At 56.7% G+C, this 115,343-nt stretch carries 105 protein-coding genes and 1 pseudogene (2 of these 106 cut by a window edge); 82 read left to right on the top strand and 24 right to left on the bottom strand.

Annotated elements, in window-relative coordinates:
* From AC0YNU_RS11455 to AC0YNU_RS11510, 12 genes are all read left to right on the top strand, one after another.
* Window positions 1-138, top strand: partial view of a citrate/2-methylcitrate synthase gene (locus AC0YNU_RS11455; protein WP_475756384.1) — the final stretch only. The gene continues 1,383 nt to the left of window position 1, outside the view; only the last 138 of its 1,521 coding nucleotides appear in the window; the start codon falls outside the window, past its left edge; its stop codon occupies window positions 136-138.
* 29 nt (window positions 139-167) lie between these two features.
* A complete protein-coding gene (locus AC0YNU_RS11460; protein WP_475756386.1) occupies window positions 168-1,613 on the top strand; it encodes a bifunctional 2-methylcitrate dehydratase/aconitate hydratase in 1,446 nt (481 codons plus the stop codon).
* 133 nt (window positions 1,614-1,746) lie between these two features.
* Window positions 1,747-2,592 carry an AraC family transcriptional regulator gene (locus AC0YNU_RS11465; RefSeq protein ID WP_475756388.1) on the top strand — a complete coding sequence of 282 codons (846 nt, stop codon included), beginning with the start codon at window positions 1,747-1,749 and terminating at the stop codon, window positions 2,590-2,592.
* A 79-nt stretch (window positions 2,593-2,671) separates the two neighbouring features.
* Window positions 2,672-3,664, top strand: coding sequence for an L-glyceraldehyde 3-phosphate reductase (gene mgrA, locus AC0YNU_RS11470; protein ID WP_475756390.1), 993 nt, complete (start codon window positions 2,672-2,674; stop codon window positions 3,662-3,664).
* A gap of 248 nt (window positions 3,665-3,912) precedes the next feature.
* Window positions 3,913-4,815 (top strand): AraC family transcriptional regulator, encoded by a 903-nt coding sequence (locus AC0YNU_RS11475; RefSeq protein WP_475756392.1) that lies wholly within the window; start codon window positions 3,913-3,915, stop codon window positions 4,813-4,815.
* A 279-nt stretch (window positions 4,816-5,094) separates the two neighbouring features.
* A complete protein-coding gene (locus tag AC0YNU_RS11480) occupies window positions 5,095-6,510 on the top strand; it encodes an ABC transporter substrate-binding protein (RefSeq protein ID WP_475756394.1) in 1,416 nt (471 codons plus the stop codon).
* A 60-nt stretch (window positions 6,511-6,570) separates the two neighbouring features.
* Entirely contained in the window at window positions 6,571-7,473 is a 903-nt protein-coding gene (locus tag AC0YNU_RS11485; RefSeq protein WP_475756396.1) for a carbohydrate ABC transporter permease, read from the top strand.
* Window positions 7,466-8,302 carry a carbohydrate ABC transporter permease gene (locus AC0YNU_RS11490; RefSeq protein ID WP_475756398.1) on the top strand — a complete coding sequence of 279 codons (837 nt, stop codon included), beginning with the start codon at window positions 7,466-7,468 and terminating at the stop codon, window positions 8,300-8,302. Before AC0YNU_RS11485 ends, AC0YNU_RS11490 begins: the two co-directional genes overlap by 8 nt.
* A gap of 48 nt (window positions 8,303-8,350) precedes the next feature.
* Window positions 8,351-9,430 carry a hypothetical protein gene (locus tag AC0YNU_RS11495; RefSeq protein ID WP_475756400.1) on the top strand — a complete coding sequence of 360 codons (1,080 nt, stop codon included), beginning with the start codon at window positions 8,351-8,353 and terminating at the stop codon, window positions 9,428-9,430.
* Between the two features lie 22 nt (window positions 9,431-9,452).
* The gene (locus AC0YNU_RS11500) at window positions 9,453-11,027 is read left to right on the top strand and encodes an FAD-dependent oxidoreductase (protein ID WP_475756402.1); all 1,575 of its coding nucleotides are present in this window, start codon (window positions 9,453-9,455) and stop codon (window positions 11,025-11,027) included.
* 35 nt (window positions 11,028-11,062) lie between these two features.
* On the top strand, window positions 11,063-12,124 hold the full coding sequence (locus AC0YNU_RS11505; protein ID WP_475756404.1) for a Gfo/Idh/MocA family protein: 1,062 nt from the start codon (window positions 11,063-11,065) through the stop codon (window positions 12,122-12,124).
* Window positions 12,125-12,145: 21 nt separating this feature from the next.
* Window positions 12,146-13,018 (top strand): Gfo/Idh/MocA family oxidoreductase, encoded by an 873-nt coding sequence (locus tag AC0YNU_RS11510; RefSeq protein ID WP_475756407.1) that lies wholly within the window; start codon window positions 12,146-12,148, stop codon window positions 13,016-13,018.
* 277 nt (window positions 13,019-13,295) lie between these two features.
* Here AC0YNU_RS11510 and AC0YNU_RS11515 read toward each other — a convergent pair whose 3' ends face one another.
* Window positions 13,296-14,234: a type III secretion system chaperone family protein gene (locus AC0YNU_RS11515; protein WP_475756409.1), complete on the bottom strand. Its 939-nt coding sequence runs from the start codon at window positions 14,232-14,234 to the stop codon at window positions 13,296-13,298.
* Between the two features lie 590 nt (window positions 14,235-14,824).
* On the bottom strand, window positions 14,825-17,623 hold the full coding sequence (locus AC0YNU_RS11520; protein WP_475756411.1) for a hypothetical protein: 2,799 nt from the start codon (window positions 17,621-17,623) through the stop codon (window positions 14,825-14,827).
* Window positions 17,624-17,766: 143 nt separating this feature from the next.
* Here AC0YNU_RS11520 and AC0YNU_RS11525 point away from each other — a divergent pair, with 143 nt between their 5' ends.
* The 11 genes from AC0YNU_RS11525 to AC0YNU_RS11575 all read left to right on the top strand — a co-directional run bounded on the left by AC0YNU_RS11525 (window position 17,767) and on the right by AC0YNU_RS11575 (window position 29,426).
* Window positions 17,767-20,832 carry a cyclic nucleotide-binding domain-containing protein gene (locus AC0YNU_RS11525; RefSeq protein ID WP_475756413.1) on the top strand — a complete coding sequence of 1,022 codons (3,066 nt, stop codon included), beginning with the start codon at window positions 17,767-17,769 and terminating at the stop codon, window positions 20,830-20,832.
* 19 nt (window positions 20,833-20,851) lie between these two features.
* On the top strand, window positions 20,852-21,295 hold the full coding sequence (locus AC0YNU_RS11530; protein WP_475756415.1) for an ATP-binding protein: 444 nt from the start codon (window positions 20,852-20,854) through the stop codon (window positions 21,293-21,295).
* 62 nt (window positions 21,296-21,357) lie between these two features.
* Window positions 21,358-21,693, top strand: a complete 336-nt coding sequence (locus AC0YNU_RS11535) for an STAS domain-containing protein (protein ID WP_475756417.1) — start codon at window positions 21,358-21,360, stop codon at window positions 21,691-21,693.
* Window positions 21,694-21,716: 23 nt separating this feature from the next.
* On the top strand, window positions 21,717-23,072 hold the full coding sequence (locus AC0YNU_RS11540; RefSeq protein ID WP_475756419.1) for a PP2C family protein-serine/threonine phosphatase: 1,356 nt from the start codon (window positions 21,717-21,719) through the stop codon (window positions 23,070-23,072).
* A 117-nt stretch (window positions 23,073-23,189) separates the two neighbouring features.
* A complete protein-coding gene (locus AC0YNU_RS11545; protein ID WP_475756422.1) occupies window positions 23,190-25,400 on the top strand; it encodes an AAA family ATPase in 2,211 nt (736 codons plus the stop codon).
* A gap of 5 nt (window positions 25,401-25,405) precedes the next feature.
* Window positions 25,406-25,972 (top strand): Pvc16 family protein, encoded by a 567-nt coding sequence (locus tag AC0YNU_RS11550; RefSeq protein ID WP_475756424.1) that lies wholly within the window; start codon window positions 25,406-25,408, stop codon window positions 25,970-25,972.
* Between the two features lie 123 nt (window positions 25,973-26,095).
* Window positions 26,096-27,781, top strand: coding sequence for a phage tail sheath family protein (locus AC0YNU_RS11555; protein WP_475757956.1), 1,686 nt, complete (start codon window positions 26,096-26,098; stop codon window positions 27,779-27,781).
* 54 nt (window positions 27,782-27,835) lie between these two features.
* Window positions 27,836-28,273, top strand: coding sequence for a phage tail protein (locus AC0YNU_RS11560; RefSeq protein WP_161695450.1), 438 nt, complete (start codon window positions 27,836-27,838; stop codon window positions 28,271-28,273).
* 128 nt (window positions 28,274-28,401) lie between these two features.
* The gene (locus tag AC0YNU_RS11565; RefSeq protein ID WP_475756427.1) at window positions 28,402-28,779 is read left to right on the top strand and encodes a phage tail assembly protein; all 378 of its coding nucleotides are present in this window, start codon (window positions 28,402-28,404) and stop codon (window positions 28,777-28,779) included.
* 2 nt (window positions 28,780-28,781) lie between these two features.
* The gene (locus AC0YNU_RS11570; RefSeq protein ID WP_161696181.1) at window positions 28,782-28,976 is read left to right on the top strand and encodes a DUF6760 family protein; all 195 of its coding nucleotides are present in this window, start codon (window positions 28,782-28,784) and stop codon (window positions 28,974-28,976) included.
* Window positions 28,977-28,982: 6 nt separating this feature from the next.
* Window positions 28,983-29,426, top strand: coding sequence for a phage tail protein (locus tag AC0YNU_RS11575; protein WP_161695454.1), 444 nt, complete (start codon window positions 28,983-28,985; stop codon window positions 29,424-29,426).
* A gap of 566 nt (window positions 29,427-29,992) precedes the next feature.
* Here the strand turns inward: AC0YNU_RS11575 and AC0YNU_RS11580 are convergent.
* Window positions 29,993-30,499 carry a hypothetical protein gene (locus tag AC0YNU_RS11580; RefSeq protein ID WP_475756429.1) on the bottom strand — a complete coding sequence of 169 codons (507 nt, stop codon included), beginning with the start codon at window positions 30,497-30,499 and terminating at the stop codon, window positions 29,993-29,995.
* Window positions 30,500-31,612: 1,113 nt separating this feature from the next.
* Complete coding sequence (locus AC0YNU_RS11585) at window positions 31,613-32,518, bottom strand: hypothetical protein (RefSeq protein ID WP_475756431.1); 906 nt, start codon at window positions 32,516-32,518, stop codon at window positions 31,613-31,615.
* A gap of 207 nt (window positions 32,519-32,725) precedes the next feature.
* Here AC0YNU_RS11585 and AC0YNU_RS11590 point away from each other — a divergent pair, with 207 nt between their 5' ends.
* Genes AC0YNU_RS11590 through AC0YNU_RS11630 form a run of 9 tightly spaced genes read left to right on the top strand, consistent with a single transcriptional unit; the run spans window position 32,726 to window position 45,409 of the window.
* Window positions 32,726-33,403 (top strand): hypothetical protein, encoded by a 678-nt coding sequence (locus AC0YNU_RS11590; protein ID WP_475756433.1) that lies wholly within the window; start codon window positions 32,726-32,728, stop codon window positions 33,401-33,403.
* A gap of 19 nt (window positions 33,404-33,422) precedes the next feature.
* The gene (locus AC0YNU_RS11595; RefSeq protein ID WP_204798961.1) at window positions 33,423-34,052 is read left to right on the top strand and encodes a CIS tube protein; all 630 of its coding nucleotides are present in this window, start codon (window positions 33,423-33,425) and stop codon (window positions 34,050-34,052) included.
* 17 nt (window positions 34,053-34,069) lie between these two features.
* Complete coding sequence (locus tag AC0YNU_RS11600) at window positions 34,070-35,176, top strand: phage late control D family protein (RefSeq protein ID WP_475756435.1); 1,107 nt, start codon at window positions 34,070-34,072, stop codon at window positions 35,174-35,176.
* A 2-nt stretch (window positions 35,177-35,178) separates the two neighbouring features.
* Window positions 35,179-35,904: a phage baseplate assembly protein V gene (locus tag AC0YNU_RS11605; RefSeq protein WP_475756437.1), complete on the top strand. Its 726-nt coding sequence runs from the start codon at window positions 35,179-35,181 to the stop codon at window positions 35,902-35,904.
* A gap of 33 nt (window positions 35,905-35,937) precedes the next feature.
* Window positions 35,938-36,339, top strand: coding sequence for a GPW/gp25 family protein (locus tag AC0YNU_RS11610; protein ID WP_475756439.1), 402 nt, complete (start codon window positions 35,938-35,940; stop codon window positions 36,337-36,339).
* Window positions 36,340-36,359: 20 nt separating this feature from the next.
* A complete protein-coding gene (locus tag AC0YNU_RS11615) occupies window positions 36,360-39,488 on the top strand; it encodes a putative baseplate assembly protein (RefSeq protein ID WP_475756441.1) in 3,129 nt (1,042 codons plus the stop codon).
* 12 nt (window positions 39,489-39,500) lie between these two features.
* A complete protein-coding gene (locus AC0YNU_RS11620; protein ID WP_475756444.1) occupies window positions 39,501-41,639 on the top strand; it encodes a putative baseplate assembly protein in 2,139 nt (712 codons plus the stop codon).
* Between the two features lie 17 nt (window positions 41,640-41,656).
* Window positions 41,657-43,711 (top strand): phage tail protein, encoded by a 2,055-nt coding sequence (locus AC0YNU_RS11625; RefSeq protein WP_475756446.1) that lies wholly within the window; start codon window positions 41,657-41,659, stop codon window positions 43,709-43,711.
* A 21-nt stretch (window positions 43,712-43,732) separates the two neighbouring features.
* Window positions 43,733-45,409 (top strand): hypothetical protein, encoded by a 1,677-nt coding sequence (locus AC0YNU_RS11630; protein WP_475756448.1) that lies wholly within the window; start codon window positions 43,733-43,735, stop codon window positions 45,407-45,409.
* A 765-nt stretch (window positions 45,410-46,174) separates the two neighbouring features.
* Here AC0YNU_RS11630 and AC0YNU_RS11635 read toward each other — a convergent pair.
* A complete protein-coding gene (locus AC0YNU_RS11635) occupies window positions 46,175-47,884 on the bottom strand; it encodes an MORN repeat-containing protein (protein ID WP_475756450.1) in 1,710 nt (569 codons plus the stop codon).
* 14 nt (window positions 47,885-47,898) lie between these two features.
* On the bottom strand, window positions 47,899-48,285 hold the full coding sequence (locus tag AC0YNU_RS11640) for a DUF4280 domain-containing protein (protein WP_475756452.1): 387 nt from the start codon (window positions 48,283-48,285) through the stop codon (window positions 47,899-47,901).
* A gap of 157 nt (window positions 48,286-48,442) precedes the next feature.
* Here AC0YNU_RS11640 and AC0YNU_RS11645 point away from each other — a divergent pair, with 157 nt between their 5' ends.
* Genes AC0YNU_RS11645 through AC0YNU_RS11655 form a run of 3 tightly spaced genes read left to right on the top strand, consistent with a single transcriptional unit; the run spans window position 48,443 to window position 52,799 of the window.
* Window positions 48,443-49,498, top strand: a complete 1,056-nt coding sequence (locus AC0YNU_RS11645; protein WP_475756454.1) for a copper amine oxidase N-terminal domain-containing protein — start codon at window positions 48,443-48,445, stop codon at window positions 49,496-49,498.
* The gene (locus AC0YNU_RS11650; RefSeq protein WP_475756456.1) at window positions 49,495-52,248 is read left to right on the top strand and encodes a HAMP domain-containing protein; all 2,754 of its coding nucleotides are present in this window, start codon (window positions 49,495-49,497) and stop codon (window positions 52,246-52,248) included. Before AC0YNU_RS11645 ends, AC0YNU_RS11650 begins: the two co-directional genes overlap by 4 nt.
* A 17-nt stretch (window positions 52,249-52,265) precedes the next feature.
* Window positions 52,266-52,799: a GNAT family N-acetyltransferase gene (locus tag AC0YNU_RS11655; RefSeq protein ID WP_475756458.1), complete on the top strand. Its 534-nt coding sequence runs from the start codon at window positions 52,266-52,268 to the stop codon at window positions 52,797-52,799.
* 204 nt (window positions 52,800-53,003) lie between these two features.
* Here AC0YNU_RS11655 and AC0YNU_RS11660 read toward each other — a convergent pair whose 3' ends face one another.
* Window positions 53,004-53,396 carry a RidA family protein gene (locus AC0YNU_RS11660; RefSeq protein ID WP_475756460.1) on the bottom strand — a complete coding sequence of 131 codons (393 nt, stop codon included), beginning with the start codon at window positions 53,394-53,396 and terminating at the stop codon, window positions 53,004-53,006.
* A 156-nt stretch (window positions 53,397-53,552) separates the two neighbouring features.
* Here AC0YNU_RS11660 and AC0YNU_RS11665 point away from each other — a divergent pair, with 156 nt between their 5' ends.
* Together AC0YNU_RS11665 and def are read left to right on the top strand one after the other, a co-directional pair.
* The gene (locus AC0YNU_RS11665; protein ID WP_475756462.1) at window positions 53,553-53,792 is read left to right on the top strand and encodes a helix-turn-helix domain-containing protein; all 240 of its coding nucleotides are present in this window, start codon (window positions 53,553-53,555) and stop codon (window positions 53,790-53,792) included.
* A 25-nt stretch (window positions 53,793-53,817) separates the two neighbouring features.
* Window positions 53,818-54,333: a peptide deformylase gene (def, locus tag AC0YNU_RS11670; RefSeq protein ID WP_475756464.1), complete on the top strand. Its 516-nt coding sequence runs from the start codon at window positions 53,818-53,820 to the stop codon at window positions 54,331-54,333.
* Window positions 54,334-54,371: 38 nt separating this feature from the next.
* Here def and AC0YNU_RS11675 read toward each other — a convergent pair whose 3' ends face one another.
* Window positions 54,372-55,208 (bottom strand): RMD1 family protein, encoded by an 837-nt coding sequence (locus AC0YNU_RS11675; protein ID WP_475756466.1) that lies wholly within the window; start codon window positions 55,206-55,208, stop codon window positions 54,372-54,374.
* Window positions 55,209-55,371: 163 nt separating this feature from the next.
* On the opposite strand from AC0YNU_RS11675, the gene AC0YNU_RS11680 reads away from it, so the two are divergent.
* A complete protein-coding gene (locus AC0YNU_RS11680; protein WP_475756468.1) occupies window positions 55,372-56,382 on the top strand; it encodes a phosphotransferase in 1,011 nt (336 codons plus the stop codon).
* A gap of 83 nt (window positions 56,383-56,465) precedes the next feature.
* On the opposite strand, the gene AC0YNU_RS11685 is transcribed toward AC0YNU_RS11680, so the two are convergent.
* A complete protein-coding gene (locus AC0YNU_RS11685) occupies window positions 56,466-58,283 on the bottom strand; it encodes an APC family permease (protein ID WP_475756470.1) in 1,818 nt (605 codons plus the stop codon).
* Window positions 58,284-58,508: 225 nt separating this feature from the next.
* Here AC0YNU_RS11685 and hisJ point away from each other — a divergent pair, with 225 nt between their 5' ends.
* The 6 genes from hisJ to AC0YNU_RS11715 all read left to right on the top strand — a co-directional run bounded on the left by hisJ (window position 58,509) and on the right by AC0YNU_RS11715 (window position 62,388).
* Window positions 58,509-59,336, top strand: coding sequence for a histidinol-phosphatase HisJ (hisJ, locus tag AC0YNU_RS11690; protein WP_475756472.1), 828 nt, complete (start codon window positions 58,509-58,511; stop codon window positions 59,334-59,336).
* A gap of 198 nt (window positions 59,337-59,534) precedes the next feature.
* Entirely contained in the window at window positions 59,535-60,275 is a 741-nt protein-coding gene (locus AC0YNU_RS11695; RefSeq protein ID WP_475756474.1) for an MgtC/SapB family protein, read from the top strand.
* Window positions 60,276-60,341: 66 nt separating this feature from the next.
* A complete protein-coding gene (locus tag AC0YNU_RS11700) occupies window positions 60,342-60,695 on the top strand; it encodes a metallophosphoesterase (RefSeq protein WP_475756476.1) in 354 nt (117 codons plus the stop codon).
* A 21-nt stretch (window positions 60,696-60,716) separates the two neighbouring features.
* Window positions 60,717-61,283, top strand: a complete 567-nt coding sequence (locus tag AC0YNU_RS11705; RefSeq protein WP_475756478.1) for a metallophosphoesterase family protein — start codon at window positions 60,717-60,719, stop codon at window positions 61,281-61,283.
* Window positions 61,284-61,455: 172 nt separating this feature from the next.
* Window positions 61,456-62,013, top strand: coding sequence for an SLOG family protein (locus AC0YNU_RS11710; RefSeq protein ID WP_475756480.1), 558 nt, complete (start codon window positions 61,456-61,458; stop codon window positions 62,011-62,013).
* Window positions 62,014-62,031: 18 nt separating this feature from the next.
* Entirely contained in the window at window positions 62,032-62,388 is a 357-nt protein-coding gene (locus AC0YNU_RS11715; protein WP_475756482.1) for a DUF1904 family protein, read from the top strand.
* On the opposite strand, the gene AC0YNU_RS11720 is transcribed toward AC0YNU_RS11715, so the two are convergent.
* Complete coding sequence (locus AC0YNU_RS11720; protein WP_475756484.1) at window positions 62,385-63,134, bottom strand: AraC family transcriptional regulator; 750 nt, start codon at window positions 63,132-63,134, stop codon at window positions 62,385-62,387. The two genes, AC0YNU_RS11715 and AC0YNU_RS11720, sit on opposite strands and share 4 nt — an antisense overlap.
* Before the next feature lie 218 nt (window positions 63,135-63,352).
* On the opposite strand from AC0YNU_RS11720, the gene AC0YNU_RS11725 reads away from it, so the two are divergent.
* A complete protein-coding gene (locus AC0YNU_RS11725; RefSeq protein WP_475756486.1) occupies window positions 63,353-64,276 on the top strand; it encodes a nucleoside hydrolase in 924 nt (307 codons plus the stop codon).
* Between the two features lie 140 nt (window positions 64,277-64,416).
* Entirely contained in the window at window positions 64,417-65,376 is a 960-nt protein-coding gene (locus tag AC0YNU_RS11730) for a hypothetical protein (protein ID WP_475756488.1), read from the top strand.
* Between the two features lie 144 nt (window positions 65,377-65,520).
* On the opposite strand, the gene AC0YNU_RS11735 is transcribed toward AC0YNU_RS11730, so the two are convergent.
* Window positions 65,521-66,441, bottom strand: coding sequence for a M15 family metallopeptidase (locus AC0YNU_RS11735; RefSeq protein ID WP_475756490.1), 921 nt, complete (start codon window positions 66,439-66,441; stop codon window positions 65,521-65,523).
* A gap of 297 nt (window positions 66,442-66,738) precedes the next feature.
* Here AC0YNU_RS11735 and AC0YNU_RS11740 point away from each other — a divergent pair, with 297 nt between their 5' ends.
* From AC0YNU_RS11740 to AC0YNU_RS11760, 5 genes are all read left to right on the top strand, one after another.
* Entirely contained in the window at window positions 66,739-68,367 is a 1,629-nt protein-coding gene (locus tag AC0YNU_RS11740) for a glycoside hydrolase family 26 protein (protein ID WP_475756492.1), read from the top strand.
* Window positions 68,368-68,584: 217 nt separating this feature from the next.
* Window positions 68,585-68,761, top strand: a complete 177-nt coding sequence (locus tag AC0YNU_RS11745) for a hypothetical protein (RefSeq protein WP_475756494.1) — start codon at window positions 68,585-68,587, stop codon at window positions 68,759-68,761.
* Between the two features lie 168 nt (window positions 68,762-68,929).
* A complete protein-coding gene (locus AC0YNU_RS11750; RefSeq protein ID WP_475756496.1) occupies window positions 68,930-69,148 on the top strand; it encodes a hypothetical protein in 219 nt (72 codons plus the stop codon).
* Window positions 69,149-69,310: 162 nt separating this feature from the next.
* A complete protein-coding gene (locus AC0YNU_RS11755) occupies window positions 69,311-69,781 on the top strand; it encodes an MEKHLA domain-containing protein (protein WP_475756498.1) in 471 nt (156 codons plus the stop codon).
* A 19-nt stretch (window positions 69,782-69,800) separates the two neighbouring features.
* A complete protein-coding gene (locus tag AC0YNU_RS11760; protein ID WP_475756500.1) occupies window positions 69,801-70,151 on the top strand; it encodes an MmcQ/YjbR family DNA-binding protein in 351 nt (116 codons plus the stop codon).
* 108 nt (window positions 70,152-70,259) lie between these two features.
* Here the strand turns inward: AC0YNU_RS11760 and AC0YNU_RS11765 are convergent, their stop codons facing one another.
* Window positions 70,260-71,045 carry a lipase family protein gene (locus AC0YNU_RS11765; protein ID WP_475756502.1) on the bottom strand — a complete coding sequence of 262 codons (786 nt, stop codon included), beginning with the start codon at window positions 71,043-71,045 and terminating at the stop codon, window positions 70,260-70,262.
* A 190-nt stretch (window positions 71,046-71,235) separates the two neighbouring features.
* Between AC0YNU_RS11765 and AC0YNU_RS11770 the strand changes: the two genes are divergently transcribed.
* Window positions 71,236-72,453, top strand: a complete 1,218-nt coding sequence (locus tag AC0YNU_RS11770) for a PP2C family protein-serine/threonine phosphatase (RefSeq protein ID WP_475756505.1) — start codon at window positions 71,236-71,238, stop codon at window positions 72,451-72,453.
* Window positions 72,454-72,511: 58 nt separating this feature from the next.
* On the opposite strand, the gene AC0YNU_RS11775 is transcribed toward AC0YNU_RS11770, so the two are convergent.
* The 4 genes from AC0YNU_RS11775 to AC0YNU_RS11790 form a co-directional block, all read right to left on the bottom strand.
* A complete protein-coding gene (locus tag AC0YNU_RS11775) occupies window positions 72,512-73,747 on the bottom strand; it encodes a magnesium transporter CorA family protein (RefSeq protein WP_475756507.1) in 1,236 nt (411 codons plus the stop codon).
* 187 nt (window positions 73,748-73,934) lie between these two features.
* Entirely contained in the window at window positions 73,935-74,705 is a 771-nt protein-coding gene (locus AC0YNU_RS11780; RefSeq protein ID WP_475756509.1) for a sigma-70 family RNA polymerase sigma factor, read from the bottom strand.
* Window positions 74,705-75,181 carry an anti-sigma B factor RsbW gene (gene rsbW / locus AC0YNU_RS11785; protein WP_475757958.1) on the bottom strand — a complete coding sequence of 159 codons (477 nt, stop codon included), beginning with the start codon at window positions 75,179-75,181 and terminating at the stop codon, window positions 74,705-74,707. The genes AC0YNU_RS11780 and rsbW overlap by 1 nt, the downstream gene beginning before the upstream one ends.
* A gap of 42 nt (window positions 75,182-75,223) precedes the next feature.
* Window positions 75,224-75,547 carry an STAS domain-containing protein gene (locus tag AC0YNU_RS11790; protein WP_475756511.1) on the bottom strand — a complete coding sequence of 108 codons (324 nt, stop codon included), beginning with the start codon at window positions 75,545-75,547 and terminating at the stop codon, window positions 75,224-75,226.
* 416 nt (window positions 75,548-75,963) lie between these two features.
* Between AC0YNU_RS11790 and AC0YNU_RS11795 the strand changes: the two are divergent.
* From AC0YNU_RS11795 to melA, 16 genes and pseudogenes are all read left to right on the top strand, one after another.
* A pseudogene (locus AC0YNU_RS11795) lies at window positions 75,964-76,367 on the top strand (transcriptional regulator); the annotation flags it as partial.
* Between the two features lie 170 nt (window positions 76,368-76,537).
* Window positions 76,538-77,071, top strand: a complete 534-nt coding sequence (locus AC0YNU_RS11800; protein WP_475756513.1) for a general stress protein — start codon at window positions 76,538-76,540, stop codon at window positions 77,069-77,071.
* Between the two features lie 179 nt (window positions 77,072-77,250).
* The gene (locus tag AC0YNU_RS11805) at window positions 77,251-78,312 is read left to right on the top strand and encodes a LacI family DNA-binding transcriptional regulator (RefSeq protein WP_475756515.1); all 1,062 of its coding nucleotides are present in this window, start codon (window positions 77,251-77,253) and stop codon (window positions 78,310-78,312) included.
* A gap of 308 nt (window positions 78,313-78,620) precedes the next feature.
* Window positions 78,621-81,482 (top strand): beta-galactosidase, encoded by a 2,862-nt coding sequence (locus tag AC0YNU_RS11810; protein WP_475756517.1) that lies wholly within the window; start codon window positions 78,621-78,623, stop codon window positions 81,480-81,482.
* A 13-nt stretch (window positions 81,483-81,495) separates the two neighbouring features.
* A complete protein-coding gene (locus AC0YNU_RS11815; RefSeq protein ID WP_475757960.1) occupies window positions 81,496-82,458 on the top strand; it encodes an ABC transporter permease in 963 nt (320 codons plus the stop codon).
* A gap of 15 nt (window positions 82,459-82,473) precedes the next feature.
* Window positions 82,474-83,385 carry a carbohydrate ABC transporter permease gene (locus tag AC0YNU_RS11820; RefSeq protein ID WP_475756518.1) on the top strand — a complete coding sequence of 304 codons (912 nt, stop codon included), beginning with the start codon at window positions 82,474-82,476 and terminating at the stop codon, window positions 83,383-83,385.
* A gap of 130 nt (window positions 83,386-83,515) precedes the next feature.
* Window positions 83,516-85,138: an ABC transporter substrate-binding protein gene (locus AC0YNU_RS11825; protein ID WP_475756520.1), complete on the top strand. Its 1,623-nt coding sequence runs from the start codon at window positions 83,516-83,518 to the stop codon at window positions 85,136-85,138.
* 177 nt (window positions 85,139-85,315) lie between these two features.
* The gene (locus tag AC0YNU_RS11830; RefSeq protein ID WP_475756522.1) at window positions 85,316-85,840 is read left to right on the top strand and encodes a sigma-70 family RNA polymerase sigma factor; all 525 of its coding nucleotides are present in this window, start codon (window positions 85,316-85,318) and stop codon (window positions 85,838-85,840) included.
* Window positions 85,837-87,087 (top strand): hypothetical protein, encoded by a 1,251-nt coding sequence (locus tag AC0YNU_RS11835; RefSeq protein WP_475756524.1) that lies wholly within the window; start codon window positions 85,837-85,839, stop codon window positions 87,085-87,087. Before AC0YNU_RS11830 ends, AC0YNU_RS11835 begins: the two co-directional genes overlap by 4 nt.
* The gene (locus AC0YNU_RS11840; RefSeq protein ID WP_475756526.1) at window positions 87,087-88,076 is read left to right on the top strand and encodes an ABC transporter ATP-binding protein; all 990 of its coding nucleotides are present in this window, start codon (window positions 87,087-87,089) and stop codon (window positions 88,074-88,076) included. Before AC0YNU_RS11835 ends, AC0YNU_RS11840 begins: the two co-directional genes overlap by 1 nt.
* Complete coding sequence (locus AC0YNU_RS11845; RefSeq protein WP_475756528.1) at window positions 88,073-88,924, top strand: ABC transporter permease; 852 nt, start codon at window positions 88,073-88,075, stop codon at window positions 88,922-88,924. The genes AC0YNU_RS11840 and AC0YNU_RS11845 overlap by 4 nt, the downstream gene beginning before the upstream one ends.
* Before the next feature lie 30 nt (window positions 88,925-88,954).
* The gene (locus AC0YNU_RS11850) at window positions 88,955-89,881 is read left to right on the top strand and encodes an ABC transporter ATP-binding protein (RefSeq protein WP_475756530.1); all 927 of its coding nucleotides are present in this window, start codon (window positions 88,955-88,957) and stop codon (window positions 89,879-89,881) included.
* Window positions 89,874-90,614 carry an ABC transporter permease gene (locus tag AC0YNU_RS11855; protein WP_475756533.1) on the top strand — a complete coding sequence of 247 codons (741 nt, stop codon included), beginning with the start codon at window positions 89,874-89,876 and terminating at the stop codon, window positions 90,612-90,614. Before AC0YNU_RS11850 ends, AC0YNU_RS11855 begins: the two co-directional genes overlap by 8 nt.
* Window positions 90,615-90,658: 44 nt before the next feature.
* Window positions 90,659-91,927: a SulP family inorganic anion transporter gene (locus AC0YNU_RS11860; protein ID WP_475756535.1), complete on the top strand. Its 1,269-nt coding sequence runs from the start codon at window positions 90,659-90,661 to the stop codon at window positions 91,925-91,927.
* 8 nt (window positions 91,928-91,935) lie between these two features.
* Entirely contained in the window at window positions 91,936-92,859 is a 924-nt protein-coding gene (locus AC0YNU_RS11865; RefSeq protein WP_475757962.1) for an AraC family transcriptional regulator, read from the top strand.
* Window positions 92,860-92,956: 97 nt separating this feature from the next.
* Window positions 92,957-94,465, top strand: a complete 1,509-nt coding sequence (gene melA, locus AC0YNU_RS11870) for an alpha-galactosidase (protein WP_475756537.1) — start codon at window positions 92,957-92,959, stop codon at window positions 94,463-94,465.
* A 172-nt stretch (window positions 94,466-94,637) separates the two neighbouring features.
* Here the strand turns inward: melA and AC0YNU_RS11875 are convergent, their stop codons facing one another.
* The 7 genes from AC0YNU_RS11875 to AC0YNU_RS11905 form a co-directional block, all read right to left on the bottom strand.
* Complete coding sequence (locus AC0YNU_RS11875; protein WP_475756539.1) at window positions 94,638-95,414, bottom strand: pirin family protein; 777 nt, start codon at window positions 95,412-95,414, stop codon at window positions 94,638-94,640.
* A 26-nt stretch (window positions 95,415-95,440) separates the two neighbouring features.
* On the bottom strand, window positions 95,441-95,821 hold the full coding sequence (locus tag AC0YNU_RS11880; protein ID WP_475756541.1) for a DoxX family protein: 381 nt from the start codon (window positions 95,819-95,821) through the stop codon (window positions 95,441-95,443).
* A gap of 23 nt (window positions 95,822-95,844) precedes the next feature.
* A complete protein-coding gene (locus AC0YNU_RS11885) occupies window positions 95,845-96,291 on the bottom strand; it encodes a MarR family winged helix-turn-helix transcriptional regulator (RefSeq protein WP_475756543.1) in 447 nt (148 codons plus the stop codon).
* 179 nt (window positions 96,292-96,470) lie between these two features.
* Window positions 96,471-97,460: an ABC transporter ATP-binding protein gene (locus AC0YNU_RS11890; protein WP_475756545.1), complete on the bottom strand. Its 990-nt coding sequence runs from the start codon at window positions 97,458-97,460 to the stop codon at window positions 96,471-96,473.
* A gap of 75 nt (window positions 97,461-97,535) precedes the next feature.
* A complete protein-coding gene (locus tag AC0YNU_RS11895; RefSeq protein WP_475756547.1) occupies window positions 97,536-98,330 on the bottom strand; it encodes an ABC transporter permease in 795 nt (264 codons plus the stop codon).
* Window positions 98,327-99,103: an ABC transporter permease gene (locus AC0YNU_RS11900; protein ID WP_475756549.1), complete on the bottom strand. Its 777-nt coding sequence runs from the start codon at window positions 99,101-99,103 to the stop codon at window positions 98,327-98,329. Before AC0YNU_RS11900 ends, AC0YNU_RS11895 begins: the two co-directional genes overlap by 4 nt.
* Window positions 99,104-99,297: 194 nt before the next feature.
* Entirely contained in the window at window positions 99,298-100,029 is a 732-nt protein-coding gene (locus AC0YNU_RS11905; RefSeq protein ID WP_475756551.1) for a hypothetical protein, read from the bottom strand.
* A gap of 349 nt (window positions 100,030-100,378) precedes the next feature.
* Between AC0YNU_RS11905 and coxB the strand changes: the two genes are divergently transcribed.
* The 12 genes from coxB to AC0YNU_RS11965 all read left to right on the top strand — a co-directional run bounded on the left by coxB (window position 100,379) and on the right by AC0YNU_RS11965 (window position 111,892).
* Window positions 100,379-101,422 carry a cytochrome c oxidase subunit II gene (coxB, locus tag AC0YNU_RS11910; RefSeq protein WP_475756553.1) on the top strand — a complete coding sequence of 348 codons (1,044 nt, stop codon included), beginning with the start codon at window positions 100,379-100,381 and terminating at the stop codon, window positions 101,420-101,422.
* Window positions 101,423-101,433: 11 nt separating this feature from the next.
* Window positions 101,434-103,344: a cytochrome c oxidase subunit I gene (ctaD, locus tag AC0YNU_RS11915; protein WP_475756555.1), complete on the top strand. Its 1,911-nt coding sequence runs from the start codon at window positions 101,434-101,436 to the stop codon at window positions 103,342-103,344.
* Entirely contained in the window at window positions 103,341-103,961 is a 621-nt protein-coding gene (locus tag AC0YNU_RS11920) for a cytochrome c oxidase subunit 3 (protein WP_475756557.1), read from the top strand. Before ctaD ends, AC0YNU_RS11920 begins: the two co-directional genes overlap by 4 nt.
* A 3-nt stretch (window positions 103,962-103,964) precedes the next feature.
* Complete coding sequence (locus tag AC0YNU_RS11925) at window positions 103,965-104,282, top strand: cytochrome C oxidase subunit IV family protein (RefSeq protein WP_161695578.1); 318 nt, start codon at window positions 103,965-103,967, stop codon at window positions 104,280-104,282.
* Window positions 104,283-104,370: 88 nt separating this feature from the next.
* Window positions 104,371-105,276, top strand: coding sequence for a cytochrome c oxidase assembly factor CtaG (gene ctaG / locus AC0YNU_RS11930; protein WP_475756559.1), 906 nt, complete (start codon window positions 104,371-104,373; stop codon window positions 105,274-105,276).
* Window positions 105,277-105,334: 58 nt separating this feature from the next.
* Window positions 105,335-105,802, top strand: coding sequence for a DUF420 domain-containing protein (locus AC0YNU_RS11935; RefSeq protein WP_475756562.1), 468 nt, complete (start codon window positions 105,335-105,337; stop codon window positions 105,800-105,802).
* Between the two features lie 365 nt (window positions 105,803-106,167).
* Window positions 106,168-107,223, top strand: a complete 1,056-nt coding sequence (locus tag AC0YNU_RS11940) for an aldose 1-epimerase family protein (RefSeq protein WP_475756564.1) — start codon at window positions 106,168-106,170, stop codon at window positions 107,221-107,223.
* 4 nt (window positions 107,224-107,227) lie between these two features.
* Window positions 107,228-107,989, top strand: coding sequence for a DeoR/GlpR family DNA-binding transcription regulator (locus AC0YNU_RS11945; protein WP_475756566.1), 762 nt, complete (start codon window positions 107,228-107,230; stop codon window positions 107,987-107,989).
* Window positions 107,990-108,086: 97 nt separating this feature from the next.
* Complete coding sequence (locus AC0YNU_RS11950; protein ID WP_475756568.1) at window positions 108,087-108,932, top strand: class I fructose-bisphosphate aldolase; 846 nt, start codon at window positions 108,087-108,089, stop codon at window positions 108,930-108,932.
* 1 nt (window position 108,933) lies between these two features.
* Window positions 108,934-110,094 carry a Gfo/Idh/MocA family protein gene (locus AC0YNU_RS11955; protein ID WP_475756570.1) on the top strand — a complete coding sequence of 387 codons (1,161 nt, stop codon included), beginning with the start codon at window positions 108,934-108,936 and terminating at the stop codon, window positions 110,092-110,094.
* Window positions 110,095-110,096: 2 nt separating this feature from the next.
* On the top strand, window positions 110,097-111,326 hold the full coding sequence (locus AC0YNU_RS11960; protein WP_475756571.1) for a carbohydrate kinase family protein: 1,230 nt from the start codon (window positions 110,097-110,099) through the stop codon (window positions 111,324-111,326).
* A gap of 20 nt (window positions 111,327-111,346) precedes the next feature.
* Entirely contained in the window at window positions 111,347-111,892 is a 546-nt protein-coding gene (locus AC0YNU_RS11965) for a D-lyxose/D-mannose family sugar isomerase (protein ID WP_475756573.1), read from the top strand.
* A gap of 82 nt (window positions 111,893-111,974) precedes the next feature.
* On the opposite strand, the gene AC0YNU_RS11970 is transcribed toward AC0YNU_RS11965, so the two are convergent.
* Window positions 111,975-112,685: a FadR/GntR family transcriptional regulator gene (locus AC0YNU_RS11970; RefSeq protein ID WP_475756575.1), complete on the bottom strand. Its 711-nt coding sequence runs from the start codon at window positions 112,683-112,685 to the stop codon at window positions 111,975-111,977.
* A gap of 173 nt (window positions 112,686-112,858) precedes the next feature.
* Here AC0YNU_RS11970 and AC0YNU_RS11975 point away from each other — a divergent pair, with 173 nt between their 5' ends.
* Together AC0YNU_RS11975 and AC0YNU_RS11980 are read left to right on the top strand one after the other, a co-directional pair.
* Window positions 112,859-114,274, top strand: coding sequence for an FAD-linked oxidase C-terminal domain-containing protein (locus tag AC0YNU_RS11975; protein ID WP_475756577.1), 1,416 nt, complete (start codon window positions 112,859-112,861; stop codon window positions 114,272-114,274).
* Window positions 114,267-115,343: the 5' portion of a (Fe-S)-binding protein gene (locus tag AC0YNU_RS11980; protein WP_475756579.1), read on the top strand. 462 nt of this gene lie beyond the right edge of the window; the window shows 1,077 of its 1,539 coding nt (coding positions 1-1,077); it begins with the start codon at window positions 114,267-114,269; the stop codon falls past the right edge of the window. Before AC0YNU_RS11975 ends, AC0YNU_RS11980 begins: the two co-directional genes overlap by 8 nt.

Below are 115,343 nucleotides of genomic sequence, written 5' to 3' on the forward strand. Positions count from 1 at the left end.
ATCTTCGTCATCGCAAGGCTGGCCGGCTGGACCGCCCATATCATGGAGCAGCGGCGCAACAATCGCATTATCCGGCCGTCGGCCGCCTACGATGGACCGGATCGGCAGCCATGGCTGGAGCTGCATGCCAGGCGTTAGAACGACTCACGAGAGCGAGGTGATGGAGCGTGTCGCAAGCGCATGAACCGAACGTAAGACCCGAGCCGGATCAACTGCTCGTCGATATCGCCGATTACGCGGCGAATTACCGCATCCGGAGCGAGACGGCGTACGAGACGGCCCGCTATTGTTTGATGGATACGCTGGGCTGCGGCATTCTGGCTTTGAAATACCCGGCCTGCACGAAGCTGCTCGGGCCCGTCGTTCCCGGAGCGGAGCTGCCCGGAGGCGTCCGAATTCCCGGAACGTCTTACGAGCTCGACCCCGTGACGGCGGCGTTCAACATCGGGTGCATGATTCGCTGGCTGGATTTCAACGATACGTGGCTGGCGGCGGAGTGGGGACATCCGTCCGATAACCTCGGTGCGATCCTGTCCGCGGCCGACTATGTCAGCAGGCGGAATGACGCCGCCGGCAAACAGCCGCTCACGATGCGAGACGTGTTGACGGCCATGATCAAGGCGCATGAGATTCAGGGCGTGCTGGCGCTCGGCAACAGCTTCAACCGCGTCGGGCTGGATCATGTCATTCTCGTCAAGGTTGCGTCGACGGCCGTCGCTGCCGGTCTGCTCGGAGGCACGAAGGACGATATCGTCAGCGCGCTCTCGCATGCCTGGCTCGACGGACATCCGCTGCGCGTCTACCGGCACGCGCCTAACACGGGCTCTCGCAAATCCTGGGCGGCCGGCGACGCCGCCGGCCGCGCTATCCAGCTGTCATTCCTTACGCTGCGCGGCGAAATGGGCTATCCGTCGGCGGTCACGGCCAAAGGCTGGGGCTTCAGCGACGCGCTGTTCCGAGGCAATCCCGTCGCCGTCGAACGGCCTTTCGGCTCCTATGTCATGGAGAATGTCCTGTTCAAAGTCGCCTATCCGGCCGAATTTCACGCGCAAACCGCCGTCGAAAGCGCCGTCCGGCTCCACCCGCTGGTGTCGGGCAGGCTGGACGATATTGCCCGAATCGTCATCTCGACGCATGAGTCGGCGATCCGCATCATCGACAAGACCGGTCCGCTGCACAATCCGGCCGACCGCGATCACTGCCTCCAGTACATGACCGCGGTCGGGCTGCTTCACGGCAATCTAACGGCAGATCATTACGAGGAGAATGCCGCGGCGGACCCCCGCATCGACAGGCTGCGCGGACTGATGAAGGTGACGGAGAACGCCCAGTTCTCGCGCGATTACTTCGATCCGGATAAGCGGTCCATCGCGAATGGCGTGCAGGTCTTCTTCCGCGACGGCAGCATGACGGAGCAGGAAGTCACGGAATATCCTATCGGTCATCGGCGCAGGCGCGAGGAAGGCATTCCGCTGCTGCTTCAGAAATTCGAGGCGAACCTGGCGACGCATTACAAGAGCGAGCGGGTGCAGCGGCTGGTTCAGCTGTGCGGCAATCCGCAGGAGCTGGAAACGATGGCCGTTCATCGCTTCATGGACCTGCTCGCAAACTAGCAGCATGCTCTGCGCAAAGCCGGGGCGGCGGCTCTCCGCTGCCTTGGCTCGCAGACTTTTCCGGCTTAACTGTGCTATGATTGCTAGCAGATAGAGACGCTAGCAGCGAGCAGAGAGGAGGCCGGCAATCGGCATGGGAACTTCGATTTTCAATCCTGATCGGCCCTACAGCGGGAGTTCGGATTTGCAGCTGCTCTACTGGGGCAAGGAAAGCTGCGCTCCCGGCCATTCTGTCGGTCCAGGCATCCGAGAGGTCTACAAGGTGCATTTTATCCATGACGGGTTCGGACAGGTGACCGTCGGCGACTATACGTATCGGCTTTCGGCGGGCGAGGGATTCATCGTCTACCCGCAGGTCGTGACGCACTACGAGGCGGACGCGGACGAGCCTTGGACCTATTCATGGGTTGCGTTTCAAGGCGCGCAGCTGCGCGAGATTTTGGCCGGGACAAGCCTGTCTCCGGAGCATCCGGTATTCCCGATGGATCTGCGGACGATGCCGGGCCTCTACGACGCGCTTAACGAAGCGGTGTCCCATGGAGGGGCGGCGGGCCTGCGGCTCACCGCGCTGCTGTACGAGTTCATGTTCGCGTTGACGGAAGCGGCGCCTGCCTCGTCGGCCACGCCCGCTGCCCGCAAGCAAGACGGCTATGTGCACCGCAGCATCGCCTTTATCCAGACCCACTTCTGCGAAAATATATCCGTCGGCCAGCTCGCCGCCCACATCGGCTTGGATCGCAAATATTTCTCCGTCCTGTTCAAGGAAGCGCTGGGCATGCCGCCGCAGCAGTATTTGCTGCACTATCGGATGGACAAGGCATGCGAGCTGCTGGAGAGCGGTGCTTATACCGTGGGCGAAGTGGCGCGTTCGGTAGGGTATCAGGATGCGCTGCTGTTCTCGAAAATGTTCAAAAAAGTGAAGGGCGCCTCCCCGAAGCGCTTCATACCGGTCGGCATAAAGCCTGACTTTGTGACATAACAATCAGCCTTGCTGACATTGGCTCATCTTTTGCCTTCCAGTAAGATGGGAAGTGTGAAATGACGAGGAGGATGCAGCGATGACTTATATAGCAGAACAAGAACGATACGACAAAATGACATACAATCGTTCCGGAAAGAGCGGGCTTCGGCTTCCGGCGATCTCGCTCGGGCTGTGGCATAACTTCGGCGGCATCAACGTGCTGGAGAATCAGCGCGTAATGGCAAGAAGGGCGTTCGACCTGGGCATTACCCATTTCGACCTTGCGAACAACTACGGACCGCCGCCGGGCTCCGCGGAAGAGAACTTCGGCACGCTGCTGAAGCAGGATCTCGCGCCGTACCGGGACGAGCTCATTATTTCGACAAAGGCCGGATACTACATGTGGCCGGGTCCTTACGGCGAATGGGGCTCCAAGAAGAACCTCGTCGCGAGCCTGAACCAGAGCCTGAAACGGATGGGCCTCGACTACGTCGATATTTACTACCACCACCGTCCGGACCCGAACACGCCGCTGGAAGAAACGATGAGCGCGCTCGATCTGATCGTCCGTCAGGGCAAGGCGCTGTACGTCGGCCTGTCCAACTACTCGGCGGAGCAGACCCGCGAAGCGTCGCGGATTCTGAAGTCGCTCGGCACGCCGTGCCTCATCCACCAGCCGAGCTATTCGATGATGAACCGCTGGATCGAGGACGGTCTGCAGGACGTGCTGGACGAAGAGGGAATCGGATCCATCGCCTTCTCGCCGCTTTCCGGAGGCATGCTGACGGACCGCTACTTGAACGGCATCGCGCCGGATTCGCGCGCAGCAGGCCCTTCGGTCTTCATGAGACCGGAGCAGGTGACGGAAGAGCGTCTTGCCAAGGTCCGCAAGCTGGACGAGCTGGCGAAGTCCCGCGGCCAGAAAATGTCGCAGATGGCGCTCGCTTGGGTACTCCGCGGCGGCCGCGTCACGTCCGCCCTCATCGGCGCGAGCAAGGTCAGCCAGATCGAGGATGCCGTGGGCGCGCTGTCTGCGCTTGAATTTACTAGCGAAGAGCTGACGTTGATCGACGGTATTTTGCAAGGGTAACCGATTAGAACGCAGGGCATCTTCGGATGCGCTGCGTTCTTTGATTAGGCGGAGAATAGCACCGCGGCACGACCCCAACCCAGACACTTGGAAAAAAGTGTCCCGGTTGGGGTTTTTTGTGCTTTAATGAATTCATTCCGAGGGCCAAGCCCCGAATGAAGCATCTTTAGCAGAGAACGAGGTCCCGGACGGGTCCGATGCCGCACGCCGGGGAATCCTCGTTTATCCCATGCACAGGAGGTTTTATTTTGGCGCATGACCGTAAACGATTTCATTTTGATAACCTGTACTTCCTGAATCCGAAGCAGTACGAGCTGTTCACCCTCTATCAGATCGGCGATTTAAGCTGCGATTCCGGGTATATTCTGCAGGAGCATACGCAGGTCTGTTATGAGATCACCTACATCATGTCGGGGAAGGGATGGTTCTCGACCAACGGCAAGCGAAGCGAAGTGGAAGCGGGGGATCTGTACATCAATATCCCCGGCGAGGTGCATACGGGAGGCGCCGACGACAAGGAGCCGTTCCGGTATTTCTACGTGGGCTTCCTCTTCAACCTGCAGCCGGACGACGATTACCGCGAGAGCTACGAGAGTCCGTTCATCCACATTCAGAAAATGATGGACAAGCGCGACAACCCGCTGACGCGGGACCGTCTGGACATGCAGCACACGTTCTTGAGCGCGCTGAAGGAATTCCGCAACATGTCGCATTATTCCCAGATGATGACGCAGACGTATTTGAACCAATTGATCGTGCTCATGTACCGCAATTTCTTCTCCGACTGGGACAGCACGTACCACTACGACCAAGGCAATGGCGGAGCGAAGGAAATCGTCTACAACGCGATCAGCTACATCGACAACAACATGCTGACCATGCAGGATCTGGCGGAGGTCTCCAGGGTGCTCGGGTACAGCTATTCGTATCTCTCGCATTTGTTTACCGAGGAGACGGGCATCAGCCTGCGCAATTTCTATTCGCAGAAACGGTTGCAGAAAATGATCGAGCTGATGAAATCCCAGACGTGCAGCATCACGGAGATCGCCTCGACCATGCAGTATCAGTCCATTCACTCGTTCAGCCGCGCGTTCAAGAAGGCGGTCGGCTTGTCGCCTACCGAGTACATTCGTCTGTATGTCAAAGAGTGAGCTGTGTTCAATGTTTTGGGAGTGACCGGAGTGTCGATATGGAGTCGGAAAAGCGTGAGCGTTCGCCTTTGTAGTCAGATTTCTACCGCTACTCACTTAAAAATTCGAGGAAATCTGAACTACAACAGCGATTGGAGACCCATATCGACCGCAGGTCATGCCCTTCCCATCATCTAAACAATGGCACAACTTTAGAGCATGAATGGTTAAATACAGCCCATCTTCATTCAGGTAAGATCACCTTAAGCAACGAACTCTTGAAGAGGAAGAGGGGACGATATGGGAAATGCGAGACGGTTGGCTTCCATCGCATTGGCGGGGAGCATGGCATTCGCGATGTTGTCGGCATGCGGCAACGGGAACTCGGACGACGGAAACGCGTCTGCGTCGAATGCGAATAAACCAGATGGGAACTCGGCGGGCAAGAACGCGAACGGCAAGAACGCAGCGGGCACTAACGCGGAGGGAACGAACTCGGCGGGCACGGCGGACGATACGCCGAAGAAGGACATCACCTTGAATTTCTGGACCATTTCGCTCAGCCCGAACTTCGACGATTACATTAACGGCCGCATCGAGAAGTATCAGGACGAGCACCCGGGCATTACGGTGAAATGGACCGACTTGCCCTACGGCTCGATGGAGAACAAGCTGCTGACTTCCATTGCCGGCGGCAATTCTCCCGATGTCGTCAACCTCAATACCGGCATGGCGCTGACGCTCGCGGCGAAGAACGCCCTTGTCGATCTGAACAAGGAGGCGACGGACGAGCAGCGTTCCATCTATTTCCCCGACCTCTACAATTCCACCAAACTCGGCGAAAGCGCGTATGCCTTTCCTTGGTACTTCGGCTTATCCGTCTTCATGTACAACAAGAAAATTTACGAAGAAGCGGGCCTCGACCCGAACAAACCGCCCGTCACGCTGGATGAGCTGAAGCAGCAGGCCGTTCAGATCAAGGAGAAAACCGGCAAGTACGGCTTCACGCTCGTCTCCAATCCGCCTGCCGACCTGTATTTCTCCGGCGTGCCGATGATCAGCGAAGACAAGAAGACGATCATCCTCAACACGCCCGAAGCGCTGGCGTGGGCGAAATGGAACAAGGCCTTGTATGACGAGGGCGTCATACCGAAGGACAGCGTCGGCGCCGATGCCAATTACGCGACCGACAAATACCAAGGCGGACAGATCGCGACGCTGACGACGGGCGCGAATTTCTTGAACCGCGTCAAGACGAACGCCAAGGATGTATTCGACAACACGCTCGTAGCCAAAATGCCGGCGAAGAAGGAAGGCGGCAACTATCAAGCCAGCTTGATGGACGTCGTCGTGCCGACGATGAGCAAAAACCATAAAGAAGCGATCGATTTCGCCAATTACATCACGAACGACGAATCGCAGCTCGAGTTCTGCAAAGTGGTTAATATTTTGCCGTCCACGAAGAAAGCCGCAGCCGATCCGTTCTTCACCCAAGGCGGCGACGATCCGGAATCCAAAGCGAAGATCATCGCGGCCTCGATGGTCGGCCAGGCGAAGGACTTTACGCTCGGCATCAAGGACGAATCGAAGGTGCTGGATCCACTCTGGAAAGGCTGGACGAAGATGATGCTCGGCCAGCAGTCGCCGGAGGAGATGCTGAAGACGGCCGAAGCGGAGATGCAGAAGCAATTGGATGCCGTCAATGCGGAAGGCTAAGTCGACTTGCGGGGAGTGAGCGTCTTTCTCCCCGCTATCCAGGGGAAGGGGGATATCGTGTTGGCTGCAAAATGGTCCAAACAGCAGAGGAGCCGGGCCCGTTTCGCTTATCTGATGATCGCTCCCGGCGTCCTGCTGCTGCTCGTGTTCACCTTTTACCCGATCATATACGGCCTTCCTCTCGCGTTCACCAACTACTCCGCCCTCGATACGACGAAATGGATCGGGATGAAGAATTTTCAGCGCGCGTTCCATGATCCGGATTTCTACGTTGCCCTGAAGAACTCGCTGATCTATGTCATCGTCGTTCCGATTATCCAGATCCTTGCGATCTTGATGGCGGTGCTGGTCAATACGAAGCTGAGATTCGTCGGCTTGTTCCGGGTCGCCTTCTTCATCCCGGTCGTCACGTCCATGGTAGCGGCGGCGATTGCTTGGAAATGGATGTACGAGGAACAGGGGATCCTCAACTATATTCTGCGAAGCATCGGACTCACCCATCACGATATCGCGTTCATGGTGGAGCCGAAGTATGCCTTGGCAGGCGTCATGCTGGTGACGATTTGGAAAGGGCTCGGCTATTACATGATGATCTATTTGGCCGGTCTCCAGTCCATTCCGAGCGAGCTGCAGGAAGCGGCGAGAATCGACGGAGCTAACCGCATGCAGGTCATTCGCCTGATCACGATCCCGCTGCTGATGCCTTTCGTGCTGCTATGCTCGCTGCTTTCGGTCATGGGCGCGATTCGCGTCTTCGACGAGATCTTCGTCATGCACGGTCCCAAGGGCGATCCGATCAATTCGACGCTGGTGGCGAGCGTGTACACGTACAAAGTGGCGTTCCAGGATTTCGATTTCGGCTATGCGGCCGCCATCGGGCTTGTCGTCGCGCTGATCATTCTGGTGTTCTCCTTGTTCATGTTCCGGTACACCCGAAAGGGAGGGCTGACCTACTATGAGTAAGCCTGTCTCACTGCGGAGAATCGCATCCGCGACCATCCTGTACGCGCTGCTGGTCTTGACGGCCCTCCTGTGCCTGGGCCCATTCCTATGGCTGCTGTCCACCTCCCTGAAGGTGAACGCGAACGTCTATAAGTTCCCGCCGCAGCTCATTCCGTGGCCCCTCAATTTCAAGAACTTCAGCGACGTGTTCCACATCATGCCGCTCTGGACGTATATCAAGAACACGGTGCTGATGACCGGGATGGGCGTCCTGCTGAACGTGATCATCTGCACGATGACGGCGTATCCGCTCGCGCGCATCGCGTTCCCGGCACGGAATTTCGTCTTCTATGCCATCGTGAGCACGATGATCCTGCCGAACGCGGCCGGGATGATCGTCAACTTCATCATCATTCAGAAGCTGCATCTGTATAACACGATCCTCGGCATCGTCCTCCCGTCGGCGGTCAGCGTATTCAACATTTTCCTGCTCCGGCAGGCGTTCATTACCATTCCGAACGATATGGAATATTCCGGCCGGATCGACGGGGCGGGCGAGTTTCGGATATTCTGGAACATCATGGTGCCGATGGTCCGTCCCGCGATCGCGACGGTCGTCATCTTCGACTTCATGGCTTTCTGGAACAGCATGATCTGGCCGATTATCATCCTGGACGACAAGGAGAAGTATCCGCTCGCCGCGGCACTGCAATATTTACAGGGAAACTTATCCTATAACTTCCCGTACATTGCGGCCGGGACGATCATCTCCGTCATCCCGATCATCCTGATTTTCCTTGTGCTGCAGAAACAGTTCATCAACGGCATGGTCGGCGCGGTCAAAGGATGATTTGACGACGGCTCGTGATCCCCACAATCGAGAAAATGAGGAGTGGTTATGATGAAACGTAAAATCGCATTGGCAGTATCGCTTGGATTGGTTGGCGCAACTACGGCTTTCGCGGCAGCGGCGCCGACGCCGGCGACGGTTCCGGTCGCCTCCCTTCAACCCGCCGTTCACCTCGAGAAGCCGCAGCTGACGGGCGTAGGCGGCAAGCTGCTGCTCAGCGACTCTCCCGAAACGTTCGCCGCTGCAGGCGCATTCTACCGAGACACGGCCGAAGGCGAGTTTCGCGTGTTCTGGCATCATCAGAACGAGGCGCCGCAAACGTTGACGGTGGGCGTCGCGATCACGAACACCTCCGCGGACACGGTCGCGTTGTATCTCGAGGGCAACGGCGTCGGAACGAACGTATACGTCGACGTCGCCGGGCAATCCGCGCTCGCCGATTTCATCGCGTCCGAGAGTAAGCGCACGCTGGCCGCGAAGCTGGCCCCGGGCGAAAGCTACTACGTCGACGCGCCGACGGACAATAACATTACGAACAGCGGCATCGTTCAGTTCGAAGCGACGACCGTCAAAGGAAATCATCCGGCGCAAGTCACGGCGACCGTATTAAGCTATGATGCGAAGCCGGAGCATCCGGAGCAGGTCGCGGTGCTTCCGGAAGATTCGCATACGCGGGGGACGTTCCCTCATTTCGACCGGACCGGCACGATTCAATACGATACCTCCGTCGGCAACGCCTACTTGCGCATCGATTCCGCGGCATACGGCCAGTGGAGCGACGCGATGCCCGGCGAATACGAGGACGGTTGGGATGCGGTGGACGGCAACAAGCCCGTCATCAACAACGGCAACTACGGCGTGATGTATCGCTTGAATACCGAAATCGTCAACAGCTTCCATCACCCAAGACAGGTCGGCCTATTCTTGAATCCGTCGGGCGGATACGGACACTATGTGGTCAAATGGAACAAAAACATTTTCCAATCCGGATACCTGACGTACGAGAACGCATGGAACATTACCAACTTCAAGCTGAATCCGAACGGCGGCACGTACAAGTCCGAATTGAGCCTCACAGGCGGGGCGGCCGGCCCGCAAGTCATCTATTTCACGAACCAGGAGAAATAACGGAACCGAGGAGGCTTGCCCGATGAGCAAGGAGATGCATGCCGATCTGGTCATTATCGGCGGCGGGACCGGCGGATGCGCGGCGGCGCTGGCGGCTGCCAAGATGGGCCTGACCGTCATCATGACCGAAGAAACGCCCTGGATCGGCGGCCAGCTGACGAGTCAAGCGGTGCCTCCCGACGAACACCCGTGGATCGAGCAGTTCGGCTGCACGCGGAGCTATCGCCGATTTCGCGAAGGCGTGCGGCAGTACTACCGGGACTATTTTCCGTTGACGACCGAAGCCAGAGCGAACGTGTTGTTGAATCCGGGCAACGGCTGGGTAAGCCGCATCTGCCATGAACCTCGAACCGCGCTAGCCGTGCTTCACCATATGATGGCGCCTTATATCCACAGCGGCCGGCTGACGATTCTGACCCGGCATCAGGTTGAGTCGGCACGCACCGAAGGGGACAACGTCGTGTCGGTCACGGTGCGGGGACTGGATCAGCCGGATCGCGTGGAACTGACGGCCCCGTACTTCCTGGATGCGACGGAATGCGGCGACGTCCTGCCGCTCGCCGGCGTCGAGTATGTCACCGGCTCGGAGTCGCAGCGCCAAACCGGAGAGCCCCACGCGCTGGAAGGCGATCCGCAGCCGATGGACATGCAGGCGTTTACGTATTGCTTCGCCATGGATTATCTCGAAGGGGAGAACCATACGATCGACAAGCCCGCGCAGTATGCGTTCTGGCGCGATTACAAGGCGGACTTCTGGCCGGATCGACTGCTGAGCTGGACGGGAGTGAAACCGGCAACTTTGGAGCCGGTTCAATTCGAGTTGTTTCCGGGCAAAGACTGGATGTCGCTGATGGGTTATCGGAGGATCGTCGACAAGAGCAATTTTGCCCCCGGCACGTATCGGGGCGATATCTCGCTGGTGAATTGGCAGCAGAACGACTACTGGCTCGGATCCGTGATCGACGTGAGCGAGGAAGAGAAGGCGCGCCACCTCGCAGGGGCCAAGCAGCTGAGTCTGTCGCTGTTGTATTGGATGCAGACGGAGGCTCCCCGGCCTGACGGCAAGCAGGGCTATCCCGGCCTGCGCCTGCGGAAGGACGTCGTCGGCACGTCGGATGGGCTTGCCATGGCTCCTTACATTCGCGAATCTCGCCGGATCAAGGCCGAGTTCACGGTACTGGAGCAGCATCTGAGCACGGAATGCCGCGGAACGGAAGAGGCGGAGCCGTTCACGGATTCCGTCGGCATCGGGTGCTATAGGATCGATCTTCATCCGAGCACGGGGCTGCGCCATTACATCGATATTTCCAGCCTGCCGTTCCAAATTCCGCTAGGGAGCCTGATCCCTGTCCGCGTCAACAATCTCTTGCCTGCAGGCAAGAACATCGGGGTCACCCATATCACGAACGGCTGTTATCGGCTGCATCCCGTTGAATGGAACATCGGCGAAGCGGCCGGCTATCTGGCTGGCTACTGCTTGCTGCATGGCATCAAACCGCGGGAGATCCGCAATCGTCAGGAGCAGCTGCTTGCCTTCCAGAAGCTGCTGGTTCAAGAAGGTATCGATCTCGCATGGCCGGAGTCGCGTCCGGTCTGAGCTTCACGACTAACCATAAGCAGGGAGTGTCTACTATGACGAACACCATTCGCATTGGCGTTATCGGAGCGGGCTCGATCTCGGAAAGCCATCTGAGATCTTACCTGAAGAATCCGAACGCCGAGCTCTATGCCATCTGCGATTTGAACGAGAATCGAGCGCAGGCCAAGGCCGACAAGTATGCCATCGCGCATGTCTATACGGACTATCTCGAACTGCTCGCGAATCCCGATATCGATGCGATCAGCATCTGCACGTGGAACAACAGCCATGCGGAGATCAGCATCGCGGCTCTGAATGCGGGCAAGCACGTGCTGTGCGAGAAGCCGTTGTGCCGGACGGTCGAAGAGGCGCTCCAAGTGGAGCAGGCCGTGCGGCACAGCGGCAAAATCCTGCAGGTCGGCTTTGTTCGGCGGTACAGCGCCAATACGAGGATCGTCAAGGAAATGGCGGACCACGGCGAGTTCGGCGAGATCTATTATGCCAAGGCGTCCTGTATTCGTAAGCTCGGGAACCCTGGAGGCTGGTTCTCCGATCAAGAGCGCTCCGGCGGCGGGCCGCTGATCGACGTCGGCGTTCACGTCATCGACCTATGCTGGTATTTGATGGGCAGGCCCAAGGTGAAGTCGATCAGCGGCAATACGTACAAGAAGCTGGGCAACCGGGCGAACGTGCAGAACCTGGCCTACTACAAGTCATCCGACTACGACGCGGGGCAGAATACCGTGGAGGACATGGCCAATGCGCTCATCCGCTTCGAGAACGGGGCTTCGCTCTATGTCGATGTCAGCTTCACGCTTCACGCGAAGGAGGACGAGCTGACGGTCAAGCTGTACGGGGAGAAGGGCGGCGTGGAGCTGGAGCCGTCGCTGACCTTCATCACGGAGAAATACGATACCATTCTCAACATGACTCCGCAGATCAATAACCTCTCTTTTGATTTCGCGGCTGGGTTTCAGGACGAAATCAATCACTTTATCGAGGTGTGCAGCGGCAGCAAGCCGACATTAAGCCCGGTCGAGGACGGCGTCGAAATGATGAAAATGCTTTGCGGCATTTACGAGTCTGCCGCGACGGGAGAGGAAATCCGGTTCTAACGACGGATGCGAGGAGCGGACATGAGAACAATCGGGTTCATCGATTATTATTTGGACGAGTGGCATGCCGAACACTATCCGGCGTGGATCGAGCAGGCGTTGAACGGCGAGATGAAGGTGGCCTATGCGTACGGCAAAATCGATAAGATCGGCGGGCAGACGAACGCCGCCTGGTGCGAGAGGAAAGGCATCCGGCTGCTGGCTTCCATAGCGGAAGTCGTGGCGATGAGCGATTATCTGGTCGTGTTGTCGCCCGATCATCCGGAGTTTCACGAGGAGCTGTCGCTGCTTCCGCTGCGTTCGGGCAAGCCGACGTACGTGGACAAAACGTTCGCGCCTGACCGGAATACGGCGCTCTCGTTGTTCGAGACCGCGCGCATACACGGGACGCCGCTCTTTTCCAGCTCCGCGCTTCGTTATGCATCGGCATATGCCGAAGCCTCGAAACAAGGGATAGCGGTCATAAGCAGCATGGGACCTGGAATGTACGACACTTACGCGATTCATCAAATCGAGCCGATCGTAGCGCTCATGGGCTGCGAAGCCAGCCGCGTGATGTACATCGGCAGTCCGTCTTCGCCCGCGCTGCTGATCGGGTTCGTGGACGGCAGGCAGGCGGAAATCCGTCATTTCGGCGGGGATTGCCCGTTCAGCATGACGGTACAATATGAGTCGGGGACCGCCGTGAATCTGAAGGCGAATTCCGGTTATTTTCAAGCGTTTATCGGGACGATGCTGACGTTCTTCGAAACCGGCGAATCTCCGGTGGATCCGGCGGAGACGATCGCGATCATGACGATTATCGAGTACGGGCGATTGGCGGCGCAGCAGCCGTATCAGTGGATAGAGCTGCCGGCGGCGGGGACGGACTTCGGCGAGGCAGCAGGGGAATAAAGTAAATCGACGGCGATCGTGTCGATCGGAAGCGAAAAGCTTGCCCTGTTTGGGCAAGCTTTTTAGGCTATCGAGAAAGTCTCGGCAGCTTTTACACGTGATGGAACAAGCGTTGATGACCGCCGCCGTACAGAACATGAAGAAGATAGCCCTACGTTTCAAGAGGAAACTAAAAAAGAAACCCGTCGTTTTGAAAAAACGTGGGTTTCTCTGCACTCTGAAGAAACCGAGACGTCTTAAGGCAAGACGTCTCGGTTTCTTTGCGCTCATATAGGGTTCACAGGCCGCTACGCTCGATAACTTCCGAGACAACCGGCACGAAGCGCTTCATGACTTCGAGGTGATCGGACAACGCCGCGGCGGCGAGGCCGACGTCCAGATCCTGTCCGGCGCCCAGGGCAATCGTCGTTCGGTAGCGCAGCTCGCCGTCTTCGATGTCCATCTCGTAGCTGCCAGACGTGCTCCCGTAATTCTCGCCAATGAAGGCCAATGCGGTTTCCTCGCGCAGGGCGGAGGGAATCGCAGTCGGGAAGACGGAGTAAAGGATGATCGTGCGCGCCGCCTCTTCCACTTGAATGACGCTGCCCCATTCGGCTTCGTCCGTGTAGAAACGCAGCCGCATGAGCTCGCTGTTGATCGGTTCCGCGATAAGCGCCTTGGCTTCCAGGTAGCGTTGCATTTGCGCATAGAGGGGAGTGGCGCGGACCGGATCGCGGGCGGTCGTCTCGCGCCAATTCGTTCGCAGGCTGATGGTCAACCGTCCGCTCTCATCGCCTTCCTCGGGCTGTTGAACCGATTGCTTCAGTTCGAGCGCGAGCCAGCTCTCCGTCTGCTTCAATTGAACGGAGAGGGAGGACTTCTCCGATTCGCCGGACGGCATCAAAGCATCGAGAACGTCCTCCGCATCCATCCCTTGCGAGATGAGCCCGCGGACGATGGCCGGACGCAAGGCGACGAGCAGCTCGGCTGGCCGATCCGGCTCGAAGGTCGCCTGATTCAACCTGACGCTGCCGAAGCAATGAAACCATTCCTGCGCCACGATGGCCGCGCACGTCTCGCCGTCGACTTCCAGAAGCATCTCGCAGAATCCGGCCGCGGAACCCGAATCGTCGTAGTGCAACTCGATACGAACGATGGCTGCAGGTAGGGAAGCTCCGTCCAAGGTACGGAACAGGAGAGGCAGTTGCGTCTTTACGCTGGATCGTTGAATGGCCATGTCGGGCAGATCTCCTTGTTCTTTCATTCTATGTATAGAATCGGCTATAAAGTTTCCGTTCGTAACAACTGGCTAAACGAACGCGCCATACGCCTCGCCCTGAGGGGAGCGCTAACGATCGCCAGACACGTTATTTCCCTGTTTTAACCACTTTTCATTTTCTAACGCTCGCCACAGTGCTTATCTGCCGTCTAACGACCCATTTCGCCTGAAAAAAGTCAACTAACCACGCTAGCGATCGTAAGATTTTATAACGAGGCGATTGGAGCGAAATAGCCACTGTCACGAGCGTTAGAGATGCCGCACAAGTATGGTTGGCGGTTTTATTACTGCCGTGGATATAGACAGCGTATACGCATCCGCGGCTTCTAACCCAAGAAGCCGGGTTGAAAGGCGAAAGCAAAAACAAAGCAAAAATCCAGCAAAAACAAAGGGAAAATTAAAGCGAAAACAGCCAACGGCTTGTACATCCGAAATTCAAACAACCTGACACCAACCCGGGACATGCAAATCAAGCCTCGTACGATTTACACGCATATGGCGCATAACCGCTTACTTGATTACGCATCTCGCACGCTTAGGACGCGTGCTTACGTCTCGAAACCAAGGAACCCGCCCTTGAATTCCAATTCGCCGTTTTCGTTCGTGCCGAAGCCCAGCTTGCCCAAACTCTTGGATTTCTCGACGGACACTTTGGCGATCTCCGCATCCACTTCGAACGTCTTCGTCTCGGCGGCTCCAAGCGAAATTTCCCATTCCTTGGGCGTGCCGGTCTTGGTCCATTCCTTATCGAACGAGAGCGAGAGATCCAGGGAACTGGACAGCAAAATCTTGTTTACCTTCTCGGTGGCGCTCGTGGTCGGCTTGCCGGTTATCCAGCCCTTGACCGTATCGTTGATCGTCTCGTCCCCTTTGATCTTCTCCACGAGGCCCTTGCCGACGGCGTCGAATTGAGGGAGGGTGAACATGACGTCCGAACCGGTGTCGAGGACGCCGCCCATCCCTTTCTTGACGCCTTCTTCGTCGCCCCTCATCTTGCTTTGGAGCAGGCCGGCCACGTTCTTGGCTCCGCCGACGATCGGCGTGACCCACTTGGAGGCGATGTTCGCCCATTCGGAGACATCCTCGCCGTAAGCGAACGGAATGGAACCCGAGGCCTCGATGGACAGGCTGCGCATCTTGCCGTTCACGAAGGCGAGCGAGCCTTCGAGTCCGAAGGCCACGCTCGTGTTGCCAAGCTTGACCTCGGTCGTGGCGCCGGCTTCCCAAACGCGTTTATTCGATTTGAAGCCGAGCGCCGACGCTTTGTCCTTCAGGGAGGCGACGTCGGTATTGTCGCCGAAGCCGGTCTTGCCGACCGGTGCCGTCTTGCCGGCCTTGGTATTATGTTCCGCTACGCGGTCTTCGATCGTCTCTTGGTCGTAATGATGCAGGCGCTTGTAACCCAATTCGCCGCCCATCTTGGCCACGCCGGCGTTGATATCGGCTTGAAGCTTGGCCATGAGGCCGACGTCGACGTAGTTGCCTTCCTTCATGTGCGTCTGTTCGATCATCGCAGCCCACAGCTCGGCTTCCTCGGTCTTCTCCATGCCGGACTTGCCGCCTTGGCCCCAGAAGTACTCCGCCGCCCGGGGCGCGATGTTGCGCATTTCCCGGTACATGCCGTACGAGAGCAGCTTCATGACGCCGACGGAGTTCTTGGCTTGGCTCTCCATGAACAGGCCGGCGCGGAAGTTGGCGTCCAGGCCGAACGTCTGGAAGCCCGCCCCGAACGTAATCGAGGCGTTGACCGTCAGGTCGCTCTCCTCGCGCTCCGCCTCCGCGGCCAAGCCGAACAGGACGTAGACGCTTCCCGATTGGTCGACCGGAATCTTCAGCTCGAATTCGAAAGAGCTGGAATCGCCGTTGTTCGGAACGGCAAGATCGATCACCTTGCCCACCTTCGAGAAGCCGCCGTTCAGCGTATCCGCTTCGACGGCTTGCTTGATGGACTTCTCCCCGACCTTGTCCGCGGCGACTTGCGACTTGACCCCGCTCGCGATCTCGCCCTGCTTGACGGTGTCCGCCTGGACGCTCGCATCGCCCTTCTTGCCTTTCGTAATCGCCCGGGCGGCCGCGACCGCTTCCGTCTGCTTGACTTTCAGCAGCTCGATCGCCTTGATCTGCGCGCCTTTCTTGGCGGCGGCGGCGATCTTATCCGCATCGCCCGGATTGCCCCTCGCAACCTCGAAGGCGGACGATTGCGCGGATGTTTTAAGCGCGCCCTTCGTCGCGGCTTCCGGCAGCACATGCTTCGCGATATCGATCGCGCTCTTGTCGACGACGGCGTTGACGGAGCCTTTCGTGAGGGAGGTCGCCTGTACCTTGGCCAGCATCCCGTAATACTTCTTGCCGAGTTCGGACTTGCCCGCCGTGTTCGTGTCCGTATCCAATTGGCCCTCGATGTCTGCCCGGGCTTGTTCGTTCGCGGCGGTAGCCAGCTTCTTCACGAAAGCCTTGGTCTCGTCGGAAGTCGTGCTGAAGAACCCCCGTTCATACCCGAGCTTCATGACGACGGCGAGCTTGATCGGATCGAACAGCTTGTTCGTATAAATCGATTCGATCACGTTTTCGGCGACGAGCGCGTCATTCGAATCGTGCCGATCCTTCAAGTCTTTCATGCCGGCATCTTTGACGTCCACGCTGCCGCTGAGGAAGGAAGCATCGTTCTTGATTCGCAGAGCCAGGTCCTTCTTGATCTGCGTGACGAGCTCGCTCAGCTTGCCGTCCGCCGCGGTCTGGCCGGTCCGTATCGCCTGCTTCTTGGCCTCGTCCTGCTGCTTGGCGAGCGGAGTCTTCAGCTTGGGCAAGACGGAATCATAACCTTCCTTGGCTTTCTGCTCCAGCATCGTCTTGTTGTCGGCGCCGATGGCGGCTCGAACCGTGTCGTAGGAGAGCCGGGTCAGCGAATCCTCGACGATCTTCGCCTTCTTGACGTTCTCCTCGGCGTACTTCTTGGCATCCGCCTTCTCGTCCGCCGTCGCGCCGACGTCCGCTTCGATGTTGTTCTTGACCTTGTCGGTCGCCGCCTGACGGACCGAGTCGCGCAAGGCCAGCGCTTCCTTGTTCGTGAGGAGATACTGTTCGGTCTGTTGCTTCGCGCCGGACAGCAGGAATTGATAGAGCTGGGAGGCAATCATCGGCGAATGTTGGTCTCTGTAGGTCGCCAGGTCCTCCTTGCGCTGCTCCTCCGGGGACTTCTGTGCCTGCAGCGGCGCTTGCCCGGCCGTCTGCGGCGCTTGCTGGCTGGCCTGCTGGTTGCCGACAGTGCTTGAGACAGGCCCCCCTTGCGTCTGATTGCCCTGCGGCGGCTTCGGGCTCTTCGAACTTCTGAACAAGCTCTGGAACACGGCAATATCCCCCTCGATACCCATATATGGAATCCATTATACATGAGCTTGCGGGAAAAACGCGCGAATAACCAAGAAAAAAGTGGAAGGAGAACGAATTTTGGATTATTTTGCAATTGATATGTAGTATGATTGAAGCGTGCATGAACGATTTGCTAGATAAGGTGGAAGCGCATGTGTTAGCGAAGCTCCAATCGCTGTTTAATCTCAGATACGAGGATCGGCAGAAGGTATGGATCATGGGCACCGTCTTCTTCTTGGCAGGCTTGTCGGAGATGGTAAACTATACGTCTTTCATGGCGCTCTTCAATAGCCGCGTAGGCACGCAATATTTGCCCATGATGTACCTCGCGGAAGCGGTGCTGATGCCGCTTGAGGGTTGGGCCTTCTCCTACTTGTCCCAAAAGTTGCCGAAACCCCGGTTTATGATCGTCATGTATGTCGCGTTTATCGCCATAGGCGCGGTCAACGGGGGAGGACTGCTCGTTTATCGCCTGTTCGATCTGTCTTGGCTGGGCTTCTATGTCATCTTGTTCCTAGGCTCCAACTTCGTTATTCGGCAGCAGACGCTGCTCATGTGGAGCACGGCGTTCGATCTGTGCCCGACGCAGCAGGCCAAGCGCGTCATGCCCGTGTTCGTGCTGTCCGCCATCTTGGGAGGTATCGCTGCCGGACTCTTGTCCAACTTGATGGCGCCCGCGATCGGCCCGGAACTGTTATACATACTGGCGACGTTGTTCTTGTTGGCGGGATTGCCGAACTTCATGAAGGCGATCAAGCAATACTTGATTCCGCTGACCTTCAAGAACGAGAAGGAAGAGGAAGAAGAGCAAGGGGAGAGGCAGGGCTCGTCCTTCTATCTCAAGCAAGCGCTGCGCTCGCCGTTCCTCATGACGGTAATCGGAATCATGACGCTGATGCCGGCCGCTTATTTTCTCATCGAATATCAGTACTTCACTTCGGCGCAGGCGGTTTATACCGACGAGGCCGAACTTACTTCGTTCTATGGGCTCATGGTCATCGTGCTGTTCTGCGCGGCATTCCTGCTGCAGCTCTTCGCGTCCAGGCTGATCGATTTGCTCGGCGCGAGCAACACCGTGTTCGCGATCGCGATCGCGTTCCTCGGCAGTTTCGGTCTCGTGAGCTTGTTCATCGGAACGCCGTACGCGCTTGCGGCCGTCTCCGTAGGCTATTGCTTGTCCTATTTGCTGCTCTATTATTTTGCCGAGCCCAGTTATCAATTTTTCTTCAAAATGCTCCCCCTCAAGCACCGGGACGGCTTCCGCTATATCGCGCAAGGAATCGCGGCTTCGGCGGGCGTTCTGATCGGGTCGGGAGCCGCGATGCTGCATTCCGTCCTGGGCGTGGAGATGACTTGGCAAGCGATCATCGGCACGATCATGGCCGCCTTCTTGCTCCTGCTGGCTTGGGCGAATCGGCATCTCTACATTAAGGAGCTCGTTCGTTATATCCAGATCGGCTCCGCGTCCGTCAAAGATTTCATGAACGAGTTTATCGAATCGATGAAGAACGACCGCGTGAAGCGGACCTTGCTCGAACAATTGCGCCATCCGAACGAAACGGTGCAGCAGCTGACGATTCAGTTATTCGCCGGCAATCCGGATGCGGCCGCCACCGAAGAGTTGCTGCAGTACGCGGAGCGGCGCGGCGGTCGGTCGAGAGCGGAGGCGCTGGCCGCTATTCCCCCGGGGAGCTGGAGCAAAATCAAGCTGGAACGATTGGAGCCTTTCATTCGGGACGGGGACGAGGACGTGCGGGCGATCGCGTACCGCAAGCTATTCGCGTCGCCTTCGTGGAGCGGCGAGCGGGAACGGTGGACCCGGCAAGCCAGGCACGACGGAAGCCGGACCGTCCAGGCCGAAGCGCTTCGCGTGATGGCGCAGTCGGAGAGCCTTGCGCGGGAACTGCGGGCTTGGCTCGAGGAGCGGAATTCTTCGACGGTGCTGGCCTGCCAAATCATTGGGGAGCGTCAGCTGAAGGAACACTACTTCGATGTCATGATGTGCATGCTTGAACCGACTCCCTTCGTCAGGAATATGGCGGTTCGCACGCTTGGCCGAATCGGCGACGAAGAGACGGCCAACAACCTGGGGGAACTCTTGATCGGAGCCGACGTGGAGCTGTGCGCGACGATCGAGGAGGCGTTCATCGAGATCGGAACGGCCGGCATGCCCGTCTATAACCGATTCATCGCTTCGTATAACGACGAGGTGTGGCGAGCGGCCGTAACCGCAATTATCGCGGTCGGCTTGGAGACGGACATTCACAAGACGGTCGTGCCTTCTTGCATTCAGAAGCTGCGCGAGCTGCGAGCCATTCGAGCCTATGTCGACCGTATCAGGGAAGCAGGGCACGCGGAATGGACGGAGCTCGCCCGGATGAGAAGCGACGAGTTAACGCTGTCGCTGCTGGATACGATTTGGACGGTCATGCTCCGCTTCGGCGACGAGCGTTCGATTCCCCAATTACGGAAGGCACTCGAAGGCGAAGACGAAGAGGTACGCGACAACGGACTGGAGATTCTGTCCGAAGGACTCGGCAATGCGAAGCTGGCGGCCGCGCTGCTCGCCTTTTATCAGAGAAGGGGCCAGCCCGTGAAGGGCCGCGGCGGTTCCGGCTCGCAACTGTCGGAAGAGGCGTTACATTTGGACGAAGCGATTACCGATCCGTGGCTGCAGGCCATCGCGATCAAATCCGGCGCAGCGGAAGGGGCGACCGCATTGGTGAACAACTGGGAATATTTGAGCGCGCTCGACAAAATCGTTTTCCTGAAGCAAGTGCCGCTATTCCAAGATATCTCGATCGAAGAGCTGGGCCGTATCGCCAGCATCGCTCATGAACGGGTCTTTCCGGAAGGGGATTTCCTGATGAAGCAGGGCGAGCGGGCGTCGTCCATGTACGTGCTCGTGGACGGTCACGTCGAGATCGGCGGACGGAACGAAGGCGGAACGTTCGGCACGATCGGCATCATCGGGGCGAAGGAATCGATCGGGGAAGCGGGCTTGTTCGACGATCGCCCGTCGCATGTGTCCGCGCAGGTAATCCTGGACGAAGCTCGCGCGCTGGAGATCGAGGGAAGGGAAGTGGCGAAGCTCGTGCGGGTGTACCCGGATGTCGGCGTCGGGCTGCTTCGTTCGATCGGCCATCGTTTGCGAATGATGGAGGATTTGGTGCTTAAGCTCGGATAGCAAACAAGGGGGCGACGGCATGCGGCAGGTAAGCGTTCGGCTGACGCCCTCGATGAACGAATGGACGAAGCTGAACAAGCTCGTCCATTCGTTCTGCGAAGCGCAGTCGCTGACGAACGAATTGCGGTTGGATCTGCAGCTCGTCTGCGAGGAATGGTTTACGAATATTGTCGTTCACGGCTATGAAGAAGGCGGAATCGATCCAAGCGACGCTCCCCCGATCGACGTAGAACTGCGTTTGGAAGAAGCGGACGAGATCGTATTCGTCTTCCGCGACGGGGCCGGGTTTTTCAATCCGCTGGAGAGAGAGAAGCCGGATTTGGGGCTGGAAGCGGAAGAACGCCCGATCGGGGGATTGGGCATCCACCTGATCAGGGCAAAGATGGATGAATGTTCATACGCAAGAACGGATGACGGCAACGTATTCGCCATGCGGGTAACCGCGCGGAGGAATAAGCAATAAGGCATAAGCAATAAGGAATCGGGAATCAAGAATAAGCAATAAGGCATGGGGAGCGAAGGACGATGAACGTAACGGTCGATACGCAAAATCAAATTCGGACGGTGAGGATAAGCGGCCGGCTGGACGGCACGACGATGCAGGAGCTGGAGGAACGATTCCTTCAGCTTGCGGACGAAGGCGGCTCGAGGTTCGTCTTCGATCTTAGCCTGCTTGATTATATCAGCAGCGCGGGGCTTCGCGTCATGTTGCTGGCCGTGAAGAAAACGAAAGCGGCCGGAGGCAAGCTCGCCCTGTTCGGCCTGAACGACAACGTGAACGAGATCTTCCGCATATCCGGCTTCTCCACGATCTTCTCCCTGTTCGCCGCAGAAGAGGAAGCGCTTGCGTTCGTATCCTAAACGAGAAAGACGAGGGGCATGCAATGGCATTCGTTATCTCCTTCTGGGTTGCGTTGGCGGTCCTGCTGCTAGTTGCCGGAATTCTGCGCATCGTCCGCAAGGAGCAGCTTAGAACGACCAAACTATTCAATATCGGCCTTCAGCTTAACGCCACGATCAAGCGGAAGGACCTGCTGGGAATCATCATGGAGACCGCTTCCCGCGAGATGTCGGCGGAGGGATCGTCCATTATCCTCGTCGACCAGAAGACGGGCGAGCTCTACTTCGAAGTGGCGACCGGCGATAAGACGGACGAGGTGAAGGAGATCAGGTTGAAGGCCGGAGAAGGCATTGCCGGTTGGGTGGCCGGATCGGGCCAATCCGTGCTCATCGCCGACGCCGCGAACGATGCCCGTTGGTCGAACAAAGTCGCGCTGAAGGTGAAGATTCCGACGCGCAACATGCTGTGCGTGCCTGTCCGGTCCGGCGGCAAAACGCTCGGGGTGCTGCAGGTCATCAACAAGCGCGGAAGGAGCGCCTTTAACAAGCAAGACCTTCGCCTATTGGAGATGATCGCTTCCCCGACCGCTATCGCGCTGGAAAACATGCTTCTCTACGAGGCGCTCGAGCAATCGATCGAGAACCTGCGCGTGACGACGGCCGCCAAGGAGAGGATGGAGAGCGAGTTAAAGATCGCCAGGGACATTCAGATGAGCTTCCTGCCGGGCGAATCGCTTCGCTCCGGCAAGACCGATCTGCACGCGCGCTTGATTCCGGCGAGGGAGGTAGGCGGCGATTTCTATCATTTCATGGAAATCGGCAACGACAAGCTGCTGATCTGCCTGGGCGACGTCTCCGACAAAGGGATGCCCGCTGCGTTGTTCATGTCGGGCTTGATGATCTGGATTCGGGCCAAGGCGACGACGGGCTTATCGCCCGCGGCGATCTTGATGGCGATTAATCGCGAGGTCAGCACGGAAGAGTCCACGATGTTCGCGACCATCTTCCTCGCGATTCTGGATACCCGGACGGGGGCGATGACGTACTGCGACGGAGGGCATTGCACGCCGCTGATTCTGTCGGCCGGCGGGGTTAGGGAGCTCGAGACCTCGAAGCATCCGCCCATCGGAATCTTCGGAGACTTGCTCTACGGGGATAATGAAGCCACGCTTGCGGAGGGCGAAACGCTCTTGCTGTACACGGACGGAATTACCGAAGCGGAGAACGACAGAGGGGAGTGGTTCTCCATGGAAAGGCTGCGCGAAGAGCTGGGGTTCCATGCAAGCCGATCCCCGATCGAATTGACGGAAGCGTTGGTGAACGCGGTCGCTCGGTTCGCCGAGAAGCATCCGCAATCGGACGACATCGCGATCATGGCGCTGCATCATGTCGAATCGTAGAATTTAATCTCGAAATTACTCGGATTTAGTTGATCTTTGGCGGATATCATGTGATTATTAGGATGTTAACCATTTTTTGCATAAATTCGGAACCGGCAGCGCTTAAGGAGTGACCGAATGACGGATATACAGAGGGCGTACAAGGACCCTTCGGAGCATCTTTCCGATGAGCTGAAGCGACTGGATATCCGCTTGGAATCGGAAGCCTTACATATGAATGCGGCTCCGCAATCGGAGCTGTCGTTCAACGAGTTCCCCGGCTTGTTCGTCAATGCGTCGGAAGCCAAATCTTTCCTTGGCGACGATAACAACGGATTCGTTTACGCCTACGAGCAGGCCGAACGGCTTCAAGCCGTCGAAGCCCGTCTGGAAGCCAGACTGCAAGCGACGGAACGACAGGGCACTCGGCTGCCGCTCGTCTCCCTTCGGAGGCGATTCGGCTTGGGCGAACTTGAGTCCCGTTGCCTGATCGCGGCGATCGCTCCCCATGCCGGACGACCTTACGACAAGGTTTACGCTTATCTGCAGGGGGATTACGTCAGCCCGTACTTGTCCATTGATCTTATGCTTCGCTTATGCGGAGATAACGCGGCAGAACGCAGAACGATCCTCCAACTGATGACCCAAGGCTCCCCCTTCTTCGACGATTTCTTCGACGCGAAGGACGACCGCGCCCAAGCTCCTGCTTCGTCCTTGCTCTCGCGGACGGTTCGGCTCAAGGATCGCATGGTCCATTATCTCCTCGGCATGGCGTGGAGGGAGAACGGGCCGCTGGCTCGCGTTCGGTTATTTTCCTCATCCGAAAACTCACTGCCGCCGATATTGATTCATGAGGAACTCCAGAAGCGCGTGAACGACTACGTTCTGCACAGAAGAGGGCGGGAAACCGCTGCGGCGCTAATGATTCACGGGCCCTCGGGGAGCGGCAAAACGTATCTTGCGCGGCAAGCTTGCGCGGCGCTCGGGCAGTCGCTCTTGGAGTGGGATCTGCGGGACGCCCCGGAAGAAGAACGGCCTTTTATCGAAGCTATTGATCGATTGCTGCTTGAAGCCAAACTGTCGGAAGCGATTCCGGCTTTCGATCATTTGCATATCTTACAACGTCCTCGATCGGAAAGAACGACCGAAGACAGGCGATTGGAACGTTTGATGGAACGGCTTGACGCCTCCAAGCAGCTTCTCTTCCTCTTCAGCGAGGAAGAGGTCAAGCCCGTCGCAGCCCCCGTACATATGGTTGCGATTCACATCCCGCTCGGCACGCCCGACATCGGCGAACGCAAGCGACTGTGGCAATCGTTGGCGAAGCCCGACATGCGTTTATCGTCGGAAGCGGCGGGAACGTTAGCGGGGAAGTTTCAGTTCACCCCGGGAAAGATCGCGGCCACGATCGACGACGTGCGCAAGTCCGCCGAATGGCGGTCGCCGGGCAAGGGGGACAGCTCCGACGGCCAAGCCTCGCCGTTGCTGCATCGGGCGGCATACCAGCTGATCAGCCATGGGCTGAAGGAGAAGGCGGTGAAGCTGGAACCGAGATTCGGCTGGGAGGATCTCATCCTTCCGCCCGACACGGAGCAATTGCTCCGCCAGGCCTGCGACAGAGTGAAGTACCGTCATCAGGTGCTCCACGAGTGGGGATTCGAAGGAAAGCTGCCATACGGCAAAGGCATCGGCATGCTCTTCACGGGACCCCCGGGAACGGGCAAGACGATGTCGGCGATGGTCCTTGCCAAGGAGATGGACTCGGAGCTCTATCGCGTCGATCTGTCCAGAGTGGTCAGCAAGTACATCGGCGAGACGGAGAAGAATTTAAGCGACATTTTCGATCAAGCCAAGCTTAGCGGAGCCATTCTGTTCTTCGACGAAGCGGATGCGCTGTTCGGGAAGCGTTCCGAGGTGAAGGATTCCCACGATAAGCATGCCAACATGGAGACCGCGTACCTCCTTCAGAAGATGGAAGAATACGACGGCCTGACGATCATGGCGACGAACTTCGCGCAGAATCTGGACGATGCTTTCACGAGGCGGATCCCTTTCATCATCAAATACCCGTTCCCCGACGCGACCCAGCGAGAACAACTGTGGCGCGCTACGTTTCCCAAGCAACTGCCGGTCGCGGAGATCGATTACGCCTTTCTCTCCCAGACGCTCGAGCTGGCCGGCGGTCCGATCAAGAACATCGTCGTCACGGCGGCGTTCCTGGCGGCAAGGGAAGGCGTGCCGGTCTCGATGAAGCAAATCATCGGAGGAGTCGTCCAAGAGTACAAGAAAACGGGAAAAGTGTTGTTAAAAGACCGTTTAGGCGTTTACGCCGACTATTGGAAGGGGTGAGAACGATGGCTGACTACACGGTAATCTCAGACATAGGTTTATCCTTGGTCAAGGTGCTGCGGGAAGCTCTGGTGCCGGAGCTGATCGCGCATCCGGACGGAGTGGGGCTTGCCCATCCGCATGACAAAGGCGATATGAATCTTAGTCTGTACTTATATCAGATTACGGAAAACCCCGATTTTCGAAGCAACGAGCTCATCGATCAAGGAGGAACGCTCCGTTATCCTTCGATCGCGCTGGACCTGTCTTACTTGATTACCGCGCATTCCGCTTCCGATGTGCTGACGAGGGCCATCGACGAGCATCGCATCATCGGAAGGACCTTGCAGACGCTTCATGATCATAACACCTTGAGGGGCGACGATTTGGTAGGGGCTCTTGCGGGCTCGGACGGCGCCTTCCGCATCGCCAAGGAAGAGATTCCTCTGGACGTGGCGATCAGCCTGTTCCCCGACGTTCCGTACAAGCTTTCGCTTAACTACCGGGTCGGACCGATCTATGTGGATTCGAATCGCTTGAAGCCGGTGGGCCGCGTACGCGAGCGCCATGTCAAGCTGAATCAAAAGCAATGAATCGCGTAGCAGCGACTGATTCGATTACCGAATGGGTCTTGCATATTTACAATCCGAAGGGAGGAACCGATATACTCGCAGGTTAACAGGAACTGTTGCTGCTTGGAATATCGGGTAATCAAAATGGCTGAGTATCTATCACCAGGCGTTTATGTAGAAGAATTCGACAGCGCGGGGCAACCCCTCTCCGGCGTAAGCTCCAGCACGGCGGGGTTCATCGGCATGGCCGAACGCGGTCCCGTTGAAGGGCTGCCGGTGCTGGTCACGGGCATGAACGACTTCAAGAGGAACTACGGCGGATATCTATCGGAGAACCAATTCGGCGCCTACCGGTTCTTGGCGTATGCGGTCGAACAGTTCTTCGTCAACGGCGGTTCGCGCGCTTACATCATGCGCGCTACTCCCTCGGATGCTGCCGTGGCTGCGAGCGAGGACGATCTCTTCGCGATAACGGCGAAGAATCCCGGCGCATGGGGCAACGCGGTGGAAGTGTTCATCGAGCCTTCGAGCAAGGTCAAGACGCAAATCTTCGAAGTTATTGGCGCCGGCAAGTATCGCGTCAAGAACGCTTCCGGTTTCCATGAGGGCGACTCTGTTACCTTCACGGACGGCGAGAAGCGGACGAGCACGACCATCGCGCTCATTAAAGACAACGTCATTGAATTAGCCGACGACCTTGGCGCGGACGTCGTCGACAACGGCTTGCTTCCGGTTAAAGTGCTCGCGGCCAGCGACTTCTCCTTGTATGTCGCTTACGGCGACGAGTCGGAACTGTACGAGAACTGCTCGTTCAACGCCAACGCGGCAAGTTATGTCGACAAGGTGACTTCGAGATCGGCATTACTGACCATCGCAGCAGCCAAGGATGCGAGCATCGCCGCATTGTTCGCCGAAGGCAGCAAGTACGCGATCGCCCTCTCCGGCGGCTCCGACGGCACGCAAGGCGGCATCAGCGCTTCGGATTATATCGGCGAAGACAACGGACCGGGCAAACGCACGGGCATTCAAGCGTTCGTCGATAACGATCAAGTCAGCATTATGTCCATCCCGGGCGTAACCGAGCCTAACGTACAACTGTCGCTCGTCGCGCATTGCGAGAACTTGGGCAGCCGTTTTGCTATTCTCGATATTCCGAGAGAGAAGACGAAGGTTTCCGACGTGCTCACTCACCGCGATATCTTCGATTCCAGCTATGCCGCTATGTATAACCCATGGCTTCAAGTGTTCGATCCGCTGGAGAAACGCAACATCTTCGTTCCTCCGTCCGGCACGGTCGCGGGCGTCTACGCGCGCAGCGACAATACTCGTGGCGTGGAGAAAGCGCCTGCCAACGAAGTGGTGCGCGGCGTAACCGGACTCGACGTTCAGTACAATAAGGGCGAACAAGATATTCTTAACCCAAAAGGCGTAAACCTAATCAGAAGTTTCTCCGGACAAGGCATTCGCATCTGGGGAGCAAGAACGACCTCTTCCAATGCGTTGTGGAAGTACATCAACATTCGCCGCTTGTTCATCTTCGTAGAAGAATCGATCAAATCGGGCACGAATTGGGTCGTCTTCGAACCGAACGACGAGCGTCTGTGGGCTCGCGTGCAGCGCACGATCGACGCGTTCCTGACGCGCGTATGGCGCGGCGGCGCATTGGTAGGTTCGTCTCCGTCGGAAGCCTTCTTCATCGATATTAGCGCGAACACGATGACCCAAGACGATATCGACAACGGCCGTCTGATCTGCGTGATCGGCATCGCGCCGGTCAAGCCGGCGGAATTCGTCATCTTCCGCATTACTCAGAAGACCAACGAGCAATAATGGCCTCATAGCATAACCCTTATTCTAATTGTGACAGGAGAGGAAGATTAAACGATGGCAGGCGAACGCAATGATCCATATCGCAAGTTTCGATTTCGTGTAGAAGTAGAAGGGATTGAGCAGGCCGGTTTCAGCGAAGTCTCCGGCTTCGATGCTTCCCTCGATGTAATCGAGTACCGGGAGGGCACCGATACGATTACGCCCCGCAAGCTTCCCGGCCTGGCGAAGTACGGCAACATCTCCTTGAAATGGGGAGCGACGGAAGCCATGGATTTGTTCGAATGGATTCAAGAGTGCATCGTCGAGGGCGCGATCGAGCGCAAGACGGTCACGATTATCGCGATCGACGAAGAAGGCGAAGATGTTGCTACGTGGCAAATCATGGAGGCGTGGCCGACGAAGTACACGGCTCCGGACTTCAACGCGACGGCATCCGAAGTGGCGATCGAGCTGCTCGAGCTGGCGCATGAAGGCATGCTGAGAACACAATAATAATCGCTTGATGCTGAGGAACAACAGTCAATTTTGTTGTTCCTCAGTTGTTATTCTAATCCCGTCTGGAAAAGTTAAACAATGAGCGGCGGGAAATGACCGATCACGAATATTTAAGGAGGGGCATGATGTCTTTCAAGACCGAATACGAATTCGAATTGCCAAGAGGGTACGTGGACGAGAACGGCAATCTCCACCGCAGGGGCACGATGCGCCTCGCGACCGCGGCCGATGAAATTCTTCCGATGAGGGATCAGCGCGTTCAGCAAAATCCCGGTTATTTGACGATCATTCTGCTGGCCCGCGTCGTAACGAAGCTGGGCGATCTGCGCGCGGTCGATACGAAAACGATCGAGAAGCTGTTCACGGCGGATCTCGCTTTCCTGCAGAATCTGTACCGCGAGGTCAACGAGACGGAGAGGCTCACGGTAAAGGCCATGTGTCCGAAATGCGACCATGAGCACGAGGTCGATATTTCTTTTTTGTCCGAGATGGAAGGGGCTTAAGCCTGTACCCGGAAGAGAAGCTTTACGAGGAGACGGGTTTCATAGCTTACTACTTCCATTGGACGCATGACGAGATCATGAATATGGAGCATAAGGAACGGCGCAAGTGGTGCGAGGAAATTTCAAGAATCAACCGGAAGACGAATGACGAGCCTGCCGCGAAGAACAATCCGTTCGACGTGTTCAAGAAGAGGTGATAGGCAGTGGCTAATAAATCGGATCAAGCGAGGGCATACGTCGTTGGAGCGTATCGCTTCATGGTGGAATTGGACGGAATGCTGGTCGCCGGATTCTCCGAGGTGAGCGGGTTGAATTCGGAGCTCGAGCTTCAGGAAGTGGCCGAAGGCGGGCTTAACCAATATACGCACCGGCTGCCGGGCAGGGTCAGGCTGGAGCCATTGGTTCTCAAACGCGGGATGACTACGACCAATGAGCTTTGGAGCTGGTACTCGGACGTGATGAGAGGCGTAATCCAGCGTAAGAGCGGGTCGATCATACTCTATAACGAGAAGGATCAAGAGTTTCGCCGTTGGAATTTCTACGATGCATATCCGACCAAGTGGAGCGGGGCGGACTTGAGGGCATCCAGCAGCGAGATCGCGGTCGAATACGTCGAACTCACGCATAACGGCTTTAAGGCTAGGTAGATGGAGAGGGGGAGTTGAGGATGCGGTCCATTCGGCTTTCCGATGCGAATTTTGCTAACAAGGTGATAGGTAAGTTCGGTTGGTCCATCGGACAGTCCTCGAACCGCCCGGGCATGATGGTGCATCGAACGGAGAGCAGGCCCGGCTCTTTCGCGGCCGCGCCTCTTCATGTCGACGTGCACATTCGGCAAATTCGATCCATGCTGCAGATGTACAGCCTTAACGTGAAGCAAACGATCGAACAGCGGATGATGGCTGAGAATCGGATTACCGAGCGCCAAATCCTAAGAGAGATCAGGGAGATCGTCGCGCCGGAGCGAACGACGAGAGGCGAGCGTCAAACGGAAACCAGGTCGGCGCAGGTCAAGAATGACCGTATGGAGCGGCTAACGGAGCGTTCTACGGATCGGTCGGTGGATCGAACGGGGCTGCTTTCTGCAGAGAAGTCTATGGAGCGCCGGATCGAACGCCAGATTGAGCGTCAAATCGATAGTCAGATTGTACATCGTGCCGAGCTTCGGTCGGATCCGCCCTTGGAACATCATGTCGATCGCCAGTCGGAGCGGTCAGCGCCAACCGAAAAAAGCCGTTCGGATGCCGGGATATCGCGAGATATACGGGAAAACCCGAAATCGGAAACGGAGAAGAAGGCGCAACCGGATTCGAAACGGCAAGCCGGGCTGCCGGAACGGCAGGTTCGAGACGTCGATCGTCAAGCAGAACGTCAAGGGAAGCATAGCGTAAACAATCACGCCGAGCGGGAAGTCGAGCAGCAAATCGAACGTCAGGTCGAGCAGCAAGTCGGACGCCAGGTCGAACAGCAAGTCGAACGTCAGGTCGAGCAGCAAGTCGAACGTCGGATCGAGCAGCAAGTCGAACGTCGGATCGAGCAGCAAGTCGAACGTCGGATCGAACAGCAAGTCGAACGCCAGGTCGAACAGCAAGTCGAACGTCAGGTCGAGCAGCAAGTCGAACGCCAGATCGAACAGCAAGTCGAACGCCAGGTCGAGCAGCAAGTCGAACGTCGGATCGAACAGCAAGTCGAGCTCGAAATCGATAAGCGACTGCGGCAAGCGGATCCGCTTGACGAGCGTCGCGCATTAGGGAATTCGGCGCAGGATCCTCGCCTTCAGAGGGCCGGAGACACGACTAGCCCCTCGCAGGTTCGAGATCGGTCCACCGGCAGATGGTTGCCCATCTTCCGCGACGGCAAGCTGCGCAGCAAATATACAGTAGCGTTCTATTCGTCATCGTTGCCGAGGGCATTCCTTGCCCAACGTGAAATCGCCGTTACGCTTCAACGAATGAACCAATCGATTCGAATGCAAACATGGCGGAGCCAGCCCGAGGCACAACCGCTGAGCTCCCCTGAATATAGAACGCTTTCCGGTCTCGCTATCGTTCATCGACAGCTCCCGTCGTTGCAGCAAACCATGCTGCAAAGAAGAGCCGAGGTAGAAGAGATGAGGCAATGGATTTCGGATATGCGCGATACGGCGCAATACGGCAGCAACAAGCCTGCGTCATCCGGTAAGTTGGAGAAGGCTGCCGAATTAATCGGCAAGGCCGACAAGACTTCTCGTCGATCCGTCAATCGGGGCGTGTCGGACTCCCATCCCGTGCAAGCTTTGATCCAGCGCTTGCTGCCGGTAGCGGTACAATCGGCACTGGGGCTTCAGCCAAGCCAAAGGCCTAACGAATTTATCAATCGTGCTATTCTGCATCGGAGCAGCCCGAGCATTCAACTCAGGAACGCTTCGGCTTCTTGGCGAGTAACGGAGAGGTTCGTTCGCGAGATTCGAGAAAATAGAGCCTTCAACGACGCCGTTAACGGTGCGGCCGTAAAGCCGAGCGAAACAGCTCAACCAGACAGGTCAGGGAGTACGATCCAGCGGCCAGGAGAAACGCTTGCTCGGCAGAAGAGACAGCCAGCCAGCCTTCGGGCGATAGAATCGGATGCGGGGCCAGAGGCTGTTCGGGATATTCGTCGCGCCGGAACGCGGGATAGGAACGAGAGCGGTGAGATTGTTCATGTACAAGCCGAGAATCGCGCCTATCTAACGGAGAGGCTCGTGCGGCATTTGCGACAGGAACAACGGATGTACGAGCATCGCCTCCAACAGCCAACGATCGTTGTTCGGAACGCGGTGAAGAACGAATGGCTGACGCGTGCAAGCGTCTCTCGTCTAGTCGGGAATCGCAGCGGTTCCCGCAGCAATGGCATGATTCACGGTAATCCTGTCTTGAGGCGAGGCAACGATAACGCCTTGCCAAGCGTTAAGGCCATCGACATAAGCCGCCAAACCGGCGGAAACGTGTCGGCGAGCATGGCCGTACAGCCCATCCGGGCACCTAGGCTTCCAAGCCAACCCGACCATGCGAGCCCTGAACGGACGATAGCCATGGCCCATGTCGGTGCCAATGAGAAGCTTATCGTTCAAGCGAGTCCTATCCAACAGGATCGACTCGGCAGACGTTCCGATCCGATAAACGTGGTCCAACGAGTAAGCGCGAATAAGATGACCACCATTCGTCAAGTCAACAGCGTGAATAACGTAAGCAATTATTTCGTTAACCATACCTTCGCGAGTACAATGACCAATAAAATGGCCGGTAGTGATACCCAGAGAGATACCGACGGAAACACCGGCAGAGATACGAACAGAGAAAGCAATGGAAATATCGCAAGGGATACCAACAGAATTACCGCAACAAATGCCAATCGAGATAACGCCGTTCCAGTCCGCCCAATCAATCGCGTTACCAACGACAACCAAGCCAATCAGGTCGTTAGTCATCTCAGTAACAACAACAATAATATCAACAACAATATCAACAATCTCAGCAAGATCAACAACGCCGCCGGAAACATCATCAGCAACATCGCCAGTAACATCAGCAATGCTGCCGGAAACATCATTAACAACGCTACCAATAATATCATCAACAACGCTACCAATAACATCATCAACAATGCTACCAATAACATCATCAGCAACGTTACCAGTAACTTCATCAGAAACGTCATGAGCAACGCCAACAACCCTTTGGCTCGGCCGATCGTTCGGCCTGCACCGCAAGAGCATCGTCAAGTTCGGAGAGTTTCCGCAGCATCGGGCGACGGAACCCGGCAGAATCAGGAGCATGACAAGTCGAATGCGTCGGAATCGAACGGGCGGCAACCTGCCGACGCGACACGGCCTGCGCCTGTGCTGCAGGCAGCGCAGCGAAGCGCGGAACAAAGTCGCGCCGCGACCGTGATCCACGTCGCCCGGAGCCATGCAACGGAACGCCGCATCGTGGAGAATCGCACGACGCAGCACCAGACAACGCGCACGGAGACGACGAACGTCCATTTGCGGCTAGGTCAGCAAGCTGCCACGCGAATGGCGGGGCTAGCTCGACAAGCAAGCGCACATCGGATTTCGAATACGCAATCGATCAGGCTGACCAACGCGTCCCGTAAGCAAGCGGAGATGCCGAGCGGACAAATGTCGAACAGAATCAACAAGCAGCCGTCCGAGGGACTCCTGGCGGCTAGGCAGATCGCCGGCATGCCTTCTTCGAGCCGGAGGAACGACGAACTCGTACCGACGGTTTCCGGCCGTAACCGTTCGGGCGCGCATGCAGGAGCTCCCGCGAGAATCGCGGAGGACGGCATGGCGGCAAGCCACCCGTCCCTTATCGTCTCGTCTGCCAGAACACCGTCCGTTCAATCGGCCTCCTCGGCGTCTCGCCAAGCGGTGAATCCGTCGCCCGTTACCATGGACGTTCCCGTCAAGGCGTCCGTCCGGCACGTGCACGAAGAGCCGGTGATTCGTTCCTTGGAGGTTGCGATCAAGACGATCGAGCAGGATTTGAACCTGGCGAAGGAAGAGTTGGCGAAGCCGAAGCTGGACGTGAACCGGCTAGCCGACCAAATGTATAAAGAGTTCTCGAAGCGAATGCGGCAGGAGCGGCAGCGCAAAGGAATCTAATTCCCGGAGGTGAAGAAGGTTGGCACTTAAGAAAGCTATGATTCTCGTTCATCGCGGCCCCGTTACCGACCGCGTGGACGTCTTGTTCAATCCAAGCGAATATGAGCTCGATTCTTCCAACCAGTACTCGTGGAAGACGATTCCCGGGCTCTCCCAGCCGATCCCGCATTTCGTCAGCGGCGAAGCGACGACGCTGACGATGGATCTCTTCTTCGATTCTTACGAAGCGCAGACGGATGTCCGCAAGCATACGATGAAGATCGTCGGCTTGCTGGACGTGGACAAGGATCTCCATGCGCCGCCGCTCTGCAAATTCGTGTGGGGCTCCTTGCAATTCAAGGGCGTCGTCGAGAAGGTAGCGCAGAAATACACGATGTTTCTCGATTCCGGCATTCCGGTCCGGGCTACCCTGGCGGTTACTTTCCGCGAGGTTCAGAGCGTCAAGGAGCAATACAAGAACATTCCGCGCCAATCCGCGGACCGGACGAAGCAACGGACGATCAAGCAAGGCGATCAGCTATGGCAGATCGCGGCCGAAGAATACGAGGATCCGGGCTTGTGGCGAGAGATCGCCCGCGCCAACGGGATCGTGAATCTGAAGCAGCTGGAGCCGGGGTCCGTGATCAAGATTCCACGATTGTACGGATGAGGTGAGAAGGAACGGCGATGTCTACCATTAAACTAGGAACCGACACTTATACGTTCGATGATCTGGAGCAGAAGTACCGGAGTTTTATCGCGCCTGCCTATAAGGTGCTGGTGGACAGCGCGGACCTGGGCCGGGAGGGCATGGCGCTCACGGACATCTCCGTCGAGACGACCGTTGCCGACAAGTCGGATGTCGTTCGTTTTACGATCAATAACGCTTACGATCTCGTTAAACGGGATTTCGAGTGGATCAATAAGAACGTGAAGCTCGGCAGTACGCTGGAAGTTCAACTTGGCTACACGGACCGGCTGACGCCCGTCTTCTTCGGATACGTCACGGCGATCAACGTCGTCTTCCCGAGGGACGGTACCCCGCAATTATCGATTACGGGCATGGACCTGTCATTCAAGATGATGAGAGGCCGCGGGGTTAGAAGCTACGTCGATTTGAAAATCTCGGATATCGTGAAGCAGATCGGGGCGGAATACGGAGCGGTGAGCTTCGTGATCGACGAGACGAAGGTGAAGTGCCCGACGTTCGTCAAGAAGCCGGATAACGACTATCATTTCCTTCATGAGCTGGCCCAGACGATGAACTACGAGTTCTTTATCGTCGGCAAGACGCTTTATTTTCGCGAGAAGAACAAGAATAAGTCCCCGCTGATGACGCTCTCCTGGGGGAAGACGCTGATCCAGTTCAACGTCGAGATGAATATCGCCGAACAGGTATCCAAGGTCGTGGTCCGAAGCTGGGATGCAAAGGAAGGCAAAGTAAACGTCGGTACGTCAGGCGCGATCAACAAGATCGGAACCAATACGAAGACGGGTTCGGACGTGCTGAACGCGCTGCTGAGCAACGCGTTCGAAGAGAATCTCTACGTGAACACGGTGGATAAGCAGGATGCCCAGATCAAAGCGGATGCGGCGATGGAAGAGCGCGCGATGAAGCTGGTTACCGGCGACGGGGAATGCATCGGGCTGCCCGAGATCCGAGCGGGGCGGTTCATCCAGCTGGAGGGGCTGGGAAGCCGTTTGAATCAGCCCTATTATATCGTCAGCGCGACGCATACGATCGACGAGTCCGGCTATATTACTCAATTCCAGGTCGAAGGAAACGCGGTGTAGCGATGAATGAGATGTTTGATTCTTTTAACAAAATGAACGATATGATGCTGGGGCTCGTGAACGGCGTCTATATCGGAATCGTGACGGACAACAAGGATCCGGAGAAGTACGGCCGCGTGAAATTGACCATCCCCGTATTCGACGAGCAGAAGACGACGGGCTGGGCGCGCGTGGCGACGATGATGGCCGGCAAGGATCGGGGGACGCTCTTCGTTCCCGAGGTCGGGGACGAAGTGGTCGTTGCCTTCCAAATGGGCGATCTCCGATACCCGATCGTCATCGGCAGCATGTGGAACAACAAGAGTCTACCGCCCGCGGGCAAGGACGACAAGAATAATATACGGAAGATCGCTTCCAGGGCCGGCCACGAGTTCAGCTTCGACGACACGGACGGCGACGGCAAGATCACGGTGAAGACCAAGAAGGGGCATTCGCTCGAAGTGTTGGACAAGTCGGACACGATTACCCTGAAGGAATCGAACGGGCTGAACGTGATTACGATCAAGGGCGGCTCCAGCAACGAGATTAAAGTCGAGAGCGGCGAGACGAAGATTACCATCAACAACAAAGGCGATATCGAGATCAGCAGCCTCAAGAGCCTGAAGCTGAAATCGACTCAAATCACCGTCGAGGCGAGCGCTACGATGGACTTGAAGGCAGGAGCCGCGCTCAATATTAAGACGGACGGCATGCTGACGTTGAAAGGCTCCATGGTCAAAATCAATTGATCTTGGTCCGGTAGGTTCGTTAAGGAGGACACCATGTCGAAGGAATTTTTGGGCCGAGGTTGGAAATTCCCGATCGAGGTCGACGAGGCGACGGGGCGCATCAAGCAGAGCGAGCACGAGGACAACATCGCGGAGGCCATTCGGACCATCATCTGGACGTCCAAAGGCGAACGTCTGATGCGCCCGGATTTCGGCTGCGGAATCGACCGTTATTTATTCGAGACCAATGACGATACGACGCTGCGATTGGTCGAAGCCGAGGTGGAAGAAGCGATTCGGATGTGGGAACCGCGCGTGCACGAGATCGAAGTGCTGGCGGAGAGGGATGCCAAAGACGAATCGAAGCTGCTGCTTCACGTGAAGTACGAAGTCAGAACGACGAACAACTTGTTTAACCAGGTATATCCTTTCTATCTGTACGAGGGATCAAATTAATTGCCATCGGAGAGAGTCGAATGACCAACTTAAGCTCGGGCAGGGGGCCGTTATCCAATCCTCCGACGATCGATACACGCAATCGGGAACAGCTGATCGAACAATTGAAACGATTGGCGCCTCATTATACGCCGGAGTGGAGATTTCGCCCGGAAGATCCCGACCCGGGGACGGCGCTCTCCCTTCTATTCGCGCATTTGCTTTCGGGGAACATCGAGAGGCTGAACCAGGTGCCGGGCAAAAGCTTCCTGGCCTTCCTTAATCGCTTCCACGTGGAGCTGGCCCAGGCGAAGCCGGCGCTAGCGCAGATTACGTTCCAATTGACGGAAGGGACGCCGGAGCCGGTGTATATCGATCGCGGGGTCCAATTAGCGGCTTCCGTCCCAGGCGAGGACAGGCCGATTCTATTCGAGACGGCTTCTCCGATCCTGCTGACGTCGGCTCGGATTACGGACGCGTTGGCGGTAAGTCCGCGCCTTGATCGCATCGTTCATCTCATGCAAGACGGCTCCATGGAGCGGCTTCATGGCGAGGGGCGCGGGACGGCGCTGTTCGGCCCCGAAGGCGACAACCTGCAAGAGCATGCCATGTATCTGAGGCACGACTATCTCTTCCTGCTCCGTAACCCCGCTTTGCTGGAATTGACCGTCTTCCATTCCCGCAACGAGCAGGCCGTCGACGAGTCCGTGCAGCTGCTCACCGATCCTGGCAAGGTGCGGTGGGAATATTATAGCGGCGGTCAATGGGTCGAATTCAATCGCACGTATGGGTCGGGAGCGACCATTCGCCTGATCAAGCTTTCGCATCAGCCGATTGATCCGTACGATTACAACGGCGTGTCCGGCCGTTGGATTCGCTGCCGCGCCGCTTCAATGGAAGAGCAATCGGGCTCCATTGCCCTAAGCAAGGTCCAGTTGGATCGGCTGCGCATGAAGAGCGAATACGCTTCCCCCAGCAAGGAAGACGGCATTCGTCCGGACCGCCTGTACTTCAATGACGTTCAGTTAAGCGACGAGGAAGGCTGTTTGCCGTTCGGGGATTTCTTCGCCCTATTCGGACTCTTCTACCTATCCAGCGAAGAAGTGCTCTCCAAGCGAGGGGCGACCGTAACGCTGCTGTTCGACGCGGAGATTCTCCAGCATAAGCTCATTCCGGACCAGCCCGTTCAGATCAACTGGAAGCCTATCATGAAGCGGCACGAGATGGAGAAGACGGAGAGCTATGATCCGGTCACGGTAGCCACGATCCAGTGGGAATATTGGAACGGCTCCGCTTGGGTGATGCTGCCGATCGAAGCGAGTGCCCAGAAGCTGTTCAGCGTGCCTTGGGAAGGGCGGCAAGCGAAGGAGATGACGTTCGTCGTCCCGGAGAATCTCGCGCCGATCTCCGTGAACGCGGAGGAGAATTATTGGATTCGCGGACGCATCGTTCAAATCCTGAACGCTTACTCGCCCAAAGCGATCTATTATTCACCGGTCGTCTCCAACTTGAAGATGCGGTTCGGATACGAGCAGCCGGAGCGTTCCCCGCAGCAACTGTTCATACAAAACAACATGGCGATCAAGGAACGAACCGGCGAGGCGCAGCTGGGAAGCGATGTCTTCCGGCCGTTTATCGCGCTCGAAGGACGTTATCCGGCCGTCTGGTTCGCTTTCGACGCGCCTCCGGAACGCGGGCCGATTCATCTCTACCTGCAGCTGATCGAGCGGCGGGTCGCGGAAGACGATATTCCGTTCATTGAATGGGAGTATTTGAAGAAGAAGGGGTCATCGTCCAGCTGGGCGCCGCTGCCTACTGCCGACGACACGAACGGGTTTACTCGAAGCGGAGACCTGCAGTTCGTCGGTCCTCGCGATTATGCGATCGGCGAGTTCTTCGGAATGAGCCGGTATTGGATCCGGGCCATTAACCGGGACGGCCGTTACGACAAGCCGTCGGAAGAGAAGAACGTGCCGCGGGCGCTAAACATGGCGTTGAACACCGCGCTTGCCATCCAGCAAGAGACGATTCGGGGCGAGCTGCCTCAACGCGTCGAAGAGCACGATACTTTCGAAGAGCAGGTCGTCGAGCGTTACGTTTTGGCGGAGAAGCCGGTCTTATCCGAGGAAGTCTGGGTGGACGAGACCGGCGACATTTCGAAGGATGAACTGGAAGCGCTAGAGCGGGAAGACGGTCTCGTCGACGTGGTGCGGGATTCGGAGAAGGAGCTGTTGCGCGTATGGGTCCGTTATCGCGCCGTCGATCAATTCCTGCGATCCGGTCCGAAGGATCGGCATTATCGCATCGACCGCGCGACGGGCAGCATCAGCTTCGGAAACGGCAAGGAAGGGAAGAAGCCGCCCCATCTCGGAGATGATTCCGTACGCGTCACCTATGCGACCGGAGGGGGCAAGCGCGGAAACGTTCCGGCAGGCTCGATCAGCGTTCTGCAGGATGCCATCGCCTACGTGGATCGCGTTTGGAATCCGTTCGCGGCGGCGGGAGGCTGCGACCTGGGGACGGTGGAAGAAGCGACCATTCGCGGACCGAAGCTGTTCAATCACCGCAACCGCGCGGTGACGGCGGAGGACTTCGAATGGCTGACGCGGGAAGCTCATCCGAACGTGGCCAAGGTGAAATGCCTTCCGAACATGAACGCTAAGCTCGCAAGGGAGCCGGGAGCCGTGTCCATCGTCGTTTATCCCAAGTCGGGCGTGGGAAGCGGCGCGCATTTCCAAGAGCTGAAGCGAACGGTCGAAGCCAGCTTGATGGCTAAGGCGGCTTCGAGCATCGCGTTTCCAAGCAACCTGCAAATCATCGAGCCCGCCTTGCTGCAGATCGGCATTCAAGCGACCGTATGGGTCAATAGTATGGATGACGTCGTCCCGGTAGAACGGGAGATCATGCGCAAGCTGGACGGGTTCCTGGATCCGATCACGGGGAACGCCGACGGCCATGGGTGGGAAATCGGAAGAATCATTCATCATTCCATGTTCTATGCGTTGCTCAAGTCCGTGGGGCCCGTCATGCATATTCCCCAGCTCGCCTTGGAGATCTACAAGGTAGAGAACGGGGAACGCGCGGAATGGAACGCGGACCGGATCTCGGAAATTCCGCATGGCATCTTCGTCCCGGGAGAGCACCGCATCTCGGTCGAAGTGAAGAAATAAGGGGGAAGCCGCATGTTGCCTTTGCCTAATCTAGACGATCGTACCTTCCGCGACTTGTTGCGCGAAGCGCGCGATTTGATTCCCGCCATCTATCCGGCTTGGACGGACGAGAACGAGCATGATCCCGGAATCACGCTCCTGGAATTGCTCGCCTGGCATATCGAGATGCAGCAATTCCAGCTCGACCGGGTGACGGCCAGCCACGAACGCAAATATTTGAAGCTGTTAGGGGAGGCCCCCAGAGACCGCGCCCCGGCGACAACCTCGGTCAGCTTCTCCAAGGCGCTCAAGCAGCTTCGCTTGCCCTATGGAACGTTGCTTCGGGTAGGAGAGCTTCCGTTCGAGACCGTTCGGCCGCTCACGATACTGCCGGATACGTCGAGACGGATATACGTACATACCGAAGAAGGCACGACGGAAGTAACGGACGACTTCGAATCCGGCAACGCCCCGTTCTACCCCTTTGGTTTGAAAGCCAAGGTCGGATCGAGCATGGTCATCGAATTCACGGCGTCTTTGCCCGAAGCGGCGCCGCTATCGCTATGGTTCCAATTGAACAATCAGGACCCGAATCACCGCATCCCCGCCAGGTATCGGCATTTTACGCCATCCGGCCGAGTGGAGTGGCAGTATTGGGACGAAGGCGGCGAAACGGCCGGCAGTTGGAAGCCGATCGCTATGGAGCGTGACGAATCGTACGGGTTCCACCAGAGCGGTCCGATCCTGTTCGAGATTCCGCTCGGGGCCGGCAGCGTCCATCGCATCAAGGCGCAATTGGTTGCCGGGGAATACAGCGACCCGCCCTGCATCCAACGGTTGATGTGGAACGAAGTGTTCGTGAAGCAAGGTCGGACGTTAATCGTCTCGGAGAGCTTCGACGGATCGTCGGCCGCCCGTCAACCGCTTCCATTAGCGCATGCTTTGTTCCATAGAGGGCATGTGTCCGTTCAATTCCGGCGGAAGGACGGCGGATGGATCGACGTGAGCGAGGCGTCCTTCGCGGTTCAGCGCGGGGACGGGCAAGCTTCTCTCGTTTTCGACGAGCAAGTCGTCTTGCCGAACGAAGAGCGCGGTATTCGGGCCGTCGCAACGGCCTCCGAGTTCGGCGACCGGATGTACTTGGGAAGCGGCACCGGCATTTCCGGGCAAACCTACTCGCTGCCGATCCTTCCGATGCTTCCCGATCAATTCGGCTTGCAAGTGGGCTGGAGCCGGGACGGAGGCTCGGAGATCGTCTGGCAGGATTGGCGAAGGGTACAGGACTTCGATGAATCCCATTCCGGAAGCTTCGACTTCGTGATCGACGAAGAGGAGGGCGTCGTTCGATTCTCGGACGGGGTATACGGAGCGGTTCCTCCTTCGTCGGCCGTTCCGAATATACGGATTACGGGTTACCGAAGCGGCGTCGGAGAGGACGGCAACATCAAGGCCGTGGCCATCAACGAAATCGACGAAGACTTAACCGTGCAGGTGACGAACTTGTATCCCGCTTACGGCGGAGCGGAGCCCGAGACGCTGAAGGAAGCGATGCAGCGCGCCAGGTTTGCCATTCTGGAGCCGAAGTGCGGCGTTACGGCCGAGGATCTGGAGGCGCGGGTGAAGGAAATCCCCGGTCTGCGGATCGCCAGGACGAAGGCGATTCCCGGTTATAAAACGTCCCTGACGAATTTTCCGGCGGAGCGGTCCTTCAGCGATATCTCGATCGTGGTCGTACCTTACAGCATCCGGAGCTGGCCGAAGCCGACGGAAGGCATCATGGAGACCGTGCGCCGTCATCTCGAGCCGTACCGGTTGCTCACCACCAAGCTGCATATTATCCCGCCGGAGTACGTCAAGGTCACGGTCAGGGCGGTCATCGTCGTCGAGCCTCGCTATGAAGGAAGAGAGCATGAGGTGAAGGCGATGCTGTCCGAGTGGCTGCAGCCCTACGGCAAAGATTCGCTTCATGGCTGGGAGTTCGGCAAGCCGATTTACAAAAGCGAAATTTACGAATTGATCCATAAAGTTCCGGGCATTCGTTACATACAGGACGTGTGGCTCATGGCGGACGGCAAGGGCGTCCATCGCGAGGAAGGCGGCGACATTCGCATTCCGCCGAATGGTCTGGTCGTATCCGGCGATCACGAAATCGAATATGTTACGTCATTCTGACAGGAGGAACGCTAGCGTTGAGCGAACCTAAGTTTTTCTCATTCCGGCAGCCTCCCGACTGGAGGCGCGGCACCGGCAGTCAACTGGCAGCGGTCAAGGACGGCATTACGATCGAGAGGGAATATGTGTACCGGCATGCTCGCAGGCATCCGCTTCTGTATCCCGAGTTGGCGCCTCCGATCGCCGAAGCCGAAGCGGACGGCGAAGGGCGTTGGTTCCTGCTCGACGGCAATGGCGTCATCTGGCGAACGGATCTATCCAGCCACTATATCGAACGAATCGCGCAGACGGACAAATCCCAGTCCGGCCATTCGTCGCTGTTCACCGCAACCCGCGATTCCGTCATCGTCATGCTGCCGGATATCGCGACGACGATCCAAGCGGTCTCGATCGAGAACTCCCAAATCAGATGGTCCCGGGCGGATTGGAACCAAGAGTCGTTCTACGGGGCGCTTATTACGGCGGACGGGGCGGGCGGCTTCCTGGTGCTGGCCAACCTAAGCGGCCGTAGCGAGGTCCGCCTTCTTCGCTATAACGGCTCCGGGGATGCCATCGGTTCCATTCTGCTTCCCATAGAGGAAGGCCTGGATTTGTCTTCGATTCCGAAGGGACGCTTCGAGATCGCGATCGGCGACGGCCGTCAAGGATGGCTATTGGATAAAGAAACGAATGCGCTCATTCGGCTGCAACTGCAGGAGAACAGCGCTTCCTACGCTCGGATTCCCGAAGAAGCGGGCAAGCTCGTTTCCATCTGCGGCGACGGTCAAGGTCTCCTATGGGGCTTGTTGGATGGCGAGACGAATGCGGGCGCTCCTACGCTCGTTCGTTTTCATCCGGACGGCGGCATCGTCGAGCGAGGTTATGCGGGGAACGAAGACGGGGATCGGCTATTCTTCGGCAAGGACGCGTTGTTCCTGCTGGATTCGGGGAATCGCTGCATTCACGTCATTCGTTCCGTCTCGGAGACGGCGGTCTGGGGAGCATTAAACAGAAGGCTGGGGATCTGGCTCAGCGACGGGCTCGACAGCGGCTGGGAAGAGACCGAGTGGCACAAGATCGTCATGGGCAGCAGCCAAGAGATCGATACGCAGATTATCGTCCGCTGTTACGCTTCGGATAGCAAAGAGGTCGTGCTGGGGCGGGAGAAAGTGGACCTTGATGCCTATATCGCGGATCCGGATATTTTGATGGAGACGAAGCTGAACGCGTTGTCCGGGTTATGGTCCAAGCCGTTAGCCGACCCGCAGGATGCGTTGCTCTTCAAGCTCAAGGGGCGTTACCTCTGGGTGTATCTGGAGTTGATCGGCTCGGAGAGCCATGCGCCCGTCGTGCACAGCCTGGAGGTTCATTTTCCAAGAAGCACGTACCTGGAATACTTACCTGCGATCTATCAGCGTCATGAGCCCAGCAGGGACTTCCTCGCCCGCTATCTTAGTTTATTCCAGACGATCATGGACGAGACGGACCGGCGGGTGTCGCAAGTCACGCGGGTGTTCGACGCCGAGGGCGCGGACGGCCGTTCGTTGCGCTGGCTGCTCGGTTGGCTGGGCATCGAAGGCGAAGATTATTGGACGGAGGAGCAGCTGAGGCAGCTTCTGAAGCACGCTCACGTTCTCTATAATTTGCGCGGCACGAAGACGGCGATGGAACTGCTGATCTCCATCTATACCGGCGAGAAACCGATTATTCTGGAGTACGAGCAAGTGAAGCCGCTTAAGGAGAACCCGGAGATGGGGGAAGTCGCGGAGCGGTTGTACGCGGCCGACCCACACGTGTTTAACGTTCTGGTCAAGTCGGAGCAAGCCGATACGGAGATGAAGCGGGTATCCTTGCTGCATCTGATAGACGCCTTCAAGCCCGCGTTCGCAACGTGCAAGCTGGTCGTGCTTCAGCCGTGGGTCTATATGGATCTTCACTCTTATCTAGGCATGAATACCGTTTTGTCCGAGCCGACGCTGCTGACGTTGGACGGCAAGTCGTCCATGCCTCATCACACCATTACGATCGACTTGGGACAAGATAACCGCATGGATCAACATACGAAGCTCGGCTTGGATTCTCGTTTGGAATAAGGAAGGGAGAGGGGATTAAGGATGAATAGATCACGGTATATTCCATTTGAGAGGAACCGTTACTTCTACGGCAAGTTGCTGACCGTGCGGGATTTCATGTCGGAGCAAACGTATGCTTCCGATAAGCGGAGGCTCACGAATCGCCTGTTGCACGGAAGCGGGGTCGTGTCCGGCTTGCAGGTCGTGGCCGTCGACGACAAGTCGATCTCGATCGAGACGGGAGCCGCGCTGGATCAATTGGGGCGCGAGATCATCGTTCCGTCTCCGGTTACGATCAAGCTGTCCCAATTGGACGGGTTCACGAACAACGAGTACGCCAAGAACGTCTATCTCTGCATTGCCTACGACGAGAAAGGCAAAGAACCGGTCCATACGGTTGCGGGAGCGGGGGGACGCGACGGCGATATCAGCGAGCATAATCGCATTCTGGAGAGCTATCGGCTCTTCATAAGCGAGCAATCTCCGGCGCCGAGCATGCAGGAGTACGACCATCTGATCGAAGACACGGCGATCTGTTACGGGGACTCGCAAGTCAGAGTGCTCCAGACGGTTCCGCGTTACTTGGAGCCGGGACAAGTATTCGACCTGCGGATTACGATCGAGAAGAACCTGCAAACCTCGCATATCGCATTCGAATACGAGCCGGAATGGAACGGCTTCGAACCAGCCGAATCGCTGCAGGACGGCAAGATTCGTTTCACCGAGCCGACGGATGGGGAACAGACGGTCTACAACCGTTCGATTCGGGTTCGGGCGCTTCCCATGGAGCCGGGAGAGGTCCGGGCGGTTCGTTCGATAAGCGCGAAGCCCGGCACCGCGCGCCTGGTCGTGGGGGACAAGCTGATCCACGAGCTGTCGCGCATTCATCAAACGATCGAGATCAGCGAAGAAGCCGCGGAGAAGCGCATGATTCGCTCCTTCTATGCAAGATCGCTTGATCGGGCGTTGGAATCGCCGTCGGACCCTTGCGTGCACTTGGCCAAGATCAATCTGCTTCAGATGGGCGCTACCTATGTGATAGACAGCGTTGATCCGCTGCCGTTGCAGGATTACGTGATGAACGCGACGATGCTCTATAAGATTCTGTTGGCCCAAGGAAGCATCGCCAGGCCATCGGAAGCAGCTCCGGTTATCGCCGAGCCAAGTCCGGTCGTCGCCCTTCAAGCGGCGGGAGCATTCCCGGATCTTGAAGAAGAGTTCAGGTTGTTCGAGGGCGCCAAAGAGGAGCGCGAGAAGGAAGAGCAAGCAATGTCCGGAGTCGCCGAGATCTCCATTATTCCTCCGCCGAAGAAGTGGTACCAAAGACGCGAGAGAAGCTTCTATTCCGAGGAGATCAAGCACGGCTTCGGCGGCGGACCGGTCTACATCACGGCAGGCTTGTCCGACGAGCGGGACGAGAGCGCGGTTATCGTGCCCGAGATTTGGAATCGCAGCGATGCGGTTTATTACGGCGATCAAGCGGTCTTCGGCAAGAGCGAGCATGCTTCCGAACTCCCGAAGGTGACCATCGCATTGGTATACTATCCGAAGAAGGGCACTTTCCGCATTGGCATAAAAATACACGGCAAGACGGAGCGCACGCGCTTGCGCATACGTTGGTGGGCGTTGCGGACGACGGACCTTCCGGCGGAGACGGACGGCGGCGCGTCCCAGGAGCATGCGCGGGGCCGGCAAGAGGCCGCGGCGGCGCGGGCTTAACGGCAGCGAGGGCTTTGCGGCTGCAGGGCAACGGCGCCGCGGTTCAGGAGCATACGCGGGGGCCGGCAGGAGGCCGCGGCGCGGGCTTAACGGCGGCAGAGTAACCGTCAGAGCCGTACCAATAAAAGGACATCATAAAGACGGTCAGTCCAATAATCCGTGTTTGACGATTACAACCGCATACGCAGATCGCTGCAATTCTCGCGGACCCAGCAGGACTTTTCTCGCCAATGCGGACAGTCTTGAAAATAAACCGAGACGCAATTTCGTTTGCAATGCGAAGTAGAGTGACTGGTCCACTTCGAATGGCCGCTTGCAATTTTTGTAACGGTTGTCACCGTGGCTATTTCACTAGAAATGACCATTTTATTACGCTGGCGGTTGCCAGCGAGCGTATTCGGAGAATTTTCTGTGAGAATCGGTACTTTGCTCCAAATAAGCTCTGCCACAACCGTTAAAATTTTTCGTACCCCATTTTTCTGCAAATAGCGACGCTGACAACCGCTAGGTAATCGATCTCCTTGACTTCCTAGAGAACGTCATATAGGCAAAAGGACGGTAGAGAAATCTTCCACCGTCCTTTTTGCCATCCCTAAGCGGCAACAGTTCGATGCCGGCCGAGGGGGCGAGTGCCCGACCGACCGAGCCTAGGGTACTCTAAATCCAAATGCCGTCGTATTGAAAAAAGACATGTCATGCAGGGAGGAGCTCCCCGTATGACATGTCGGTCGTGGCCGTATTAGGCCGTATTAGTTCTTACCCTTTCTACTTGGAGACGATCGTGCCGCTAGTCGGCTTCTTGTCTTTCTTATTCGTGTCGAATCGATAGATGAGCCCGTCCCGAATGAAGGTCGAGGACGTATTAAGCTCGACCAGGACGGTGGTCGATTGCTCGGCATTGGCCTGGGCGGACAACTCTTGATACATTCGCTCGAGAACGGGGCCGTTACCGATTTGTACCTCTTGCACGGCGACATCCCCGGAGCCGGATGGATCCATCTCGACGATAAACGACAGCTTCATCTCCGGGTAGTTCACTTGGAGCGAAGGCGTTTCTTCCGGCGATGCATCCGCTTCGCCCGGCAACGCTCCGGAAGCGTCCACCGCGTCCACCGCGTTCGGATCATCGGCCGATCCCGCATCAGCGCTCGTGGTAACCGCGAGAGAAGCAACATCCGCGACATCCTCGACATCCGCGACGGGATCATTCAACACTTCGACGCTGGTCGATTTGCCGAGCAACGCCTCCAAACGGACGGCGGTCAATCCGAGGAAGGCGGCAGAATTCAATTCCCCGTTCCGGAAGTAGCCCGTGTAGGTCGCGCTGCCATCGTCTTTATACCACGTTCCGAGGCCATTCAGCTTGCCGTTCAAGTAGGAGCCTTGATATTCCAACACGCCTTGCGCGTTAAACTGCTGCCCTTGCCCGTGGTACTTGCCGCTGACGAATGTTCCTTTGTAGACCAGCAATCCGGAATCTCCGTAGAGCTCGCCTTCGCCTTGATAGCTGCCGTTAAGGAAGCCGCCCGTATAGATGGTCGTGCCATTCGACGCGTACAGCGTTCCGCTTCCGCTATAGAGCCCGGCCAAGAAGGCTCCTTCGTACTTGACGTTACCGCTCTCGAAAAATTCGGAGCCCGCGCCGGAGGGTTTGCCGCTGACGAACGCTCCGCTATATTGCACCACCCCGCTAGGGAAGAGCTTCTTGCCCGTTCCGTCGTATTTGCCCGCCAGGAACCCGCCCTGATAGACCATCGCGCCGGTGGCGTCATAGGTCGTTCCATCGCCGTTATACGCGCCGTTCGCATAGCCGCCTTCGTACAGCAGCGTTCCCGATTCGGAGTAACTGCTTCCCGCCCCGTTCGGGCTGCCGGTCATGAACTCGCCCTGATACGAGACGTTGCCGTTCGGATAATAGAGCCTGCCCTGCCCCTGGTAAACATTGTCGGCGAGTAGACCCGAGTAAACCAACCGGCCATCTTCATCGTAGCGGCTGCCATCGGTTAACATGCCGGCCGCGAACGTGCCTTGTTCCTTAAGGACGCCGTTCTCCCAGTAGAGCTTGCCTTCGCCGTCGTAGAGTCCGTCGGCCAGCTTGCCTTCGAATAAGAGGTTGCCGCTCGCGTCTTTAACCTTGGCATCGCCGGAGTAGGTACCTGCTTGTCCATCCGCAGCTGCCGTGATCGACGGCGTGCGGTGAAACATCTTGTTGATAAACTTCGGCGGCCGGATGAAGAGGAAGAAGTAGAGGATGAGGATAAGCAGGACAACGATGACGATCAGTTTCTTGGAGACGTACGTATTGCCGAATCTCCAGTAACTTTCCTTCGTAATCTCCTTCTGCCCGAGTATGGACTTAATGAATTTCTTCAGAAATTTGGCGAGAAGCTTCGGCCAATTCTTAAGCCGCTTGAGCGGCGCCACGATTCTCTTGATAACCGGGGTAACGTAAGGTTTTATGAGTTTCTCAATCAAGAATTTCGACTCCTTCAGGGAACTTGAACCGTTACTTGACCCGGGTTAACAATCTGGATGACGCCGCCCCAATTGCACATGCACTTGGAAGAATTATTAAGCGCGGGAAAGGTTCCGACCATGACGGTCGGCGACCCGGGGGCCCAAGGCGCCGCGGTGACGGGAATGCAGGGCATCGGAGTCAGCACGCTCAGTGCCGCGGCCGTCGCGGAAGCGACCGTCGGATTAGCGAGCGATTGGCACATCCCGAACGGAAGAATATTCACCATCGGCTTGTTATCCATGATGTTAGCGTAAGGCAACGATTGGACGACCCGGTTGGCGGGCAGCACCATCAACGTACCGGGCGCCAATCCGAAGCTGCATTGCAGGCTGGCGCCCGCGCAAACAAATTGTCCCATAAGGGCTCCTTAAACGTGACATTAATTAACTTTATTCTACTAAATCTATCAGGATTCTTCAATAAATGCGAGGCGATAAACACAAAACCCGGGATTTATAGTAGTATAGGAACTAGAGGATGAAACTGGCAAATGATCGGAGAGCAGGGGAACCGCAATGAGCGTCTATCGGAAAATAATCGTTTTGGCGATGTGCCTGTTCTTGGGAGGGACGATCGTCGAAGCGGATAAAGCGCCGGAAGCTCCGGCACAAGCCGGCAGCGAATTGTTCGCTACCTATATATATGCATCGCAGAGGGTTGGCATATGGACCGACTATGTGACCGCGATCGCTAGCGAGGGCAAATCGGTCGAGGTACGGCGTCAATTCGGCCTGGTCTCCGCGGAAGAGCTTCAAACCTGGACGGATAGCAAGACGGAGGCAAACCGTCAGCTCCAGACGGCGAAGCAGCTAATGGATGCCGCATTCGCGAAGCTGTCGAGCGACTATCCATGGAACGCGGGTGCCTTGGCCGGAACCCGGCAAGCGACTGCTGTTCAAGCGGATGCCAAGCTGGCAGCATCGCTGCAACAAGCGCTGCTAAGTCAGAAGAAAGCGAAGGACGCTGTCGAATCGACGGCTTGGATGCTCAAGTCGGGCTTGGCGGATTCCCTCCTGTTACTGAAACAAGAAGAGAGTTCCAAGCAAGCCAGCCTAACTGCGACGGCTGCGAAGGAAGCCTATACGCAATCCATTCTAGCAAGTTACGCTGCCGCCAATGCTTCTCCCATGAAAGTCTCCGCTCTGCTGGCGGAACTGAAACGAGGACCGCTCCCCGCGCTGAACGGCGAATGGATGAGCGAGCTATCCCCCTTTCTGACGCCGCTGCTAGCGAAGCAGAAGATTTCCTACCCGATTAAGAACGGGGAAGTCGGAGTCCCCCTGAGGTTAATCGCGGGTGAGCTCGGTTATCAAGTCACGTCGGACAAGACCGGGGACCGCATTCAACTCGCGCGAGCGTCGAATATCATCGTTATCTATCCCAAGCAGCTGCGAATGACCAATAACGAGCAGGAATATCCGCTTTCCGAAGCGTTATTCACGCAAGGCAACATCACCTATGTACCCTTATCCTTCTTATATGATGCATTTGGTTTAGAAGCCGTTTGGCGCGATGCGGATCAGCAGGTGCTTAGGATATCCCCGATAATTGGGAAGGACGGGTCGTCTTGAAGGTAAAATTTACAGTGTTGCTTCTGGCCGTTGTCGCCGTAGCGGTCTCGCTTGGGATGTTCCGCGACTATTGGACCTTGAACCCGTTCAAGAACGAAGCCGGCTATACGAATATCTCCCGCGTGACGACGGATCGGGACGGAGCGATCTATACGATCACCGATTCAAAGAAAGTGATACGGAAAGTCGATTCATCCGGTAAACTCTTGTATTCCGTTACGAGCGATCTGGATTCGACTCCGAATGCGATTAAGCTGTTCAGCAGCGTTACGGCGGACGATGATGGCAATGCTTATGCGCTGGTGACGATACTGGATTCGTTCGGCTTGCATGTGTTCGGCGAGCGGATCGTCAAGATCTCCTCGGACGGGAAGAAGAAGAGCACGATCTATTCCGTGAATTATCAGGCATCGGACAACCTGCTGCGGGTCGGCAACATTCAATCGCTCTCGGTCAAAGACGGCGCGCTTTACTTCTTCCGCAAGGAAACGCATGCTGCATCGCTGTTGAAGCTTGCGACGACCGAATCCGCGGATGCGCGCCAAGAACCCGAGCTTCTCCGCACCGTCGAGATGTCGGAGAATCGCTACTTGAACGAATTGACCGGCAATGACGAGAAGCGCTTCTTCTATACGACCAAGCGCGGGCGGTTGTTCGAAGTGAACGAGGGGAATGCCGTTAAGATTTATCCGCAGACCGCGGATTTGCTGCTGAATTTTCCGGTCAGCATCGGAACCGTCGGGGATTATGTCTATTTTATCGATTATCACGATGCCGCGGTCAAGCGGATGAACCTTCTCAAGCCGGAAGCGCCTGCGGAGTCCGTGCTGCTGTTCGATCGCTTGGCGGGCGTGTCCGATAAGGTGGAGTGGTCGGACTTCACGAGCATTTACGCATCGGATACGATGATTACGGTCGCTACGGGCGATCAGTTGATTCAGCTGACTTTAAAAGGGGAGGTTCTCTCCTATAAGACCGGCTATCATTATCCGAAGCTGGCGATATGGCTGAAGCTTGGTTATTGGGCGCTGATTGCGGCGATGTGCATCCTGCTGCCGATGCTGCTTCGTTTCGTATACGTGCAGCTTCTGCGCCGGAGACTGTTCCTGCTAATGAAGCAATTAGCGATCATCATTCCGGTTGTCCTCTTGTTCATGGGAGGGTTGTCCTACTCGGTTTATACTTCCTTCTCCAGCGAGATCAAGAAGAACACGCAGAGTCAGTTGAAGCTGCTGGCCGGCAACGGCAAATACCTCGTGAACGGAGACAACCTGGAGAAGCTGAACTCTCCCAAAGACTTCATGAGCGAGGATTATCTGACGATTAAGCAACGGCTTAACGGGGTGTTCTCGCAGGACGGGGAGAGTCGCGACGGCTTGTACAACACGATCTATCGCTATGTGGACGGTCAGTTGTATATCCTCATGGACGACGACGATAGCGTTACGATGTACCAACCGTTCCCGATCAGCGAAGATAACTTGCCCGTCTTGAAAGAGGGCAAGGTCGTGTCCGGCGAATGGGAGGACTCGACGGGCCAGTGGATGTACGCGCTCGGACCGCTCTATAATTCCAAAGGCGACATTATCGGCATCTACGAGACGGGCAAAGACATGACCGGAATCAGCAAAAGCACGTCAGCGCTCGTCATTAAGGTCTTGAAAATCATCGCGTTGATCGGAGGCGTGCTCCTGATCGTCATCACCCTTATGACGATCTACCTCGTATCTTCCATTAATAAGTTGAGACGCAGCGTGAACCTGATTGCCAGCGGGGAATGGGACGTTAAAGTTCAGATCCGCACGCGGGACGAGGTCGAGGAATTAGGCGAACGGTTCAACATGATGGCAAGCTCGATTCGCCAGTATATCCAGGAGATGACGAAGCTTAGCAATGCGTATTTCCGATTCGTTCCGCAACAATTCCTGAAGGTGCTCGGCAAAAAGAACATGACGCAGATTAGCCTCGGGGAGCAAACCAATCGAAGGATGACGATGCTGGTATGCAATACGCGCAGCTTCTCGGAATTCTCCAAGACGCTCTCCACGGACGAGAACTTCCGATTCATTAATTCCTTCCTTAAGGAATTCGGCCCGGCCATACGCGAATATGGCGGTTTTACGAGTCGCTACCTCGGCCCGGGGATGCTCGCGATGTTCCCGAATGAACCCGAGGAGGCGCTCAAGGCGGCGATGAAGCTGCGAGCGACGCTGGAGACGTACAACGTTCATCGCCAGCATTCAGGCTATGAACCGATTAACATCGGCGTCGCGGTTCACACGGCCGATGTCATGATCGGCATCATCGGCGAGGAACAGCGCTTGGAGGGCAGCGTCGTATCCACGGACGTGGAATTGACGTTGGAACTCGAGAAGCTGTCGGCCAAGCTTGGCGTGAACGTCTTATTGTCCGAGAATTCCATTCGTTCGCTCAAGATGCCCCTGCAAGGCGCTTATCGCAAGCTTGGCTCTTTCCAGTTGGCGGAAGAGAGCTCGACAATCGAGCTATACGACGTGTTCGAAGGGGATCCGGAGCATATTCGCAGGCTGAAGCAAGAGACGAAGCAGTCGTTCGAGCGGGCGGTGGAGTTGTTCCGGAGCGGACGATTCTACGATGCCCGGGAAGTATTCGTATCCGTGGTAAAGAGAAACCGTTACGATTTGGCCGCGAAGCTGTACTTCTTCGAATGCGACCGGTATTTCCAAGAAGGCGTCTCCGAAGAGTGGAACAACGCGCTTAAGATTTCTTAGTAGGGGGAGGGCTGGCCATGAAGTCGAGTTCCTTGGAGCAAGATGTTGTTCGGTTGGACATCAAGACGGTGAAGAGCGGAACGGAGGCGGGGAGGGTATCCGACTTTCTGCTCGGCGACGCTTGCTTCGACGATCAACGGTTCACGCCGGGCGAGACGGAACAGCTGAGATGGCTTCCCATGCGCAGCTTGCAGGAGAGCCACGTGAATTGCTGGTACACGGAAGAGAACGGCGCGGTGATCTCCGCCATCGTCTTCGTCGAGAACGAGCACCGGAGCGGCGGCTACCGCCTTGACTACTTCGGCGTTCATCGCGACTACCGTCACCGCAAACTTGGCTGGCAACTGATCGACGCCATGTTTACCTATTGTTCGTCGCAGCTCGGACGGTATATCGAGACGTTCACCTGCGATTTGCCGGAATACGCGAGCGCGCGCAAGATGTTCGAACGCAACGGCTTTATCTTCATGTGCCATCTGCCGGATTACTATTATCCTGGCGAGGGCAAGCTGCTCTACATCAAGACGCTGGCGGATGCCGCCACGAGCTGAGCGTCGGAGATCCACAGTAGATCGTTTGCAACCGAATTATCAATCGCCGTGCAGCCCAAGGGCTCCGGCGATTTTTTGCATGCCGGGAAGTCCTCGTTTCGTCTTCGGCTTCTTCAACTTTGTTCCACTGAAAGGTTATCTGCTAAGAAGTGATATCAAGTCCTTGCCATCCGACAGTTAACAAACAAACAAACAACTACAACATTAAATAAAGGACTCCGCCACAGCCTCCGCCTCGATCTCCACCAGCAGCAGCGGGTCGATCAGCGCCTTAACCTCCACCATCGTCGCCACGGGCTGAATGTCCCGGAAGAACTCCCCGTGCGCGCGCCCGATCTCTTCCCACTTGGAAATGTCCGTCACGAACATGCGCGTGCGCACCACATGGGACATGTCCGCGCCAAGCTCCCGGAGCGCCTTCTCGATCGTTTGCAGCGCGAACTTGGTCTGCGCGTACGGATCGCCGACGCCGACGACCTCGCCGTCCTTCATCGCCGTCGTGCCTGCTACTTCGATTCTGTTCCCCACGCGGATGGCGCGGCAATAGCCGACCAACGGTTCCCAAGGCGAACCTGTAAAGACTTGTTTCCTGTCCATGCGATTCACTCCCGTCTACCCATATAAGTCTCATTATACGGAAATAGAGCGCTGATGTAACGTGACCGTTGCTTCATTTTTGCAGCTATGTTATCTTAGGTAATACCTAAACTTATTAAGCAATGCCTAATATCTTGTCCGAAGAGGAGGTCCGACATGCTGGCATGGATGCTGCGTCAAATCATGGCGGAACGAGAGATTTGGTCCGGTGCCGCATTGGCCCGGCTGCTCAAGGAAAAGGCCGGCTACGAGCTGTCCGCGCCGTCGATCAGCGCGCTGCTGAACGCGCCGCCGAAGCAGGTCAAGGCCGAGACGATGGATGCGTTATGCACGGCCCTTGCGTGCACGCCAAGCGACTTATGGGTGCATACGCCGACGCATACGAGAGGCGCTTAAACATACACAGAGGGGGAGTATAGGAATGGCGGAGAAAATCATCCTCCCATTCGGCGATCCGATCCTGCGCAAAATCGCCAAACCGATTGAGGAAATCAATCCGAGAATCATTAAGCTGCTGGACGATATGGCCGAAACGTTATACGCCGCCGAAGGAAGGGCAGGGCTTGCGGCGCCCCAGATCGGCATTTTGCGCCGAGCTGTCGTCATGGATGTCGGGGCCGGGTTGATCGAGCTCATCAATCCGGTCATCGTCGAGTCGTCCGGCGAACAGACAGGGGCAGAGGCCTGCTTGTCCTATCCCGGTTATCGGGGACAGGTGACGCGGGCACAGGCGGTCAAAGTCAGCACGTTGACCCGTGCCGGCGAAACGGTCATTTTGGAAGCCGAGGGCTTTCTCGCGATTTGCATGCAGCATGAGATCGATCATCTGAACGGGATCTTGTTCATCGATCATGTAAAGGAGCCATACGTGATGCATGAGGAGACCGGGCATAGGGTCCGGGTGATGGACGCGCAACGTTTAAGCAGACCGATGTGAAGTCTTGTTTGCCCGGCGCCTCCCGCCGGCACTGCCAATCAAGGCAACCAGCCCGCAACTTGCAGGAGCGACAGCACCACTTCAATCACGATGAGGATCACGACGATCCACTCGACGAACAACCCTCGGATCGAGTGGCTGATCGTCGAGAATCCTTCCATGATGTGATAGAGCACTTCCGTCTTGCTTCTCATGATGGTATGCCGATCGTTCAGTTCGAAGAATTCCAGCATTTTGTCGTAAAACATGCCCGCATTGCCGTTGGTCCACGTAATATCGGGCTTATCGAGAATCATGATCGATCCGAGGGTGTTATATTCGTGCCGCACGATGGTTGCGGTCGTCCTCGCCAACTCCTTGTTGCCGATGCGCAGCTTCCCTTTCTCCAGCCGGTCGATCATATACTCGAGCTTGTCGTGAATCTTCCCGAGCTGCTCCTCGATCTTCTCGAGCGCGACGGACTTCGCGAGCACCGTGGCGATCAATTCCGGATAAAACGGCTCGAACTCCGGGACGATGACGAATTCGTCGGTCCATTCGAGCTGCTCCTTCGCTTCCTGGTGCAGGCTGTAATCGTCCGTGTAGCGGCTCGCATGCTGAATCTCGATGTCCGGCTCGAAGCGCCTGAGGAAATGCAGCATGTCATTGATCTCGTCTTGCTTGGCCTGATTGACGAACACGACGCTGCCGAATGAAAAGACAAGCACCTGCTGCGATCCGCCTGTGTCGTGGTGAAAAATGGAGGCTAGGATGTCATCCTTCAAAATCAACGGTTCTTCCCAAGTGAACTTCTTCGGTATTCCGCAATAAATGGCGATCTTGTTGAGATCGATTTCGTTTGCGACGGCAAAGGCTCTGAACGTGATGGCTTCCATGATCATCTCTCTTTTCGGTAACTTCCTCGTTGGATCCTATCTTCCTTGTATCCCCAAATAAGCGCGTGCGGACACTTACCCGTTCAACATTGTTGATCGAATCGGCGACGGTCCGGGTAAGGCGACTAAGCGGTCTGAGTTTAAGAGAGAGGAGAGACTTGCGATGCATGCTAATATCGAAGCCGTGCTAGGCAGCTATTTTGACAATCCGGTCTATCGCATGGATGACGTTCCGTTCGGCCTGACCAATACCACCCGCATCGTGTCGATAGACGAACAGCGATACGTCGTACGCCTCTATAACCGCCATACCAAATCCGCCGCGCTCTTGGCGCTCGAGCATGGGATGACCTCTTATCTGCACGCAAGCGGCTTATCGGTCGATGTGCCCGTATTTCTGCGCACGCTTGACGGCGGCAATTACATAGAATTACCGGACGGCACGCTTGGCGCGATGACGACTTTCCTGGAAGGGAAGGTTCCCGTGCTTGCCGATCTTGATCAAAATGAAGCCTACGGACGCGTCGTAGGAGAAGTCGCGCAACAGCTGGGCAGCTTCAGCGTGTCCGAACAACAAGGCGCAGGCGTTTCCTTCCTGGATTGGGCGGACCTGCACCCCTTGGCGAACCAAAGCGCAGCTGAACGGTTTCTAGCGAAGCCGCCGTTTCCGATAGCCCCGGAAGCCGTTGCATTCTTCAATCACGCGGTATCCGTCCTGGATGCCAAGATGGAGCAGCTGCGTCGACTGCCTCGACAGTTCGTTCATCACGACCTCTTGATATTCAACCTGCTGGCCGTGGATAACCGCATCGGCGGCGTGCTCGACTTTGACTTGGCTTCATTGGATGCCGGGATAATGGAGTTCGCCATCTCGCTCAATCATGTTCTGCAACTAAGCGAGGGGTCCATGGCAATGGCGGAAGCGTTCATGAAAGGCTATGCGGGCTATCGCAAGCACAAGCATACCGATTCGGAACTGGACCAGCTTCGGTCGCTGACGCAGGCCTATCATATCGCGGTGCTCTATTTTTATATTGGACAGCACTATGCCGGCGAGAACGTGGAGCAGCCATTCGGCTACATCCTGCAGCAGTTCATGACGCGCGATGCGTGGCTGGATCAGCATGGTTCTGAGCTCAGGAGCGTGGCAGCCTGTTACATAAGCGAAACATAAGACATAGCGGCGCAAAATGAGAAAGAGCACTCCCGGCGGGAGTGCTCTTTCTGGCATCTATGATTTTCCATGGCGCAAGACGACTATCGCATCAAGTGATAAGGCACCGTCGCCACGACGACGTCCTTCTGATTGAACAGATACGCACGGAGCAGCAGACTGGATTGGTTGTGCAGAATGTTATGCCACCAGTGCTTCGTGATGAATTGCGGGATGAGCACCGTGATGTGGTCCGTCTCCTGCTGCTTCCATTCCACCGTCTCGATGAAGCGGACGATCGGCCGGATGATGCTGCGGTAGCTGGAACGCAGGACGATCAGGCGAACGCCGGGGTTCCATTCTTCCCATTTCTTCTCGAGCCGCTCGATTTCTTCCTCGTCGAATCCGACGTAGACGGCGACGACGTTGTCCGTCAGCGATTTGGCATAGCTGATGGAATGCAACACGACCTTCGTAATGCCGGCGACAGGCACGACGATGGTGCTGCCCTTGATCGCGGGCTTCTCCTTGTCGATGTTGATCCGGAGCTCTTCCGCGGTGTTCATGTAATGCCGGTTAATCTTGAAGAAGATGAAGATGACGATCGGCAGGAAGATGAAGACCATCCAGATCTGCGAGAATTTCGTGAAAATAAAGATCAGCGTGATGATCAGCGTCGTCAGCATCCCGATCGTATTGACGACGAAGCCGAACATCCAATTCGCCGGCTTCAGGCGCAGCCAACGCAGCATCATGCCCAGCTGCGAGAGCGTGAACGGGATGAATACCCCGACCGCATAGAGCGGGATGAGATTTTCCGTGTCCCCGTGGAACAGGATGACGAGCAGCGCCGAGAAGACGCCGAGAAAAATAATGCCGTTCGAGAAGCCGAGCCGATCGCCGCGCACCATGAAGGCATGCGGCATGTATTTGTCCTTAGCCAGCATGAAGGCGAGCAGCGGGAACGCGGAATAGGCGGTGTTCGCGGCTAGAAACAAGATCAGTGCCGTAATGCCCTGAATGGCGTAGTACAGGAAGCCGCGGCCAAATGTGGCGTCGGCAATCTGAGAGACGACGGTTTCGGTCGGATTCGGCGCAATGCCGTTCCAATAAGCGAGCAAGCTGATCCCGATGAACATCGCGCCGAGAATGACGCCCATCATGACGAGGGTCAGCGCCGCATTGCGTTCCGCTGGCTTCTTGAAGTTCGGAATGGCATTGGAGACGGCCTCGACGCCGGTGAGCGCGGAGCAGCCGGAACTGAAAGCTTTCAATAGCATGAACAAGCTGATATTCGAGACGGCCGTCCCAAGCTCGGGAATGTTGCCGCTCGGCCCGTGGATGATCACCTTGATGACGCCTGCGATGATGAGCAGGAACACGGCCCCGACGAACAGATAGACGGGGTAGGCGAGCACGGATGCGGATTCCCCGATCCCCCGCAGGTTCATGACGGTCAGGAAGACGATCATGATGAGCGCGATGAGCACCCGATGGTCGTGAAGGGACGGGAAGGCCGACGTAATGGCATCCGTTCCGGCCGAGGAGCTTACGGCGACGGTCAGGATGTAGTCGACGAGCAGCGAGCCGCCTGCCAGCAGACCCGTCGAGACGCCCAGGTTGTCTTTGGCGACGATGTAGGCGCCGCCGCCCTTGGGATACGCGTAAATCGTCTGGCGGTAAGATAGGATAAGAATTAATAGCAGGCCCAAGACGGCGATCGAAATCGGAATGGAATACCAGACCGCGGCGAATCCGGCAGCGACCAGCACGAGCAGGATTTGCTCGGTGCCGTAAGCAACCGACGACAGGGCATCGGAAGACAGCACGGCAAGCGCCTTCAGCTTGCTTAGCTTCTCTCCTTCCAGTTCGGCGCTTTTCATCGGCCGCCCAATTAACAAGCGTTTAAATCGGCTAATCATGGATGGAACCTCTCTTCTCTCCACATAAGGAAACAATGTCTAGGATTGCTTTTAGAATATCCGTATTGAACAGAATTCATTATAGCAGAAATTATACGCGTTAAAAGATGTTATACGGAATAAATAGACAGGAGTTGAACAGCCCCGCCGGGATGGTATACTTGGAACAAATACGCCAATTCCGCCTGCAGCCGAGCGACTGGCAGGGGAGAACCGGAGGGGAACATGCCGACTTTGCTTAAATGGGACGGACATACGCATACGAAGTTTTGTTATCACGGCAGCCAAGCGGAGTCGGAGGCTTACATCGACCGCGCGATCGAGCTGGGATTCCAGCGTTATACGATCAGCGAGCACCCGCCGCTCCCGGCCGAATGGGTGCCGGACGAGAAGTTGATGGCCGAGCTGGCCATGCCGCAAGATGAACTGCCGCTTTATCTGGATTACGTAACCACCATTAAACAAAAGTATGAAGGCCGAATCGAGATCGCGACGGGGCTGGAGATGGACGTGCTGCCGGGCGCGCTTTCTTATACGGAAGCGATTCTGGAGCAGTACGGCGATCGGCTGGAGGACGTCGTCTATTCCGTGCATTATTTGCCGGGCCGAGGCGGCATGCGCTGCATCGATTTCACGGCGGAGGATTTCGCGGAGAACCTGCTGGCCTACTACGGCACGATGGAGAAGGTCGTCGACGAATACTATAATCACGTGGAAGCCGCGATCGAATGGGCGTCGGGACTGCCGATGCGCAAGCGAATCGGGCATATCAACCTGATCGAGAAGTTCGCGCTCAAGCTGCCGCCGATCGACGAGGCGCAGATCAAGCGGCGCCTGGAGGGGATGCTGCCGAAGCTCGCGAAGAGCGGCGTCGGTATCGATGTCAACACGGCAGGGCTTCGCGTGGCTACCTGCGGCAAGCCTTACGTGCCGGAATGGTTCTTTGCCGCCTGCAAGGAACGAGGCATCGCGCTTGTGTATGGCTCCGATGCGCACCGCCCGGAGCAGGTCGGCCTGGGCTACGATTGGTTCGAAGCCCAAGCGTTGCGGTAAATAGGTGCTGAGGCCGTCCGGCTGCCGTTCTTGGAATAAGCGGGAATGCCGTCCGTCCGTTATTCGCCGCGCCTTAAGTATTCATTATTTTTTTGAATCCCGGATGCATGGCCGGCGCTTCGCGCGTATAGATAACACAAAGGGCGAATGCGGAGGCAGTCCGGCTCCCGGCCGATCATGGAGAAGGAATGAGGCAGCATGGCAACGACAGTACCGCAAGTTTATGATCCGAGTATTTGGCAGATCAGCTATTGGGAATTAACGCTCCGCCTGGTCCTTGCGCTTGTGCTTGGCGGACTTATCGGTTTGGAGCGCGAGCTCGGCGGGCATTCAGCGGGCTTTCGGACGCATATTCTCGTCTGCCTGGGCTCCGCCGCGATCGTGCTGTTATCGATGTACGGATTCTCGGAATTCTCTTCGGATCCCAACGTCCGTCTCGATCCGGCGCGTCTCGCGGCGCAGGTTATCAGCGGCATCGGCTTTCTGGGTGCTGGCACCATTCTTCGCACGGGCCTCACCGTATCGGGACTGACGACGGCAGCTTCCCTGTGGGTCGTCGCCGCCATCGGTTTGACGGCGGGAGCGGGCTTCTATTACGGCGCCGCCGTGCTTACGCTGCTCGTGGTCGTCAGCCTGTTCGTGCTGAACAAGCTGGAGAAGAAGTTCTCGCGGGCGAAGCGGAAGCGGGATTTGGTGCTGCGCGTCAACAAGGAGTCGTCGAGCTTGAGTCAGGTCGTGACGGAGCTGCACCGGTTCGGCGTCGGGATCAATAAGATGATCGTCGAGAACGAAGAGGCGGAAATTTCGGATCGCGCCGAGATGCTGATCGTCCGGCTGCAGCTCAAGCTAGGGCCGTCCAGACGTTTCGAGGATGTCATCGTCGCGCTGGCAGCCATCGACGGCGTGTACGGGCTCGAAGCCGGCGCGGAGTCGTTATAGGGTAAGAATAGTATGCGTAGTAAGCGAATAAAGGTTGCCATACCGGCGGAGGGAGCGGTTCAAACGATGGAGAAATCTTTGTGCTACCGCGGGGACGGCACGTTCACGATCGTCCAGTTTACGGATCTTCACTGGCAGAACGGAGAACCGGATGACCAATTGACCCGTATTCTCATGGAGCGGGTGCTGGAAGCGGAAACGCCTGATCTCGTCTTGTTCACGGGAGACGTGATTTACAGCAAGAATTGCGAGGATCCGCGCCAGTCGTTCCGGGAAGCCGTCCGTGCCGTCGACAGCCGAGGCATTCCGTGGGCGGCGGTATTCGGCAATCACGATACGGAGCATCTCGTCACGCGGGGCGAGCTGATGGACGTGCAGTTGGAGCATCGCTGCTGCGTAGCGGAAGCGGGAACGGCGTAATTAAGCGGCGAAGGCAATGCCGTGCTTTTCGTGCGCGATCCCGAGAGCGGCGAGCCGGTGAACGCGCTCTATCTGTTCGACAGCGGCAGCTATTCCGATCTGCCGCACATCATCGGCTATCAATGGATTCAGCGTGACCAGATCGCCTGGTACACCGCGCAGTCGGCGGCCATCGCGGCTGCGAACGGCGGGGTTCCGCTGCCGTCGCTGGCCTTCTTCCATATTCCGCTGCCCGAGTACAAGCAGGTTTGGAAGAAAGAGCTCTGCTTCGGCAGCAAGCACGAAGGCGTCGCCTGCGCGCCGGTCAATTCCGGTCTGTTCTCCGCCATGCTGGAGATGGGCGACGTCGTCGGCACGTTCTGCGGACATGACCACGTGAACGATTATTGGGGCGCCCTGCACGACATTCGTCTGTGCTACGGCCGGGCGACAGGGTTCCAAACCTACGGCCGCGAAGGGTTTCCGCGCGGGGCGCGCGTCATCAAGCTGGAACGGGACGCGCGGGATTTCGCGACCTACGTCCGCCTGGACGGCGGATCCGTCATTCGGGAGCCGAAGGAGCATTACCCAAAGGGCATGGAATCCTAAAGGCGGTGATGACGGCTATCCGGGCACTCCCGGGTTTCCGCGTGTAGACGCGATGTTTCACGGAGTGGCGCCGGGAATCGGACGCCGGACGCCTGCCCTTCGGGGCAAGGTTGTCCGGCGCTATTTATTTGTGCTACGCTTATATAGAAGCGCAAACAAGGAGCATGAGGCAATGAAACAGGTTCTGGTTACCGGATACAAAGCTTCCGAGCTCGGCATTTTCTCCGACAAGCATCCAGGCGTGTCCATTATCAAGAAAGCACTCAAGCAGCGGCTTGGGTCGATGGTCGAAGAGGGACTGGAATGGGTTATCGTGAGCGGTCAATGGGGTGTTGAGCTGTGGGCTGCAGAAGTCGCGCTGGAGCTTAGAGCTGAATATGGTTCGTTGCGCTTGGCGGTCATTACGCCGTTCCTGGAGCAGGAAGAGAATTGGAGCGAGCAGAAGAAGACGGTTTACGGCACCATCCTTGCCGGCGCGGATTACGTGAACAGCGTGTCCCATCAGAAATACGCAGGACCTTGGCAGTTCAAGGGGCGCGATCGGTTTCTGCTGGACAACACGGATGGACTGCTGCTTATTTACGACGAAGAGCAGGAGGGATCGCCGCGGTTTCTGCTGGAGCTTGCGCGAAGGCATGCCGAATCGGTCCCGGATTATGCGATTATCGTCATTAACGGCCAAGACCTGCAGCAGATCGCGGAGGAAGAACAGTATCGCGAGTACGATTAAGAAGGAGTGTTCAGCCGTATGCCCCAACTTACGATGCGAGGCGTCAACATCACGGAAGTCATGAAAGTCAGCAAAGCGCTCATCGACGAACTGGCGGAAATTTGCCGCTGCAGCAGAGATAATTTCACCATCGATTGCATCGCCACGACTTCGATTTCGGACGGAGCAATCGTTCCGACTTTTCCGTTTGTCGAGGTAGCTTGGTTCGACCGTCCGAGAGACGTTCAAGACGGCGTGGCGAACGCCATCACCAATCATCTGCTGCTTACGGGCATTGCGGAGGTCGAGGTTGCCTTCAAGGTATACCGGGAAACCCATTATTACGCCAATGGACAGCCGTTTATGGTGAAGGCCGGGCCGCCGGTATTCGATTAATGGCGCTTCTGCCGGAACAAGCGGGGCGGCTCGCCCTGCTCCCGCTTGAACAAGGTGCTGAACTGCGCGTCGCTCGAGAAGCCGCATTCCTCCGCGATGGCGGTAACGGTGAGCGTGCTGTGAAGCAGCAGATGGCTTGCGCGCTGAATGCGTTTAGTCAGCAGGTAAGCGATCGGCGACCGTCCGAATTTCTTCTTGAACAAATGCCTGAAATGATGATAGCTGTACCCCACCATCTCCGCTAATTCCTCCACGGTAATCTTCTGATTGTAATTCTCGTCGATATACGCCCGCACATAATGCAAATGATCGGTCGATTCTTTGAATGCGCTTACGTGTGCCTTCCGCTGATGCTCGATTACGATCATGCTGAGCAGGTAATTTAATTTTTCGGGATAGTACGGCCGTTGCTCCTGCATTTCGGCCAGCATGCCATGGAGCAGCTGCTGAAGAGGCCTGTCCGATTCTTCCTCATACAACCCTTCCCGGAGCTGCATCTCCGAGCCTGTCAAACGAAAACCGACGCACACGACATCCGTATCCGTCTGCCGACGCTCGTCGTGCAGGGTGCCTGCAGCCAGGATCGCATAAGTGCCCGGTTTGTAGGCGTGCCGAGCGTCCAGAATATGCGTCGTACCGCTTCCCGAACCGTAGTAGACCAGCTCGTAGCAGGTATGCGCATGCATCGGCATATAAGAATTGGCCGGCCGAACGGATTGAAACAGAAAATCCATCTGCGCCTGCATCCGCTCACGTCTCCTCTCTGGGATCATAGCCAAATCATGCAAACTTTCAGCCATATGATAATACAAACCAACTAGCATCAAGTGTAAAATGAGCATGAATCAAGTCGTTGTCTGCTTGCGAGATAACCAAATCATAAAAGATTTTGTGCCTCGAGACAAGCTTAAACCAGCACAGACACAAGCTTACCAATCAGCTTCAACCCTTTGGGAGGATGAGAATGAATATGGTACAATTCCCGGTCCTTTCGGATCAACAAATGCTGCAGCGTCTTGCGCATCCGAAGCGCAGCGTCCGCATGGTGCTGGACACGGACACCTTCAACGAAATCGACGACCAATTCGCCGTCGTCTATGCCATGAAATCGCCGGAGAGCGTAACGGTCGAAGCGTTCTATGCCGCGCCGTTCTATAACGACTTGTCGTCCGGTCCGAAGGACGGCATGGAGAAGAGCTATAACGAGCTGCTCAAAATCGCCGGCCATCTTCCGGAGATGGCCGGAATTCCGATCCACCGCGGCTCGGACAGCTACCTGCCAGGAGCAGAAACGCCGGTGGAGAGCGCGGCCGCGCGGGATCTCGTGGAACGGGCGATGGCCTCGTCCGAGGACGATCCGCTCTACGTCGTGGCGATCGGCGCCATTACGAACGTCGCGTCCGCGATTCTGATGGAACCGAGCATCATCGAGCGGATCGTGGTCGTATGGCTGGGCGGACATGCCCTGCATTGGCGGGATACGAGCGAGTTCAACCTGCATCAGGATCTTCATGCTTCCCGCGTCATTTTGAACAGCGGCGTGCCGCTCGTCCTCATACCATGCATGGGCGTGACTTCGCATCTGCACACGACGCTGGCGGAGGTGGAGAAGTTCGTGAAGGATAAGGGTTCCATCGGCCACTATTTGTACGAGACGTTCAGAGACTGCAGCAAGGACCATTTCGGCTATTCCCGCGTGATCTGGGATATCTCGACGATCGCTTACCTGATCAATCCGGAATGGACGCCGAGCACGCTCATCCACAGTCCGCTGCTCTCGGAGGACTTTCGCTTCAGCATCGACAATACGCGCCACTTCATCCGCATCGTCGATTATGTTCATCGGGACGGCGTGTTCAGAGATCTGTTCCGTAAGCTGGAAGACTGAGCATAGCGCGCGACAAGCTGCGGCTTGCATTGCAAAAGGACCATTGTACCCGGATAATGCCGGGAAAATGGTCTTTTTTTGCTGACAACCGCATCCTTGATGCGCGGCTTGCGTATAACCAGGTTACAACCCTTGGAAGGATGGCGATCGTAGTGGCGGATACCGGATTAGACCGCTTGGCGGAAGCGAAGGAGCGCAAGCATAGAATGGAACGGGCACAGCGCCGACAGGAACAGCTGCGCAGCCGGATTCGCGAGAACGAACGGCGTATCTTCGAGCTGGAGCTGAAGCTGCGGTCCGAGCAGGAGGACGTGGACAAATTAACCCGGATGTCGCTGGCGAATTTGTTCCATACGCTGCTGCGAAGCAAGGATGAGCAGTTGGATCTGGAACGGCAGCAGGCGCTTGCAGCCGCGCTCCAGCTCCAGGAAGCGAAGGACGCGGAGGAGCGGATGAAGGCCGAGGTCATCAGCCTTGGCGACGAGCTTACGGCCTGCGGCGGCGCAGACCGGGATTACGAGCGGCTGCTGCGGGAGAAAGAAGAGCTGCTGCGGCATTCGTCGGCCTACGCGAACGAGCTGGCCGCGATGGATACGGCGATCGCCGACAAGTCGCTTCTGGCCAAGGAGATCCGCGAAGCCTTGTCGGCCGGCCGGAGCGTGCTGCTCTCGCTGGAGGATGCCTCGAACAGCTTGGAGAAAGCGGAGAACTGGGGCAATTGGGACCTGTGGGGCGGCGGAGGCATGATCAGCACCCATATGAAGCACGAGCATGTGGACGATGCCAAACGGTCCATCAGCAGCGTGAACCATATGATGCGAACCTTCCGCGACGAGCTGGCTGACCTGGAGAGGAACGTCGATATTCATGTCGATATCAGCAGCATGCTGAAATTCGGCGATTATTGGTTTGACGGCCTGATTACGGATTGGGTCGTTCAGAAACGGATCAACAGCGCCCAGGACCAGACGCTGGATGCGCTCCTTCAAGTCAGAACCATCGTCAGTAAGCTGCAATCGGAATATTCGTCGGCAGAGTCGGTACTGACCGGCCTGCAGTCGAGCCGCGTCCACTGGATCGAGACCAGCAAGGCGGAATAAGAGGATCATTCGATGAGAAACGCGTAACGAGAGCGTGTAACAAGAAAGGAGGCTGCCCCAGTGCCGTATGGCATCGGGGCAGCCTCCTCTTATTGCGGCAAGCAGTTGTTTTTGGTTTTTAGGGAGAGCCCCATGGTGATAAGACTAGAAACGGGCCAAATAAGCTTCCAGCGTCAGGCCGAGCTTCTTAATGTCCTTGGCGACGAAGACGCCGACATAGCGGACATGCCACGGCTCGTACATGTAGCCGGTCTCGGTCTCCTTGCCCTTCTCGTACCGGATGATGAAGCCGTAATCGGCAGCGTGGGCTTCCAGCCACTTACCTTCCTTGGTTTGGCCGTAGCTCTCTTCGAGTCCGTATTGTACGCTCGCGCTGGAGACGTCCATGGCCAGGCCTGTCTGATGCTCGCTTTGGCCGGGATGCGCGCTGAACGTGTTCGCTTCTTCCTCGCCGTGCGCTTTCGCGTAGGCGTTGAAGATCGACTTTTGCGACGGGTAGGAGCGATAACCGGATACGGCTTTCAGCTCGATGCCGTCTTTATCGGCGCCTTCGAACAACTTGCCGAGCGCTTCCGCGGCGACCTTGCGCATCTCCTGCTTCGGGCTGTCGCCGGAGAAGGAGAACTCAACCGGCGCTTTGATTAGATCGTCAGGAACATAATCGGGATCCAATTCGCGCTTCTTGTTGACGAGCACGAGCGGACTGGTTGCATTCGTGACATAAGAGATGCCGTTCTTCTGGATGGTCGTGCGCGATGCGGCGCTGTCGTGCATGAATTGCTGGAATTCCGTTTGCGCTCCGGCCGTGGCCGTGCCATCCGCTGCGTTGCTGCCGGAATTCGTACCGGACGAAGCGTTGCTGCCCGAGTTCGTCTGGGACGAAGCGTTATTGCTTGTCCCGGGCGAAGTTGCCTTAACGCCTGTGACGGTGTGACTGCTGCCGGAATTCGAAGCTGCCGAATTGCCGAACGTATCTTGAATGTACGTGGTTTGAGTCCATATAATGGCGGCGGCACCGAGCGCGATGCCGAGAACGACGACCGGTATGACGACAGATTTTTTCAAGCGTTTCTTGCCTCCTCATTTGCTGCTCGGCCTTGCTGTAGCGATGGTATGCTGACGCAATAATTCCCGTCATCTTGAGCGGGTACGATGTTTCAGCTCCGTGCAGCTTTCGTGTACCTATTTATACGAATATTATAGATAGAATTGTTGCACTTGTACAACGCGCCGCAGCTTCCAAATCTCAGTTTGCAGTCTTTTTAAGTCGAAAAGTGTCAAAAAATGTCTTTCATCTTCCTTGATAACTGGTGTAATATGGAATCTATTGGAATTCATCATAGATAGGGGTTCAAGGACGAAATGAAGACGAAACGAAGAACGATGAAGTTTGGCGTGAAGCTCATGCTGCTGCTGGCCGCGACGGTCATCGCATGGACGACAGCGTCTACGCATGACGTGCAAGCCATGGACGTATGGGGCATTTACAAACAGGCGCAGATGCTCGAGAAGCAAGGCAAATATGCGGAAGCAATCGCCAAGTATAAGCAGATCGCACCCGAATTCGCGGCCAAGAAGGAATACGGCAACGCGGCGGGCATGTATCGCCGGATCGGCGACGATTACGCGAAGCTGAAGAAATACGACGATGCCGTCGCCGGCTGGGATATGGAAGCCAAATATTCCGGCTTGGCCGGACAAACCCAGATCAGCATCGCGGCGAAGCGCCGCGCGGACATGCTCCGGAGCCATGCCAGCCTGTTCGTGGAGACGACGGCCTCGGCCGTCGGCAGCAGCTACGCGCATGGCGCCAAATTCGAACCCAAGAACGGCGCGCTGCTCGGCGCGTACGCGGAGCAGGATCCCGCCGTTCATAACCCGAGCACCGCGAAGCCGTTCTACACGGAACAGTTCCCGGTGCTGACGGAGAAGAAGCATGCCGCGTATTTGGAATATTTCACTTACGGGAAGCCGTTGTCCAGCATTCAGAGCCACATCGATCATGCGCGCGAGGCAGGCACGGCGATCGAGCTCGGCATCCAGCCGCTGAAGGGACTCGGCGAGGTTCAGGACAACGAATACTTGCGCCAGCTCGCCCGCGACATCGAAGCTTCGGGCGTGAAGACGTTCGTCCGTTTCGCCAACGAAATGAACGGCGACTGGGTGCCTTGGCATGAAGCGAATCCGAAGAACTACATCGATAAATTCAGGATCGTCGCGAAGGTGATCCATCAGGAAGCGCCGACCAACGCGGCCATGGTCTGGGCGCCGGACCGCCTGCCGGAGAACACGATTCAATCGTATTATCCCGGCGACGACGCGGTGGATTGGGTAGGCGTGAGCTTGTATTCCATCTTCAATCCGACGCTCGATCCGCTGCAGCAGGGCGAGGACCGCTCCAGCCATCTCGAGAAGTTCGACAACATTTACAAGCTGTATGCCGCGCGCAAGCCGGTGTTCATCTCCGAAGGCGGCGTCGCTTACATGTATCCGGAGAAGAAGCAGGACAAGACGGACTGGGCCGTGTACAAAATGAAAGAATTTTACGCCACCCTGCCGATGCTCTATCCGAAGGTGAAAGCCGTCTTCTGGTTCGACAGCAACCATGACGCCTCCGCGCGGATCAAATATTACATGCTGTCCGCGAACGCGAAGCTGCTTGCCGCTTACAAGCAAGCGATCGTTAATCCATTCTATCTGAGCAATGTCGGTGACGAATCGCCGATCGCCTACAAGCCGGCCAGCGCCGCTTCGCCGGTATCCGCTTCCGTGCAGCGTGTCTCCGCTCACGTGAAGACATGGTCGCCGACGCTATCCAAGGTCGTGTATCAGATCGGCGGGAAGACGGTCGCGACGACGACTTCGCTGCCGTGGACGGCGCAGATCGACTTCGCGCCCTACAAAGGCAAGAAGATCGATGTTGTCGTCAAGGCATACGACGGCAAGAACACACTCGTCACGACGCAAACCGTGCCCGTGAGCGTGAAATAACGAACGTCTATCGTCCGGCTGTACGGGGACGCCGCACCGGCGCCTCTATGCTGCCGGACGCTTTTATTATTACCCGCAAGAACGACTGGGCAACCGAGGTTTGGGTAACGGAGGTCTGGCAGAGGGAAGGCGGTCACGCGTCCTTTCACTGCCGCATCGGCTAGTGGTATGATACAAACATGGAACGAAGCGGGTATAAGGAAAGGAGTGGTCGGCGATGAACGAGCCGAATCCGACGCTTGCGGAGCAGCTGGCGGCCGCGCTCGCGGAGATCGAGGAGCTGCGCGGCGACAAGCTGCGTCTGCAGCGGGAGCTCGTCCGGCTGCGCGGTTTGCTGCGCGGGGAACCGCGGGAGCTCAGGTCCACGAAGCTGAACGAGGCGCTGCGGGAATAAGCACTGCTAGACGATGGCGTTTGCGCCGAGTCATAAGGAAGGAACAAGCGAGTCGTAAGGAACCGGCAACCGGTGGAAAGAACTTGCGCGAATGCGCGCATGGCTACTGGAAAGCCTGGCGAAAAAGCGCTACAATACGAGTAGTACAAACAGGGCGAGGTGATCTCAATGTCAGAAAACCAAACGACGCCGGAATCGCAGGAGCAAGAGCTGGAACAGCCGAAGAAGGTATCCCTAGCCGATGCCGTCAAGCAGAAGCTCGCGCAGAAGAAGCTTGAACAGGCGAACGGCGGCAAGCAAAAATTCGGTCCAGGCGGCAACCAACAAGCGATGAAGAGCCAGAATACGAAGAAGGTCAACAACCAGCGCAAGAAAATGGGCGTGTAACGCAAACGACGGACAAGAAGAAGCGCCGCCGCCGTTCATCGGCGATGAAGCTTCTTCCCACACAAATAGAAGGCAAGGATGCCGGAAACGGAGCCTTTCTTCATTTTCGAAACTGAAGGTGGTTATTCGCCTTCGGTTTTTTTAATGATCGGAGGAGAACGAATGATGCAATTACGGCACTTAACTGGAATAGGAACGGAAGAACGTCACGCGGCCATTCTGCTTAGCAGCTACCGGAGACTGCTCGGGAAGCCGCTGCTGGAGACCAATGCGGACAAGCCGGCAGCGGAGCAGCTGTTCGAAGCGCCGATCGCCGTGTTATCCCATGGCACGGAGCAGTCGCCCGTGCTCAATTATGGCAACCGGACCGCGCTTGGGCTGTGGGAGATGGATTGGCCTGCATTTACGTCCATGGAGTCGAGGCATACGGCTGAACCGCTCATACAAGCGGAACGGCAGCGTTTCCTCGAAGCGGTAGCGGCGAAAGGCTATATTGACGACTACAGCGGCATTCGAGTTGCCGCGAGCGGCCGCAGGTTCCGTATCGAAGAAGCGGTCGTATGGAACTTGATTGACGAAGACGGCGCGTATTATGGACAAGCTGCCGCCTTCGCCAACTATACGAGGGTGTAGGAGGAGGCTGGAAGCAGCGATGAAACCCATTATCGACCACTGCTTGTCCTTGAAATGCGCAGAGAAGGATTATCCGTTCGGGCCGGAGCCGCTCGTCATGAAAGTCGGCGGCAAGATGTTCGCGCTTATCGCGGACAACGAGGTATCGCTCAAATGCGATCCTGGCATCGCCGAAAATCTGCGCGAGCAGCATGAAGCGGTGAGGCCGGGCTATCACCTGAACAAGAAGCATTGGAATACCGTTACGGTCGACGGCACGCTGCCGCTGGAGGAGATCTACGACATGATCGATCATTCCTATGCCCTGGTCTTCGGCGGACTGCCCAAAGCGGAGCGCAATCGGATCGACGCGCTGCTGCGTCTCCCATAGCTGCTAGGAGCAATGCCAGGCCGAAACGGCTTGCCGCCTGTAATCCGCGTGCAGCTGAATCGGCTGGGCTCGCCGGTTTCCCCGCCTGAAGGCGAAGGCGGGCCGTGCTTATCGGAGCGGGCACCATCCCGGCGGTCCCGAGCAGATCGCAGCCGTAAAGCCGGGCGCGTCCTTGGCCAAGTCGGCGAAATAGCTGCTGATCACGTGATTGCTGCCTACGGATCCATTTCGGAAGCTCCGCTTCACTTCTTCTTTGACGTGGAGGTAATAATAGCTTTTGTCCGTCTTGGGCGAGTTATAGACGAGCGGCGGCAGATGAGGCACGACATCGTATTCGTTCTGCACGCGGAAGTTGATGGGCACGGCCGCGTTGTAGCTGCGGACGAAGGACGGATCGCCGACGCGGGGCGCGCCGAAGGTATAGGTGATGAGGTTGGCCGGCTTGCGATTGATCGCGATATCGAGCGAAGCGAGCGTGGCGAGCGCGCCTCCAAGGCTGTGGCCGGTCACGAACAGCGGCTTATCCGCAGACGCCTGGTCGAGCAGTCGGAAGATCGCGTCGCGCGCCGACATATAGACATCGGTGAAGCCGCGGTGCGTGAGGCAGCTTTTGCCGACCGGCTTGAAAGTCGTCTGCTGTGCAATCATATCGGTTATCCAGTCCGTCGGCGAGCTGGTGCCGCGGAAAGCGAGAATAATGCCGCGCTCGGACTCCAGCACGAAGCCGAACAGCTCTTGGTCGCCGGCATAGGAGGCGGCGCTGAACGGTCCGACCAGCCGGTAAGTTTCCGGTATCAGGAACAATCCGCCGTTATCGTACTGCACGTAGGTTTGACTGCAGACGGCCGCCAGGAAGATCGCTGTTCGCAGGTCCATCGCGCTGCCGTTGTTCATGGCTGTTCCCCCTCTCATACACCCATTGTATGAGCCGCTGGGCCACTGTGCTTTAGGCATCTGCCCCTTCAATAGGCCGAACCGCGATTCAACGGAGAGGAATCCGGGTAACTAAGGAGAAGTAGTCTTGCGATGAGCGGCGGAAAGACGGTAAGGCTGAAAATCATGGAAAATAGGAGAACCAGCTGGCATGAATAAATTAACGGCATTGGACGGAGCGGGTAAGAGATGGCATATGCGCATTGCCGTCGTCGACGATAATCCGATGAACATAACCGTCGTGAAAGAGATTTTGAAGCGCGCGGGTTATGCGGATATGCTGACGGCCGCAAGCGGCATGGAGCTGTTCGCTCAGCTTGGCTTGGACGCAAGCGGTCACGAGCCCGAGGGCATGCCGGGAGGCGACGACCACGGGGTCGATTTGATTCTGCTCGACATGATGATGCCCGGCGTAGACGGAATTACGGTATGCGCGCGCATTCAAGAGTCGCCTCGGCTGAGGGACATCCCGATCATCATGGTGACGGCGATCGGCGACTCCAAGAAGCTGGCGGAGGCGCTGGATGCCGGCGCGATCGACTACGTGACGAAGCCGATCAATCGGATCGAGCTGCTTGCGCGCATTCGGGTCGCGCTGCGCCTGAAGGAACAGAAGGACTGGCACAAGGAGCGCGACCGGCGGGTAAGAGAGGAGCTGCAGCTGGCCCGAGAGGTTCAGTATGCGGCGCTTCCGCAGCCGGTTGACGACGAGGGCATGGCGATCGACGCCATCTACCGGCCGTCGGAGGAGCTGTCCGGCGATTTGTACGCTTGGCACCGGATTGACGATAACCGATACGGAATCGCCGTTATCGATGCCATGGGGCACGGGATCAGCTCGTCGCTCGCCAGCATGTTCATCGCTTCCGTGCTGAAGGAGGCGATGACGAAGCAGGTGGAGCCCAAGCGCGTCGTCAAGGAGCTGAACCGGCGCTCGCATCAGCTTCAATTTGCGGACCAGCTTATCCAGTATTATTTCACGGGCTTGTACATGGTCGTTGATTTGAACAAAGGCGTGCTGGAATACGTCAACGCGGGACATCCGCCGGGACTGCTCGTTCGAAGCGACGGTCATGTCGAGAATTTCAAGGTGGGCGGGGTGGCGATCGGTTTGTTCAGCGAGATGACGCTGGAGAAGCATGTGATCGAGATATCACCCGGGGACCGCATCATGCTGTTTACGGACGGCATGTACGATTTGGTCGGCAGCGATTACGAGGCGGACAGGGAAGCGAGCTTGGCGGAGCTGCTTCGGCCGTTCTGCAGCAAGACGCCGGTCAAGTCGCTCGAGGATGCGCTGTTCAGCGGCGAACAGCGGGAGGACTTAGCGTCCGATGACCGCTGCATCGTCGTGGTGGATATCAAATAAATACAAAAGGGAGCATCTCTGGGCGGTCTGAACCGGCACCTACGGAGAGCTCCCTTTCTTATTCGGTTGGGATATGATTGCGGCTGGAGCGCGAGGGAAGCGGAGCATCGCCGGACTCGGCCGCTGCTGTACCTTCGGACGGATTTCTCTTCTGCACCATGGATACGGTGGATGGCGTGCGATAGGACGCTCGGCGGCTCGGAAGTGCCGGCGTGTCGGCGGAGCTCGTATCGGACCGTTCCGATTCGGCCGACTTCACCCGCGACGTGCTGACGATATCGCCTTTGGAGCGGCCGTTCAGCAAGTCGCCCGTCCAGCCTTTATGCCATAGCCACCAGTAAATAAGCAGCGTCGTGACGACGATGATGGAGCTGACCGTCGCGAAGCCCCAGCGTTCGCCGGCCCACGGGATACGGTTGAAATTCATTCCCCATACGGCGCCGATGACGGTTGCCGGCATGAACAGGGCGGTGAAGATCGTCAACGTCTTCATGATATCGTTGCCCCGGAAGTTCGAGATGGCGTCGTCCATCATGAGCAGCGTGTCGATTTCCATCGCATAATGGCTGAGCAGGCCTTGGACCCGATCCAGCCGCAGCTCCATCCGCTTGAATTCCTCCAGGTCCGACAGCTCGTCCATGAACGCTTCCTTGGCCGCGCCTTGGATCTCCTTGATCGGAATAAACAGATGGCTCCAGTGAAGCAGCTCGTAGCGCCGCTTGAAGATCTCGTTCATCAGTCCCGTCTTGTTATGACGGCTCATGTTCAGCTCGAGCTCGCCTAACCGGGTCTCGAATCGATCCAGGCCGGTATGGAACGTCTCCAAGATGCTGCTCAGGATAACGAACAATGCCTCCGGCGCCGAATGGCAGCGGTTCAGCTTATCCTGCCACGGATCGAGCTGAAGCCGCAGAGAGAGGCGCAGATCGCTTTGATACGTGACGAGCTTGTCCTTCGTGACCCGAAAATGAAGCGGGTGGACGTCGTTCTCGTCATCCGATACTTGGAACATCAGTGTTCCCTGCAAAATCGAGTGACCGCCTGGAAGCTCGGAAACGATGATCTGATTGTGCGCGCAGCCCTCCACTTCCTGAAGCCAGGCGGCAAATTCAGGAGGGGTCTGCTTGACATCAAGCTTGGCCGCGGCTGGAAAGCTGACGTCGTCCTCGTTCGGATTCGCCGCGGCATTGCGGGCGGCTTTCCGGCTGCGGCTTAAACCGGAGACATCCGGTCGTTTGGCGTGCAGCATATGCCATTCCCATTCCGAAGGAAATTGCAGCAACCGATGCATCATGTATTGGAAGCCTCCTGCTTGTCCGTACGTACGCGAAAGTCGTTAGTACCATCATAACGCGAATTTGGCAGATAGTACAACTCGCGAGCGGGAAATTGTTCCAAATTCCTCGTATGCTTGCTCCGCGAATCAAAAAAAGCACGCGCGAAGCCGGTCGTTATAACCGGGTCGGCGTGCCTCTCAGGATTTAGACTTCCTCTTGCTCGCTGAGCAGCACCTTCAGCTTATCAATGGCTCGCCGCTGAATACGCGAAATGCTCATCTGGGAAATCCCAAGCTGGTCGGCGATATGGCGCTGCGGCAACCCCTCCGAGTAGGCCAGCAGCAGCACCTGCTGCTCCTGCGGCTTGAGCTGCGACATCGCCGCCTGCAAATCCAGCCGCCGGTCGACGTCGTCGAAATCATCGCCGGGAGAGCCCAGCAGATCGCCGAGGGACGTGGCATTGTCCTCTTCGGAAATCGGCGTGTCTAGCGACACATAGTGGTACAGATCGCGGCCGGCGAGGATCTCGGTCGTTTCCTCGACGGAAAGCGCCATCTGAGCGGCGATTTCCTCGACCCTCGGCGATCGCTCAAGCCTGACGGTCAATTCGTCGATGGCTTGCTGCACCGCGATGCCTTTTTCTTTAATCCGGCGCGGGACCTGAACGTACCAGGACTTGTCGCGCAAATAGTTTTTCATATGCCCGATGATGCTCTTCATGGCATAAGGCTCGAATTGAACGCCCAAGGAACTGTCGAATTGACTGAACAGACGGAGCAGGGCGATTTGGCCGACCTGCATGAGATCCTCATACAAATCGGGTCGATTACGCGAAATTTTACCGGCAGCCATACGAACCATAGGCTCATAATGCTTAATCAGCTGTTCTGCGATCTCATTGTCGGGACTGTCCTGATAAGCGATAATGAGGTCGGCGCCGGTAATGGGTGGTTGCTTGGCCGGCTGCGTGCTCATCACATTTCACCGCTTTTTACCAGACGCTTCGTCAAGACCACTTCCGTCCCCATGTCGCTGTTTACCTCGACGTCGTCCATCAATGCTTGCATCAGATAAAGTCCGAGACCGCCGGCTTGCAGCTCGTCGATCGACTTTCCGTTGACCGGAGCCGCCTTGCGGGCAGCAACGGCCGCATCGAAGCTTCGTCCGTCATCCTTCACGACGATGGAGAGCGCATCGTCTCTCTTCACGAAGCGAACCTCGATCCGCGGCGGAGGCGTCGGCGCTTGAGCGGCCTCGCCCGTGTTCAGATCGCCGTAGGCGTAGAGCACCGCGTTGTTGCAGGCTTCCGAGACGGCAACCTTCATATCTTCGATTTCTTCATAAGAGAAGCCCATTTTTACGGACAGCCCGTAGAGGGTAAGCCGCACCAAATCAATATATTCCGCAGACGCAGGCACCTGCAGCGTTATAACGTCCTCCGTTAAGTTCATCATTCATCTCTATCCTTTCTTCTGCTCGCCCCGAACGGCGAATTAGGCTTGTTTAAGAAGAAACGGCGTAATGCCCGTCATGTCGAACAGCTTGCGAATGTGCGGCGGTACGGCTTCAACGGAGAAAGGCGCCTCCTTGGCATGGCGCGCTTTCAGCACGGAGACCAAAATACCGATGCCGGTGCTGTCCACGTAACGCAGTTCGCGCAAATTCAGCACGAGCTCACGATCGGTTAATTCGATGAGCGGAGACATGACCGCTCTCATCTGCACGGCGGATTCCAGATCCAGCTCGCCCCCGATATACACGATGCATTTTCCTGCTTGGTTCTCTGTACGTACGAATAATTTATCATTTTGCTTCATCGCAACGACGCTCCTGTATACTTAGTGTCATCTTGTTATGTGAAGAATTACCCCCGCTTGAAGCATGTGAAACATGGAATGGGCAAATGGGTGGAAGTTCCAAATGCGTCGTGGCGGCACCGTGGTTCGGACGGAGCGACAGGCGTTTTGGGCAGCCGGGGCAGCCCTGGATGCATGGTGTTTAGCTCAATATCCCCATAAGGCGACGAATAACTATCGATTCCTTCGACCGATTCCTTCGACTGTTCAATATGTCACATATCATGCTATGCGATGCTTGCGGCTGCATGATAGTTCGTTATTAAATCACTATAACATAGGTCGTGAAGCACACGCCGTTTTGACTAGTCACACCGGGTTCGTTGCCTGGACTTGTCGAAGCGGCTTTCTTACGTGCGGAAGCTTTAATGCGAGGAAAGGTGCGCGATTGCACCAACGGCTATCGTTATGTGGACTTGGCTTATATGCCTGGAGGCGGTGTTAAGGCTGGTTTCGAAATTCAAGGTTATGGACCTCATGCGCGCGATCTGGATGTGTGTCGATTTAAAGATTTGTGCTGGCGAAATCGTTCCTTGGCATTGGATGATTGGAATTATTGCAACGGATGTACAGATGCAACCGAGTCCGTTGGAAGCCGAGTCGATCCGCTACGCCAGGCGTCTGTTTCGGCCGTTTTCGCCTTCCGAGCTGGCCGTTCATTTGAGAACCTCCGACCAGTACGCCAGGCGGATTCTGCATCGATTAGTCGAACGCCAACTGCTGTTTGCGGCAAGTGGAACAACGATATCGTACATACGCTTTAGGAGCCCAGCAATGCTGAAAGATCCTCTGACTGAGCTTTTTACAGCCTGCCGCCATATCACCTTTTTACACTATACGTAACCTTCTCCGTCTACCCACACAAGCTCCCGCAGATTCGCATCGATCCGATTGAATCCTCGCTAAACAGGGTATACCATCCATATCCGATCATAATTGGAGGCGAAGAAGATGAGCTATAAAATCGCGATATTCGATACGCAGAACGATGCGATTCAGGCTGTCCAAGCTTTGGAAAGCGCCGGCTTCACCCCTACGGAGCTGAAGGTGATAGCGAAGAACCGGGACGAATCCCGCCGGATCGAGTCGGAGACGGACGTCCACGCGGACGAGCTGGAAGATTTGCAGGAAACACGCGCCGCATACGACGAGCATGGTTTGGGCGATCCCCGTATCCTCGCGCCCGTCGCAGTCACGCCTGGACTTGGGATGTCGGGCGGTTTTACGAGCGGAATGGCCTTCCCGGGCACGTCCTTCATCGCGGCCACGGCTTTCTTGGACGACGACACCAGCACGAACAGCGCGCTCTCAGACCTCGGCATACCGAGCGGCGATGTCGATAAGTGCAGGGAAGCGATCGCGCAGGGAGGCATCATTGTCGCGGCCGACATCGGCAACGAGTCCTCGGACGGAGGACCGGATTTATCGCGCGGCGGCGAGGCAGAAGCGGCGTTCCGAAGCTGCAGTGCCGTGCGGATTTTGTAGATTAGTGTCGTAGTCGCGGGACAGGCTGTGTCGAATGGAGCGGAATGCTCCCGGCACGGCCTTTTTGTCATTGGCCAGAACAGTCATTTACAATAGCGAAAACTCTCTGCTATGCTTATGAAAAACTGTCCACCAGGGCAGTTGCGATGCCAAATGAAGCCTAGAGGGAGAAGCTCATGATGAAATCGGTTACTGTGTACGACATCGCCAAAGAAGCGAAAGTTTCTGTCGCTACGGTCTCCCGCGTTCTGAACAACACAGCCCCGGTCAAAGCATCCACTCGCGAACGCATCCAGAGCCTGATCAACAAGTATCAATTTCAACCGAATGCCCTGGCGCGCAGCCTGATCAAGAAAGTGACGGGTATGATCGGGATCATTTTGCCCGATATCACCAATCCATTCTTCCCTGAAGTGCTCGCCGGCCTGGAGCAGGAGGCACGCAAGCAGGGGTATACGTTCTTTCTCTGCGACACGGGATCGTCCAATTTGGACAAAAAAGAGCAGTACAAGCGCGAAACGCAATACTTGAACATCCTGATCGAGAAGCAAGTGGACGGCATCATCCTGCTAGGAGGCCGGATCGACCTGCTTCATTGCAGCAAGGAAATGGCCAAGGAAGTCATGGAGATCAACAAACGCGTTCCGCTCGTGCTCATCAACGGGAACATGCCCGGCGACGATTTTCACCGGGTCGTGATCGACGAGGAAGCCGGCGGAAGAATGGTGACCGAGCATTTGATCGGGCTCGGGCATCGCGATATCGCGTTTATCGGCGGCTACCCGCAGATGTCCAACACCGTGCAGCGCCTCGAAGGATTCCGCATGGCCATGGAACGGGCGGGCTTGTCCGTTCGCGAAGAATGGATCGACCACGGCGGTTTCTCCGTCCAGCGGGGCAAAAACATGATGGGACGTCTGCTGGATATGGATATTCGGCCGACGGCTGTCGTCTGCGCGAATGACCTGGTCGGAATCGGAGCGATCAAGGCCTCGGTCAATGCCGGGCTTCAGGTCCCGCGCGACGTGTCCATTACCGGCGTCGACGGCGTTCCGCTTGGCGCAAGCGTCATTCCCGAATTAACGACAATGTCGCTGCGCTGTCTAGAGCTTGGGCGGACGGCAGCCCGCGTTCTGCATGGCCTGATCTCCAAATCCGATGACGTGCAGCTGCTGACGACGCTGCAGCCGGAGCTGATCATTCGGGAAAGCACGTCGCCGCCGGGAGAGAAAACAGGCTGAAAAAATTTTCTAAAAATCCATATTGACAGCGCTATCATTTTCCGAGTAAACTTCAAATCAAGGCAACCCTGATGGCGGGGTTACATTTTTAAACTGTTATGAAATGGGTTTCATTCATAGCGCTACATAATCACATATCCAGTATGCCCACAAGCTGCTGCACAGTGAAATACACGCTCATTACCGGAATGGAGAAGTTCACGAACCTCGTCTAATCATCCCGCATGCAGTCGTGTATTTTATTTTTGCAGTTTATGAAACGGGTTTCATGAATCCGCTTACAAATCACCGTTTGGAGGATGCCACTCATGAACATGGAAACGAAAAGCGACGCATCGCTGCAGCTGAGCGCTTCATCGCTTCGAATCGACGGGCAGGCCGAAATCATTCTCTGCGCTTCTCTCTTCTACTTCCGCATCCCCCGTGCCCAATGGCGCGAACGTATCGAGCAGGTCAAAGCCTTCGGTTACAACGCCATCGACGTTTATTTTCCTTGGAACTACCACGAACGCGAGGAAGGAAGCTGGGATTTCACCGGCGAACGCGACGCCGAGGCGTTTCTGCAGCTGGCGAAGGAAGCCGGCCTCTGGGTCGTTGCGAGACCCGGTCCTTATATCTGCTCCGAATGGGACGGAGGCGGGCTTCCCGCTTACTTATTCGCTAAGCAGGACATGGTGATTCGCAGTGCGGACCCAGCTTACATGGGCGCCGTCAAGAAGTGGTATGACCGCATCATTCCGATGCTCGCCAAGTATGAGCTGAGCCGCGGGGGCACCGTCATCTGCGTGCAGCTCGAGAACGAGCTCGACTTCTACGACTGCCCCGATCCGGCAGCATACATCGCAGGTCTTCGCGACATGGCGCTCGGCGGCGGAATCGAAGTGCCGCTCATCGCATGCGCCGGCCAAGGCGGACTGTATGAAGCATCCGGGTTGGTGGACGGCGTCGTGCCGACTTGCAACTTCTACCCGAATGACCGCGACCCTGCATTCGAGGCGAAAGCAGCTTCCTACGAACAGCGGCTGACCGGCATGAATATCCCGCTGATGGTGACGGAGACGAACCGTTCGCACTTCCTGCTTCGGCGCCTGCTCTCTTGCGGCGCCAAGCTGATCGGTCCGTACCTGCAAGTCTCAGGCACGAATTTCGGCTTTACGAACGGCACGAACAACTGGGGCGATCCGCTTGCATTCATGACGTCGGACTACGATTTCCACGGCATGATCTCGCCGGAAGGCCATGTGCGCAAGGAAGCGTACGAAGGCCGGCTGATGCGCCGAGTGATTACCGCTTACGGCGGCGCGCTGGCGGAAGCGAAATCCGAGCCGGCTTCCAATGCCGCAAGCATCGAAGGCGGACAACAGGAAGGCGGCACCTTGCTGGAGCGCCAGCTGCAGCTTCCGGGTGGAGGCAGCCTGCTCTTCCTCGCGAATGTAGGCGAGGCGGCAGAGTCGGTTCACCTGAAGCTTCGCGAGAACGAAGAAAGAGTCATCCCGCAAGCATCGCAGCTGCAGAGTGTTCCCAAACAATGCATCATCCTTCCGATAGGCGTACCGCTGAACGGCTGGGGGCTGGAAGGAACCCTTCTCTACGCGACTGCCGAGCTGTCGGATGTACGGCAAACCGCCAGCCAGAACGTGATGGTATTTCACGCAGAGACGGCAGGCGAAATCGCGCTGGCGCTGGGGCAGGCGGCATCGTTCGCCGCATCGGAAGGCATGACGGTACGACAGCAAGCCGAGTCTGGCGAGCTTGTACTGGCCTTCCAAGCCGAATCGGGCCGAATGGCTACATGCCGAATCGAGCTGGCAGATGGCCGACAACTGACCGTGGTCGGATTAGCCCGCGAAGACGCGCTGCTGCTGAAGGGGATCGAGGAGGACGGCAGACTCGCGTTCGAGCCGGGCATCGAATACGATACGCAGCCGCGCGAGCTGAACGTCGACTGGACTGCGGCACACCTAAATCCGGCCGAGACGATGTCCGCGGAGCCCGCGATTCGGATGAACAAGGCGGAATTTCTGGAGGAGAACGGCATCTATCGCGGCTTCGCCTGGTATAAGTCGGTCAACGGCGCGCCGGCAGACGCGAATGTCCAAGGGCTCCTCGTTCATCAGGGCAGCGATGCGCTCTCGCTGTACGCCGATTCCGCTTACATCGGAACATGCACGCCTGGCGGGGGCAGCCGATATTTGCCAAGCGCCGGCATCGGCAGCGGCAGCGAACTCACCGCGCGGATCGAAATGTGGGGGCATACCAATTTCGACGATCCGCGTCTACCGGCCCTTCGGCTGAACAGCATGAAAGGGCTCCGAGGGATTACGGCCGTAACGAGCAGGCAGCGATTGACCTCCAATTGGCATGTGCTGCGGGTCCATTCCGGCGTCGTCGATGCCAGGCTGTTGGATAGCGAATGCGACAACGGCGACTGGGCATCCGTCAGCTTCGGCGGCTGGCTCTCTCCGGATCATCCGGCTTACGAATATTACCGCAGACGGTTCACCGCCAGCGGGACGGCGGATTCGTTCACGCTTCATTTCAAAGGCATTCAAGCGCTGGCTCAGGTGTACGTGAACGGCGCGTATGCAGGCGATGTGCATCCATTCGATCCGTTCGTCGATATTTCCGCCCATGTGCGGCCGGGCGAAGAGGCGCAGATCACCGTCTTTCTCCAAAGGGTGCTGGGCTTGCCGGCGGGCGAAGTCACGCTCTATGAAGGAAACGGCGCGCGGGATTGGCAGCTGTCGGCTTGCGACGAAGACGGACTGCTGGCGAATGCGCAGCAGCACAAGCCGGAGGCTGGGGAATCCGAACTGCCGATCAGCTTGGAACCTGGAAGCGTCGCATGGCTCTACGGTACATTGCCGAACGAAGCGCGCGACATACCGGGCGGCTGGCGAGTTCAAGCAGAGGGCAGCGGGATCAAATTGACGGCAGCATGCAATGGTACCATCGTCGGACGGCTGTGGCTGGAAGGCGGTGCATCGAGGCCGGTTCTGAGCGGCGGCGATCAGCGTTCGTTCTACTTGCCGGGCGCTTGGATGCGGGAAGGCGGCAACGAATTAACGATTCTTCTGGAAGCGGTGGAAGCCGGAGAGGCTTCCCGGCTGGACAGATTGATCTTCATTCCCGTCGACGAGCAAATGAAGCGTAATACAAGGGAGGGGTAACATCATGAAATCGATGACGCAGGCAAGGGTGGCGGCAGCCACCCCCCGCCCGAAGGCGGAAAGAGCCGGCTGGAAGCGGTTTTGGAATAATCGGACGCTGATGCTTATGTGCGCGCCAGCCATACTGTTTTTCGCGATTTTCGCTTATCTGCCCATGCCGGGCCTGTACCTGGCATTCATTCGATACAACTACACGGACGGGATTTTCAAAAGCGCGTTCGTCGGGTGGGATAACTTCCGATTCCTCGTGATGACGGGGGATCTGTGGCGGCTGACATTCAATACGATCGCGTACAATCTCGCCTTTATCATCCTCGGCAACTGCCTGCAAATCTTCGTGGCCATTCTATTGAACGAGCTGCGCAAGAAATGGTTCAAGAAGGTGGCCCAAACGGTCATGTTTCTGCCCTTCTTCATCTCGTTCGTCATCGTCGGCCTGATCGCCTACAACATCCTCAGCTACGATTACGGCCTCTTGAACGGGATCCTCGGATCGCTGGGCATGGATCCGGTCAAAACGTATTCGAATCCGCACGTGTGGCCGTTCATCATCATCATTACGTTCCTCTGGCAATCCACCGGGTACGGCTCGATCGTCTACTTCGCCGCGATCATGGGGCTCGATTCCGAGGTCGTCGAAGCGTCCGAGATCGACGGGGCCAACGCGCTGCAGCGTATCCGTTATATCGTGCTGCCATGGCTGAAGCCGACGTTCATCATTCTGCTGCTCTTCTCGCTCGGCGGCGTGCTTCGCGGCAATTTCGGCCTGATCTACAACTTGGTCGGAGCGAACAACACCGTGCTGTACTCGACGACGGACATTATCGAAACGTATGTCTTCCGCTCGATGTTCAACAATTTCAACTTTTCCATGGGCAGCGCCGTCAGTCTGTACCAGTCCGTATTCGGCTTCATCGTCGTCATTACGGCCAACTGGCTCGTGAAGAAGGCATCGCCGGATAACTCATTGTTCTAGGAGGGAGGAAGCCCCATGCAAGGTGAAGTTGTTCGCAAAAGCATACGAAACGACGCGACATCACTGTTCGTCAGAGGTTTTGGTTACGCTTTCATCGGTCTGTTCTCATTCTGCTGCCTGATTCCGTTCTTGCTCGTGCTAGGCACGTCCTTCACGAAGGAGAGCGAGATCGTCAAGCACGGCTTCAATCTATGGCCGCGGGTATTCTCTACCTTCTCCTACAAAATCGTATTCGAGAATCCGGGTCTGATCGTAGGTTCTTACGTGGTCACGATCGGCATTACCGTCGTCGGCACGGCGGTCGGCCTGTTCTTGGTCGCGATGACGGGATACGCGCTGCAACGGCCTGACTTCCAACAGCGCAACGGAATATCGTTCTTCATCTATTTCACGACGCTGTTTTCCGGCGGATTGGTTCCGTTTTACCTGCTCGTCAAGCAATATCTGGGCTTGGGCGATAATTATTTGGCCGTGTTGCTGCCGGGTCTCATGAGTCCGTTCCTCATCATTATGATGAAAAGCTTCACGAAGTCCATCCCGCATGCGATCACGGAATCGGCCAAGATCGACGGCGCGGGCGACTTCACGATCTTCGTGCGGCTCATTCTTCCGATGGCGACCCCTGCGCTGGCCACGATCGGCCTGTTCATCGCACTCGGCTATTGGAACGAATGGTATAACGCAATGCTGTTCCTGTCAGCGGATATGAAATACCGGCCTCTCCAGCTGTTTCTATACGGCGTCATTACAAGCGCGGATTTTATCAAGAATTCGTCCGCGTCCTCCAACGTTCCGCTTCGCGACGTGCCGTTGGAATCGATGAAAATGGCCACGGCCATCGTGGCGACGGGACCGGTTATTCTGTTCTATCCGTTCGTGCAGCGTTACTTCATACAAGGGATTACCGTAGGAGCAGTAAAAGGGTAAGCATGCGCAGCGATGGCCGCAGGGAAGCGCCAGTCTTGGCACGGCCCTTATCCATATCCGCTCCGGAACGTCAGCCGTTAACGGGCGGTGCAAGAAAGCGATATTCCAATCATTGGGGAGGCTAAAAAGAATGGGACATGTAAAGAAGCTCACAGGAATTGCGCTGACGCTCGCGCTTGCCGGCAGCTTGGCGGCATGTGGCAACAACAACGACAACGGAGGATCGGCTAACGGATCGAGCGATGCCGGTAATAGCGGCAACAAAGGCAACAACGGCGCCGCGGCTGGCAATAAAGGCGATGCCGGCGGCATCGACACGAGCAAATTCGAGACGATCAGTTACGTCGTGCTCGGCGATAAGCCGAAGAACGGACAGCTCGAGAAAGTCATGGAGAAGGTGAATGCCATTCTGAAGGAGAAGGTCAATGCCGAGCTTCAGTTCAAATGGGTGGAGTGGGCGGACTGGCAGACGAAATACAACCTGCTGCTCGCATCCGGCGAACCGCTTGATTTGATCACGATCGGCACCGACTGGCTGGATACATGGGGCAATGCGCAGCGCGGAGCGTTCCTGCCGCTTAACGATATGCTGGAGAAATACGCGCCGCAGACGTTTGCGGAAATTCCGCAGGAGGACTGGGACCAAAGCAAATTCAAGGATGATATCGTGCTGATTCCGGAAGACCACTACACGCAATGGGTCAACCACGGCATCTACTATCGCGGCGACTGGGCGAAAGAATTCGGCATCACGCAGCCGATCACGGATTTCGAAACGCTCGGCAAGTACTTCCAAGGCGTTAAGGACAATAAGAAAGACGTCGTTCCTTGGGATACGAACGGTACGAACGGCACGCTCTACGCGGGCTTCACGGCAGCGTATACCGATAATATCGATCTGCCGATCGGCACCGGCTATGCAGGCGTCTTTACGGCGAAATCTTACGACGAGCGCTATACGGTCGACAGCCCGATCTTCAACGACAAGTTCGTCGATTTCGCCAAGCTGATGAAGGAATGGGCAGACAAAGGCTACTGGCGCGAAGACGTCCTGAACTACAAGGGCGACACGCGCACGGAGCTGAAGGCCGGCCAAACGGGCGCAGATGCGCATCATACGCAAACGTTCAAAGGCCTTCGCGTCGATATGGATAAACAACAACCGGGCTCCGAGCTTCAAATGTTCTCCTACTCCGATACGCGCGGCAATCTGATCTCCATGCCGATTTCGCACGGCGGCACGTCGATCGGAGCACACAGCAAGCATCCAGAACGCGCGCTCATGGTTTATGACCTGATTCGCCAGGACAAAGAGCTGTACCAGCTCATCAACTACGGCCTCGAAGGCGTGCAATACGAAATCAAAGACGGCGTGCGTACGCGTCCTGCTGCTTACGACGAAGCCAAAGACGGTTTCTACACCGACTTCTGGGGCGGCCGCGTCGACAAGAACGAAATTCCTGCGGATACCGACTGGAGCGGCATCGGCACGATCTACGAGAAATACGACCAAATCAAGAAACCGTTCCCGTACGGCAAATTCGTTTTCGACAAAACGAGCGTCGATCCGGAAATGACGGCCATCTCCCAAGTCGTCGGCGAACAAATGCCGGCTATCCTGTACGGCAAAGCCGGGGATCCGGAGAAGGCGGTTCAAGCGCTCCGCGATAAACTGAAATCCGCGGGCTTCGACAAAGTCAAAGTCGAAATCCAAAAACAACTGGATGCGTTCAAAGCATCGGAGCAAGGCTAATCGCAATAAACGCGCAAGATTAGGCGCGCTTGGGCAGCGAGAAGAACGGCTCGGCAGGGTGAGACCTGCCGGGCTGTTTTTTTGTGTTTGCTGATCGGCATCCAGAAATTGTTACGCGGGGTATGCTATATTTCAACTACATGCATCGTCTTAACTCATGAAGGAGGCGATAGTCGTATGCCGCTAGAGGAAAGGCCGGCCATGTTTCAAGCGCTGTTTCGGGAGCATTACCCGTCGGTGCTTCGCAAAATCGCCCTGTTGATCGGGGATCGCGCCGCTGCCGAGGATTTGACGCAGGAAGTGTTTTTGCGGCTGTACCGTAATCCGCCGGAGGACCTGGAGCGCGTCGGTCCTTGGCTGCACCGCGTGCTGACCCGTATCGTATATGATCATTACCGCAAGTCGGGGCGCGACTCCAATCTGGCGGAGAAGCAGCTTCATCAGGCGATGTCCGAGGAGCAGGCGCATCCGTCCAATGAAACGGCCGTCATTCAGAACTGGGAACGGGACGTCGTGCGCCAGGTGTTGAACAAGCTGTCCGAGCGCGACCGCCAAGCACTATTAATGAAGGAAAAAGGTTATAGCCATGCCGAAATCGCCGAAGCGCTGCAAGTAAATCCCAAAATCGTCGGGACTTTGCTGATGCGCGCCTCGTCTCGATTCAAGAAAAATTTGCTGATGGAGGAGGTCATGGAATCATGAGCACGAAGGATCCGAAGCATCTGAGCGCCGATCAAACGAATCCCGATTACGACGTGACGGACGAACAGATCGAAGAGGCATTGAACCGGTTGTTTCGAACCGTGAAGGATGAGGACGTGCCGGAGGTATGGGCGAAACGCCGGATCCAGGCGAAAGAAAGAGCGTTGGCCGCGCCATTCGTCCAACCAGCGCATGATCAGGTGATAGGAAAACCTGTTCAAGAAGAGACCAAGCCTTCGGCCATCGCTTCATTAGAAGGCAGCGACACGTTCCCGTCCGAAGCGGGGGCATCCGCGATCGCTTCTCTATCTGAATCGTCTAAGCTAGCATCCACGCCCGTATCCCAATCCGCGTCCGCCGTCGCTGCCCCTGGACGCGCTCGCAAGCAAAGCCGGCGCACGAGAAGATGGATCTCCGGAGTCGCCGCGGCCGCATTGGCCGGCGTGATGCTGTTTACGTCTTGGGGACAGGACGTCATGGCGAATATGCTGAACACGTTCCGGGTCCAGCATTTCGAGGCGATATCGTTAAGCGAGGCGGACTTCAACGGTTTCCGCCAGGCGCTGGAGGACGGAACGGTCGGGACGCGCCAGCTTGACCTGCGGCTGTACGGCGAAATTCAACAGAGCGGCAAAGGCACGAACCGCACGATTGGCGCCGCGGAAGCAGCGCAGCTGGCGGGCCGTCAGTTGAAGCTGCTGCCAGGAGCGGATGACAAAGCGATTGAATATATGCCGCTGCAGGAGCTTACCTTTAAGCTGCATCCGAAGGAAATCAATAAGCTGATCACGATGCTGGGCGGCAAGACGGAGTTGCCGGCGTCCATCGACAATACGCCAATCAAGCTGTCCGTGCCGAACAGCTTTACGATGGTAACGCACGCGAAGGACGGAGGGTCCTATAAGCGGCTCATGCAGCTGCCGGCTCCGGCGCTGGACGTTCCGGGTGACGTGGACGTGGAGCAGGTCCGCCAGGCGATTCTTGATCTGCCGATTCTGCCGGATACGCTACGCGCCAAGCTGGCCGCGATCGGCGACTGGCGGAGCACGCTCCCGGTGCCGTCCATGTCGGACGAGAGCACGCGGACGCTGCGCATCGGCGGCAATGACGCCATTCTGAATGCTTCGGCCAATGAGCGGACGTTGATTTGGCTGCAAAACGATTGGATGTACCTGCTCAGCGGCTCGCTCGCGGATTATCCGTCCGAGAACGACATTATGAAGGAAGCCGAAGGATTGATGAAGTGATGATTCTGCAAACGCAAGGGCTGACGAGGACATACGCTTCCGGCGTTGGCTGCATCGATATTTCCCTGGAAATACAAGAAGGCCGCATCTTCGGCCTCCTCGGTCCGAACGGAGCAGGCAAGAGCACCTTCGTCAAAATGGTGCTCGGTCTGCTGCGTCCCGACGCCGGCAGCGGCACGCTGCTCGGCAGGCCGATCGGCGATCCGGAGTCGCGGAGAGAGCTCGGGTACCTGCCCGAGCTATTCCGATTCCAGGATTGGCTTACGGGCGAAGAAGTGCTTCGTTATCATGCGGGACTAAGCGGAATGAAGCTGGGCGAGATCCGCTCTTCGCGCATGGCCTCGCGCATCCGGGAGGTGCTGCGGATGACGGGTCTCAACAACCGCGGCGCCGACCGCATCCGTCACTATTCCAAGGGCATGCAGCAGCGGCTCGGTCTGGCCTGCGCGCTCCTGATGGACCCGACGTTTATCATTCTCGACGAGCCGTCGTCCGCGCTCGATCCGATCGGACGCTACGAGGTGAGACAGCTGCTGGAACAACTGCGATCGGCAGGCAAGACCGTCTTCCTGAACACCCATCTGCTTGAGGATGTCGAGGCGGTTTGCGACGACGTCGCTTTCCTCCATCTTGGGCGGCTGCGCGCCGTCGGCTCCATGCGCGAGCTGCTGCATATCGGCAAGAGCTGGGAAATCGCGGTCGGCGGCTGGCAGCCGGAGCTGGAGGCGGGAATAGCCGGCAGCCTGCTCCCCGGCATGGCGATCGACATCGTTCGGCAGGAAACGGACGGCTCCGCGCTCCTGCGCGTATCGGCGCATAACCGGGAACAGATCGGCCATCTGAACCGACTGCTGATGGAAGAGGGCGTAACGCTGTACGAGGTCAAGCCGGTGCAGGACAGCTTGGAACAATGGTTCCTGTCTATGTCCAGCTCGAGCTCTGCCGACTCCGCCGGCAATGACGTACGGGAAGGAGGAGCGCGCGCATGATGTGGATCGTTTTCGCGGGGAAAGAGCTGCTTCGCAAGAAGATCGTGTTAATCGCGTCCGTATTGACGCTGTTCTACCTCGTCCTGTTCAATTACGTGCTGAGCAAAATGACGGTCCATCCGGAAGGCATCCTTCGGATTCCGTTTCAATCGCTCATTGCTGGCGTTTCGGCAATCACGCTCGGACTGATGTTCGCGGGCATGATCGTCGCGTTCGTCGTCTTCTTCGCCACGATGGGGACGATCTCGGGCGAATCCGAGAACGGATTGATGCTCGCTGTGCTGGCGCGGCCCATACCGCGGTGGAAGCTCTATTTGGGCAAATATTTCGGCATGGCCTTCTGGTTGTTTCTGTACAGCTCGGTCGTGTACGCGGCCATCCTGTTTTCCGTTCATCTTGCAGCCGACTTGCCGCTGCTTTGGGGAAGCGCATTGAAGGCTTGGCTGCTGTTCGTATGGGGGCCGCTGCTGCTGCTGGCGATCTCGCTGCTTGGCTCCGTGTATCTGCCGATGCTGGCGAACGGCGTCGCCTGCGCTTCGCTCTACGGGCTCAGCTTATTTTGCGGCTTCGCGGAAGGACTGTACAATATGCACGGCGGCAACGACACGCTGAGCAGCTTCTCGATGGGCATGTCGCTGCTGATTCCATCGAACGCGTTGTTTTCCCGGATGACGTACGAGATCATCGGGGGGCTGGATCTTCCGCTGCTGGGCGATTTGTTGAACCAGCTGGGGCCGTTCACGCCATTGAATGCGCCGAGCCCGGTCTTTATGGCGTACACGTTCGTATATTTGGCCGTACTGCTTGCGCTTGGCTGCCGGGCGTTCGGGCGGAAGGATATGACTTGACAGCAATGAGAGAGGGAGCGTTAGACGAAGATGGGACAGGAGATTCTGCAAGTGAAGGGCTTATGCAAACATTACAAGGGCGTCAAGGCCGTCGACGGGGTCGACATGCAACTGAAACAAGGAGATATATACGGCTTCCTGGGACAGAACGGCGCGGGCAAAACGACGACGATCCGGATGATGATGGGCCTCATCAGACCGTCATCGGGCACGGTGAAGCTGTTCGGGGAAGAAGTGGGGAAAGGAAGCAACGCCGTGCTGCGGAAGGTTGGCTCGGTAATCGAGTATCCGGGCTTCTATCCGAATCTGACGGCGATCGAGAATTTGGATCTGCATCGACGCTTGATGGGCATCAAGGATAAGCGAACGCTGGAGGAATCGCTGCACACGACGGGGTTATGGGAAGCAAGGAACCGCAAGGCTTCCAATTTCTCGCTCGGCATGAAGCAGCGTCTGGGCATTGCGCGCGCGATTCTGCACGGACCGGAGCTGCTCATTCTGGACGAGCCGACGAACGGACTCGATCCCATGGGCATCAAGGAAATCCGGCTGCTCATTCAGGAGCTGGCGCAGAAGCGGAAGATTACGATTCTCGTCTCCAGCCATATTCTTAGCGAAGTGGAACAGCTGGCGACGAAGGTCGGCATCATCCACCGCGGCGTTATGCTGGAGGAGACGACGATGAGCGAGCTGAAGCATAAGAACCGGCAATACATCGGCCTGCAGGTCGACGATTTCGCCAAGTCGCAGGATCTGCTGCGCGATCAGCTCGGCATTCGGGACTGTCGGATGGAAGACGACGGATGGCTTCGCATTTACGATGACGATCAGCAACCGGGGGAAATGAACCGTTTGCTCGTACGCCAAGGCATCGAAGTGAGCAGCCTCGTCGCCATGAAGGATTCGCTCGAAGATTACTTCGTGCGATTGGTGGAAGGAGGTGCCGCTCGTGGCTGATTTGATCGCTTGCGAATGGTTGAAATGGCGGAGATCGCGGATGCTGTGGCTGGTCTTGCTCGGAGCGCTGCTGCCCGCGCTGCTCGTGTTCGTTATTACGCTGAATGGCGCGAGTAATGACGAACCGTTCAAGTGGACGAATTATTTCGAGACGAATTTGCAAATTCAAGCGATGTTGATGTGCCCGGCCTTATTTTCGCTCCTCATTGGTTATCTGTTCGCGCGAGAGTTCCAGGAACGTACCGTTAACAATATGTTGACCGGTCCGCATTCGAGGTTGAGCGTGCTGACGGCTAAGTTCGTAATCGCCTTGCCGGTACTCACGGCCGTTCTATTGCTGTCGTTCCTGCTTTCGCTCGGCACGGGCTTCTTCTTCCACGGCGCCGCGGATGCGTTCACGATGACGATGCTCGGCAAGGAAGCCGGCAGCTTCGGGCTGCTGCTTCTGCTGCAATACGCGCTGGCGCCGGTATCGGCGGCGGTCGCGCTGCTGTGGCGGAGTTATATCCCGGCGATGGGCCTTGGCATCTTCGCCGTCATCTCGGAGATGACGATCATGCAGTCCAAGTACATCATGTACTATCCGTGGAGCGCGACGCTGAATTTGGCGACGAATATGTCGCCGGATCATAATTCCGCCGCTATAGGGTATACGACGTTGGCGATCGCGTGCGTTGTACCGCTGCTATTCATTGCCGTGTACTTCCGCCGGGCGGACGTGCACAGCGGGTAACGATGCTATATATTTGTGCGTTGACCAGCTTCCGTCACGAGGTTATGCTAACCCATAGAGGCAAGCTGCGCGCCGGGTCTCCCGGCGCGCCTTATTTCATTCCAACGGTTAGAGGTGACGGCTTGAACAGTTCTTGGCGCAATCAATGGACGACTAACGTGAAATTAAACGTGCTCGCGGGCATTACGGCGACGCTCGCGCTCATTCCGGATTCTTTGGCATTCTCGTTTATGGCCGGCGTTCCGCCGACGGTTGGCATTTACGCATCCATCTGCATTTTGCTGGTGATTACGTTTCTCGGCGGAAGGCCCGGCATGATCTCGGCGGCAGCGGGCTCGATGGCCGTGCTGATGCTGACTCTCGTGAAAGAGCATGGCATTCATTATTTATTCGCGGCAACGATTTTGACCGGACTCATTCAATATCTAATGGGCGTCTTCAAGCTGGGCAAGCTGGTGAATTATGTGCCGCAGCCGGTGCTGACGGGGTTCGTTAACGCGCTGGCGATTATGATCTTCCTGTCGCAGCTGCGCTATTTCAAGCATGCTTCCTGGACCATGTACGCGCTCGCGGCCGTGGCGCTTGTCATCATCTATGTCCTGCCGCGGTATTTCAAAGCCATCCCGTCGCCGCTCGCGGCCGTCATTCTGCTGACGTTCGCCGTCTGGGCGTTCGGGATTCACGGCGTCAGCCAAATCGGCGATATTGCGGCGATCGACGTATCGTTGCCATCGTTCCTGCTGCCGGACGTTCCGTTCTCCTGGGAGACGCTGCTGATTATTTTGCCTTACTCGTTATCGCTGGCCGTGGTCGGCTTTACGGAGACGATGCTGACGCAAAACTTGCTGGACGAGACGACCGGGGAGCGCACGGACAAGAACCGCGAAATGCGCGGCCAAGGCATTGCGAATTTCGTCGCGGGCTTCTTCGGCGGCATGGCGGGCTGCGCGCTCGTCGCGGAATCGGTGCTCAACGTGCGGATGGGCGGACGGAATCGATTGTCGACGCTCGTCGCTGCCTTGTTCTTATTGCTGCTCGTCGTCGCGCTGGGAGATTTGCTGTCGCTCGTGCCGATGGCCGCATTGGTTGGCATCATGCTGATGGTTTGCGCGGCGATCTTCGATTGGAAATCGATTTTCAAGGTACGCGAGGTTCCCGTCAGCGAGACGATCGTCATGGTCGTGACGGTCGGCGCGGTCATCATTACGCATGACCTTGCGATCGGCGTCATTGCGGGGGTTATCGTCAGCGCTTTGTTCGCGCTGCTGAAGCGCAGGTCGGCGAGAAGCCGAAGCAGCGCCACCGAAGGGTAGGGAATGTGATGACGGGCGGAAGCTTCTATGATGCGAAGTGGCGATCGGAGGGGAATTACCGGCCCAAAATCGTCGCCTACTACTACAAGCAGTGGGATGATTTCCATATGGGCTTCCATATGCATGATTCCACGGAATTCATGTATGTGATCTCCGGCACGTGCACGGTCGAGACGAAAGGCGATCTTATTGCGATGCGCAAGGGAGATCTCATCATGTTGGATGCCGGCGTGACGCATAAGCTTAGCGTCGAGAAGGGCAGTCCATGCCGGATGCTCAACGTCGAGTTCACCTTCAAGCCCTGCGAAGGTATTTTCCCGTCCTTCGGTCAGCTGGCGGAGAGCGACGCCGCCTTCTCCATGCTGCTGGAAAGCAGGTTGGATACGCTCGTGCTGCGGGACTCCGCGGATGTGCATCATATTCTGAAGACGCTCGTGCTGGAGCTGGATATTGGCGGTTCGGGGGCAGGCAGGGAAAATATGACGAATCTGCTCATTTCCCAGCTGCTCGTCCGCGTCGCGCGGCTCGCGGCGGAAGACGCGAAGAACAGCGCGGAGCGCCAAATTCATCGCTATGTCCGTACGGCAGCCGAATATCTGCACCAACATTACGACAGCGATATTCAAGCGAAGGATGTCGCCGCGGCCGTGAACCTGCATCCGGTGTACCTGCAGCGCATCTTCAAAGCGAATATGAACATGTCGATTACGGAGTATTTGGCCGAGCTTCGCATTGAGAGAGCCAAGATGCTGCTTGCCCGAACGGACGTGCCGATTATCGAGGTGGCCGATTACATCGGGCTCAACAGCCGCCAATATTTCAGCATGATGTTCAAGAAGGCGACGGGCATGTCGCCTGCCGCTTATCGCAAATCGACCGCGTCCATTCAGTTCCTACAAGAGAACCAGGTTGAAATAGTTGACATTACTTAAACAAACCTGTTGCAAATTTGGAAACGCCTTCTTATCTCGCCTGCTACAATGAGGGTAATGCAATACATTCCCCAATTGGCGAATAGGAGGCTTTTTCATGTCTTTTAAAGTGGCTTTTGTCGGAGCGGGCAGTATCGGATTCTCGCGTACGCTGCTGCGCGATTTGCTTGCCGTGCCGGAGTTCAACAATATCGAAGTTGCGTTTACTGACATCAATCAACATAATCTCGACATGGTTACGCAGCTCGTTCAGCGCGACATCCGCGAGAACGGCTTGTCCATCGAGATCCAATCGACGACGGATCGCCGCGAGGCGCTGAAGGACGCGCGCTATGTGTTCTGCGTCGTGCGCATCGGCGGTCTGGAAGCGTTCCAGCATGACGTCGACATTCCGCTCAAATATGGCGTCGACCAATGCGTCGGCGATACGCTGTGCGCGGGCGGGATCATGTACGGCCAGCGCGGCATCGCGGCCATGCTCGAAATTTGCAAAGATATCCGCGAAGTCGCGGAGCCGAATGCGCTGCTGCTCAACTACGCGAACCCGATGGCCATGCTGACGTGGGCCTGCAACAAGTACGGCGGCGTTCGCACGATCGGCCTTTGCCACGGCGTCCAAGGCGGACATCACCAAATCGCGCGCGCCCTCGGCAAGAAGAAAGAGGAAGTCGATATCATCTGCGCCGGCATCAATCACCAGACCTGGTACGTTTCCGTCAAGACGGACGGCGTCGACCGTACGGGCGATTTGCTGGAAGCGTTCGAGAGCGTGCCGGACTTCGTGCAGACGGAGAAGGTCCGCATCGACATGATGCGCCGCTTCGGCTATTACTCCACGGAGTCCAATGGACATCTGAGCGAGTACGTGCCTTGGTACCGCAAACGCGCGGACGAAATCAAGGACTGGATCGACATGGGCGTCTGGATCAACGGCGAAACCGGCGGTTACCTGCGCGTCTGCACGGAAGGCCGCAATTGGTTCGAGACCGACTTCCCGAACTGGATGAAAGCCGATCCGTACGTGTATTCCGCAGAGAATCGCGGCGAAGAGCACGGCTCCTATATTATTGAAGGTTTAGAAACGGGACGCGTCTACCGCGGCCACTTCAATGTCGTAAACAACGGCGTTATTACCAATCTGCCGGACGATGCCATCATCGAAGCGCCGGGCTATGTCGACCGTAACGGCATCAACATGCCGGTTGTCGGCGATCTGCCGCTCGGCTGCGCGGCGGTATGCAATGTCAGCATTTCCGTGCAGCGCCTTGCCGTGGAAGCTGCCGTTCATGGCGATGACAAGCTGCTTCGCCAAGCGATGATGATGGATCCGCTCGTAGGCGCGGTGTGCAATCCGAAAGAAATTTGGCAAATGGTCGACGAAATGCTCGTCGCGCAAGCGAAATGGCTGCCGCAATACACGGCTTCCGCCGAAGCTGCCGAGAAGCGTCTCGCCGCAGGACCGCTCGTGCCGACCCGCGAGAACTACCAAGGCGCGGCCCGTCTGAAGACGAAGACGATCGAAGAGCTGACCGCGGACCGCGAAGCGTCTACCCGCAACGCGCTTGAAGCGGACAAAGCGAAAGAACGTCCGGCAGCAGCGCACTAAATGGTCAACTTAAAAAGGCTCCGTGCACTCGGCTTTCTTCAATAGAAGAAGCCTTGGCACGGAGCCTTTATTATTCGCGCATTGAGCGCCTGAAGAATCTGAACACCCTAAAGTTATGATTACGAAAGCACTCGATTCGATGCGCGATATAACCGTTATGACGATAGCGGTATTAACGTTTCGGATACAGCGGATAGTCGACCGATGTCGGCACGTCGATCAGAATCAGGCGGAGCGTCGTCTCAGCGTCGGCGGTAATGACGGCATGATCGGATCTTTCCGCACGAACGAGCACGAAATCCTTATGCTTGAATGCCGTACGATTCTCCGGCTGGCCAGCATAGGACCAGGAACCGTCGCCGCGGATCGCGAGCGCGGTGAGGGAACGGCCTTCCTCCACGGGATGCGAATACGCAGCGCCCGGCTCGACCTCCACGTCCCACATGCGGGCATCGGCTACGATATGAATCGGCGAGCCTTCGCCAATGACAGTTTTCTTGGTATAACCGCTGCCTTGCTCCAAGGGAAACGCTTCATGCTCGTATTGGTTGTAGGTCGGTTGCGTTAGCAGCGCCTCTTGGACGGAGGGCTCGAACCATATTTGGAAGCCTTCCATATCCGGACCGACGAAGCGCTCTTCGTGGCTGACGCCGGAGCCGGTCTGCATCAATTGCACGCCGCCTGCGCCGATGCTGCTTTTCGTGCCCAGCGTATCCCCATGCTCGGCTTTACCCGCCACGACGTAAGTCATGATTTCGAAAGCCTGATGAGGATGGAGCGGAATATAGCCGTCTTGTTTCGCATGCGCCCATGCCCAGTAGAACAAGGTGCTGACCCGTTTCACGACAGCGCCTTCGCCGGAGAAGCCGATCGGCTTTTGCTCCGTGATTTTACCGCCGTCAAAGGCGCCGGTTGCTTGCAGCGTTGGTCCGTACACGAGTGTTTGCATATGAATTCCTCCCATATGTTGAAGTGTTATAATTTATAGTCTCCAGCGCCGACAAGCGCCAGGCCGACGGAGACCGCGATCATGATGATGTTGTATTCCATGCCGTTCTGTCTCACCCAGAAGCCGAATCTGAAGTGAATGGATGCGATGGCGCCGAGCATCGTCAGGACGATCAATGCGGCGGCGATGTACAGCCAGTGGCCGAGAGAGAATAGCAGGCCGCCGGCCAGTTCGGCCGATCCTGCCAGCAATGCGAACGTAATGCCCGGCTTCAGGCCGATGGAACTCATCCAACTGCCTGTTCCTTTCAGTCCGTATCCGCCGAACCAGCCAAACAGCTTCTGGGTGCCATGTCCCGTGAGCGTCAATCCAACAGCTAGACGAATGATCAATAAGCCAAGCGACATGCTAATGCGAATCTCCTCCGATACTACGTAAAACTTTGCTGGGCGGCAATGCCGAGCTTCTTCAGCAGCTGCACGGCTTGTGCTTGCTCCTCCGGCGTTAGGCCGCTGACCGCTTGCGAGATCGCTTCCGCGTGGGGCGGGAAGGCTTCATCCAGAAAAGCTTTTCCTTGCTCCGTAATCTCGGCAAACGTAACTCTCCGGTCCGTCGGGCAGGCTTTGCGCTTCGCCAAGCCTTTGTCCGCGAGCTTGTCGATCACGTACGTAATGTTTCCGCTCGTCATCAATATTTTCTCGCCGATCTGTTGAAGCGGCTGTTCGCCTTTATGATACAGAAGCTCAAGAACAGCGAATTCGGTCGGGTTGAGACCGCGGCTGCGTATGTCCTGATGAACATGCGCCGTGACCCATTGATGCGCGCGGGAAAGGGTAATAAACAGTTGAAGCTCATTGGTTCTATTCGATGTCGTCAATGTCTTCACCTCATTCGAGAGTAGGTATCCAAAGGCAGCATAGGCTACAGTTAAAATTGTTTAATATTCAATATCTTAATTTAAAGATATATCAATTCGAACCCAATGTCAAGCTCATAGTCCGCAATGGGCAGTCCCCCAACGCACTTTGCGTTGAAGGAAGTTTGCCCCAATGAAGGTTAATAAATCCGATGGACGATTTCTTCGAAATCCGGCTCTTCCATATGCACGTCCTCGATCTCCCCATACTGCTCCAGAATGCGCAGGGCGTCCATCGCGCTTAATTGCTCCCGGTTGCAGGCGGCCGTCAAGATTCGTTCGTCCTCGCCGCAGCTTAATTGAAGCCCGTTGAAATTCGAATGCGCGATCGAATGCCTGGCTGAATCGGCGATCGGGAATTTATAGGTAATGCGGATGAGGGTAGGCAGGCCAATGCGCCGGCGAAGATCGTCAATGCTGCCGTCGAAGCCCAGCTTGCCGTCGTTGATGACGATCACCCGGCTGCAGAGCTGTTCGATATCGTCCATGTCATGCGTCGTCAGCAGAACCGTTTTGCCGAGATTCTTGTTAATGGACTTGAGAAAATGGCGGATGCTCCGCTTTGCCGTAACGTCGAGCCCGATGGTCGGTTCGTCGAGGAAGAGAATCTCCGGATCATGCAGCAGTGCTGCCGCAAGATCGGAGCGCATGCGCTGTCCGAGCGAGAGCTTGCGGGCCGGCGTGTCCATGAACGGTTCCAGCTCCAGCAGCTCGGCGAGCTCGGCAAGCCGCCGCTTCTTCGTGCCGGCTTCGATGCCGTACATGGCTGCAAGGATATCGAATGAATCGCGAACGGGCAAATCCCACCACAGCTGGGTTCGCTGACCGAAGAGCACGCCTAGCTTCCTCGCGACGCGCCTCCGGTCGTGATGAGGACTCAATCCATCGATGGTGACGCGGCCGGACGTCGGGTGAAGGATGCCGGAAAGCATTTTGATCGTGGTCGATTTGCCGGCGCCATTCGGTCCGATATAGCCGACGAACTCGCCCGGAGCGATGGTGAAGTTGATATCCGCCACGGCGTTCTTGATGCGGACATCGCGGGAGAACAGCATGCGGACGCCTTTGAAGGCGCCCTCCTTCGCAGCCGCCGTGCGGAATTGCTTCGATAAGTGTTGAACCTGGATCATGCCGGATGGTTCACTCCTTCCGATAGGGAATGGGTAAGCTGAATTGACCGTAGGTCATTCTTTTCAACCTTTTCTCTAAGTCCCCGTGCTTTGATAGCGCATTAATCCCCGTCTCCACAGCAGCAGTCCGGCACCGAACAGGCAGGCGGCCACGACAGGAGATGCGAGCAGCAGTCCGATCCCGCCTTCGCCCCGAAGCAGGTACAGGGAAGGCACATAGTTGGCAAAAGCAACAGGGATGGCCGTCAGCAGCATGCCTTGCATCCATTTCGGGTAGATCGACACCGGGTATTGCACGGCCGTTCGGGCCGCGTCTTCGGTAATGGTCTGCAGCTCTTCGATGCGGGTAAGCCAGAAGCCGACGGATGCAGTCAGCAAGCCGATGGCAAACAGCAATAGGGCGCCCGATAACACGATTACCAAGGTATACGGGATCGCCGTCCACGTGATTTGGCCATGCTGAAACAGCTCCCGCATGCAGAGGATCAGTACCGTCAAGCCTTGAAGGACTTCACCGATGCGAAACGAGACGTTTTGAGACATGAGGCCGAGCAGAATCGGAATCGGCCGTAGCAGCAGATTGTCGAGATCCCCGCTGACCAAATAATGCTCCAGATGGTGAACGTCCGAAGCGAGCGTTCGGTAAATCGCCTTCGACAGCGTGAGCACGGCGTACAAGTAGCCGGCTTCCTCCAGGCTCCACCCTTTGATATGGCCGAACTTGGCCAGGATGACGGCAAGCATCGCGAACTCGACGACATTGATGATGGCCGCCATGATCGTGGAGAACCAGAAATTGAACTTATACTGCATCCGGCTGCGTAGACTTGCCGCCGCAAGCAGCTTATACATGCGCAGTTGTTCCTTCATCCGCCATGCACCTCCACCTTGCGGCGCATCCTGCTCGTTACGAACAGGCAGACTCCCGTCAATAAGGCGCACCAGCCGGCTGATCCCAGCAAGCTAGAAGCATCCTCGAGACCGAGATATAATTTTGACGGTATATAATGAAGAAACGGGTAAAAAGAGGCGTGGCTGAGCACGCGAAGCCAGCCCGGCAGCCATTCGACGGGAATGAGAAAGCCGGAAAGCAGCATACTGAAGGCGTAGTTCACCCAGTACAGCCAACGCGACTCCGTCGTCCAGAGCGCGGCGGCGCCAATCAGGAAGTTGATGCAGATGGAAATGTATGCGGCGAGCGCAAGAGCAACAGCGGTCCATAGAAAGGTGATCAACGAGGAAGGGACGTGAAGCGGGAGGAGCAACAGGTACAGCGCGTAGATCGGGATGCTTTTGTACAGCAGCTGGTAAGTGATCTGACCCCATTCGCGGCACATCAACTGATAGAAGAAATGTACCGGACGCATAAGATCCGTGGCGATTTGGCCCGTTCGAACGGATTGTTCGATGCCGAGGCCGTTGGTGAGGAAGGAGACGACCCAAAGACTGACTTGATTGAAGGCGACGTAACTGATCATGCCGTTCAATCCGTACGTTCCGAGCGATTGGCTTTGTCCGATGCCAACCCAGATGGAGACGTAGATGAAACCGAAGATGGCGCTCGCAAGGTTGTGTACCATATGGGCGCCGCGATACTGCAAATTGCGGCGATAGGTCTTGCGCGCCAAAGTGAGGAATAACATGGGTCACCTCCGTCAATGTAAGCTTGCGGCAAAGCCGTATTGCTTGCGTTGCAGGTGAAATGGCGCAGAGAGAGAGCGAGAAATATCATATCGTAACTAGCAGATTTAGGCAAATTATTTTTTTTCTTCATTTATATAGGAGAACAGGCGAAAGCCGGAGCGTCCAATGACGCCCCGGCTGAGGGATTGAGCGGTTATTTGTGCGCTGCGGCTTGTCCTTGCTGAACGTCGAGCGGAGCAGGAACATCATTGCCGCCGACGAACTGATGTTTCACCAGCTTGTTGAAGGAAGGCAGCCAAGGCATAAGCGAATGCCCTGCCCAAGCTTCCTGCGCGTACTGAATCAAGTGATTGTTGAATTCCTTGTTCGCGGAGATGTGCACCTCTTGGACGGAAGGCGCCAGCTTGCGGACATGAACCGCGATCGTTTGCTTCAGCTCGCTGGAGATTTGATTATGGTCATTGATGGTAAAATATGAATTGTAGGGTGTTGCGATTCGCTGGTTATTCCAGTACGGACTGCCGGTATCGTTGTTGTATACGCCCTGCGTCGACCCGGAGTTGTCCTGCTCGCGGGTCGCGCGGCCGCCCGACTTCATCGTTCCGGTCGCCGTCCAGTCCGTCGTAATGCCGACGTATGCGTTTTTGTCCGTCAGCATGACGAGCGCTCCGGCCACGCCGTTAATGCTCGAGACATCGTTGGAAATGAGGGAACTGTATTCGAACCAGGCGTTGTCATGCTGGCCCGGCAATCCGCTTACGGTGCCGTACATACGGCTGCCCAGCATTTTTGGATCGCCTTTGTTTTTGCTGCCGTAATCGTATGTGCTGTTTTGAACGTAACGCTCGTAATTGCAGCCGCTCATGACGACCAAGCTTAGCGTTACAGCGGTAAGCAAAGTAAGAATACGTGCTTGCTTTATCATAAGGTCGCTCCTTTCGTCAGCTTACCCTTAGAATGGGCGGAGGAAGATCAAATATGCATGGCGATTCGATACATAAAGAACCATGGTTTATGCACACAATGTAGGATAGACATGGAGCTTCACGCCAGTCGATTGGCAAGCTAAAAAACGAGAAAATCCGTTGATTTTACTGGGATGAGAACATTTTGTGAACATCCTTGGGAACATTGACAAATAGCACCTTCAACTTTATATTTATTAAAGTGATTAGATTGCGGAAGTTGTCTAAACATCTAGGAATTGCAAGCAGCAGAGCCGCTTTTTTCACTGTCTACGGCTGCTGTCAAAACGTAAAAAGTGGGGTTGATTGATGATGAATCGGTGGCACGTTCTAAAACGGCTATTGCCGCTTCTCGCCGGAATGGTGTTGCTGCTGTCAGCTTGCGGACGAGCTGACCTGTCGACGCTGAGACCGCAAGGACCGGTAGCCGAAGAACAGTTCGGACTAATGAAACTTACGATCACGATCATGGTTGTCGTCGTTCTGATCGTATTTGTAATCGCAGGATATGTAATTATTCGCTATCGCCGCCGTCCGGGTGACAAGTCGATCCCGGTTCAAGTGGAAGGCAACCACAAGCTGGAGATTATTTGGACGGTCATTCCAATTATCCTCCTGATTATCGTCGGTATCCCGACGGTCAATTCCGTATTCGGACTTGCGAAGGATTACACGAAAGATCCGAATGCCGTGCAAATCAACGTAACGGCTCACCAGTACTGGTGGGAATTCGAATATCCGAATCTGGGTGTTAAGACTGCACAAGAGCTGCTGATCCCAGAAGGCACGATCATTTCCGTGGAAGCGAAGACGGCAGACGTCCTTCACTCCTTCTGGATTCCGTCCCTGGCAGGTAAAGTAGATACGAACCCAGGCGGCAACGTGAACAGAATGTACTTCAAAGCCGATCATACCGGCGTATTCCTCGGTAAGTGCGCGGAGCTCTGCGGACCTTCCCACTCCCTGATGGACTTTAAAGTAAAAGTCGTGGACAAAGCTTCCTTCGATCGTTGGGTTGCAGCGATGAAAAATCCGGTTGCCCTTCCTGAAGACCAGGAAATCGCAACAGTACTTAACAAGCAATGTCTGACTTGCCACGCAATCGGCGATAAAGGCGTTCAGCTTTATCCGAATTTGACCGGTATCGGCAGCCGAGAATCCGTTGGCGGAAAGTTGATCAATACGGATCAACCTGAATACGACAACGAAGGTTCGGTCGAAGATAACCTCAAAACTTGGATTAAAGATCCGCAAGCCGTAAAACCGGGTACGCTGATGCCTAAGGTAGACCTCACGGATCAACAAATCGATGCCATCGCGAAGTACTTGGCAGGATTGAAACTCGACTATTAAACACCTACGGAATGAAGGAGGTACCTACTTTGGCTCACGCACATGCGGTTAAGCGGTATAGCGGTCTTATGGACTGGCTGACGACCGTTGACCATAAAAAGATCGGCATTCTGTATTTGATATCAGGCGGATTCTTCTTCCTGGTAGGCGGACTGGAAGCGCTCCTAATCCGGATTCAGCTATGGAAGCCGCTTAACGACTTCGTAGCAGCACATACTTATAACGAATTGCTGACGATGCATGGTACGACGATGATCTTCCTCGCGGCCATGCCGATCATATTCGCCTTAATGAATGCGATCGTGCCTTTGCAGATCGGCGCGCGCGACGTAGCGTTTCCGTTCGTTAATGCCATCGGCTTCTGGACATTCTTCGCAGGCGGCGTCCTGCTGAATGTCAGCTGGTTCGCAGGCGGGGCGCCTGATGCAGGCTGGACGTCATATGCGCCGTTAGCGACGCCGACATTCAGCGGCGGACATGGCGTCGACTACTACGTCATCGGTCTTCAAATCGCCGGTATCGGTACACTGGTCGGCGGGATCAACTTCTTGGTTACGATCATCAATATGCGCGCTCCGGGCATGAGCTTCATGCGTATGCCGATGTTTACATGGACAGCGTTTATCACTTCTGCTTTGATCTTGTTCGCTTTCCCGGCGCTGACAGTCGGCCTGGTAGCGATGATGTTCGACCGCCTCTTCGGCGGGAACTTCTTTGAACCGACCAACGGCGGTAACGCAGTGCTATGGGAACACATCTTCTGGATTTTCGGACATCCCGAAGTGTATATCCTTATCCTGCCGGCATTCGGTGTCATCTCCGAGGTTATCAGTACGTTCTCGCGCAAACGGCTGTTCGGTTACAGCTCGATGGTATTCGCAACCGTGCTGATCGGCTTCCTAGGCTTCATGGTATGGGCGCATCACATGTTTACGACAGGCCTCGGGCCTGTAGCGAATGCATTGTTCTCCATTGCGACGATGCTGATCGCCGTACCGACCGGTATCAAAATCTTCAACTGGTTGTTCACGATGTGGGGCGGTTCCATTCGCTTCACGACCGCTAACCTGTTCGCTGTAGGCTTCGTTCCTACATTCGTAATGGGCGGCGTTACAGGGGTTATGCTTGCAGCGGCTCCTGCCGACTTCCAGTATCACGATTCGTACTTCGTCGTTGCCCATTTCCATTATGTTATCGTGGGCGGCTTGATTCTAGGATTGTTCTCGGGCCTATACTATTGGTGGCCGAAAATGTTCGGACGCATGCTGAACGAAGGTCTTGGCAAGCTTTGCTTCTGGACATTCTTCCTTGGCTTCCACCTCACGTTCTTCGTGCAGCATTTCCTTGGTCTGATGGGGATGCCGCGCCGCGTATGGACGTATCTGGACGGCCTCGGCTTCAATAACCTGAACATGATCAGTACGGTCGGCGCTTTCTTGATGGGCGTCGGTACAATCGTGTTCTTGCTGAACATCGTCATTACAGCGTTCAAACCGCGCGATGCAGCCAACGACCCTTGGGAAGATGGCCGTACGCTGGAATGGACGATTCCGTCCCCTGCGCCGGAATACAACTTTGCTCAAACGCCGCTCGTTCGCGGATACGATGCCTTCTGGAAAGAAAAAATGGAAGGCAAGAAGGAAATGCTGCCTGCTGAACCGCTTGGTTCGATTCACATGCCTTCGCCTTCGATTCTGCCATTCTTTATGGCAGTCGGCCTGTTTATCTCGGGTCTCGGCTTCATGTACGGCAAAGGCGAATACGGCGATGGCTTCAAAGCTTTCTTGTTCAACAATCACATCGTAGCGATTCTTGGCTTGGCGATTACACTGTTCTGCATGTTCTTGCGTTCGGTGTATGACGATCATGGCTTCCATATCGAAGTGGATGAAATCACTGGAGATAAGGGGGTAAAAGCATGAGCGCACATTCACACGTAGACGGCCAACTGCCGCACGAGCCTGAGAAGGCTACGCTTGAAGGCCGCAATAAGGTTCTTGGTTTCTGGTTGTTCCTTGGTGCGGAAACCGTATTGTTCGGAACGCTCTTCTCCGCGTTCCTGGCGCTTCGTCATCAAGTAGGTGACGGCAATCCAACCGCTCAAGAATTGTTCGAGTTATCGACAACCGCTTGGGCAACGTTTATCCTGTTGACGTCTTCCTTGACCAGCGTGTTCGCGATTCAATCGATGCACACGAACAAAGTGAAGTCGATGATCGTTTGGCTGATCGTGACCGTTTTGCTCGGTTTGGGATTCCTTGGACTCGAGATCGTCGAATTCGCGACTTACGTGGACGAAGGGCATAAGTTCTCCACAAGCGCATTCAGTACATCCTTCTATACACTGGTCGGCTTCCATGGCGCCCACGTATTGTTCGGGATTCTCTGGATCGGCATTCTGATCGCGCAAGTCATGAAAAAAGGCTTGAACGTCACAACTGCTCCGAAGATATATGTAGCCGGTATTTACTGGCACTTTATCGACGTCGTGTGGGTATTCATCTTCACCGTCGTGTACTTGATGGGAAAGGTGGGCTAATCAATGTCGAGTCAACATTCCTCAGTCGAAGAGCAAGCTAAACACCATAAGCACGAAGGTCCTAAGAAGCATATCATTGGGTTCATCATGTCCATCCTGCTGACAATCATCGCATTCTCGATGGTTGCAGCAGGTGAAATCAATACTACGTTCATCTACATCTTCTTGGTACTCATGGCGTGCGTCCAAGTCTTTATCCAAATGGGCTTCTGGATGCATATGAAGGATCGCGGTCATCTGTACCCGATTATCGGTATTCTCATGGGCGTGTTCGTCGTATTCACGATTGTCATCATGGCCGAGTACTGGGCTTGGTGGTAATACGGTCTTAAATTGAAGAGGGGGAGGTCCTTGCCGGCCCCCTCTTTTGTTGTAAATGAGTGTCACCTTGGAAAGGGGTACCAACTTCATGCTTGGATTGCAATATTTCAGCTTTGATCAGTTGTGGAGCCCATGGTTTTTCTTCTTGATGACAGCGTTAGTCATACTCTATTTCTATTTAGCTGGACCTTGGAAGGAAAAGCATGCGCCGCAGGAGCCGAAAGTAACCGGCCTGCAGAAGACATTGTTTGTTTCGGGCATGGCGCTGTTGTATATGGCAATGGGCGGGCCGCTTCAACTGCTCGGACATATGATGTTTACGTTTCATATGGTTAACATGTCCCTGGCGTATTTGATTGCGCCGCCGCTGCTGCTGCTGGGCATTCCCGCTTATCTATGGCGCAGCATGTTTCGAGCTCCTTACTGGTCCAAGCTGAATTGGGCCATGCATCCGATCTTGACCCTCGTGCTCTTCAATATGCTGTTCTCGATGTATCACGTTCCGGTCGTGCATGATTATATCATGCTTCATTTTACGATTCATCGACTCTTCTATTTGGTATTGCTTGTCACTTCATTGATGATGTGGTGGCAGATAGCTTGTCCGGTGCCGGAATGGAACCGTCTTACGGATCTCCGCAAGATGGCTTATATATTCGCGAACGGCATGCTGCTTACGCCTGCGTGCGCGCTTATTATCTTCTCTAGTACTTCCATGTATGCCACCTACAGCGACCCTGAGGTTTGGGCGAAGGCGATGGGTTATTGCATCGGCGGCGCAGACGCAAGCCAGCTGCTCACGAAATTCACGGGGCCGACCTTCTTTAATTTGATGGCGCCGGCAGAAGATCAGCAGCTCGGCGGCATTGTGATGAAGCTGGTACAAGAAGTCATGTACGGCTGCATTCTTGCTTATGTCTTCTTCCAGTGGTATAAGAAAGAGCATGGAGATTCGAAGGATGACGAGATTCCGGATAACGGCGCTTGGAGCTGAAGCGCTTCGGCGGTTTAACGATAGAATGAACTTTGTGTAGAAATGGACGGGATGAATCTTGTCAAAGTACGATATTTTACCGACGATCAGTACCTCCTTCATCGTCATTAGCGCGATACTGGTCGCAATCGGCTGGAACCTGGCAATCAAGCGGAAGCTGGAAGCGCATAAGAAAGTCATGCTGGCGGGAGCAGTAGCCGCGCTGCTGTTCTTCATCATCTACATGTCCCGCACCATCTTCGTCGGCAATACCGACTGGGGCGGTTCGGATGAAATGAAACCGTATTATCTGACGTTTCTCTTCTTCCATATCGTTCTCGCAACATCAGGCGCGGTATTCGGCATCACAACGCTGACGCTAGGGTTCCGTCAAAGTTTCTCGAAGCATCGCAAGTGGGGCCGCGTGACATCACTCGTGTGGTTTTTCACGGCGATTACGGGCGTCATCGTGTATGTCCTGCTTTATCTGATGTATCCGGGCGGTCATACGAAGCCGGTGTTAGACGTGTTGTTTGGCGGAAGCTAAGAGACAGGCGAATGCTGAACTCCCTGACTTAGTCGAAGAAGCTGGATGAATGCTGCATTTCCGTCTCGCGACGGAAACGCAAACCAATCATCCTACGCAAACCAATCACCCCTAAGGTGAATGCTACATTCCCTGACTGTCGTCAGTGAACGTAAGCCAATCACCTGGGTGAATGCTGGATTCCCAGTTCGGGAATCCAAACCAATCACTCCTAAGGCGAATGCTGTATTCCATGACCTCCGTCATGGAACACAAACCAATCACCCCTAAGCGGTAAATCTCCTTGTGAGGTTTGCCGCTTTTTTGTACAATGAATGTTAGATAAGAACATTCATTGTTTGTTTTAAACAGTGGGAGGGTGAACGATGCAGCTTCATGGACGGCAGTTTACGAGAAGGGAAATCGAAGCGCGCGTTGGGCGAATCGAGCAGCTTGGCGGGATCAGGCGGTTGCGGCATGCCGAAGGCAATGAAGCTGGAGCCGCCGTCATTGCGGTACGGACCGGTGCTGGTCTATCCTATGAGGTCACGCCGGATAAGGGCTTGGACATCTCGCTGGCTTCGTTCTCCGGCTCTTCTCTGACATGGCAGTCGGGTAATGGGGATGTGCATCCGGCCTACTATGATGATCAAGGCGCTGGCTGGCTGCGTACGGCATCCGGAGGTTTATTCATGAGCTGCGGCTTGATTCACGTGGGTTCTCCAAGCACGGTTGACGGTACGACGTACAGCTTTCACGGACGGGCGCATCATACGCCGGCGAGACAGGTAAGCGCGGAAAGCTCCTGGGAAGGCGACGAACTGGAGTTACGCGTTCGGGGCGTAATCGAAGAGACGTCGATCTTTGGTGGGCATCTGCGGCTGCGGCGAGAAATTCGGAGCCGGTTGGGCGAGAATGCGATATGGATTCACGATGTCGTCGAGAATGCAGGGTTTCAAGCTTGTCCGCATATGATGCTGTATCATTTTAACTTCGGTTATCCGTTGATGACGGAAAACACGCAGCTCCATTTTCCCGGCGGTGCAGTCAAGGCGAGGGAAGCGGAGACTCCGCTTGATGGCTACAATCAGTGGGACGCTCCTACGGCCGGATACCAAGAGCGGGTATATTACCACGAGCTGCCGCAGCGTGCAGAAGGACGCGCGGAGGTTGTCATTCATCAGCCGCGATTTCCGCTTGCTGCCGGTATGACGGCACCCATCTCGGTGAAGCTGAATTGGGATACAACGTCGCTGCCTCGGCTGGTTCAATGGAAAATGCCGGGAGCAGGCGTGCATGCCTTAGGCATCGAGCCGTCCAATTGCTGCGTGGAAGGCATGGATGCCGAGCGTCAGCGAGGAACGCTTCGTATGCTGGAGCCGGGCGAGTCGGTCCACTATGATTTGAAGTTATCGGTCGGGAGCAATGGACAGGAGGGTTAAAGAAATGAGTTTAAATGAACGTCAGCAGCAGCTGCTCGGCTTGTTGGAAAGCAGCGGCGAAGTGAAGGTAGCCGGATTGAAGGAGATGTTCGGCGTAACGGAAATGACGATCAGGCGCGACCTGGAGAAGCTGGAGCTTGCCGGCTGCGTGAAACGTACCTTCGGCGGCGCGATTCTGGCTTCCAAGGATATTGCGATCGGAGAACGAACTGGCGTCATGGCGGAAGAAAAGCAAGCCATCGGGAGAGCGGCAGCCGCGCTCGTGCAGGAGAATGACGCGATCTTCATCGACGGGGGCACGACGACGCTCCAAGTAGCTCGTCATTTGAAGGCCGACATGAACATCACGGTCGTGACGAATGCCCTTAACATCGCGATGGAGCTCTTGGAGAAGCGGATCACGACAGTCGTGACGGGCGGGATGGCACTTGAAGCTACGTCAACGCTGGTTGGTCCGGGAACGCTCGAGACGATCGGCAATATGGCATTCGACCGCATATTCCTCGGGACGACAGGACTTACGGCGAAGCACGGCTTCTGTAACTCCAACATGTACGAGGCGGAGATCAAACGGATGGCGATCGCGCAGGCCTCGGAAGTCATTGTCGTCGCGGACCATACGAAGTTCGGAGCGAAGGAGCTGTTCTCGTTCGCCGGTATCGCGGACGTTCAGCGCGTCATAAGCAGCCGTTTGCCGGAGGAACAGCTCTTAGCGGCATGCAAGGAGAGCGGGTTGGAGCTGCTTATTGCGAGCGTGAATGTTTGATTCGAACATAAGTGTAGACATAACCCATAGTCTGCGTTAGTATAATGTTATAAACGAACATTATTTGTTCTAACAGAACAGAGGGGAATGAATACGGATGTCAGTCAAACCAAGGCTAAACCGCATGTTCAGCGAGCAGGGAAAGTGTTTCGACGTGGCGGTGGACCACGGCTTCTTTAATGAGGTGTCGTTCTTGTCCGGTATCGAGAATATGAAGCAGGCGGTGCAAACGATCGTCGACGCGAATCCGGACTGCATTCAGCTTAGCATCGGGCAGGCGAAATGGGTCCAGGACGTGCCGGGCAAGAAGAAGCCGGGTCTCGTGCTGCGTACGGATGCGGCGAATATCTATGGAACGGAGCTGCCGCGTTTTCTGTTCAGTGAGCTGATCGATCGAGCGATCGAAAAAGCCGTATCGCTTGATGCGGTCGCCGTTTGCGTCAATCTGCTGCTGCTGCCGAACCAGCCGGAGCTGCATCATCAATGCGTGCGCAACATTTCGCTGCTGAAGAGCGAGTGCGAGAAATACGGCATGCCGCTGATGGTCGAGCCGCTCGTCATGCTGCCTAACGAAGCGAAGGGCGGCTATATGGTCGACGGAGATATCAACAAAATCATGCCGCTCGTCCGTCAAGGCGTCGAGCTTGGCGCGGATGTCATCAAAGCCGATCCCAGCGATGACGTCTCCCACTATCATCGCGTCATCGAAATCGCATCCGGCATTCCGGTGCTCGTGCGCGGCGGCGGCCGCGCAAGCGACGAAGAAATCGCGAATCGTACGGTAGAACTGATGAACCAGGGAGCTTCCGGCATCGTATACGGCCGCAACGTCATTCAACACCCGAACCCGGCAGGCATGACGAACGCCTTGATGGCAATCGTGCACCATGGCGCGTCCGCCGAGCAGGCGCTCGCGATCCTGAGCGGACAGGAGGCGCGCTAATATGAGCAAGCGCATCATTAATTTCGGTGTTATCGGCTGCGGATTGATGGGTAAGGAATTCGCCAGCGCCGCTGCTAGATGGCTGCATCTGGAGGGCGTCGATTTCGAGCCGCGCATCGTGGCCGTATGCGACGCGAACCCGGCGGCGACGGAATGGTTCAAGCGGCAGGTGCCTAGCGTGGAGCGTTCGTACGCCGATTACAAGGAGCTGCTTGCGGACGGCGAGGTTGAAGCGATCTACTGCGCGGTGCCGCATAATCTGCACGCGCAGATCTATGCGGATATCATCGAAGCCGGCAAACATTTGCTAGGCGAGAAGCCGTTCGGCATCGATGCGGAAGCGAACGCGCGCATTCAAGCGGCACTGGAGGCGAATCCGGGCGTGATCGTGCGCTGTTCCTCGGAGTTTCCTTTTTACCCCGGCGCGCATCAGATCATTCAGTGGGTGAACGAAGGCAAATTCGGCCGCATCATCGAGGTCGAGGCCGGTTTCTGGCATTCCAGCGACCTGGATCCGACGAAGCCGATCAACTGGAAGCGGCGGATCGCAACGAATGGCGAATACGGCTGCATGGGCGATCTCGGCATGCACGTACTGCATTTGCCGATGCGTTTCGGCTGGAAACCGAGCAGCGTCCGTGCGCTGTTAAGCAAGATCGTATCGGAGCGTCCCGACGGCAAAGGAGGCAGCGTGCCTTGCGAAACGTGGGATAACGCGATACTGGCCTGCGAGGTCGAGACGGCGGATCAACAGTTTCCGATGGTGCTGTCCACCAAACGGATCGCGCCGGGCCATGCCAACACATGGTTCATCCGTATTCAAGGTACGGACATGTCGGCAGAATTCAGTACCAAGAATCCGAAGCAAGTCTCGTCGCTGCCGTATTCCCCAGGCAAGCAGCAGGCTTGGCATACGGTGGATGTGCCTTACAAATCGGCCTACGGCACGATTACGGGCGGAATCTTCGAATTCGGCTTCTCGGATTCCATTCTGCAAATGTGGGCTGCCTTCTGCGACGAATTGGCGCACGGAACGGACGGCATGACGCAGCCATTCCGGTGCGCGACGCCGGAAGAAGCAGGCGGAAGCCATCGCGTATTCACGGCTGCGCTGGAATCCCAGCGTACCGGAACTAACGTAGCGATCGACTGGAGGGACTAAGCGTGAGCGTTGCGCGCACGGGCGTGGACATCGTCGTGGCGGGTCATATTTGCCTCGACGTCATTCCGACGATACAAGAAATGAAGGACGGCATGGGCGCGCTGCTCGTGCCGGGCAAGCTTGTCGATATCGGTGCTGCGCGCATCGCGACGGGCGGCGCGGTATCCAATACGGGACTGGCGCTTCACCGTCTCGGCATGAGCACCAAGCTGATGGGGAAGATCGGCGACGATCTATTCGGGAGCGCGATCGGCAGCGTGCTTCGCAGTTATGGCGATGAATTGGCGGACGGTATGATTGTGGCGCCCGGAGAGTATACTTCGTATACGATCGTCATTAATCCGCCGAATATCGACCGGATCTTCCTGCATTGCACGGGCGCGAATGACACGTTCGCTGCGGCCGACCTGCAGGCGGAACAGCTGGCGGGCGCGCGATTGTTCCACTTCGGCTATCCGCCGCTCATGCGGAAAATGTACGAGAACGGCGGCGAGGAATTAGCTAAACTGCTGTCGCAGGCCAAAGGACAGGGATTGACGGTATCGCTTGATTTGGCGAAGCCGGATCCGTCTACGTCGGCAGGCCAAGCCGATTGGCGCGCGATTTTTGTGAAAGCGCTCCCTTTTGTCGATGTATTCTTGCCAAGCTTTGAGGAAATCCTGTACATGCTGAAGCGTGATTTGTATGAAGAGCTGGCTGCGGAGCACGGAAGCGATTTGCTGCCCTTCGCGGAAGGTCCGCTGCTGCGCGAACTGGCAGGCGAGCTGCTGGACATGGGCGTCCCGATCGTCGTACTCAAGCTTGGCGAACATGGCCTCTACCTCCGTACGACGGATGCGGTAGACCGTATGGCCGATCTCGGTAAAGGATCGCCGGCCTCGGCGGAAGCATGGCTGAACCGCGAGCTGCTGGCGCCGTGTTTTGCCGTGGACGTCGCGGGAACGACGGGGGCCGGAGATTGCACGATTGCAGGCTTCCTGGCCGGCTTGCTGAAAGGCTTGAATCCCGAAGCGGCGTTGATCGGCGCTGTCGCCGTCGGTGCCTGCAACGTGGAACAGGCGGATGCGACCAGCGGCGTGCCGTCCTGGGAAGCCGTGCAAGCTCGTATCGGGGCAGGGTGGAGCAGACGCGGCATGAGGCTGGCTTTGCCAGGCTGGACGGAAGGACCGGAAGGCCTATGGACGGGAGCGGACCGGACAATATATAATGACGCAGGATTTGCGATGGAATAACATAAGGGAAGGTGACCGGCATGAAACGCAGCGAAGTGAAAGCGGCTCAGAAACGGGCGGCGGAGATGTTTGATCAGATCGGTATCCTTCTATCGCCGGAAGAGCGGGAAACGATCGAGGTCGCCGGCTTCGGATTGGGCAATTTGGAGAGCCAGGGGCTGGAGCTGGTAACGTACATCAACACGGATCGCTATTGCGCGAAGGAGCTTGTTTTGTTCCCGAACCAAACGTGTCCGGAGCATCTGCATCCGCCCGTCGGCGATGATCCCGGTAAAATGGAGACCTTCCGCTGCCGCCATGGCGTCGTCTATCTCTATGTCGAAGGCGAGAACAGCGGGACGATTCAAGTGGAGGTGCCGGCAGGCAGCGAAGCGTATTATACGGTCTTCCATGAGATCGAGCTGCATCCCGGTCAGCAATACACGATCCCGCCGGGCACGAAGCACTGGTTCCAAGCCGGCGAGAATGGCGCCATCGTCTCGGAGTTTTCGAGCACGAGCCGGGATGAATTCGATATTTTCACCGATCCGAATATTGAGCGGATGCCTGTTATTATCGAGGACTAGAAGCAAGAACGGTACGCTCTCATACCCTATACAAATAGCCGGGATGTCCGAAGACAACCCGGCAACCCTGCCGGCATTCTCGTTAGAGGATGCCGGTTTTCTCGCGCAGCACATGCTCGACTTTGGCCAAATGCTGTCCCATGCGGGAAGAAGCTAGCGCCTCATCGCGCACCTCGATCGCGGCCACGATGGAGCGATGCTCCTCCAGGAGCCGGCTGGCGGACTGATGCTCGGCGTAGAACCAGAGCGAGCGCGTGTCGCGCATGCTCTCGTGCAAGCGCTCGGACAGCGACTTCATCAGCTCCATCAGCATGGGATTCTGCGTCGCGCGCGCGATCTGCTCGTGCAGCAGCACGTCGGCCTGCTCGCCGAAGCCGTCGTCGTCAAGCCGCTCCTCCATTTGCCGCAGCGTCGCCTGCAGCGCTTCAAGATCGGCATCGCTGCGGTGTTTCGCGGCCAGAGCGGCGCAGCCGGTTTCGAGTACTTTGCGAACATCGAGCAGCTGCAGCAGCGAGTCGGCGCGGTCGAGCCACGCTTCCCGGGTTAAGGCCTGCGATGCTTCGGGCGGCGCCTTCACGTACGTGCCTCCGCCTTGGCGGATATCAAGCAGTCCCTTCGCCTTGAGCGCGCTCAGCGCCTCGCGGATCGTGGAGCGGCCGACTCCGTATTCCGCGGCAAGATCGACGACGGAGGGCAGCTTGTCTCCGGGCGAGAGCTCGCCGGACGTTAGCTGCTGGTGAAGCTGTTGGGCAACCCACTCATTGCTTTTGAGCGGCCTTTCGTTCGTGTTCATGGGCGGGAGCCTCCTATGGGATCAACGTAATATTTATAGTGTTCAGCATCTTTCATCTTATGATATACTACTTCCAAAGCAAAGTCATCAGACGACCTGATCTATCCGCATCGATTTATCTCTATCCGTACTGGTTTATCGAATCCTTATCTACTCATAAAGGGGAGTTCTCCATGCTGCAAGAAGCAGTCGCAGCCAAGCTGCGCGCCATCGTCGGCGCCCAATGGTTCAAAGATGATCCTGAATCGCTCATTACGCATTCATACGACGGGACCCCGATGCTGCAATCGCTTCCGGAAGGCGTCGTCTATCCCGAGGATACGGCCCAAGTGTCCGAAATCATCAAAGTGCTGCAAGCATATCGCGTGCCCGTCGTGAGCCGCGGATCCGGTACGAACCTGTGCGGCGGAACGGTGCCCGTCCAGGGCGGCGTCGTGATGGTGATGCATCGCATGAACCGCATTCTGGAAGTGGATCTCGAGAACCTGACGGCTACCGTGCAGCCGGGTTTGAATACGAAAGCGTTTATCACCCACGTGGAGGGACTGGGGCTGTTCTATCCGCCGGATCCGAGCAGCATGGCGATCTCGACGATCGGCGGCAACATTGCCGAGTGTTCCGGCGGCCTGCGCGGCTTGAAATACGGCACGACGAAGGACTACGTGATCGGCTTGGAAGCGGTGCTGGCGAACGGCGAGATCATCCGTACCGGCGGCAAGCTCATGAAGGACGTTGCAGGCTACGACCTGACGAAGCTGCTCGTCGGTTCCGAGGGCACGCTGGCCGTCATTACGGAAGCGACGCTGAAGCTGATCCCGCCGCCGAAGACGAAGAAGACGATGCTGGCGATGTACAAGGATCTCTACGGAGCCGCGCGCACCGTGTCCAAAATCATCGAGAATCGGATCATTCCGGCGACGCTGGAGTTTCTGGACAATCCGACGATCCGCGTCGTGGATGATTTTGCGAAGCTGGGTCTGCCGCTCGATATGGATGCCATCCTGCTGATCGAGCAGGACGGCGATGCCGAAATGGTGGATCGCGATATTGAGCGCATCGCCGAAATCTGCCGCAGCGAGAATGCGGAGCGCGTCAGCATCGCCGCCGACGAGGCGGAAGCGCTAAAGCTGCTGACGGCGCGCCGGAGCGCGTTCACGGCCTTGGCGCGGCTGCGCCCGACGACGATTCTGGAGGATGCGACGGTTCCGCGTTCCAAGATCGCCGATATGGTGCTTGCGATCAACGACATCGCCAAACGACACGGCGTGACGATCTGCACGTTCGGCCATGCAGGCGACGGCAATCTGCATCCGACCGCGACGACGGATGCCCGCGACGCGAACGAGATTCACCGCGTCGAAGAAGCGTTCGCGGAGATCTTCGAAGCCGCGATCGCCCTCGGCGGCACGATTACCGGCGAGCACGGCGTCGGCCTCGTGAAGGCGCCGTACCTGGAATGGAAGGTCGGAGCGGCAGGCATTGAAGTGATGAAGGCGATCAAGCATTCGTTCGACCCGAACAATATTCTGAATCCGGGCAAAATGTTCGCCAAGTCGGCGCGCAAAAGGGTGGTGCTGCACCGTGGCTAAAACGTTAAGCGATTTACTCCCGAGCGCCCCGGATAGCGGCTGCAGCGAGCTCGCGACGACGCTGAAGAGCGCGCTCGATTACGATCAGCTGACGAACTGCATGCGCTGCGGCTTCTGCCTGCCGGCCTGTCCGACCTTCCGCGAGACCGGCATCGAAGCCGAATCGCCTCGCGGCCGGATCGCCCTCATGAAGGCGGTCGCCGACGGCCTGATGGATCCGGACGAGGCATTCGAGACGCAGATGAACCATTGCCTCGGCTGCCGCGCCTGCGAACCGGCCTGTCCGGCGGACGTGAAGTACGGCCAACTGCTGGAGCAGGCGCGCGACTCCGTCGAGAAGCATACGACGACGCATCGCTGGTGGGTGAAGGCGGCCAGGAAAACCGCTTTCGAAGGCTTGTTCCCGCACCAGAACCGAATGCGCCTGCTCGGCGGCGCGCTGCAAATGTACCAGAAGACCGGCCTTCGCAAGCTCGTGCGCGGCGCCGGCCTGATGAAGATGTTCCCGCCGCATATGCGGGAGATGGAAGCGATTCTGCCGGACGCGTCGTACAAGGGCGTCGTGGAGCAAATCGGCGCCTTCCACCCGGCGAAAGGCGAGCGGATCGCGACGGTCGGCTTGTTCCGCGGCTGCATCATGGATGTATTGTTCACGGAGACGAACAAGCATACCGTCGAGCTGCTGAACGAAGCGGGCTTCGATGTCGTCATTCCGGAAACGCAGAACTGCTGCGGCGCGCTGCATGCGCACAGCGGCGAGCAGGACGGCGCGAAAGCGCTGGCCAAGGGCAACATCGGGGCATTCAAGGCAGCCGGCGTCGATTGGATCGCCTCCAACGCGGGCGGCTGCGGCGCGCTGCTCGTGGAATACGATCATCTGCTGCATGACGATTCGCAGTGGAAGCAGGACGCGGCTTGGTTCGCGACGCGGACGATCGACGTCAGCAAGCTGCTCGTCGAGCACGGCCGGCTGCAATCGGCGGCAAAGGCTGCCGTCGCTGCGGGAGCAGGCTCTATGGTAGGCAGCGGCGGTGCAGGAAACGGTACTGGCGGCACCTCTGTCCCAGCG

Source organism: Paenibacillus sp. J31P316 (genome assembly GCF_056269105.1).

Coding starts and splice junctions, on each gene's coding strand:
- AC0YNU_RS11465 (WP_475756388.1), top strand. CDS start 1,747: ATGGGAACTTCGATTTTCAATCCTGATCGGCCCTACAGCGGGAGTTCG.
- mgrA (WP_475756390.1), top strand. CDS start 2,672: ATGACTTATATAGCAGAACAAGAACGATACGACAAAATGACATACAAT.
- AC0YNU_RS11480 (WP_475756394.1), top strand. CDS start 5,095: ATGGGAAATGCGAGACGGTTGGCTTCCATCGCATTGGCGGGGAGCATG.
- AC0YNU_RS11490 (WP_475756398.1), top strand. CDS start 7,466: ATGAGTAAGCCTGTCTCACTGCGGAGAATCGCATCCGCGACCATCCTG.
- AC0YNU_RS11495 (WP_475756400.1), top strand. CDS start 8,351: ATGATGAAACGTAAAATCGCATTGGCAGTATCGCTTGGATTGGTTGGC.
- AC0YNU_RS11500 (WP_475756402.1), top strand. CDS start 9,453: ATGAGCAAGGAGATGCATGCCGATCTGGTCATTATCGGCGGCGGGACC.
- AC0YNU_RS11505 (WP_475756404.1), top strand. CDS start 11,063: ATGACGAACACCATTCGCATTGGCGTTATCGGAGCGGGCTCGATCTCG.
- AC0YNU_RS11510 (WP_475756407.1), top strand. CDS start 12,146: ATGAGAACAATCGGGTTCATCGATTATTATTTGGACGAGTGGCATGCC.
- AC0YNU_RS11515 (WP_475756409.1), bottom strand. CDS start 14,234: ATGGCCATTCAACGATCCAGCGTAAAGACGCAACTGCCTCTCCTGTTC.
- AC0YNU_RS11525 (WP_475756413.1), top strand. CDS start 17,767: ATGAACGATTTGCTAGATAAGGTGGAAGCGCATGTGTTAGCGAAGCTC.
- AC0YNU_RS11530 (WP_475756415.1), top strand. CDS start 20,852: ATGCGGCAGGTAAGCGTTCGGCTGACGCCCTCGATGAACGAATGGACG.
- AC0YNU_RS11535 (WP_475756417.1), top strand. CDS start 21,358: ATGAACGTAACGGTCGATACGCAAAATCAAATTCGGACGGTGAGGATA.
- AC0YNU_RS11540 (WP_475756419.1), top strand. CDS start 21,717: ATGGCATTCGTTATCTCCTTCTGGGTTGCGTTGGCGGTCCTGCTGCTA.
- AC0YNU_RS11545 (WP_475756422.1), top strand. CDS start 23,190: ATGACGGATATACAGAGGGCGTACAAGGACCCTTCGGAGCATCTTTCC.
- AC0YNU_RS11550 (WP_475756424.1), top strand. CDS start 25,406: ATGGCTGACTACACGGTAATCTCAGACATAGGTTTATCCTTGGTCAAG.
- AC0YNU_RS11555 (WP_475757956.1), top strand. CDS start 26,096: ATGGCTGAGTATCTATCACCAGGCGTTTATGTAGAAGAATTCGACAGC.
- AC0YNU_RS11560 (WP_161695450.1), top strand. CDS start 27,836: ATGGCAGGCGAACGCAATGATCCATATCGCAAGTTTCGATTTCGTGTA.
- AC0YNU_RS11565 (WP_475756427.1), top strand. CDS start 28,402: ATGTCTTTCAAGACCGAATACGAATTCGAATTGCCAAGAGGGTACGTG.
- AC0YNU_RS11600 (WP_475756435.1), top strand. CDS start 34,070: ATGTCTACCATTAAACTAGGAACCGACACTTATACGTTCGATGATCTG.
- AC0YNU_RS11605 (WP_475756437.1), top strand. CDS start 35,179: ATGAATGAGATGTTTGATTCTTTTAACAAAATGAACGATATGATGCTG.
- AC0YNU_RS11610 (WP_475756439.1), top strand. CDS start 35,938: ATGTCGAAGGAATTTTTGGGCCGAGGTTGGAAATTCCCGATCGAGGTC.
- AC0YNU_RS11615 (WP_475756441.1), top strand. CDS start 36,360: ATGACCAACTTAAGCTCGGGCAGGGGGCCGTTATCCAATCCTCCGACG.
- AC0YNU_RS11620 (WP_475756444.1), top strand. CDS start 39,501: ATGTTGCCTTTGCCTAATCTAGACGATCGTACCTTCCGCGACTTGTTG.
- AC0YNU_RS11630 (WP_475756448.1), top strand. CDS start 43,733: ATGAATAGATCACGGTATATTCCATTTGAGAGGAACCGTTACTTCTAC.
- AC0YNU_RS11640 (WP_475756452.1), bottom strand. CDS start 48,285: ATGGGACAATTTGTTTGCGCGGGCGCCAGCCTGCAATGCAGCTTCGGA.
- AC0YNU_RS11645 (WP_475756454.1), top strand. CDS start 48,443: ATGAGCGTCTATCGGAAAATAATCGTTTTGGCGATGTGCCTGTTCTTG.
- AC0YNU_RS11655 (WP_475756458.1), top strand. CDS start 52,266: ATGAAGTCGAGTTCCTTGGAGCAAGATGTTGTTCGGTTGGACATCAAG.
- AC0YNU_RS11660 (WP_475756460.1), bottom strand. CDS start 53,396: ATGGACAGGAAACAAGTCTTTACAGGTTCGCCTTGGGAACCGTTGGTC.
- AC0YNU_RS11665 (WP_475756462.1), top strand. CDS start 53,553: ATGCTGGCATGGATGCTGCGTCAAATCATGGCGGAACGAGAGATTTGG.
- def (WP_475756464.1), top strand. CDS start 53,818: ATGGCGGAGAAAATCATCCTCCCATTCGGCGATCCGATCCTGCGCAAA.
- AC0YNU_RS11675 (WP_475756466.1), bottom strand. CDS start 55,208: ATGGAAGCCATCACGTTCAGAGCCTTTGCCGTCGCAAACGAAATCGAT.
- AC0YNU_RS11680 (WP_475756468.1), top strand. CDS start 55,372: ATGCATGCTAATATCGAAGCCGTGCTAGGCAGCTATTTTGACAATCCG.
- AC0YNU_RS11685 (WP_475756470.1), bottom strand. CDS start 58,283: ATGATTAGCCGATTTAAACGCTTGTTAATTGGGCGGCCGATGAAAAGC.
- hisJ (WP_475756472.1), top strand. CDS start 58,509: ATGCCGACTTTGCTTAAATGGGACGGACATACGCATACGAAGTTTTGT.
- AC0YNU_RS11695 (WP_475756474.1), top strand. CDS start 59,535: ATGGCAACGACAGTACCGCAAGTTTATGATCCGAGTATTTGGCAGATC.
- AC0YNU_RS11700 (WP_475756476.1), top strand. CDS start 60,342: ATGGAGAAATCTTTGTGCTACCGCGGGGACGGCACGTTCACGATCGTC.
- AC0YNU_RS11710 (WP_475756480.1), top strand. CDS start 61,456: ATGAAACAGGTTCTGGTTACCGGATACAAAGCTTCCGAGCTCGGCATT.
- AC0YNU_RS11715 (WP_475756482.1), top strand. CDS start 62,032: ATGCCCCAACTTACGATGCGAGGCGTCAACATCACGGAAGTCATGAAA.
- AC0YNU_RS11720 (WP_475756484.1), bottom strand. CDS start 63,134: ATGCAGGCGCAGATGGATTTTCTGTTTCAATCCGTTCGGCCGGCCAAT.
- AC0YNU_RS11725 (WP_475756486.1), top strand. CDS start 63,353: ATGAATATGGTACAATTCCCGGTCCTTTCGGATCAACAAATGCTGCAG.
- AC0YNU_RS11730 (WP_475756488.1), top strand. CDS start 64,417: ATGGCGATCGTAGTGGCGGATACCGGATTAGACCGCTTGGCGGAAGCG.
- AC0YNU_RS11740 (WP_475756492.1), top strand. CDS start 66,739: ATGAAGACGAAACGAAGAACGATGAAGTTTGGCGTGAAGCTCATGCTG.
- AC0YNU_RS11745 (WP_475756494.1), top strand. CDS start 68,585: ATGAACGAGCCGAATCCGACGCTTGCGGAGCAGCTGGCGGCCGCGCTC.
- AC0YNU_RS11750 (WP_475756496.1), top strand. CDS start 68,930: ATGTCAGAAAACCAAACGACGCCGGAATCGCAGGAGCAAGAGCTGGAA.
- AC0YNU_RS11755 (WP_475756498.1), top strand. CDS start 69,311: ATGATGCAATTACGGCACTTAACTGGAATAGGAACGGAAGAACGTCAC.
- AC0YNU_RS11760 (WP_475756500.1), top strand. CDS start 69,801: ATGAAACCCATTATCGACCACTGCTTGTCCTTGAAATGCGCAGAGAAG.
- AC0YNU_RS11765 (WP_475756502.1), bottom strand. CDS start 71,045: ATGAACAACGGCAGCGCGATGGACCTGCGAACAGCGATCTTCCTGGCG.
- AC0YNU_RS11770 (WP_475756505.1), top strand. CDS start 71,236: ATGAATAAATTAACGGCATTGGACGGAGCGGGTAAGAGATGGCATATG.
- AC0YNU_RS11775 (WP_475756507.1), bottom strand. CDS start 73,747: ATGATGCATCGGTTGCTGCAATTTCCTTCGGAATGGGAATGGCATATG.
- AC0YNU_RS11780 (WP_475756509.1), bottom strand. CDS start 74,705: ATGAGCACGCAGCCGGCCAAGCAACCACCCATTACCGGCGCCGACCTC.
- rsbW (WP_475757958.1), bottom strand. CDS start 75,181: ATGAACTTAACGGAGGACGTTATAACGCTGCAGGTGCCTGCGTCTGCG.
- AC0YNU_RS11790 (WP_475756511.1), bottom strand. CDS start 75,547: ATGAAGCAAAATGATAAATTATTCGTACGTACAGAGAACCAAGCAGGA.
- AC0YNU_RS11800 (WP_475756513.1), top strand. CDS start 76,538: ATGAGCTATAAAATCGCGATATTCGATACGCAGAACGATGCGATTCAG.
- AC0YNU_RS11805 (WP_475756515.1), top strand. CDS start 77,251: ATGAAATCGGTTACTGTGTACGACATCGCCAAAGAAGCGAAAGTTTCT.
- AC0YNU_RS11810 (WP_475756517.1), top strand. CDS start 78,621: ATGAACATGGAAACGAAAAGCGACGCATCGCTGCAGCTGAGCGCTTCA.
- AC0YNU_RS11815 (WP_475757960.1), top strand. CDS start 81,496: ATGACGCAGGCAAGGGTGGCGGCAGCCACCCCCCGCCCGAAGGCGGAA.
- AC0YNU_RS11820 (WP_475756518.1), top strand. CDS start 82,474: ATGCAAGGTGAAGTTGTTCGCAAAAGCATACGAAACGACGCGACATCA.
- AC0YNU_RS11825 (WP_475756520.1), top strand. CDS start 83,516: ATGGGACATGTAAAGAAGCTCACAGGAATTGCGCTGACGCTCGCGCTT.
- AC0YNU_RS11830 (WP_475756522.1), top strand. CDS start 85,316: ATGCCGCTAGAGGAAAGGCCGGCCATGTTTCAAGCGCTGTTTCGGGAG.
- AC0YNU_RS11835 (WP_475756524.1), top strand. CDS start 85,837: ATGAGCACGAAGGATCCGAAGCATCTGAGCGCCGATCAAACGAATCCC.
- AC0YNU_RS11840 (WP_475756526.1), top strand. CDS start 87,087: ATGATTCTGCAAACGCAAGGGCTGACGAGGACATACGCTTCCGGCGTT.
- AC0YNU_RS11845 (WP_475756528.1), top strand. CDS start 88,073: ATGATGTGGATCGTTTTCGCGGGGAAAGAGCTGCTTCGCAAGAAGATC.
- AC0YNU_RS11850 (WP_475756530.1), top strand. CDS start 88,955: ATGGGACAGGAGATTCTGCAAGTGAAGGGCTTATGCAAACATTACAAG.
- AC0YNU_RS11860 (WP_475756535.1), top strand. CDS start 90,659: ATGCTAACCCATAGAGGCAAGCTGCGCGCCGGGTCTCCCGGCGCGCCT.
- AC0YNU_RS11865 (WP_475757962.1), top strand. CDS start 91,936: ATGACGGGCGGAAGCTTCTATGATGCGAAGTGGCGATCGGAGGGGAAT.
- melA (WP_475756537.1), top strand. CDS start 92,957: ATGTCTTTTAAAGTGGCTTTTGTCGGAGCGGGCAGTATCGGATTCTCG.
- AC0YNU_RS11875 (WP_475756539.1), bottom strand. CDS start 95,414: ATGCAAACACTCGTGTACGGACCAACGCTGCAAGCAACCGGCGCCTTT.
- AC0YNU_RS11880 (WP_475756541.1), bottom strand. CDS start 95,821: ATGTCGCTTGGCTTATTGATCATTCGTCTAGCTGTTGGATTGACGCTC.
- AC0YNU_RS11890 (WP_475756545.1), bottom strand. CDS start 97,460: ATGATCCAGGTTCAACACTTATCGAAGCAATTCCGCACGGCGGCTGCG.
- AC0YNU_RS11895 (WP_475756547.1), bottom strand. CDS start 98,330: ATGAAGGAACAACTGCGCATGTATAAGCTGCTTGCGGCGGCAAGTCTA.
- AC0YNU_RS11900 (WP_475756549.1), bottom strand. CDS start 99,103: ATGTTATTCCTCACTTTGGCGCGCAAGACCTATCGCCGCAATTTGCAG.
- AC0YNU_RS11905 (WP_475756551.1), bottom strand. CDS start 100,029: ATGATAAAGCAAGCACGTATTCTTACTTTGCTTACCGCTGTAACGCTA.
- coxB (WP_475756553.1), top strand. CDS start 100,379: ATGATGAATCGGTGGCACGTTCTAAAACGGCTATTGCCGCTTCTCGCC.
- ctaD (WP_475756555.1), top strand. CDS start 101,434: ATGAAGGAGGTACCTACTTTGGCTCACGCACATGCGGTTAAGCGGTAT.
- AC0YNU_RS11920 (WP_475756557.1), top strand. CDS start 103,341: ATGAGCGCACATTCACACGTAGACGGCCAACTGCCGCACGAGCCTGAG.
- AC0YNU_RS11925 (WP_161695578.1), top strand. CDS start 103,965: ATGTCGAGTCAACATTCCTCAGTCGAAGAGCAAGCTAAACACCATAAG.
- ctaG (WP_475756559.1), top strand. CDS start 104,371: ATGCTTGGATTGCAATATTTCAGCTTTGATCAGTTGTGGAGCCCATGG.
- AC0YNU_RS11940 (WP_475756564.1), top strand. CDS start 106,168: ATGCAGCTTCATGGACGGCAGTTTACGAGAAGGGAAATCGAAGCGCGC.
- AC0YNU_RS11945 (WP_475756566.1), top strand. CDS start 107,228: ATGAGTTTAAATGAACGTCAGCAGCAGCTGCTCGGCTTGTTGGAAAGC.
- AC0YNU_RS11950 (WP_475756568.1), top strand. CDS start 108,087: ATGTCAGTCAAACCAAGGCTAAACCGCATGTTCAGCGAGCAGGGAAAG.
- AC0YNU_RS11955 (WP_475756570.1), top strand. CDS start 108,934: ATGAGCAAGCGCATCATTAATTTCGGTGTTATCGGCTGCGGATTGATG.
- AC0YNU_RS11965 (WP_475756573.1), top strand. CDS start 111,347: ATGAAACGCAGCGAAGTGAAAGCGGCTCAGAAACGGGCGGCGGAGATG.
- AC0YNU_RS11970 (WP_475756575.1), bottom strand. CDS start 112,685: ATGAACACGAACGAAAGGCCGCTCAAAAGCAATGAGTGGGTTGCCCAA.
- AC0YNU_RS11975 (WP_475756577.1), top strand. CDS start 112,859: ATGCTGCAAGAAGCAGTCGCAGCCAAGCTGCGCGCCATCGTCGGCGCC.